Source organism: Thiocystis minor (assembly GCF_016653465.1).
Taxonomy (GTDB): Bacteria; Pseudomonadota; Gammaproteobacteria; order Chromatiales; family Chromatiaceae; genus Chromatium; species Chromatium minus.
The window spans coordinates 57,672-173,014 of sequence record NZ_NHSQ01000090.1; the positions used below are offsets into that span (position 1 = coordinate 57,672).

Below are 115,343 nucleotides of genomic sequence, written 5' to 3' on the forward strand. Positions count from 1 at the left end.
CATCAGCAGCAACACGAACAGCGGGCCATGGGTCGGCAGGGTTCCCGCGCTCGCGGCGAGGCGCTTCTTCGCGGCCAGATGCCCGGCGAGCGCCAGTACCGGGACGATGACGCCAAAGCGTCCGAGCCACATGACGATGCCGAGCAGGGTGTTATAGAACGGCGTGTTGGCCGAGAGCCCGGCGAAGGCGCTGCCATTGTTGTTGGCCGCCGAGGTGAAGGCATAAAGGATCTCGGAAAAGCCGTGCGCGCCGGGGTTGGCGATGCCGGCCACCCCGGCCGGCACCAGGACGGCGATCGCCGTGCCGAGCAGCACCAGCAGCGGCGTCACCAGGATGGCGAGCGAGACCATCTTGATGTCGTGCGCCTCGATCTTCTTGCCCAGATACTCCGGGGTGCGTCCGATCATGAGTCCGGCGAGGAAGACCGCCATCACGGCGAACACCAGCATCCCGTACAGCCCGGATCCGACCCCACCGAAGACCACCTCGCCGAGCATCATGTTCCAGAGCGTCACCAGCCCGCCGAGCGGCGTGAAGGAATCGTGCATGGAATTGACCGCCCCGCAGGAGGCGAGCGTGGTGATGGTGGCGAAGAGCGCCGAGTCGGCACTACCGAAGCGCGTTTCCTTGCCCTCCAGATTGCCGCCGGACAGATCGACGCCCAGCGCGGACAGGAGCGGATTGCCCTGCTGCTCGACGCTCATCGCCGCGACCGCCATGACGACGAACAGCAAGGTCATGGCCGCCAGCACCGCCCAGCCTTGCCGCCGATCACCCACGATGCGTCCGAAGGTCAGGCAGAGCGCCGCCGGGATCAGAAAGATCGACAGCATCTCGACGAAGTTGGTGAGCGGCGTCGGGTTCTCGTAGGGATGCGCCGAGTTGGCATTGAAGAAGCCGCCGCCGTTGGTGCCGAGCATCTTGATCGCCTCCTGCGAGGCGACCGGCCCCATCGGCAGGGTCTGAGTCCCGGACGTTGCCTCGGACACGGCGGTCTCAAGGGTCGCAATTGTTTGGTAGGCATCGAGGTTCTGGATCACGCCCTGGCTCGCCAGGAACACCGCAGACAGCAGCGCGAGCGGCAGCAGAAGATAGAGGGTGACGCGGGTGAGATCGACCCAGGCGTTGCCGATGGTCGCGGACGTGTGGCGCGCGAAGCCGCGCATCAGGGCGACGGCGACCGCGATCCCGGTGGCGGCCGAGAGGAAGTTCTGCACCGTGAGACCCAGCATCTGCGTCAGGTAGCTCATGGTCGACTCGCCGGTATAGCCCTGCCAGTTGGTGTTGGTGGCAAAGCTGACGGCGGTGTTGAACGCGGAATCCGGGCTGATGTTGGCCAATTGCTGCGGGTTGAGCGGCAACCAGACCTGCCAGCGTTGCAGGGCATAGACCGAGACGGCGCCGAGCGCGTTGAACGCCAGGATCGCCAGCGCGTAGCGGAGCCAGTCCATTTCTTCGTCCTGGTTCACGCCGCACAGGCGATAGATGGCCGCTTCGACACCGCCGCCGAGCCGCCGCGTCAGGCCCGCCCGCCCCTCGACGAGATCGGCCAGATAGCGCCCCAGTGGAACCGCCGCGAGCAACAGCACCGCGAGATAGATTCCAAGCAACTGCCAGGCGTGGAGCGTCATGAGAAGTCCTCCGGGTTGAGCAGGGCCGCGACCAAATAGACCAGCAGACCGAGGGCGAGACCCGCCCCAAGGAGATGCAGCCAGTTCATCGATGGCCTCCCAGACGCGCGCAACCGAACGCCAGTCCGACCGTCAACGCGGTCAACAGCAGGAGAACAGAAAGGTAGAAAAGATCCATGGATTGCCTCGCCGGCGGAAAGCGCCTGCCGTCAGACTAGTCAAGCCGGTATCAAAATGCTGAAAAAATCACGGGCGCGGAGGGAAAGAGCGTGTGTCGACGGATACAGCGCGGATCGCGCTTATCGAGGCTTTGGCGCATGATGACGGACGTAAGACATGGGCCAGAATCAAGTGCCATGGGGGTTGGGCGTCTCGCCCGCCCCATTCCCCCGAAACGGTCAAGGGGCCAGGATGACCAGCGCCACGAACCACCAAACCCCGGAACAGAAAGCGCGCGACGAGATCGATCGGCAACTCGACACTCAGGATCAGGCCCGCATCCAGCAGGCCGCGGGCGGCGTCAGATTCGGTGCCATCGTCAAGGCGCTGATCGACGCCATCGACCCCGATGCGTCAGCCCTCTCGGGACGCGGATTAATGCGGTAAGCGCAGTCGGACCCGCGCCCCGCCCAGCGCACCGCGCTCGACCCGAACGTCGCCGCCATACGCCTCGCACAACTCGCGCACCACGGCGAGTCCGATGCCATGTCCAGGCGTCGCCTCGTCCGCGCGCGCCCCTCGTTCGAGAAGTCGGACCGCCTGGTCGGGCGGGATGCCGGGGCCATCGTCCTCGACCGTGATGGTCAGCACGGCCCGACTGGATACGCCGGAGACGCGGATCTGTCGATTGCACCACTTGAAGGCGTTTTCCAGCAGATTGCCGAGCATCTCGAACAGATCTCCTTCGACGCCACGAAAATGCGCCGCCGGGTCAATGTTCAGCGTGACCGCCACCGATTTGTCGCGGTGCACCTTGGTCAAGGACGCCGACAGACGTTCCGCGACCCGCCGCACGGGGATCGGAGGGGCCAGAGTCGCCGCCTGTTGGCCGCTGGCGCGTGCGCGCTGCAACTGATATTCGACGATCGTCCCCATGCGCGCCAGTTGCTCCCGCAACAGGTCTGCGGTCGGGGAATCCTCTTCGTCGAGCGCGCCGCGCATGACCGCGAGCGGCGTCTTGAGACTGTGGGCAAGGTCGCCGAGCGTATTGTCGAGACGCCGTTGACGCGCCCGTTCATGGGCGAGCAGGGCGTTCAGATTGCCGGTCAGGGCGCGAATCTCGGCGGGATAGCGGCCCTGGATCTGCGTTCGATCGCCGGACTCGATGGCCGCCACCTCCGCCGCGACCCGACGTAAGGGAGTCAGTCCCCAACGCAAAATCAGCACCAGCGCCACGAGCATCAGCAGCCCCATGAGGCCCAGCCAGCCGGCGAGGCTGGCGCGAAACTGGCCCACCTCGGACTCGAACGCGGACGAATCCTCGGCGACGACGAAGCTGTAGTCCTGCGGCACGGGGCCGGTGGCCCAGGACACGCCGAACCCGAGCACCAGATAGTCTTGTCCATCGTTCCCCTGCCGGCGCTCGAAGCGTCGCTGTCCGGGGGCGAGCGGCTGGGGCAGTGGGATGTCCACGCCCACGGCGGACGGGGATTGCCAGATCGGATCGCCCAGTGCGTTCAGGACCAGCGCGTACAGCCCGGAACCCGGCAGGGCGAGTCGGGATTCGGCGAGCGCATTGGGAAACACCAGTCCCGACGCTTCCTCCTCGCCCGCCGCCATCAGCAGAAAAATCTGCGCCTGCAAGCGATCCTCGCGCGCGGATTCGGCGGTCTCGCGCACCGCGCGCTCCAGGGCAAGGCTGGTCAGGAGGATGAAGACGGTCAGCACGGCGGCGGCGGACAGCACTACGCGCGTGCGCAGCGACATCATTCCGCGCCGTCCTGCGTGAGTTCGTCGGTCAGGGTCAGACGATACCCGCGTCCGCGCAGGGTTTCGATGGGGGCAAGCGAGCCGTCCGGGTCGAGTTTGCGTCGCAGCCGCCCGACCAGCACCTCGATGACATTGCTCTCGCGGTCCTCGTCATGCGGATAGAGCCGGTCGGCCAGCGCCTGCTTGGAGAGCACCTTGCCCTGGCTGGCCGCGAGCTGTTCGAGCAGACGGTATTCGTAGGCGGTCAGATCCAGCGGACGGTCGTGGATCCATGCCTTTTCGGTCGTCAGATCCAGCCGTAGCGGACCCCGGCGCAGCGCGCGCGAGGCGGTTCCGGCGGCGCGCCGGACCAGCGCGCGCAGACGGGCGAGGAGTTCCTCGGACTGGAAGGGTTTGACCAGATAATCGTCCGCGCCGGCTTCCAGACCTTCCACCTTGTCCTGCCAGCGGTCGCGGGCGGTCAGGATGAGGATGGGCAGCAGGCTTGCGCGCGCGCGAAGCTGGCGGATGATCTCCAGGCCGGAGAGTCCGGGCAGACCCAGGTCGATGACCGCCGCGTCGAAGCTGTATTCGCTGGCCAGATAGAGTCCCTCCTGGCCGTCGCCGGTGCCCTCCGCGATGCAGCCATCGCGCGTCAGACGCGCGACGATCTGACGGCGCAGTTCGGGTTCGTCCTCGACGATCAGGAGATGCACGATGTCCGGCGCGACGCGCTTTTAGCGGGCTGGAACAAAGACGTAACGCACCTGACCATCGGGCGTCAGGATCTTCACCCGATAGCCGCCGTCGGCCGGTTTGACCGCCAGTACCCGACCGCCGGTCTGCCGGCTGGCAATCTCGCCGGCTTCGCTCGGCGAGAGTTGCCCGTCCTGGCCGCGACCGGCCCAGGCCGGGGGCTGAGAGAATAGAATCAGTGCGGCGAAAACAAGTCTGACGAGGCGCATGGCGAACGGGCTCCCGGTTCTCCTGCCGGTGACGGTAGGCGCGAATCTAGCATAGTCGCGGCTGGTGCAGGCGCTCCGGCGCGGCGAAACGCTTCGCGCCGGATTGAAACCGCGCCCGCGCCGACGCCAGGCGGTCGCGCCGATCAGTCAAACGCGCCGCGATAGATGATGGTGAGTCCATTGTCCGCGCGATGCCGGGGAGGAGGATCCCGATAGATCACCCGTGGCGGGGGGGGCGGACTCTGGACATAGATCCTGCTATAACGGTCGTGATCGTGCCGGCGATGACGTTTCGCGTGTCTTGGCGGCTCCCAGCGGTCATATCGGTCATATCGGTCATACTTGTCATATCGTTCGTAGCGGTCATCGTCTCCGCGATGACGGGGGCCATCGGCCGCCGCCAGAACCGGTAGCAGCAGTGAACTTGCCAGGAAGGCGGTGGCCAGCGAAAGAAGCAGACGTTGACGTTTCATCGATGAGATCCTCGGTGGATGCGACAGAAGCCCAATCTCCCGTCGTTGAGCACATCCTATCCAATGCACCCTGAACCGATCCTGAACCGGAGACCCCAGTTTCGTGGAGAGCGCCGACATCCTTGCCATCGATCAGGCCCATGCCTGGCATCCCTATACCTCGACTCTCGACCGCGATCCGGTCTATCCGGTGCGCGCGGCGTATGGCTGTTATCTGGAACTGATGGACGGCCGGGTGCTGATCGATGGCATGTCGTCCTGGTGGTGCGCCATCCATGGCTACAACCATCCGGCGCTGAATCAGGCGGCGCGCGATCAGCTCGACCGGATGTCGCATGTCATGTTCGGCGGGCTGACCCACGAGCCGGCAATGCGTCTGGTGCGCTCGCTGATCGAACTGACGCCGGAGCCGCTTCAGCAGGTTTTTCTCTGCGACTCTGGCTCGGTCGCGGTGGAGGTCGCGATCAAGATGGCGCTCCAGTTCTGGATCGCCTCGGGACGCCCGGACAAGCACCGGCTCATGACCATCCGTTCCGGCTACCATGGGGACACCTTCAACGCCATGTCGGTGTGCGATCCGGTCACCGGGATGCACCATCTCTTCAGCCGCGTGCTGCCCCAGCAGATCTTCGCGCCCGCGCCGACCAGCCGTTTCGGAGAGACCTGCCAACCGGAAGACATCGCGCCCTTCGCCGAACTGATCGAGCGCCATCATGATGAACTGGCCGCCGTCATCCTGGAGCCCATCGTCCAGGGCGCGGGCGGGATGCGGTTCTACAGCGCGGACTATCTGGCACAGGTCCGCGCGCTGTGCGACCGCTTCGAGGTGCTTCTGATCGTCGACGAGATCGCCACCGGGTTCGGACGCACCGGCCGTCTGTTCGCCTGCGAGCATGCCCGCATCTCGCCCGACATCATGACGGTCGGCAAGGCGCTGACCGGCGGCTATCTGACCCTGGCCGCGACGCTGGCGACCGAGCGGGTCGCGCACACCATTTCGTCCGGCGCGCCGGGCGTCTTCATGCACGGGCCGACCTTCATGGGCAATCCGCTCGCCTGCGCCATCGCCAATGCCAGTCTCGAGCTACTGCTGGCGGACGACTGGCAGGCGAATATCCGCCGGATCGAGGCTGGATTGAACGCGGGTCTTGCACCCTGTCGCGGCCTGCCGGGGGTGGCGGAGGTGCGCGTGCTGGGTGCCATTGGCGTGGTGGAAATGGAGCAGCCTGTGGCGATGCGCGAAATCCAGCGCCGGTTCGTCGAGCGAGGCGTCTGGGTACGCCCGTTCGGGCGGCTGGTGTATCTGATGCCGCCCTATCTCATGTCGGATGTCGAACTCGGGCTGCTCTGCGAGGCGGTCGGACAGGTGCTGGCCTGATCCGAGCGAAGTATCGGCGTCGCCCGCAAGCGGGCTCCTACGCGCCCCGTAGGAGCCCGCTTGCGGGCGACTTGGCCATCGGTTTCAGCGATTCGGGAAATACTTGCTGGATGGTGTCTTAATCGCGCGGTTTGGCCCTTGGCGTCAGCGCCGCTTCCCGGAACTCTATCTGCGGCGCGTGAAGATCCAGCAGCGCATGTTGCGCCCCGCTGAACAGATCCGCCTTCAGTCGCTCCACCGCCTGGAGCCAGTCCGACGACGCGCGGCAGGCGCCGGCGTGACTGGTCTCGGTTTCGCCGGGCGCCAGTTCCGCGCCCCGGCAGGTGCTAACGCTGTCGCCTTCGATCATGAGTGATAGACCGGGCAGCGGTCGGAGGTGGGCCGTCCTTGGTGGCCGCAGCGCCAACTCCATGATGGATGGGCGCTGATCGCCCAGCAGCGCGAGCAGGCGCGCGGGCAATTGATAGAATGACAGATCGCCGACCGCCACGGGGCCGCGCCGGCCATCGATCACCACCAGCGGCGTCTCCACCAGGGTGCGGAACATCCTATCCGTGAAATCGCTGCGTTGGCTGGCGAGCAATCCGGATTCGGTGTAGCCGCCGAAGTTGGGGCCAAGAAAGGGCAAGTGATCGCCGAACAGGACGATCAGCCCGTCCGGATCGCGTCGCCGCAGTTCGCGCAGAAAGGCCATGAGTTCGCGCGACTTGTAGTAGAGCGTGTTGGCGTAGGCCGCGACCATGTCATGCCCTTGCGCTGCGGTGATCGTCGCCGGACGGCGCTCGTTCAGCGGGTAATCCAGATGGCCAAAATAGGTCAGCACGTAATTGAAGACGGGTTGCGACTGCCGTAGCGTCGGTTCCAGACGTTCCAGCACCTGACGGTACAGTGACGCGTCGCTGAGAAATTCACGATTCATGTCGTCGAGGACGAAATCCCGGTCAGACCAATAGGTCTCGAAACCGATTCGCCGATAGGCATTGACCCGGTTCCAGAAGGGCGCCGAATTGGGATGCGAGGCAAAGGTGCGATAACCGGCTTCCGCCAGATGACGCGGCAGACAGGGGGCATCGCGACGCAGACCGCCCTCGAAAAAGACGTTGTCGCGGGTGACGGGGAAGCCGCACAACACCTCGAATTCGGTATTGGCGGTATAGCCGCCGAACACCGGCGCGAGCGCGTGCGAATGGCCGGCAGCGGTCCACAGCGAGCGGAACTCGGGATCGAGCGGATCGGCGGACAGCTCGGACGCGGTCAGCGCGAGCGGATCCCAGAAGGATTCCAGGACGATCATGTGCAGATTGCGTCGTGGAAGATCGGGAGCGCGGGCGACCTTAAGCAGGTCGCGTCCTTCAACATCCGCGAGCGATGTCAACGCCGCGGTGACCTCCACGCGTGTCGGTGGCGTCTCGCGCAGCGACAGATTGCGCGCCGTTTCCTGGAGCAGATGAATCGGCAGTCCGCGCATCTGAAAATTGGCGGGCTGATTCCAGACCGAGTGGCCGAAACGGGCATCCATGACCTGGGTGAGCGAGGCGGGGAAGGCGACAAGCAGACCGACACCAAGACCCAGGACGCCCAGATGGATCCAGGTCCGGCGCTGATTCCAGGCGATCATCCAGCCGAGCAGAACCAGCGGCGCGGCGACCATCAGGACCGCACCCGCGAACTGCCAGCCGCCGAACAGCAGAAACAGATGCCGCGCCGCGACGAAATCGTCCGGCGTCACCGGGGCGCCAAGAATCGAGAGCTTCAGCGCATTGCCGAGGGTCAGCGAGGTGAACAGAACCGCCGTGGCGAGCATGAAGCGGGGCAGCGAGCGTGCCATCCCGAACAGCAGTGCGCCGAGCAGAAGGTGCGCGGTCAGATCGCGCGGATAGGTCGCGGACCAGGGGTTGACCTGGAACCATCGGTTCATGGCTGCTTGGGCAAGAACATACCAGAGAGCGACGAACAGCAGCGCCACGCCCCAGGCAAGGCGCGGGTGAAGCGTGTTGGACAAGGCGAAAGGATGTTTCACGGGTGACGAATCGAGACGAGGCGCTCGCGAGGAGCCGGTTCAGACGGGGTGGTCATTCCGAAGAGCCTAGCCGATTGTCACGAAAATGTCTTTAAAACGTCATAATTCGGAATGCCTCGATCCAGGTCGAAAGCCGCCGATCGCGTGGTTGCTCCGTCAAGAGCGAGCTTGCCGCCGCGCCCAGCGTCCGAACCTTGGCGACGCCCGTCACCATCGGCGCGTGCTAAAGTATGAAAATTGCAAAAGGTCTATGATGAAATCGCGCAGGCGGGCGGTGTCGATGTATTGATGTCTCGGCTTCCCGCGCCGCCGCGGGAAGCCGAGGCGAGCGGGGCTAGCCTCGTTCCTAATCTTCCAACCTAAATCGAGAGCAAGACCGTTGACAAAGCCAAAGACGATATCGACCGATGACATCCTGGTGATGTTGTGCAGCTCCGTGCGAAAGGTACTCTCCGCGGCAACCAAGACCCAGATCAGCTATTCCCCGATGGTGCAGCGGATCACGCGCACCTGCCTGAGGCCCGATATCGGCTGTTTCGTGCTGTTCGACGGCGGTTTTTCCGGTCTGGTCATTATGAACTTCTCGGCGCAGTCCGCCATGGAGATCTATCGCGCCTACATGATCTCCATGGGCATGCCGGAGTCCGAGCTGGCCACTCAGCATACGTCCGAAGAGGTCGGCAACATGCTCGGTGAGCTGATGAATCAGATCGTGGGCGATTTCACCGGCAATGTTGGTCATGAATTGCAGGTCTGCATCAATCAGAATCAGCCGAAGATGCTCACCATTAATAAGGAGGTGATGGTCAGTATCGATACCAATCTGGACCGCGCCCAGTCGCGGCGCGTCGCCTTCAGCACGGCGCGTCGCAACGTCTTTTACATGGAGCTGGCGATGGACAAAACCGAGTTCATCAAGCTGCACGATTTCGAGCTGGAAGACGTCGACCCGGATCGCATTGTGGAAGATCAGGCCCGGCAAAACGCAGCGCTTGCCGCCGATACTCAATCACTGGTCGACATGGCGCTGCTGGATGAATTGGGTCTGTAGGAGATGAAACCGCGTCCGGCATGGCATGCATTACTTGGTGCATCGGATCGGTTTCGCCAGAGTCCACAAGCGTTGGAGCCGCTGCGGTTTGAGTGTTTCTCGTCACACCGCTTCGCAGTGTGACGGGTTCCTTCCTCTTGGCGCTCTGCGCTGAGGCTAGCCAGCAAGGCTGGAGCGACACGAAACGACGCCTTTCACTCTGAGCGTGGTTTAAGCGCCGTCATGGTTTTTGCGCGATTGATGAGGTCGTCGATCTCGCGCTCGGCATCGGCCCAGTCCTGATCCTTGTACCCATCGGCAAAATCGCGTTTTTCGGCCTTGTAAAAGGCCGCTTCCCTGATCATGTCCTGCCGCTTTTCGGGCGTGACATTGGCAAGTTGTTTGAGGCTGCCAGAACTGTCATCGGTGGCTGGTTTTGCCGCGGGCCTGGCCGCTGCCGTCGTTTTCGTGACCGTGGTTTTAGCCGCCGCTTTTCCGGCTGGCGCCTTTTTGGCGGCGGGAGCCTTCTTGGCGGCCGCAGTAGGAGCAGCCGTCTTCTGCGTGCTCGATTGACTTGCCGCCGGCTTTGTTACAGTCGCTTCCGCTTGACCGACAGGCGGCTTTGGGTCGGACGCTTTTTTCTGAGCCGTTTTTTTGGCCGCGGTTTTCTTGGTTACGATTTTGTTATCAGCCATCTTCTTTGCCCGCCTCTTGGATTCTGGTTGTTACGAAAAGGGGTGGTCGCTGGCACCCCATTGGTGGTGCAATCAATTTCATAACCTTCCGTAATCTACCTTAGACATGGATAGAATACACGCGAATTAAGGCAGGAAGCGCATGATCGGGCCGCCAGGCGGCAGGATAAAGGTTTGATCTGGTTCTATCCCTACCACCGGACCAGAGAATGGAAGCGCTTGCGCTCGGACGAGGCGGATGGCCTGTAGTGGGTCTTGAGCCTGGCCTTTGGTATCCTTGACCGATCCATCACCGCCCGGGTTTCGTTAACGATGATTGCTCACCACGCTCTCGTGCTCAATCTCCATCAGCCCCCCGGCAATCTCCAGGATCTTCTGGAGTACCAGAGCTGGGAAGCCAAGGAGATCCTGTTCGCCCTCGATCGTATTCCGCGCAGTCTTTGGGGCCAGGAGGCCCACGCTCGCGTCCATCTTTCCCTGTCCGGAACCCTGCTGGAGACCCTGTCGGATCCGGCGTTTCAACAGCGGGTCTATGGCATCGTGGACTGCGGATCGCTGCTCTGGCACTTGCAGAATCAATCGCTGTTCGAGGTGCTCGGCACCGGCTATTACCATCCGGTGCTGCCGCTGATTCCGGAGGCCGACCGCCGGGAACATCTGCGGCGCTGGCTCGGAATCGCCCATCATCTGCTCTGGCGTCCGCGCTTCCAGGGCTTCTGGCCGCCCGAGATGGGCTTCTCGATGGAACTCATCCCGCTACTGCGCGCCTTTGGGTATCGCTATGTCCTGGTCGACAGCGAGCATATCGAGCCAGTGACCGAGATGAGCTGGCAGGAGGCCCGCTATCGTCCGCACATCGCCCGCTACGGAGACGACGAGATCACCGTCATTGTGCGTGATCGCGAACTCTCGGACGCCCAGGAATCCGGCATGGATCTGGACTGGTTCCTCGCCGAGGTCGCCGAGCGCACCAAGTGGTGCGATTTCCCGCCGCTGGTGACGACCTGCACCGATGGCGAGAACGGCGGCTGGTTCCGCAACGTGACCGAAGGGGCCAATTTCTGGAGTGTCTTCTATCAACCCCTGCTGGAACGCGTCGCCGCCGGCGAGTCGGGGGTCGTGCCAACCTTTATCAGCGACTATCTCGACACCCATGGCGCGCATGGCGAGGTGCGGGTCCGCACCGGCGCCTGGAATACCGGCTGGCACCACGGACGCGATTTCACCCAATGGACGGGGTCGGCGCGCCAGCGGCGAGCCTTGGCCGATTTTGCCCTGGTCAGCCGTTCGGTCCATGATGCCCGCTGGTTTGCCGGCGAGCGCGGTCTCACCGATGGTCCGCATGCCGAGGCCATCGCCGCCGCGCTGGGATCCCTGCTGCGGGCCGAGACAAGCTGCAACCTCTACTGGGGCGAGGACTGGGTGCCGCGCGCCGAGGCCGACCTGACGGCCAGTCGCGCGGCGCTGGCGCAAATCGGCATCGTCGTCGAGCCAACGCCCGAAGACACCGCGCCGGGCGCCGCGGAACCGCTCGCCGACGCAGCGCCGGTCGGCGAATCCCCGGTTTTACCGGAAACGTCCGTCGACGCGGGCGATGCTGTGGTCACAATCACGCCAGAGACCTTCGACGCGCCCGCGACGCCATCTCCGGATCAGCCATCTCCGGACCAATCGTCTCATTGAACACAATCCATGACATGTTAAGGAGTTTTCCGTGAATCAACTGCCTGAATACATCGGCGATGTCCCGAACATCTCCGGCCATGAAGCCGAGTTGGAGAAGGTCGTCGCGCGGGGGCGCACGCGGACCTTGTTCGCCGATCGCGGGGGAATCGACTTCGGGGCCATCCGTTCCGCGACCGCGATTGCGCTCCATCAGCATCAGCCGCTGATCCCCGCCGGCGGGGGCGATCTGCGCACCGCCGCGCTGATCAGCAATCTCCAGCACATGATGCATAACCAGCACATCGGCGATAACTACAACGCGCCGGCCTTCGTCTGGTGCTACAAGCGGATGGGCGAGTTTATCCCGCAGCTGGTCGGAGAAGGCAAGTCGCCGCGCTGCATGCTGGAATATTCCGGCACCCTGCTGCACGGTCTGCGCAAGATGGGCGAGAACCACGTCATCGACGCGCTCAAGACCATCACCTGCAACCCGGATTACAACTGGGCCGCCGAATGGCTTGGCATGCCCTGGGGCCATGCGGTGGCGCCGTCCACGCCGGTGCAGGATTATCGGCTGCATGTGCGTGCCTTCCAGCATCACTTCGCGGCCATCTTCGGCTGGGAAGCGCTGGAGCGGGTGCGCGGGTTCTCGCCCTCCGAGATGGCGCTGCCGAATCATCCCGATGTCGCCTACGAATTCGTCAAGACCCTGGTCGACTGCGGATTTCAATGGGTACTGATTCAGGAACACTCGGTGCAGCAGGTCAGCAACGCCCGTCATCCGGAGCGCCCGCACATCCCGCACCGTCTGGTCTGCACCAATTCAAAAGGCGAGACGGCGAGCATCATCGCCATCATCAAAACGCAGGGGTCAGACACCAAGCTGGTGGCTCAGATGCAGCCCTGGTACGAGGCGCAGGGGCTCAACCGGGTCGAGTTGGCCGGCAAGTCCATCCCGCCGCTGGTCACTCAGATCGCTGACGGCGAGAATGGCGGCGTCATGATGAACGAGTTCCCCGGCAAGTTCATGGAAGTGGCCTCGCTCTCCAGTCACTCGGCGAATCCGATGATGAACGCTAGCGAATATCTGGAACATCTCTTTGCCATGGGCATCAAGGAAAGCGATTTCCCCGAGATTCAGCCGATCTTCCATGACCGCATCTGGGCGCGCATCCAGCCGGGTGATGGCCCCGAGAAACTGGCCAAGGCGATCGAGAAACTCAAACAGGAAGACGGGCGTTTCCACATGGAAGGCGGCAGTTGGACCAATGATCTCTCCTGGGTCAAGGGTTACGACAATCTGCTTGGGCCGATGGAGGAGGCGAGTTCGATCTTTAACGAAAAGGTGTTGCGCCCCGGCGTCTCGACCGATCATCCCAGCTACCGCAACGCGCTCTTTCATCTGATGGCCTCGCAAACCAGTTGCTATCGCTACTGGGGGCAGGGCGAGTGGACCGATTACGGGCGCGAGATCTGCCGCCGGGCGAGCGAGATCGTGCAGCGCGATTTCGCCTAAATGTAGGAATCGAACGATTCGCCCCGATTTAAAGCGCGTCCAGTATGGTTGGCATTGGTTGCATATCGGATCGCCATGGGCTTTCGATGGGCGAAGCTCACTCGACACAAGCGCGTTTATACTGGACGCGATTTTAAATCGGGGGCGGTTTTCGCCCTCGCCAAACAACACGGAGAAAGCGATGGATGTTCATGAATCCCGGAAAAAGCCCGCATTGACCAAGAAGGTCACTCAAGTCGTGACGCTCTACGATCCCCGCGTCTGGAAAGAGAAAGGGTTCTGGTGGACCATTGGTCTGTTCCTGGTCACCTACTTCGTCGTCGTGGCGATCCTGGGGATTGTCTGGTCCCATTCGCCCGCCAGGTTCGATGTGCGCGAACAGGCGTTATCCCTGGTCGATAACGACGCCACCAAACTGGTGACGGGCACCGCCACGGCCGCGACCGCCATCCGCATCGCCGAGACCCTGCTGGACAAGTCGGGCGGTTATCTCACCAATGATATGACCCCGCCGGGGATCTATCTGGACAATATCCCAAACTGGGAATTCGGCGCCTTGACCGAACTGCGCGACCTGTCGGATTCGCTGCGCAATGACTTCAGTCGCGCCCAGTCCCAATCGGCCGAGGACAAGGATCTCCAGATCGCACAGCCCCAGTTCAATTACAACTCCGACTCCTGGATCCTGCCATCGACCGAGTCCGAGTATCGCAAGGGCGCGGATGCGCTGTATCGCTACTTCAACCGGCTCACTGACAACAATGCGCTGGACGGGCAGTTTTTCGCGCGCTCCGACAATTTGTCCGTCTATCTTCAGACGGTTGAAAAGCGTCTGGGCAGTCTGGCGCAGCGACTTTCCTATGCGGTCGGTCAGGCCTATTTGAATACGGATCTGGCCGGTGACCCCAGCGCCCGCCAGTCGAAGCCGGCTCCGGAACAAGCGAGCACCAAAACGCCCTGGCTCCAGATCGACGACATCTTTTTCGAGGCGCGTGGCTATACCTGGGCGCTGTTGCACACCTTGCAGGCGCTGGAGATTGATTTTGAGTCCGTGCTCAAGGACAAGAATGCGCTGGTGTCGCTGAAGCAGATCGCCCGCGAGTTGCAGAACACCCAGAATCCGATCTGGAGCCCGATGATTCTCAATGGCACCGGCTTCGGGCCGATGGGCAATCACTCGCTGGTGATGGCGTCCTACATTTCGCGGGCCAATGCCGCGATCGCCGATCTGCGCGCGTTGTTGCAGCAGGGTTAATCACGTTCAACAATCGCCGACATGCTTGGCGACGGGGGACGGGCGAGACGCCCGCCCCCAATGTTTCACTGGTTTTTCAACCGTTCAGTCTGTCCTCGCCCGAGCAACGATACCCTGAATTTGAAGATACTCGATGACTTCGTCGGCGAGGATTTCCGGGTTTTTCTCGCCGGCATAGAGGGTCAACTCTGGCGCGACGGGTGCCTCGTAGGGATCGTCGATGCCGGTAAAACCCTTGATTTCACCGGCGCGGGCCTTCTTATAGAGTCCCTTGGGGTCGCGCGTTTCGCAGATCTCGATCGGGGTATCGACGAAGACCTCGATGAATTCGCCTTCCTTCATGGTTTGCCGAACCATCTCCCGATCCCTTCGATAGGGACTGATAAAGGCCGTCAGGGTAATGATGCCCGCCTCCGCGAAGAGTTGCGCCACGGCCCCGATGCGCCGGATGTTTTCTTCCCGATCGATGGCGGAAAAACCCAGTCCGAAGCGCTGCGCGAACGCCTCGCCATGGTTCTCCTTGAGCATGCCAGGTCCGGCATTGAGCGCATGGCGGACGTTATCGCCATCGAGCACGGCGCTATGGATGCGGTTTCCATGCAGCCGATGGTCGAGTGTGTTGGCGATCGTGCTTTTGCCGGAGCCGCTGAGGCCGGTGAACCAGATCACGCAGCCCTTGTGACCATACATTTCTTCGCGATGGGAACGCGAAACCTGGTGTTCGTGCCATGTAACATTCGTGTCATTTGCCATAAGTCTGTCTCGTTTTCATCCTTTGGTCGTATAAAAAACCATTAGCCAATGGCGATGTACTCTGAAGAAAAACCGTGGTTTACCACAGCGATGGTACGGTGGCCTCATGAAGTCGTATTCACGCGACGAAAGTTCAAGAGTCACTGCCAGCGCGTCAAGCCAGGAGAGGATCAACCCGACGTCGCTTCATGCTTGACGGTTGACGCTAGCGGAACACTCTCGGCAAGGACCGTGATTTCGCCCAGCAGACGCTTAAAATCGGGGGAGTCGGATACAGAGTAGTTGAAATTTTTAAACAGATTGGTCACCCGCGTAAAAAACTGACGCGCGGCGGCCTTGTCGGCAAGCGAGTGGTCGCGCCCGATCAGTCGGTACAGCAGGTTGAAGGTCAATTGCTGGCGTTCCATCGGCACCGAGGCGTCGACCTTGTCGAAGGCGTCCTGTTGCAGATACACCATATCCAGCAGTAGCGCCTGCTGAAAAACGACATAGTCCTCGGTCGTAATCCCTTCCTCGCCCGTGACCTGCATCATCTGCTGCACGGCGTCGCCGCGCGCCAGGAGATCCTGCATGGCGCGCACCCGCTCGTTCCAGCTCGGATCCAGGTTTCGGGCATACCAGGGGGCGAGCTGTTCCAGATAGCGCGACCAGGAAATGAGCGGGTCGATGGCGGGGTAGAAACGTTTGTAGGCGCGGTCATAGGAGAGTCCGAGGAAGCATTTGACCGTGCCCAGGGTCGATTGGGTGACGGGTTCCTCGAAGTTGCCGCCGGCCGGGGAGACGCTGCCGATCATGGTCAGGCTGCCCACCGCGCCGTCGGCGCCCCGGATCACGCCGGAGCGTTCGTAGAGTCCGCGAATGGCCGAATCCAGATAGGCGGGGAATGCTTCCTCGCCGGGGATTTCCTCCAGCCGCCCGGAGGTCTCGCGCATCGCCTGCGCCCAGCGCGAGGTGGAGTCGGCCAGCAGCAGCACCTCAAAGCCCATCTGACGGTAATACTCGCCGAGCGTGATGCCGGTATAGATGGACGCCTCGCGCGAGGCGACCGGCATGGACGAGGTGTTGCAGATGATGATGGTGCGGTCCATCAGCGAGCCGCCGGTCTTGGGGTCGCGCAGTTGCGGGAACTCGGTAATGGTTTCCACCACCTCGCCGGCGCGCTCGCCGCAGGCAACCACGATGACAATGTCGACGCCCGCATGCTTGGCTAACAGATGCTGCAACACGGTCTTGCCGGCACCGAAGGGGCCAGGGATACAGCCGGTGCCGCCGCGCGCCACCGGAAAGAAGGTGTCGATCAGACGGATGGTGGTCGTCAGCGGTTGGTCGGGATAGAGACGCTCGGCGGTGCGCGTGCGCAGCATATGCTCGGTCAGCACCCGACGCACCGGCCAGCGCTGGGTCAGGTCGAGCGAGGTTTCATGACCCCGGTGATCGCGGATACGGGCCACCGGGGTATCGACGGTGACGCTGCCTTCCTGGATCCAAGTGATCTCGACCTCGCCGGCCTGATCGAAGGGCACCATGATTTTGTGCGTGAACAGCCCCTCCTGCACGGTGCCGAGTACCCCGCCCGCGCGCAGTCTGGCGCCGTGTTGCACGCCGGGCACAAACGACCACTTGCGGTGCATGTCCAGCGCGTCGAGGTCGATGCCGCGCGGCAGAAAGACGCCATGTTGAATCGCGAGCTTTTCCAGCGGATTCTGCAATCCGTCGTAAATCTCGCCGAGCAGTCCCGGACCCAGGACGACCGACAGCAACTCGCCGCTCTGGCGCACCGGATCGCCGATCGACACCCCGCGAGTATCCTCGAACACTTGGATATCGGCCAGATCGCCGCGGATCCGCAGAATCTCAGATTTCAGTTCCTCGTGCCGGCCATCCGGTCCGGTCCGCTCGGGCAGGATGAACACCACCTCGTTCTTTTTCAGCGGCAGGCGCGCGCCATCCTTCCAGCCGGCCTCGATGGTCGCCAGGCTTTCCTGGATGGAGACGATACGGGCCGGGCTGTCGGGTTGAGTCTGCATTGCAGGTTCGGATGTCATGGTCACGGTTCCGTGATGGGGTCGAGTGCGATCGGGGTCATTCCGGCCGCGACCAGTTCGTCAAAGCGCTGGACCGCCGCCTCGCCGCGATAACCGGTCCAGCGGGCAATCAGATCCCAGCGCGTGACATAGATCACGACCGCCTCGAAATCGAAATAATGTCCGTCGCTGAGGCGTTCCAGACGATTCCAGACGGTGCCGAGCAACAGCCGCTCCAGTCCGACGGCGTCCTCCAGGGCGAGCAGACGATTGGCCTCGGGGAGCCAGGGAAAGGCGCCTTCGAGCCGAAATCCGGGCTCGTGCCAGTGACGCCGGATCTGCGCCACCCAGCGGCCGAAGCCCCAGCGGTTGTCGTTCGGCGCGGCATCGCCGCGCCGGCGGCGGCGCAGCGCCGCGACCAGGGTGCGTAATTCCAGCCGCCAGATCACCAGATTGCGCGCGAAGGGATGGGCGATGGTCGGGACGAGCCGGTTGGCCCGCGCGACGGCTTGCGTGTCGGTTTGATCCAGATCCTGCCGCGCCCAATCCTGTAGCTCGCCGAGGGTTTGCAGACACGCGAAGTCCTCCGGTTCCAGCAGGGCCAGGCGTTGATTCAAGCGGATACGCGACAGGGGCGTCTGTTTGGCGCTGAAGAGCGGCCCGTGATAGGGCAGGGCGCTCAACAGCATGGCGTAACGATGGGCGTCGGTCACGATCCTGGGCTCCTTATTTCACCGTGCCTTCAAGGATGGCGCGAAAACGCGGTTGCAGGTGCGCGAGCAGGATGGCCGCGACCTTGTCGTCGGTGAGATCGATCTGCACGTCCTTGTTCTTGAGCGAGAGCCGGATGCCGCGCGATTCCTGTTGGTCGACCGCGAAGGTGACGCCAGCGGCCAGGATGTTGCCGGCCAGCGACAGCACGAAATGCGAGAGCGAGCCTTCGCGCAGTTCCAGCGGGTCGCGTCGCAATTCCTCCGGACTGATCAGCGCCTTCGGAAGCTGGATCTCGACCGCCTGTCCGGCATCGAGCCCAGCCTCGGCGCGACCTTTGGCGGCGACTTCCAGGATCAGGCGTTCGAGAAAGGCTTGCTGTTCCATTTCCGCCGAGATCAGCCGTTTGACCTCGTCGCTGAAACGATCCGAGAGTTCCGCCTTCAGACGCAGCACGGTATCGCGCATGGCGATCCGCAGCGCTTCTTCGCCGCCCTTTCTGAGCGTCTCAGCCTGCTGGCTCGCGGTCTCGACAATCTGTTGCGCGCGCGTCTCGGCTTCGCGCACGATCCGCGCCGCCTGTCGCTTCGCCTCAGCCTCGATGCGCTCCGCCTCCGAGCGACCGGCCAGGACGCCTTCGTCGCGCAACCGCTCGATCAAGGTCTCGACGCCCGAGGACGCCAGATCCTGAGTCGCTTTTCGGTCCAGTGTCGCCATCATGTCTGCTCCCCTGTCCGGTCAGCCCGGAATATTGCCGGCCAGCACCAGCGCGAAGACGAAGGCGAAGACCGCGAAGCCCTCGACGATGGCCGCCGGTGCCAGCGACAGGCCGAAGATCTCGGGCTTGGTCTTGCTGGCATGGATGGCCGAGGCGCATGCCTGACCCTGGCGCATCGCCGAGAACATGAGCGCCAGACCGCAGAGGATGCCGATCCCGAACAGCGCGGGCGCATTCTCCGGGGTCACGTCGCGTTGCAGGGTGAACATGACGACGATGCCATAGATGACCTGCGAGGAGGGCATCACCGAGACGCCGATATAACGGCCATAGCCCGAGTCGGTATCGACCATGGCCCCGATCGCCGCCTGACCGGCCACCGCGCAGCCGATGATGCTGCCGATGGCCGCCAGGGCCATGGCGCCGTACAGCCCCGCCCAACCCAGGGCAATCACGAACTCGTTCATTCGTTTAACTCCGCTTTTTTGAAAGGCTTGAAGGGATAGCCCTCGCCGGCGAGGGCCCAGTTATAGAATTCGATGAAATTCAGCCGCAGACCGTGCACCACGCCGCTCATCAGACTGAGCACCAAATTGAGCGCATGTCCGACCAGCAGAATGAGCAGCGCGAGAAAGAGCCCCAGGCCGGGGATGTCCGCCGCTACCTGGCGCGCCAGATCGTTGAAAGTGATGGCGAGCGAGGCCGAGGCCAGACCCAGCGCGAAGAGGCGCAGATAGGACAGGACATCGCCGAAGACCTGCGTGACCTTGACCAGTTGCGCCAGACCGTCGAGCCCCCGCAGGGCGACCGCCTTGAGGCTGTCCGGGCGACGGTCGCTGCCCAGGAGAAAGACGCCCGCGAGTCCGCCGATCGTCAGCGCCTGACCGGATTGGGCCAGCCAGACCGGCGCGCCGTCGTCGCTGCCGAGCCAGAGCGCGAAACCGCCGATCAGGGTCGCGATCCAACCCAGGGCGGCCCGCCCGCTCGCGCGTCCGCGGTTGATCGCCGCCATCTCCGCGTTGGCGAGGATCAGATGCAGTACGCCGATCCCGACCGAAATCTTCATCATGCTGTCGAAATCGTTGACATCCAGCAGCTTGAGATGTCCCCAGAGGCTCTCGGGTGCGGGCGAGACGCCGAAATAGCTGCCGACCAGGATCCCCCAGCCCAGCGAGGCGCCGGTCAGGGCGGCGGCCAGGATGCGCAGTCGACGCCCCAGATCGCCACGCCCGAGCCGGCGCCAGTAAGCAGCGAGCAGCGCACCCAGCACCAGCGCGTAACCGGCATCGGAGAGGATCAGGGCGAAAAAGGCGGTGAAGGAAAAAAACAGCACCCGCGAGGGATCCCAGGCGCGATAGGCCGGCATCTGATAGAAACCGACCAGATCCTGCCCGGCGGCGATCGGCGCGGGATTCTCCAGCAGGGTTGGCGGCGCATCCTCCGGGCCGGGCGGCTCCAGGATCATGGCCAGACCCAGTTCATCGGTCAGCGCGCGGACACCCTCGGTATCGCGCTCGGCGAGCCAGCCCTGGACCAGAAACAGCGACTCGTCGTCCAGGGTTTGGCTGTGCGCGAAGCGCATCCGGGCCTCGTCCTCGGCCTGCGCCAGATGACTCGACAGCAGATAGATCCAGCGGGTGAGCGCGTGTCGCTCGGCCTGGACCTCCTCGATCTCCAGTTCGGCGGATTCCAGGCGTCGGCGCACCTCGGTCAGACTGAGCGCGCCGGTGTGGGCGCGCGGCACCGGGAGTGCGTCGCGGGGCGGTTCGTCCGGATGAATCACGACCACCCAGGATTGCCGATGGTCGCGATGCACCGCTTGCCAGGGCAGATCGAGTTCGGCCAGGTCAGGCATCTGGCGCTGCGGAACGATATAGAACCAGAGCTTGCGTCCCGCGAGATCGGCGGGCGAGGGCAGTTCGAAGTCTCCCCAGGGTTCCAGTTCGATCAGGCGCTGACGCAGGGCGTCGCGGCGGTCGCTCACGTCGCGCAGACGCTGCTGGTTGTCCAGCACAGTCTGGATGGTGCGGTCGATGTCGAAGGCGGGATCCGTGCGTACCTGACGGCGTTTCTCCGGCAGGTCGCGCAGGTAGCGCAGCGCCTTGATGGCCTCGACCGCGTGCGCCGGCGGCGTGCGCTCCGGTTCTGCGGGCGCCGGACCGAGCGGCAGCAGATGCAGACAGCCGAGCGTCTGGAGCCGTTCCAGGACGGCGTCTTTCTCCCGGGCGAGACCGGCGAGGGTCAGTCGGTTCAGGGTGAGGATGCTCATGCCAGACCCTCGCGCAGACGCTTGCCCTTGGCGATCTTGGAGCGCACCACGGCGGTCCGCTCGGCATCGGAGAGGGCGATGCGAATCCGTTTGATGTTCGCCTGGGTGCGCGGTATCAGCACCTTCTCGAACAGATTGACGCGCTGCGTGACCTTGCGCACGGCCTCTTCCAGCAGTTCGACCCGGCGCGTCTGAAGCGCCACGCGCGCGTGCAGTTCGAGCATCCGCGACCAGGCGTCCACCAGCCGATCGACCCAGTGCGGCCGGCTCAGGAAACCGTAGTCGCGCCGTTCCAGATCCACCCCGAGCAGCAGCGGCAGCCGTGTCCCCATGATGTTTTCCTGCCCCAGGCGCACCCCGCGCAGTTTCACCAGACCGTCGAGCGCGATGTCGCGGTTGGCGAGCATGGGCAACTTTTGTTGAACCTCGTCGCGCAGGGCGATCATGCTTTCCTGGATGCGTTCCTGCTCGGCCAGCGCCTTGGCACGCTCGGCCATCAGTTGCTTGCGCTTCAGATCGAGCGCGGGCAAAAACCGCTCGAAGGTCTGAAGCTGGCGCGTCTCCCGGGTCAGTGACGATTTACTCAGACTCAGGCGGGTCATGGTGGCGCAACCTCATCGGCGATGGAAGCCATATTTCGCTCGTGCGGATTTCGTTATGAAATCGATGAAGCGGACATCTCGATATCCAGATTCGATCTCAGGGATTCATGCTTGCATTTCGAGCGTCGGCGAGGGGCGTTGCAGGAAATTGCCCTGAACATAGTCGACTCCGGCGGTCCAGAGAACGGTGAGTGCGCGCGCATCCTCAACCCCGGTGACGATGCTTTTGACGTTGAATTCGCGCGCGAGGGTGGCAAGCGCGATGAGTTGCTGTTGCTTGGCTGGATCGTCCGCCAGTTCATGGGCGAAGTTTGTCTGTAACAGCACATAGTCCAGGGTCAGACCCTGGAGCAAAAGTTCAGGTCGCTCGACCGCGCCGAATCGGTTGACCGCGACGCGACATTTGATTTTTCTGAGCGTTTCGATCAGTTTGCCGATACTTGCCAGATTGCCGACGACCAATTCCTCCTGGAACTGGAACGTCAGCCAGTTGCCGCGAACGTCGAATTCGCGCAGACAATCGCAGATCCACAGAATCGTGTTGGGATTGCGAAACGTGTCCTCGGACAGATTGATGAATAAACTGATGTTATGCCCGGCTCGACGTTGTTCGCCGATGATCTGGATCGCCGCGCGGATGGCCCATTGGTCGATCCGTTCGATCAGTCCGGCGCGGATCGCGGGGCCAATGAAATCCTTGGCTTCATAGAGATTTTCTTCCTCGTCGAGCAGGCGAATCAGAACGCTGTAGTTCTCCTGGTTATCTCCCATGAGACTGATGATGGGCTGATAGACGAGCTTGAGCCGATCATGCTGCAGCGCGGATTCGATCTTGCGCGTCATGGACGCATCATTGTCCTCCGCCCCTTGCTTGGCACGCGCGGCCAGCGATGTTCCCGATTCCAGGCCCGACGTTTTCGCTTGACCGGCGAATTCATGACCGATGCAGAGCCGATGGGCGGCATTGAGAATGTCTTCCGCGGCCGCAGCCCGATCCCTGACCAGGTAATAGCCGATCTCGCAGTCGGCGCCAGCGCGCTCTCTGGCGGCGGGGCCAGGCAGGCGGGCTGTCGATTTGATGTGCTCGGCCAATGCCTTCGATTCGAACTCGCCCAGGCTGTCGACGATCAGTCCGAAACCGTCATCGTTCACCCGCGCCAGAAAACCGCGATCGGCCACAATGGAGGTGAGAACGGTCTCGAAATCATTGAGTTTTTTGAGGCCCTGGATGAGTCCCAGATCGTGGAGCAATTGCGTGCTTTGGTTGACGCGGATATAGAAGATCGCGAATGGCCGTTTGACCATGCGTTCGCTGTCGAGATGATTGTCAATCTCGGCCAGCAGGCGCGCGAGCTCTGTTTCAACGCGGCTGGATCGCGCCTGGGGCGTGTCGGACGGCGCCTTGGCGGCGCCGTCGATAGCGCTCAGGATCAGCCGGAGACAGGGCTCGTTATCGGCTTCGGACGGCGCGGCGAGCAGCCGCGCCTGGAACTGTCTGTCATCGGTCCGCCGGCAGGTCACGGTGATCTCTAATGGCTCGCCCAGAGCGGAGGCGTCGCCGCCGCGCAGAACCTCGCGGATCTGCTTTTGTTGTTCGGGAATGAAGAGATCGAGAAAGGGGGTCGCTTGCAGTTCGTCGAGGTCGGCGTAGCCGAACAGGTTGAGGTAGGCCGGATTGGCATCGAGATGCAGGCCGTCCTGGACGAAGGCGACACCCGCGCTGGTGACCGCGATGAGTTCGCGGTCACGCTGTTCGCAGAGCCGCAGGCGTTCGTTCAGCGCGCTGGCCGCCCGCCGTTTCAGCAGATCGGTGAATTCGCGCAAGACCGCGAACTTCAGGTGTTCGTTGTCGTTGCGCCGGAGCAGATCCCGCGCGCCTGCCCGTCGCGCCTTGATCAGGTCGCCGGCATGACTGTCGGCTTCGCCGATCACGAGGAGCGGGATATCGCCTTCCAGTTTGCGATACGCGGCGAACAGGCCGTCAAGATCCACGTTGCGGTCATAGCCGCAACCGAGAATCATGTCGCAGGCGCGTTGCGCGATCACTTCCTCAAGGCGCTCCGCATGCGGAATCGCGACACTTTTCGCCGCGAAACCGTCCTCGCGCAAGATGCCGATCAGCCGTTCGGCTTCGGTTGTCTCGGAGGTGATGAACAGCAGGGTGGCGGTTTGATTTTGCACGGACATCCTGAGGTGTCGGCGGAAGCGGATAAATCAAGGATGACTGATTATCGGCCTTTGCGCGTGATTTGTGAAAGAGAATAAGGCGCGAGACGCAGGCACGAGAATTCTTTGCCGATTCAGAAAATGGGTCTTTTCGAGCCGGCTCCCGGTACTTCGCGAACCAGTTGCGGAACCAGATAACCGGGTAGCTGTTCGCGCAGAGACGCGATCAGCTCGGTTGCGCATGCGTCGGTGACCTGGAAATGCGCCGCGCCCGCCACGGGATCGAGCTGATGGAGATAATAGGGCAGGGCACCGCATTGGAACAGCCGTTCGCTGAGCTGGCGTAGGGTCGTGCTGTCGTCGTTGACCGCCCGCAACAGGACGCTTTGATTCAGGGCGGTCACCCCGGCGCGTCGCAGTCGTTGCACCGCCTGCTCGGCCGCCGGTCCCAACTCATTGGGATGATTGGCATGAATGACCACCACGGGAGTCAGACGCGAGCCGCTGAGGATCGCGCAGAGCCGTTCCGTCACCCGGTTCGGCAGCACGACCGCGAGTCGGGTGTGGATGCGCAGGCGGCGCAGATGCCCGATGCCATTGAGTTCGGCGATGAGCCTCTCAAGCGACCGGTCGTCGCGCATCAAGGGGTCGCCGCCGCTCAGGATCACCTCGGACAGTGACGGGTCCGCCGCGATCCGGGCGAGTGCGGAGGCATCGCGCACCGCCGCGGACCCCATGGCGGCATACGGGAAATGTCTGCGGAAACAATAGCGGCAATGGATCGCGCAGGCGCCGGTGGCGATCAGCAGCGCTCTCCCCGCGTATTTTTGCAGCAGACCGTGACCGCGATCGGCGGCGGCATCGCCGACCGGGTCGTTGATATAGTCGTCGCTTCCCGCCCGTTCGGCGACCCGCGGCAGCACCTGTCGGAGCAGGGGGTCATTGGGATCGCCGGGGCGCATCAGCGCGGCGAATGCGTGCGGAACCAGCAGGCGGAAGGCGAGCGGGGAGGTCCGGTCGAGATCCGGGAGATCCTTGCCATCGAGACCGAGCGCATCGAGCAGGGCCGCGACCTCGGTAAAGGACGCGGCGAGGGCCTGCTTCCAGGCGGCGGTCTCGCCAGAGGCGATCCGCTCGGCATCGCTCTGACAAGCGGCGGGGCTTCGCGTTACCATTGCACGGTTTAGTTTCACAGAAAACGAGGATGGCATGGCTTTTTACAGTACCAGTGAATTCAAGGGCGGACTCAAGATCATGCTGGACGGGGATCCGTACAACATCGTCGAGAACGAGTTCGTCAAGCCCGGCAAGGGGCAAGCCTTCAATCGGGTGCGAGTGCGCAATCTGAAGACCGGGCGAACCGTGGAAAAGACCTTCAAGTCGGGCGATACCGTCGAGGCGGCCGACGTCCATGATACGGAGATGCAGTATCTCTACAACGACGGCGAAGAATGGCACTTCATGGATCCCGAGAGCTTCGAGCAGATGACCGCCGACGCGAACGCGGTCGGCGAGGCCGCGAAGTGGATCAAGGATAACGATGTCTGCAAGGTGACCCTCTGGAACGGTGCCCCGCTGGCGGTCGATCCTCCCAATTTCGTGGTCTTGCAGATCGTCGAAACCGATCCGGGCCTCAAGGGTGATACCTCGGGCGGCGGCGGTAAGCCGGCCACGCTGGAGACCGGCGCCGTGGTACGCGTCCCCTTGTTCGTCCAGTCGGGCGAATCCATCAAGGTCGATACCCGCACCGGAGAATACGTCTCGCGCGTCAAAGACGCCTGAACCGCGACCATCCGGGGCCGCCGACGGGTTGTCGGCGCGCGCACGCCCCTGGGGTAACGATCGACTGGCGGCTGCGCCGTCCAATTCAGAGCAATGCCTCCCGACCATCTCCCGAACGACTGGCGCCCCAGCGCCGAACTCGCCATGATCCAGGCCCGCGCGGACCTTTTTGCGCGTCTACGCGCCTTTTTCGCGGCCGCGGGCGTCCTGGAAGTCGAGACGCCGATCCTCTCCCAGGCGGCGGTCACCGATCCGGCGCTGGCCAGCCTGTCCGTCGGCGGTGTCGGGCCGGCGCGCTCGCTGTATCTCCAGACCTCGCCCGAATTCCCGATGAAACGCCTGCTGGCCGCGGGTAGCGGTCCCATCTATCAGATCTGCAAGGTCTTCCGCGACGATGAGCGCGGCCGTTTGCACCACCCCGAATTCAGTCTGCTGGAATGGTACCGTCCCGGCTGGGATCCGTGGCGACTCATGGACGAAGTGGCCGAGCTGACGCGCGTGGCGTTGCAACGTCCGACGCTGCCCGTCGAACGGATCGCCTATCGCGAGTTGTTTCTGCAACGTCTGCATCTGGACCCTTGGTCCGCGACCGTCGAGGATCTGCGCGGCGCGGCGCTGGCGGCTGGAATCGCCGATGCGGCCAGTCTGGATTTGGACGCGGACGCCTGGCTCGATCTGCTCCTGACCCACTGTCTGGAAGCTGGTCTGGGCCGCGACGGCATGACTTTTTTGGTCGACTATCCGCCCAGTCAGGCGGCGCTGGCGCGCATCCGCCCCGGCCCCATCCCGGTCGCCGAGCGTTTCGAGCTGTATCTCGAAGGGGTCGAACTGGCCAACGGCTTTCAAGAACTCACGGATGCCGTCGAGCAGCGGGCGCGCTTTCAGGCCGATCTGGCGCAACGGCGGCGCCGGGGGCAGTCCGAACCGCCGCTTGACGAACGGCTGCTCGCGGCGTTGGCGGCCGGGATGCCGGAGTGCTCGGGCGTGGCGCTGGGGCTGGACCGGCTGTTGATGATGGCAACCGGCGTCGACCGCATCGACGGCGTGCTCGCGTTTCCGGTGGAGCGGGCTTGATCCCTAATACAACAGTCGAACCGCAAAGGCGCAAAGTAAACAAAGCAAAACAAGATTCGACTGCTCTTAAACCGCGTCCAGTGCGGTATGCGATGTTTTTGGATTGGATTAACCTTGGCCGCATCTAGGATAGTCGGAGCGGACGCGGTTTAAGAGATTAAAAAAGATAAAATTTTAAACCGCGTCTCTTGTGAGGCTGGTGAAATCCCCAGCGCCAAACACAAACTGAAAATTACGCATATCGCGCTGGACGCGGTTTAATTTCGGTTTACGGCAACTTTAATGCCGAATTCGTGCCCGCCAGCTCAGCGTTGTCGAACCGTCCGCGGGGATCTCGATCCGCCAGGACGCCAGGTTGAATGCCTCCTTGGTGTGCGGCTGGCTCTCCTTGACCATCTCCCAATCGCCGGGAATGGTTTCGATCGCCTTGACCGTCACCGCTTCGGGCTTGGCGTTCTTGAGTTCCAGTTCGAAGGCCGCTTCATAGGCGTAATCATAGGCCGTGGAGCCGCCCAGCTTCTTGAAGCCGGTCTGTTTGCGGCGCGCGGTGACATCGAAGCTCTCGCCAAGTTTGAGAACGACCGTCTCGTTTTTCGGGGTGTGGTCGATGGCGTCCTCGCCGATGAACTGGGCGTTGCCGCGACTGTCTTTCGAATAGACCCGAATCACGCCCTTGGGCAGCGGAATCCCCAGACTGCCATCCCGGTTGACGAACTTCAGCGTGGACGCGACCGGTAGCTTGGTCCAGCCATCCCCCGTTTGCGTCTGGTAGGCGTAGGGTTGTCCCCTGACGATCAACTCCTTGACGAACGGCACCCTGGGCGCCGACAGCAGCGCGACCTGCTTGGTTTGCTGATTCAGAATGTCGGTCGGACGGGGCAGGGTGTAGAGATGGTATTCCGCCAGACTTTCTTCCTCCGGCATGGGCGCCGCCGCGGGCAGGGCCATCGCGCGCGCCATGGGCGGCATCGGCATGACCTCCTGGACCTGATTCACCTCGCCCGCCACCAATTGGACCTGCGCCTTGCGATAGGCGATCCCGCTGTCGTTGGTCAGGGTCACCCAGCCGTTGAGATCCATGGTCTGACCGTCCGGGGCGAGATCGGCCACATAATCCGCTTTCCAGGACAATCCACTGGTCAGATAGGAGAGTTCGAGATTGCCCGTGCCGGCCTGCGCGCTCTCCAGGTGCAGCACGAGGGTCGGCTGATCGCGCAGATTCTCGGGGACATCGGGGAAGGCGAGATGGCCGACCACCGCAGATTCGATGCGGTCGTCATAGCGCAGCACCACGCCGTCGTTGACGGCCAGCACGGTGGCCGTCTCGACGGTCCGCTCGCCGGCATCGTTGGCGCGGATGACCTGGACCGCGCGACCGACGTATTTATTCAGCAGACTGGTGGGCGTGAGCAGGTCGAAGTCGAAATTCTGTTCCAGCAGGCTCAGGGCGAGTTGCCCCGTGGTGTCCTTGAGCAGGGCCGTCTCGGGGCGGATCCGGACCGAAACGGTGCGCCAGGCGAGGCGGTTTTCGCCGGGCTCCAGCGTGACCTTTCGCTGATCCTTGATCAGTGCAAGATCGTCGTTATAGATGGTGACGGCCAGCGCCTGCTGGGCGGTGTCGTCAATGCGTTGTTCCTGGTCCATGGCAGCCCCCGTCGAGGGAAAAAGGATAATGCTCAGCGTGGCGAGCGCAAATCCGCGGACGGCACGGCAACGCCGACGCGGACTGGATTGGAAGAGCGGTTGTCTCGGCATGGCGTTCTCGCTTCATGAATCGGTTGCGCTTTCGCGAAGTCGCATCGTCAGGCTGTTAGAGCGAACGGTGATAGCAAAGCTGAACAGCGATCATCGTCGTTGTCGTTGTCGTTGTCGTTGTCGTTGTCGTTGTCGTTGTCGTTGTCGTTGTCGTTGTCGTTGTCGTTGTCGTTGTCGTCATCGACTCTCCGATGACGACAACGACAACGTCCGCTTTATCGCGCTGTTGCTCTACAGAAGTTTGACCAGCGCCGCCACCGTCGCGATGCTGGCCATCATCATGGCCCCGAGCTTAATGATCAGGCGGTATTCCAGTTCGCGGGTATCCGCTTTGAGCGCGAGTTCCAGCGCGTGCAGATCGGCCTTGGTGGCGAGATCCGCCTCGATATGGGCGGCCCGAAACGCCTCGGCGATCGCCTCGGCCTGGTTCTCCGGTATGCCAGACGCCTTGATGGTGCTGATGAATTTATGGGTGTCGAAGATGATGGTGGTCATGGGCGGTCTCGCGGGACGGTAATGTGGATAAGGCTACGATCATCGATCCGGCCAGTGTTCCGGGGCGGGTGTCCCGCTTCCATGTCGCAGATTGCCTGATGGTGCCAAATGCTTGCTGATGCGCTGTCGTTGTCGTTGTCGTTGATTCGATTACGACAACGACAACGACAACGACAACGAGCGATGGCCGAAACGATGATCGACGCCCCCGAAACCAATCGGAACTACCCAGTCTCGGCGGCTCTCCGAGGTGCGAATTCGTTTTGCGTTTGCCAAAGCATCCTGGCTAACCGCACGCCTTCGTGCGCGGCCGCGCGCAGATCCTCGGTGCGGCAGGGTTTCGTCAGATAGCGGAAGACGCCGCCGCGGTTGATGGCGCCGGACGGGATCGCGGCCTCGCTGGCCGCCGAGAGCATGATGCGCACGATGTCCGGATAGCGTTGGCGTACCTGTTCTAGCAGGGTGATGCCATCCATTCCGGGCAGGCCGTAGTCGGCAATCAGCAGATAGATCTGTTCATGGTCCAGGATCTCCCACACCGCCTCCGCGCAATCGACCGCGAAGATCGTCAGACCCTGATTGGCGAGCTGCGCGCTCAGGAGCCGGCGCTGTACTGGATCGTCCTCGACGATCAGCACGCCCAGTGCCGTCAATTTGATCAACGCGGGCGGCAGCACCGCGCCGGGATCGGCGGCGATCAGACGCGCGAAGTCATCGGCTGGCATGGGTTTGCCGGTGCGATATCCCTGCACGAGATCGCAGCCCAGGCGGTGCAGGAGCGCGATCTGGTCATCCGTCTCGACCCCTTCGGCGACCACGCGGATGCCCAGACCGTGGGCCATGGCGATGGTCGCGCGGACGATCGCCAGGTTGCCCGCGTCCTCAACTAGGTTGTTGACGAAGCCGCGGTCGATCTTGAGGATGTCCACCGGAAAGCCGCTGAGATACGCGAGGCTGGAATAGCCGGTGCCAAAATCGTCCAGGGCCACGGTGACGCCAAGTTTGCGGATGGCGATGAGTTGGCGGCGGGCCTTGTCCGGATCGTCCAGCAGCAGGCTTTCCAGCAGCTCGATCTGAAACAGATGCGGCGCGATCCCGGTCTCGGCCAGTGCGGCGGCAATCTCGTCGGGCAGGGTTTCGCTCGCGAATTGCGGCCCGGCGATATTGATACTCACCTGCTGGGGCGGCAGCGATGCGGCCGACCAGAGGCGCATCTGTTGCAGCGCGGCGCGCAGCACCCACTGCCCGACCGGGTGCACCAGATCGGTGGTCTCGACCAGCGGGATGAAGTCGCCCGGCGAGATCAGCGCACCGTCCGGGCGGCGCCAGCGAATCAGCGCCTCGCTTCCGACGATGGTCGCCGTGGCAAGATCGATCTTCGGTTGATAATGGAGTTCAAACTCGTCCTGTTGCAGCGCCTGACGAAGCTGTTGAAGCAGATGCAGCCGATGGGTGGAGGAGGACGTCATCTCGGGGGTGTAGAAGGCGATGGAGCCCGTGCAGGCTTTCTTGGCCGAATGCAGCGCCGACCCTGCGTCTCTCAGTAATTCGATGGCATCGCGCGCGTCGTCGGGATAGAGCGCGACGCCAATACAGACGGTCATGCACAGTTCGCTGCCATCGAGCAGCGGGAGCGGCGCGCGCAGGCAGTCCTGAAGCCGTCTGGCCTGTTGGGTCGTCCAATCGCGATCGGGCGCGTTTTCCAACACGAGGGTGAACACATCTCCGCTGATGCGCGCCACGATCGTGGCGGGTGGCGAGTTGGCCACGAGCCGACCGGCCAGGGTCTTCAGCACCTGCTCCCAGATCTCATGCCGGTGGGAATCCATGACGTGTTTGAAGCCGTCCAGATCGAGCGTCAGGACGGCGACCCTGGTATTGGCGAAGCCGGCGAAATTGAGCGTCTGGGTCAGGCGTTTGCGCAGCAGGCGCGCATTGGGCAGATTGGTCAGTTGGTCGTGGCCGCTGAGATAGTCGATCTGATGCTGACGGCTCAGGTCGTACCAACTTACCAGCAGCGCATCCTCGTCGTCGAGCGCGACCCGCGACAGGGTGACCTCGACCTGAAAGCGCCCGCCATCGTCTCGCTGGTGCTCCCATTCGAAGCGATGGGTGCCCTGCTGGAGGGTCAGATCGATCAACTGACGGGCCTTGATCGCGGAATCCTGACCGTCGGGCTGGAAGGGCGGAGAGAGATCCTCGGGCGACAGATCGCAGCGTCCATCCTCCAGATCCAGACCGAGCATACGTTGGGCCGCCAGGTTCGCGGACACGAAGCGGCCAGCGCGGATAATCAGCATCCCCTCGCTGGCAGACTCGAACAGGGCGCGGTAGCGGGCATCGCTCTCGCGCAGTGCGCGCTCGACGCGCTTGAGTTCGTCGATATCGTCGACGATCCAGATCACGCCCTTGGATAAATCGGCGGGGACGGCGGTATCGAGCGCCCTGCCCGAGAGCGAGCAGTCAAACGGGCGGCCGTCCCGGCGTCTCAGCTGATATTCGACATGCGGTTGTTCGCGGTTTCTCAGCGGCTCAAAGAAGCGCTTGCCGAAGTCGAGGAAGCGCTCCTCGGACAGATGCAGCGTCCGGACGCTCAGGCCGATCAACTCTGTCGGATTCCGGTAGCCAAGAATCTCGGCGAGACGGGCGTTCGCGCGGGCGATGATGCGCTCGCCGGTCAGGAGCATGATGCCGACGAAGGCGTTATCGAAGATGGCCTGGAGTTGAGCCTCGCTCTCGCGCAGGCGATCCTCGGCCGTTTGTCCGCGGGCGTTGTCGTTCAGACGCTGTTTCTCCATAACCCATCCGTGTTGTTTGGCGGCTTCGATCATCGATCTGGCCAGTGTTCCGGGGGGCTGGTGTCCCGCCCCTATGCCCCAAATTGCTTGAAGGCGCCAAATGCTTGCAGATGCGTCAATGTTGTCGTTGTCGTTGTCGTTGTCGTTGTCGTTGTCGTTGTCGTAATCGGATCAACGAGGCTTCGATCATCGATCCGGCCAGTGTTCCGGGGGCGGGTATCCCGCCCCGATGTCCCAGATTGCTTGAGGGCGCCAAATGCTTGCAGATGCGTCAATGTTACCGTTGTCGTTGTCGATGATCCGACAACGACAACGACAACGACAACGAGCGATAGCCGAAACGATGATCGACGCCATCAACGACAACGACAACGACAACGACAACGAGCGATGGCCGAAACGATGATCGACGCCTGTTTGGCCTGATCCGTTGTTCTTTATACCGAATATAGCCGGTGGATACCACCGGCTTGAATGGCGGGATCGCGTTGGCGGCGACCCGTCGCGACCGGCGTGACAGCGGGCTTCGCTTGCACCGGGTCGCGACCCGTCATGTCGTGTCAGGCGACCAGTCGCCGATAGCTGTGCCAGGTGGCATATCCGAGGACCGGGAAGAGCAGGATCATCCCGACGAACAGAGTCAGTAGACCGATCCCGCTGAGCAGGACGATCAACGCGGCCCAGAGCAACATGGCGGGCCAGTTGCTCAGAACGGTGCGATAACTGGTCTGCATCGCGGTGATCGGACTTGCGTCGCGATCCAGAATCATGGGGATGGCCACCGCGCTGATGACGAAAACCGTGCCGGCCAGCAGGAGTCCAATGCCGACGAAAAAGCTGGTCACGACCGGGTCGAAGCGCCCGGAGAGCAATCCCAGATAGGCATTTGTGCTCGGGGATAGCGTGGTGAACTGGATCGCGAACAGGAGCGCCGACAGTCGCACCCAGGCTGCGGCGATCAGGCCCAGGAAGAGCGCGAACAGACTGAGGTTGGTGCGCCGCTCCCAGAGCAGATCAAAACTGCCCCGGATGCTGATCGGTTCTCCGGTATCCTGCTGGCGCGCCGCGACATAGAGCCCGGCGGCCAGGAAGGGGCCGAGCAGCATCAATCCGGTCAGAAAGGCGAGCGCGAACCAGGGTAGCGACCAGGTCAACGCCAGGGCCAACCAGCAGGCGGCCGCGAACAAGATGCCATAGAGCAGGCTGCCGGCCGGGGCCGCGGCGAAAGAGCGGACGCCGGCGGCGAGCCAGTCGAGCGGTTCCGCGAGATCCGCGCGGCGGATGGTGGGTGCGCTGGCGAGGGTCGAACGATTCGGTTGGATGGCATGGGTTCTCATGGCGAAGGCTCCAGTTGACGGGGAGAGATCGGGTCAAGGCCAGCCGCTGTCCGTCCGGGCTGGAGCCGACGGTTGGCGTCCATGCCGCCCGTCAAAGGCGTTTAACTGAATTGCCGATGCGACCGGCCTGATCGTCACAGGAAATGGGATTCGTTGGCCTGTCCGAAGTTCAACCGGTAGAATAGACGCGCTCTATTGTCAGTATTGACTAATGGCCCCTCCGTACCAGGACTGTTCCGACATCCGCGATCGGTTCTCGCACGCAGGGACAAGGCGCGGTGGCGAGTCATCGCGGGCTTTCGGAGGCCGCGCGTCGCATTGCAAAGGGAGTCTCGGAATGCCTTTATCTTGTACCGGATGGCGTCTTTTGGCGGGCGCCGCGTTTCTATCCGCGGCGGGGTTTGCTGCGTCGGCCGGCGATGCGCCCAAACGCTTCGATGGGGTGGAAATTTCGGTCGGGGTTCAGGACGCTTCCGCGATCGGCAGCGCGGCGGAGGCGCACGCGCGGACCTGGGAGCAGCGCACCGGCGCGAGGGTACACATCAACCGCATCCCCTTCATCGGCCTCTTCGCCGCGTCCATGGCGTCACTGCGTGCCGAGCGCGCGCGCTTCGACGTGCTGCTCCATGCCTCGGGCTGGACGGCGGATTTCTTTCCCTATCTGACCGAATTGCCGGCGGAACTGCGCACGGACGAGAGTTTCGACGACATCCATCCGACCTATCGCGAACGTCTCATGACCTGGAACGGCAAATGGATCGCCTACACCATCGACGGCGACCTCTACAGCGGCTATTACCGTCAGGATCTGTTCGAGGACGAGACCCATCAGCGAGCCTTCGCTCAACGGTACGGCTATCCGCTGGCCGCGCCCGAGACCTGGGAGCAATACCGCGACATCGCCGAATTCTTCACCGGTCGCACGGCGCCCGACGGCACCTTGCTGTACGGCAGCGCGGAGTCCTTCGCGCGCGGCGGGCAGCAGTTCTGGGATCTGTTCAGCCGCGCCTCGGCCTATACCAACCATCCCGATTTTCCGGGCGCGCAGTTCTTCGACCCTGACACCATGCGCGCCCAGATCGACAATCCTGGCTGGTTGCGCGCGGTCCAGGAGTATGTCGACATCCTGCGCTTCTCCCCGCCGGATGCCCGCACTTACGGAATCGTCGAGGCGCGCGCGGCCTTTCTCGCCGGGCGCACCGCGATGATCCTGGATTGGGGCGATACCGCCCTGCTCGCCGGTCAGGCCGCCGGCGCCGGGATTGCCGGGAAGGTCGGCTATTTCATGCTGCCCGGCAGTCACGAAGTCTTCGATGCCCGCGCCTGGCGCTGGAGTCGTTTCGACCGGCCGCGTCGAGCGCCATTTCTGGCCTTCGGCGGCTGGATGGCGAGCGTTCCCCGCAACAGTCTCCAGCAGGAAGCCGCCTGGGACTTCGTGCGCTGGTTCGCCAGCCCGGAGAACAGTCTGCTCGATGTGGTCACCGCCGGCAGTGGCGTCAACCCCTATCGGCTCAGTCACTTCGCCCACATCGATGCCTGGACCGAGGCGTTGAGCCGGCCCGCCGCCTCGCAGTATCTGGGCGTGGTGCAGTCCAGTCTGGATTCGCCCAACGTCGCGCTGGATCTGCGACTGCCCGGTTTTCACCGCTACACCGAGGCGCTGGAGGAGGCGCTGACCGGTATTCTGGCGGGCGAGGCGCCAATCGCGCCGACGCTGCGTGAGGTCGCCAGGGCCTGGAACGCTATTACCGACGACCTGGGCCGCGACCGGCAGTTGGCCATCTATCGGATCGCCATGGGCTTGAGCGGTCCGCCATCCGTCCCCCGTCCCGGCACCGACAAGGATCAGGGGGAATTGGTCATTGGATTCTCCCAGGCCACCACCACCGAGCCCTGGCGACTCAAATTCAACCAAGAGTTGCGCGCCGAGGCCGCGCGCCACCCGAACCTGCGCCTGCTGGTTCGCGATGGCGAGGATCGGGCGGAACAGCAGGTCGCCGATGTCGCCGAGCTGATCGCGGCGCGGGTCGACGCGCTGCTGATTTCGCCCAAGGTCGCGATCTCCCTGACCCCGATCGTCAGTCAGGCGTTCAATCAGGGCATCCCGGTGTTCGTGCTTGATCGCGACCTGGAGAACGATCGTTACACCCAGTTCATCGGCGGCGACAATTGCGAGATTGGCCGCGCCGCCGGACGCTATGCCCGCGCCCTGCTGGGCGGATCTGGGCAGGCGCGCGGGCGCGTGGTCGAGATTCGAGGCGGTATGGGTGCGACGCCCGCCCAGGAGCGGCAGCGCGGATTTCTTGAGATCGTCGCCGGCGAACCTGGGATCGAGGTCATCGAGCCGCTTCGCAATGGCGACTGGAAGCAGGATCTCGGTTACGAGGTCATGGTCGGGGTGCTGGCGGAGCATGCGCGGATCGATCTGGTCTACGCCCACAACGATCCCATGGCATTCGGTGCCTATCTCGCCGCCCGCGATGCCGGTCGCGAGCGCGAGATACAGTTCCTGGGCATCGATGGGATGCCCGACGAAGGCGCGCGTTGGGTAGCCGACGGCGTCCTCGTCGCGACCTTTCTCTATCAAACGCCAGGCGCCGAGGCGATTCGCCAGGCACTGCGCTTTCTGGGCGGCGAGGCAGTGGAGAAACGGCTGATCCTGCCCACCCAGACCATCGACCAAGACAATGTCGCGGAATTTTCGGGGTCTTCGCCCTGATGCCGCCGGGCGGGACAGCATGACGCGCGTGGCGCGGATATCTTCGGGAGCGATCAGGGCGTCAGCATGGAAAACACCGCCAGTTCAACGCTGCGCCGCCGGTTGCGGCACGCTTACATCGGAATTGCCGTCAGCCTGCTGCTGATGGCGGCGGTCGCGCTGGTGGCGACCACGCATCTGAGCGGTCTGCTCCAGACCGCGATCAGCCAGACCCTGCCCGAGATGCGCAATGCACTGCGCATCTCCGAGCAGGGTGGGCTACTGGCCGCCTCGCTGCCCGTTCTAGTCGCCAGCGAGGATCGTGCAACCCTGGAGCGCCACTGGTCCGAGATCGAGATCAACGTCCAGCGAATCCGCCGGGATCTGGAGCAATGGGGCCAGGGGAGGGCGGCGCGCGCCTCGCGCCAGGCGATCGAGACGGAAGTCCATGGCTACACCCGCATTCTGGACGAATTGCGCCACGCCACGGCCGAGCGTCTGGATCTGCGGGCCGCGCTGGAGGACGAGTTGACCCAGGTGCGCGCCATTCATGCGGATCTGACCGACGCCATCGCCCCCGTGGTCTACGGCGTGACCTCGCTGTCGCGACTGCTGGCGCGGCGCGAGGCCCGGCGGTTGGCCGAGACCATCGAGGCGCGTTTCGAGCAGTCGCTGGCGCGCCGTCTGGCCCTGAGCGAGTTGTGCGACGCGCTGGAACCGGAGGCGCCCGGCGAGGACTTGCGCCAGGCGCTGCGACAGCTCGCTCCGGCCTTTCACGGCCCTGACGAGCCATCCTTTTATGCGTCCTTGCGCGCGGCGCTCGACCGCCTGCCGGCCAGCCTGGAGCCCGCGCCCGCACAACGCCGGGAATTGCTGGCCGTCTGCCAGGACGCCATCGCGGCCAATGTCGCTCACTGGCGCGAACGGCTCCAGTCCGGGCTGGAGGAGTTGCGGACCGCAATCCCCGCGCAGTTTGACCGGAACGTCGCGGATCTGATCCTGGCGCTCGATCTCAAGACTGAGGGGCACCTGCTGATCGCCCTCCTGTTCACGGTCGACGAGGTCGATCAGGCCGCTACGCTGGCCAATCTCCAGGATCGCGCCAAGCGCGCGCTGGCGAGCTTCCAGCAGGCCGCCGATGGATTCGCCGACAGCACACTGGCACAGCGTAACCCGATTCTGGCCAATACCGTGGCGAGGGTCGAGGCGCGTTTGGGGCAAACCCTCGACGGGCGCCAGGGTCTCTTTCCGTTGCGCCGGCGCCAACTCGATCTGATCGCGCGCGGCGAACTCGAACTGGCGCGTGCGCGCGTGCTGGCGGCCCAACTGACGCAACGGATCGGCGAGATCGTCGAGCGCATGGAGCAGACGACCGAGGCCGCTCGCCAGGAGGCGCTCGTCGGGCGGCGGATGACGCTGTCGCTGTTGATCGCGACCTGTGTGGTCGGTCTGGGTCTGGCGCTCCTGATCGCGCGGGTGACCCGACGCGCCCTGACGCGCGACGAGATCGCGCTGATCCGCGCCCGCGACGACATCGAACAGGCCAATCGCATCCTCGAAGCGGTCGGTTTCGCGGCCCGCCATCTGTTGGGGGCCGCGCGTTGGGAAGACACCGTCGAGGCGGTTCTCCAGCGTCTCGGCACGGCGACCGCCTGCGCGCGGGTCGAGCTTCTCCAGTGTCGCGACGAGGACGATGATCCGAACGTCCTGGAAGCGCGTTTTTGCTGGTGCCGGTCGCCTGACCAGCAGGGTTCCCGGAGTGCGTTCGGAGGCACCGCCGCGTTGCTGGAATGCGAACGCTGGATGCATCGGATGATGGTCGGGCAGCCGGTGTTCGGGACGCTGGATGACTTGCCGGCGGAGGAACGCGCATTTCTCGCCGCGCACGGGATCCGTTCGCTGCTCCTGGTGCCGATTTTCGTCGATCGGCACTGGTGGGGCGCCATCGGTTTCGCCGACTGCGAGCGTCTGCGCGACTGGCCGGCGCGGCTGATCGACGCCGTTACCGCCGCCGCCGACACTCTGGGAGCGGCGATCGCGCGCGCCCAGATCGAACGCCAGATCCTGCAGGCGGCGGCGGTCTTCGAGGACACCAAAGAAGGCGTCATCATCGCCGATGCCAGAATCCGCGTCCTGGCGGTCAATCGCGCCTTCTCGACGATGACCGGCTACAGCGCGGAAGAGACGCTGGGGCGTCCTCCCGACCTGCTGGTCGTCGAGCGACATCCGCCGTCCTTCTTCCGCGCGCTGTGGAAACGACTGACGGTCACCGGGCAATGGCAGGGCGAAATCCTCAGCCGCCGCAAGGACGGTTCCGCGCTGCCGGGCTGGCTGTCGATCAGCCGGATTCGGCACGGACCGGGGGACGCCGTCCAGTATGTCGCGATTCTGTCCGACATCAGCGCCATCAAGCAGTCGGAGCAACAGCTCGAATTTCTCGCCCATCACGATGTGCTGACCGGATTGCCGAACCGGCTGCTGCTGAACGATCGGCTGGGTCGGGCGATTGCCCGCGCCCATCGTCACCAGACACGGATCGCCGTGCTTTTTCTGGATCTCGACCGCTTCAAGAACATCAACGACTCCCTCGGCCATCCGGTGGGCGATCTCCTGCTGCGGGAAGTGGCCAGCCGACTGGCGGGCCGCGTGCGCGAGACCGATACCGTCGCCCGGCTCGGCGGCGATGAATTCATCATCCTGATCGAGGACATGACGCACGAGGACGAGGCCGACGCGATCGCCCGGCAACTGCTCCATGTCCTGCAAGCGCCGTACCTGCTTGCCGAGCGCCGACTCTTCGTCAGCGCCAGCATTGGCGTCAGCCTGTATCCAGGGCATGGCGACGATGGCGAGCATCTGATCAGGAACGCCGACGCGGCCATGTACGAGGCCAAGGCCGCCGGCAAGAATACCTATCGGCTGTACACCGCGTCCCTGACCGAGGCCGCGCTGGAGCGTCTCTCGCTGGAGCAGGAGCTACGTGGCGCGCTGGAACGCGAGGAACTGGAACTGCATTATCAACCGCAGTGCGACGCCCGGACTGGCCGGATCGTCGTCTTCGAGGCGTTGCTCCGTTGGCGTCGCCCCGCCAGCGGCGGGTTCATACCGCCGGATCGCTTTCTACCGCTGGCCGAGGAAGCGGGTCTGATGATCGTCATCGGCGACTGGGTGCTGGCGCGCGCCTGCCGCGAGTGCCGTGACTGGCGCAACGCGGGCTTTCCCGAGATGCGGGTCGCGGTCAATCTCGCCGGCGTGCAACTGGAGCAGGGCGACATCCTCGCCGCCACCCGCTCCGCGCTGGCGAACGCAGGTCTGCCAGGGGAGGCGCTCGAACTGGAAGTGACCGAAAGCTCGGCGATGCAGCGGCTCGACGAGGTTCGGCAAACCCTCTTCGCGTTGCGCGCTCTGGGCGTGACCCTGGCCATCGACGACTTCGGCACCGGCTATTCGTCGCTGAGTTATCTCAAGCGCCTGCCGTTCACAACCTTGAAGATCGACCGGTCGTTCATCGGCGAGATCCCGGAGGACGCCAACGACATGGCGATCGCCCACGCCATCGTGGTGCTGGCGCATACGCTCCAGATGTCGGTGATCGCGGAAGGCGTCGAGACGCCGGCGCAGTTGGCGTTTCTGCGGGGCGTCGATTGCGAGCTGATCCAGGGCTATCTCTTCAGCCGGGCGCTCCCGCCCGAGGAAATCCTACCCCTGCTGCGGCGCGACCAGGGACGGATTTTGATCGCCGATGCCTGTGAATCCTGAAAATCCCGTCCATGTAGGCAGTGATACGTTGAAAAAAGCGTTTCCCGAATTCATCCCACAGCCAACGATGAGGAAATCGGCATGAGCGAAAAACAGACCATTGACTATCCCGGCGACGAGATCGATGTCCGTTGGGACAAGCGGCTCTGTCTTCATATCGGCGAGTGCGGCCAGGCTCGGGGGGATCTCTTCGTCGGGGGTCGCGAGCCTTGGTGCATCCCCAATGCGGCGAGCAAGACGGAGGTCCGCGAGGTGGTGGAACGCTGTCCGAGCGGCGCGCTAAGCTACACCGACAAGTCCGGAGCCCCCGAGTCGGCGCCCGCCGACAACACCGTGACGGTCGTCTACAACGGTCCGCTCTATCTGACCGGCGATCTCCGGATCGAGGGCGCCGGCGAGGATCAGCCTGGGGTGCGTACCCGCGCGGCGCTCTGTCGCTGCGGCGTGTCCAGGAACAAACCCTTCTGCGACAACAGTCATCTGGAAGCCAGGTTCGAGGACTTTGGCGCGGTGGGCGAGCAAGGTCCGGGGCTGACCGAGACCGGCGGCCCGCTGACCGTGAAACCCATGCCGGACGGCTGCCTGCGGCTCGATGGCAACCTGACGATTCGCGCCGCAACCGGCCGGGTCGCCTGGGAGGGCACCACGGCCTATCTCTGCCGCTGCGGAGCCTCGAAGAACAAGCCGTTTTGCGATGGCAGTCATCGCGCCGTCGGATTCAAAAGCGAGTAAAATTTCCACCAGGTTGTGCAACCGGGGGATCGTCCATGTATGTGACCGCCTTTTTGTTGGGTTTGCTGTCGTTCGTCGTCTACAAGATGTTTCTGCGCGCCTTTTACACCGTGAGACCGGATGAGCGGGCGGTCATTACCTCTTTCGGACGCGCCCAGCGTCTGGGCGATCTGTTGGTCACCGACGACTCGCTGAACGAGGAGGAAATGGAACGCTACCGGGTGCCACGGTTGCGCACCATCGGCCCCGGTGGCCCCTATTTCAAATGGCCCTGGCAGGAGGTGCGCAAGGTCCGGGTGGTCACCGAGGCTATCGATCTGACCTGGGATCCGACCAAGACGCAGAACACCATCGAGTCGGTGACCAAGGACAATCTCACCACCGGGGTGGGCGGTCAGATCCGCTTTCGGGTCGCCGAATCCAATCTGTACGCCTACTGCTTCGGCGTCGACAGCCCACTCGAACACGTCATGGGCTATTTCATTTCGGTGCTGCGCGAGCGGATCGCCAACTTCGTCGATCCCAGAGGGCAGAGTTTGGTGGGCGCTGCCGAGGTCGCCGGGAGCGGCGGGCCGACCGAACTGGCGGAGGGCGTGTCGATCAACGATCTGCGCAAGAATCTGCCCCTGTTGAACGACTACATGGAGCAGCAGTGCCGTTCCACCGGGACGCGCTACGGCATCGAGCTGGATGCCGCGCTCATCACCCAGATCGATCCGCCGCCGGAGGTGGATCGCGCGCTCTCGGCCATCAACACCACTCGCAATCAGGTCGCCGCCGACATCAGCACCGCCCGCGCCGACGCCGAGCAGCAGGTCACCATGAGCAAACGCGCGGTGGAGATCGCCCGCAACAACGCCCAGGCCGAGGTTGCGCCCTTGAAGGAATTGGCGCAGACGCTGACGCGGATCAAGGCGAGCGGCGGCCCAGCGGCCTTGTATGCCTATCTGCGCAACCTGCGGGTGCCGCTGCTGGGTCGGGCCACGCGCATCGTGCGGATGGGTTCGTGACGCGGCGCGTGGTGACGGAACGCGTCACCCTGTCATGAAAACCGACTCCGCGATCTACGAGTTCCTGGCGACCGGGGCGGAAGCGCTGCGCATCCTGACCGGAGGCTTGGTACTGATCGGCCCCTATCGGTTTCGCTCGCTGACCCTCAAGGGCATCGAGCGGCGACTGGATGGTGTCTATGAACCGGACGGGCACGCCGGTCCGGTCTATGTGATCGAATATCAGGCGCAGCCGGTACCGGGAGCCTGGTACAACCTGCTGGCGAAGATCGGTTTGTATGGGGAGGAACATCCGCGCCGCGATGTGCGCGGGATCCTCATTTTTACCCGCGTCCGCGACGATCCCCGTCTGCCACGGCTGATCGGAGGTGTGGATTCGGTGGCCCGCGCGGTCTACCTGGAGCAGTTTCTGCCCGACTGGCTGGAGCGGGAACCGGACAATCCCTATCTCGCCGTCTTCGCGCCGTTGCTCCTGGCCGAGGACGATGACTTGCGTCAGCGCGCCCCGGTGTTGTGGCGGACGTTATGCGAGGCGCAGCTGGAGCCGCCGGTGCGCGAGACCTTGCTGCGTATCTTTGAATTTTGGTGTTTTGAACGTTTTCGGTCGCTGACGGCCGAGGAGTTGTGGACCATGCTGAACCTGACGACCCCATTGGAAGAAACCCGTGCCTATCAGTCCATCTATGTGAAGGCCAAAGCCGAGGGCGAGGCACAAGGCGAGGCAAGAGGCGAGGTACGAGGCGAGGCAAGAGGCGAGGCAAGAGGCGAGGCAAGAGGCAAGGCCGAGACGCTTAAGCGCCTGCTGGCCCGTCGTTTCGGCCCGCTGCCGGAATGGGCGCGCGAGCGGATCGACTCGGCCGAGGTAACGCTTCTGGATCTCTGGATCGATGGTCTTTTCGATGCCGACCGCCTGGATTCGCTTCTGGACGGACCACCCGCGGCGATTCAAGAGCGTGATGCCTGACCGAAACGATGCCCCGCCTCCCGAGTCTCATGCCTAATCTGGAGAGATAGCATGCTGTTCGATATCGATAGTTCGCTCGGTCTGTCGGTCGCCTTCATCGTCGGCCTGCTCTATATCCCCCTGCTGCTCGCCATCGCCCGCACGCTGGGGCTCTATGCCATCGTCAACGAACGCGAGGCGCAGGTCTTTACCCTGTTCGGCAAGGTGATCGGGACGCTCGACGAGCCGGGTCTGCGATTCCCGCTGGGCTATTTCGGCCCCAAGGCGCTGTTGGTGCCCTTTTTCGGAAAGCTCTATCGGGTGTCGACCACGCTGCGTCAGCACTATCTGCGCGATCAGATGGTCAATTCGGAGGAGGGCACGCCGATGGGTGTGGGCATCTGGTACGAGATGCGGGTCAGCGATCCGGTCGCCTATCTGTTCCGCAATGCCAACCCGGATGCCTCGCTTCAGGCCAACGTCGCCAGTTCCACCATTTCCACCCTGAGCAATCTGGAGATGGATAAGATGCTGGAGGACCGTCATCAACTGAGTCGACGGGTGCGCGCCACCGTCTCGCCGCTCTCCGAGCAGTGGGGTTATCAGCTCGGTTCGGTCTATATCCGCAAGGTCGCCTTCACCGATCGTCAGATGGTCGACAACATCACCGAGAAGGTCGTCAAGCGTCTGGTGCAGGTCACCAGCGCCATGAAGCAGGACGGCGAGAACCGGGTCGGTCTGATCAAGAGCGAGACCGCCTTCAATGTCTCGCAACAGATGGCGGAAGCCGCCGCGACCCGCCCGGCGATCGTCGGCGAGGCGCTCAACGCCATCGCCCAACAGGATCCCGAGGTACTGGATGCCGTGATGGAGGTGATGGAGACCGAGCAGCTTATCCATTCGGGGGCGAAGGTCGAGATGTTGCCAGCCGGTGCGGAGTTGATGGTTCAGGTCGGTTAGATCGTGCGTGGCGAGACAGGCGTTGCTCGTGAATGGACCCCGAACGCGGTTTCAATGATCGTCTGCTTCGATTTCGACGGCACGCTGGTCGACAGCGTCGATGCCGCCTTCCATGCCTTCCAGCAGGTCGGGCCGCAATTCGGTTGCGCGCCTTTGACCCGCGAGCGGCTCGACGAACTGCGCGGGCTGCATGTCCGCGAGGTGATCCGGGCGCTGGGCGTTCCCCTGCATCGGGTGCCCCGACTCGCGAGCCGGATGCGCGCCGCGATGCGCGAGGAACTCCTGGAAACGCCGCCGATCGAAGGAATCGCCGGAGTGCTGGAGGAACTCTCCCGACGCGGTTTCCGACTCGGCATGCTGTCGTCGAACGCAAAATCCAGTGTGAATGACTATTGCGAACGGTATGGTTTGGATGCGTTCGATTTCATCGTCGCCGGGACCGGACTGTTCGGTAAGGCCAATGCTTTGCGCGTTCTGCTCCGCCGGCAAGGGATTCAGCCAACGGATCTGCTCTATGTCGGCGACGAACTGCGCGATCTGGAGGCCGCGCGCGCCGTCGGGGTCCGCTTCGCTGCGGTCGGGTGGGGCTACACGTCGCTGGAGCGGCTGGCCGCCGCCGGACCTGACGTGCTCCTTCAACGTCCTGGCGATTTGCTGGAACGACTTGTCGAGTCGGCCAAGGCTACCTAAAATGCCATCATCATTTGACCATTGATGGCATTCCGATGATTCGGGTCCAGATCCAGTTCACCGAAGATCAGCTTCGGTCGCTCCGGTGCCATGCCGCGCAGGAGCAGGTGTCGGTGTCCGCGCTCGTGCGGCAGGCCGTCGGCGAGTGGGAGCGCAGCCAGGCAGGAAGCGGCGATGAGGCGAAGAGGCGGCGCGCGATCCTGGCCGCCGGACGTTTTGCCTCGGGGAAGCGCGATGGTTCCGCCCGGCATGACGACTATCTGGCCGAGAGCTATCGGGCGTGATCTTCGTCGATACGTCGGCACTCTACGCACTCCTCGATCGCGACGATCTGACTCATGAACGGGCGCGAGTCGCCTGGACCGACTGGTTGTCTGGCCGTCATCCGCCACGTCTTGTGACTGGAAACGACATCCTCGTGGAGTCTTGCGCGCTGGTTCAGGCGCGTCTGGGGATGGAGGCGTTGCGCGTGTTGATTGACGATCTTCTGCCGGTCCTCGTGCTGGAATGGGCCACGCCTGCGGATCATCAGGCCGCCATGCAGGCGCTCTTGACGGCTGAACGCCGTCGCTTGAGCCTGGTCGATTGCGTGAGTTTTCAACTCATGCGCCGGCGCGGCATCAACCGCGCCTTTACCTTCGATGCCCATTTCGCCGAAATGGGATTCGAGGCGTTGCCCGGGTGAGGCGCTCGACCGGAAAGATTTTGCGACGCCCCGCCAACTTGCAAGGCCCGGCGGCCCAACCGATCAGATCCAAATGGGGAACCAACAACCTTGGACCAGAGACTCAAACCGGACCCGCTCGCGGCGACTCCCGACAACACCTCCCCGACCCATCTGACGGCCCGTTTCGCCGCCCTGCGCCAGCGGATTGCCCGGACCATCCTCGGTCAGCGCACGCTCATCGACCGGCTGCTGATCGCCCTGCTCGCCGATGGGCATTTGCTGGTCGAGGGCGCGCCGGGTCTGGCCAAGACCACCGCCATCAAGGATCTGGCGGCCGGTCTGGAGGGCGATTTCCACCGTATCCAGTTCACCCCGGATCTGCTTCCGGCGGATCTGACCGGCACCGAAATCTATCGACCCAACGACGGCAGCTTCCGCTTCGATCGCGGACCTGTCTTTCACAATCTGCTGCTAGCTGACGAGGTCAATCGCGCCCCGGCCAAGGTGCAGTCCGCGCTGCTGGAGGCGATGGGCGAGCGTCAGGTGACGGTCGGGCGCGAAACCTATCCGCTGCCGCGGCTGTTCCTGGTCATGGCGACCCAGAATCCGATCGAGCAGGAAGGCACCTATCCGCTCCCGGAGGCCCAGCTCGACCGTTTCCTGATGCATGTGCGGGTCGATTATCCGGACCTGGAGACCGAGCGGGCGATCCTGCGGCTCAATCGCGACGAGGCGCGCGACGGGCGGGCGAACGCTTCCGACGTGGTGGTCAGTCAGGCTGATGTCTTTGCCGCGCGGCACGCCATTCTCGGGCTCTACATGGCGCCCGAGATCGAGAATTATCTAGTGCATCTGGTCATGGCGACCCGCCATCCGGGCGCCTATTCCAGGGATCTGGACGGCTGGCTGCGCTTTGGTGCCAGCCCGCGCGCGACCATTGCGCTGGACCGCTGTTCGCGCGCGCTGGCTTGGCTGAACGGTCGCGATTATGTCTCGCCGGAGGATGTCCAGGCGGTCGCGCCCGATATTCTACGCCACCGGGTGCTGCTGTCCTATGAGTCCGAGGCGGAGGGCCGCCGGCCCGACGATTTCATCGCCGCGCTGCTGGCGCGCGTGCCAGCCCCTTAAACGGCGTTTGGCAGGTCGGTGCTTTTGACTGTCGATCCGAGACCATCTCCCAATCCTGTCGGGTAAACGAAATGACCGAACTCAGCACACTCTATCAAACCGATTATTCCACCTGGGCAACCCGGAATGCCGAGTTGCTGCGCGCCGGGCGCTATGCGGAACTGGATGTCGAACACCTTCTGGAAGAACTGAGTGACATGAGCAAAAGCGATCAGCACGAACTGGAAAACCGGCTGACCATCCTCCTCGCGCATCTGTTGAAATGGGAATATCAACTCCAAACCCTGTCCGAGCGCTGGCGCGAATTCGATGGCCGCAGTTGGCGCGCCACCATCATCGAACAGCGCAACCGCGTGGCAAAACATTTGAAAAAATCGCCTGGTCTCAAGTCACTGCTTGCCGAAACGATTGCCGAGGCTTATGTCGATGCCGTTCAATTGGCCAGCGACGAAACCGGCCTGCCGCCCGAGGCATTCCCGACCGATTGCCCCTATTCCGCCAATCAACTGTTCGACAAAGGCTTTTATCCAGCACCCGACACACAGGATCACTGATCCGCCACTGCCTTCATGACGACCGTCACTCCACGCCAGACTCACGCGACCAACGGCATTCGCCCCGACCTCAAGGATCTGATCGCCCTGCGCGGACAGGCGCGGCGGCTCGATCTCGCGCCGCGCGGGCGGGTGCTCGCGACCCGCAGCGGGGGGCATCTCTCGCGCTTTCGCGGACGCGGCATGGAGTTCGACGAATCGCGCGTCTACCAGCCGGGCGACGATCCGCGCAACATGGACTGGCGGGTGACGGCCCGCGCCGGCACGCCCCATGTGAAGCTGTTTCGAGAGGAGCGCGAGCGTCCGGTCTGGCTGCTGGTGGATCAGGGCGCGTCCATGCGCTTCGGAACCCGGATCGCCTTCAAGTCCGTCATCGCGGCACAGGCGGCGGCGCTGCTCGGCTGGGCGGCGGTCGACCGTGGCGATCGGGTCGGCGGTCTGGTGTTCGACGAAACCCGTCATCTGGAACGCCGGCCCGCGGCTCGTGGGGCTGGGCTGCTCCCGCTGCTTGATCGGCTGACCGCGGCTCCGGATGAGTCCGGCGGAAGCGGTCATGGCTCCATCGTCGCGGCCGCCGAACATCTGATCCGTCTGATTCGCCCCGGCAGTCTGGTAGCGGTCATCAGCGACTTCGCGGACATCCGGCTTGAGCATAGCGGCTGGCTCGCGCAACTGGCGGCCGGCTGCGAACTGCTGCTAATCCTGGTGCATGACGCGCTGGAATCCGAGGTGCCGCCGCCCGGACGCTACCCAGTGGCGGATGGCGCGCGGCAGACCCCGCTCGCCGAGGCACGAACCGGCATCCTGGATCTGACCAGCGCGCGCCTGCGGGACGCCTATCAGGGCCATTTTCAGCGGCGGCTGGAGACCTTGCAGCGACTAGCGCGCCGCGACCGCGCGCATTTGCTGCGATTGGCGACCCACGAGCCCGTGGGGCCGGCGCTGGCGCGCGGACTGGGCGCGCGCGCAGGTGCTGGCGCGATGGGTGGATCGCGATGAACCCCGATCCGCTGTCCGATTTGCGCGACTGGCATCTGCCCGATCCGGTGTCCTGGTGGCCGCCCGCGCCCGGCTGGTGGCTGCTGGCCGGGCTGATTCTGGTGGGCCTGTGGCTCGCGATCCGTGGCTGGCGCCGCTGGCGTCGACAGAGTTCCAGCACGCGGGCCGCGCTTCGGCAGCTCGACGATCTCGGGAAGCGGCTGGCGCGCGACGGCGATCAACGCCGGTTTCTTGTGGGCGTCTCTCAACTGTTGCGCCGTCTGGCGCTGGTCCGGTATCCGCGCGAACAGGTCGCCGGGCTCAGCGGAGAGACCTGGCTTGCCTTTCTGGATGCCACCGGGGGCGGCGGCGGTTTCACGCAGGGCGCGGGTCGGGTGCTGGCCGAGTCGGCCTATCGCGCGGAAGCAAGCGCCGAGCGGAAGATTGATCCCGAACGGCTTCTCAGGTTGGCCGCCGATTGGATTCACGCTCACCGGAAGCCCCGCCCATGATCACACTGGATTGGCCCTGGGCGTTGCTCGCCCTGCCGCTGCCGGTCCTGGCGACTCTGCTCCCACGCGCTCGCGCTCGGGCCGGATCCGCACTGCGATTGCCTTTCTATGCCGAACTTTCGGCGGTGACGGTCGAACGATCGCCGGGCGCATCCTGGTCGCGTCTGTTGCTGGCGGCGCTGGCCTGGATCCTGCTTGTGCTGGCCGCCGCGCATCCGCAGTGGGTCGGCGAACCCATCGGTCTGCCGGTCGCCGGACGGGATCTGATGCTGGCGCTGGACATCTCCGGCAGCATGGAGCAGGAAGATTATGAGCTCGATGGCCGCGCGGTCACCCGGCTGGCAGCGGTGCAGGCGGTGGCGACCGATTTTGTGCGACGGCGCGACCAGGATCGGCTCGGGCTCATCCTGTTCGGGACTCAGGCGTATCTCCAGACGCCGCTGACCTTCGATGGGGCCACGGTCGCCACCCTGCTGAACGAGGCGGTGGTCGGTCTGGCCGGACGCGAAACGGCCATCGGCGACGCCATCGCGGTGGCGGTCAAGCGGCTGCGGGAACAGCCCGAGGGGCAGCGTGTCCTGGTACTACTGACCGATGGGCAGAATACCGCCGGCACGCTCGATCCGCTGGCCGCCGCGCAACTCGCCGCGCAGGCCGGCGTGCGTATCCATACCATCGGTATTGGCGGCGGCGACATGGGGATTCGGACGCCCTTCGGGATCCGCCTGATGCGACAGGGCAGCGACTACGATCCGGCCACGCTCAAGCAGATCGCCGAGATGACCAGCGGACGGTTTTTTGCGGCGACGAATCGGGAGGAACTGGAGACGGTGTACGCGGAACTGGACCGGCTGGAACCCAACGAGCGCGACGAACGCACCTTTCGACCGCAGCGCGCGCTTTTCGTCTGGCCGGCGGCTGCCGCCCTGTTGCTGACGGTCGGTCTGGCGGTCGCGTCCGCTCGGCGTGGGCATGTTTAGGCGATGCTGGGCAAGAGGAGCGCTGTCGGTCTGGGAGGTCGTTGTTTGACAATCCAACCTCTTTAGACCTGCCCGGTTCGCGTGTCCCGTAAAGGTTGGGGTAGAGACAAGGCAATGCCTTGTCTCTACGTCCGGTAGCCCGGTAGATACAAGGGTACGCATCGCGTAATTTACGCCTGTATTTCTTGATACGGCGATCGCGCCAGCTTGGACTGTCGCCAAACGACCTGATGCTCTCTCCGAACGCTTTTCGACACAAACCATGCCATTCGATGCCCATTTTCTCCGTCCACTCTGGCTGCTGGCCATCCTGCCGCTGGCGCTGCTGCTTCTGATCCTGTGGCGACAGCGGCAAGCCGGCGCGTCGATCTGGCGGGGTCTGGTCGATCCGCATCTGCTGCCGCATCTGCTGGTGGGCGAGGAGGGTCAATCCAGACGCTGGCCGCTCGTCCTGCTCGGACTCGGCTGGTCGCTGGCGGTGCTGGCGCTGGCGGGGCCGGTCTGGGAGCGCCTGCCGCAGCCAGTCTTCTCGACCGCGAGCCAGCGGTTCATCCTGCTCGACCTCTCGCCCAGCATGAACGCGGCCGATGTGCCGCCCTCGCGGTTGGCGCGGGCGCGTTTCGAGCTTCTGGATCTGCTGCGCGCCTCGACCGAGGGTCAGGTGGCCCTGCTTGCCTTCGGTCCCGAGCCGTTCGTCGTCTCGCCATTGACCGGCGATGCGCGGACGATCGCCGCGCAGGTTCCGCAATTGACCACGGATCTGATCCCGGTCCCTGGCTCTCGGCGCACCGATCTGGCGCTCCAGCAGGCGGGCGAGATGCTGGAACGAGCGCAAGGGCAGGGCGGCGACATCGTTCTGATCACGGACGGGGTCGGCGAGCTGGCGGCTTCGCTGGAGGTCGCCCAGCGGCTCCAAACCGCCGGTCACCGGCTGTCGGTGCTCGCGGTGGGGACGACGAAAGGCGCGCCCGTGCCGGCCGGCACGGGCGGATTCGTCCAGGATGCCGCGGGCGGTATCCAGATCGCCCGGCTCCAGCCGGAGGCCTTGCGCGAATTGGCCCGCGCGGGCAAAGGCCGTTATCTGGAGGCCGAGGTCGGCGATCGCGATACCCTGGCGCTGATCGCGGCGGGTCAGGAGCGGGGAGAACGGATCGAAATGACCGCCCTGACCGCCGATCAGTGGCGCGAGGAAGGCCCCTGGCTCCTCCTGGCGCTGCTGCCGCTGGCCGCGCTGGCCTTTCGGCGCGGCTGGTTGCTGCCGGTCCTGTTGCTTGCCTTGGTGCTGCCGCCGCATCCGGGATTCGCCGTCGGCTGGTCGGATCTCTGGTCGCGTCCCGATCAGCGGGCTGCGCGCCAGTTCGAGGCTGGCGATGCGCAGTCTGCCGCGGACCAGTTTCGCGATCTCTCCTGGCGGGCGGCGGCGCGCTATCGGTCGGGCGATTATGCCGCCGCGCTGGACGCTCTCGCGGGGCTGCAAGGTCCGGAGGCGGATTACAATCGGGGCAACGCGCTGGTGCGTTTGGGCCGGCTCCAAGAGGCTGCCGCCGCCTACGAGGCGTCCCTGAAACAGGCTCCAGATCAGGACGACGCCCGGCATAATTTGGAACTGGTGCGAAGGCTTCTCGAACAACAAAGCCAGTCGGATCAACAGCAGAGCCAGTCGGAACAAGAGCCCTCGAACGGGGAGGGCGGGGAGCCGTCCGAGGACGGACAGGGTCAAAAGCAAGATCAAGGTCAGGATCAAGGCGAGGCGGAAGCCAGCGATCAGAAGAATACCCGCGGCGATCAGACATCCGAGCCGGGAGAGACTGATTCGCAGGGCGATCAAGACGGAGGGGCTGCATCCGCGTCCAATAAAGATGCCGAACCAGCGGACGAACAGACTGCCTCACAACGCGATCAACAAGGTTCGGGCACGGATACGAATGTAGCGTCAGGACGTGATTCAGGCTCGCCCAATACCCCGGACGCCAGCGATTTTAGCCCGGACGCACTGAATTCAGGAACGGAACAGAACGAGTTCGGACCAGCCAGCGACGATCAAGCCGAAACGGACGGAACAACCATGACCGATCCGGCCGAGCAACGACCGGCCGGGCAGCCCGAGCCATCTGTCATCGCAACCGATTCGCTAACACCCCAGGAACGCGAACAGCAGCAGGCCATGGAGGCGCAACTGCGCCGCGTGCCCGACGATCCGGCCGGACTGCTGCGTCAGCGCTTCCTGTTACAACATTTGCGTCGAGAGGGACGTTTGCCGTGATGCCGAAACACCGAACCCTGACACTGCTGTCCGGTCTGTCGATCCTTTGGCTTTTGACGATGTCGGTCGCTGGAGCTGCCGATCTCCAGGTGCAACTGGATCGCAACCGTCTGTCCGTGCAGGACACCCTGACCTTGCGGTTGACCGCAGATGGCACCACGAGCGGCGAGCCCGATTTCACGCCGTTGACGCAGGATTTCGACATCCTCAGCCGTGGGCAGACGAAAACGACGAGCATCATCAACGGCGCCATGTCCCATACCCGCCAGTGGACCCTGGAACTGGCGCCCAAACGAACCGGTGCGTTGTCGATTCCATCGCTTTCATTGGGAAACGCACGCAGTCAGAGCCTGACGGTCGAGGTCACCGAGTCGGATGGCGGCGGCGCGGATGCCGGATCCAGGCCCATCTTCCTGGAGACCGATGCCGAGACCAAAACGCCTTATGTTCAACAGGCGTTCGAGTATCGGGTGCGGGCGTATTTTCAGGACGAACCGCTACAGGCAACACTGTCCGATCCGCTGGCGGACGGGGCGACCGTCGAACGGATCGGCGAGGATCGCGGCTACGAAGAGTTCGTCGATGGTCAGCGCTATCTGGCGATCGAGCGTCGCTATCGCGTCATCCCCCATCGCAGCGGTCGGCTCGACCTCCAGGGGCCGCGTCTGGAGGCCGTGGTTCCCGATACCCGCGCGGGCCATCAACGCGACCCCTTCGCGGACCTGGATCAAGCCTTTGGTGGCACGCTCTTTCAGGGGTTTCCGCAGATGCAGGGTCTGGGCAATCCAGGGCGGCGCCTGGTGGACCGGGCGGGCGATTTGGAGATCCAGGTCCGCGCCCAGCCGGAGGGTTCCGGGACGCCCTGGCTGCCGGCGACCTCGGTGCAGATCGCGGACGAGTGGACACCCAGTCAACCAAACTTTCGGGTGGGCGAACCCCTGACTCGCACCCTGACCGTCACCGCCCAGGGCGTGACCGCGGCCCAGTTGCCGACGCTCGATCTCGGCACGCTGGACGGCGTTCAAGTCTATCCGGATCAACCCCAAAGTGAGGATCTGTCCGGTGCGTCGGTCCCCACGGCCATCAAGAGTTTCAAGGTCGCGCTGGTGCCGACGCGCGCCGGTCCGCTCACCCTGCCCGAGATTCGGCTGCACTGGTGGGACACGGTTGCCGATGAGCCGCGGGTTGCCATCGTCCCGGCGCGCACCGTGGAGATCGCTGCCGCGCCATCGCCCGTGACCGAGGACACGGCCGGGAGCGAACCGGCGGGAAACATCGAATCCTCTCTGGATGCGGCGCGACAGCCCAGGTCGCCGGAACCCCCCGGCATCGGTAAGAGCGGTTTCTGGCCCTGGCTGACGCTCCTGCTAGGGCTGGCTTGGTTGGGAACGCTCGTCTGGTGGCGCCGGGAGCGTCGTTCGCGGCTTGCAGGCGCGGCCCCGGTGACTGAAGCGCAAGATCGGCGGTCCACGTCCCTCAACGCGGCTCGCCGCCAGGTCGAAAAAACCTGTTTGGCTGGCGATGCGCGGGCGGCGCGCGCGGCGCTTCTCGACTGGGCGCGTGCGCGCTGGCCGGATCATGCCCCGCAAGGACTGAGTCAGTTAGCCAGCCGGTTGGGCGGGAAGGAAATCGGCGATCTCCTGAATGCGATCGACCGCGCCATCTATGCCCCGCCCAGCGAAGTTTGGGACGGTGCGGCGGCTTGGACGCAACTCGCGCCCTGGCTCGGCGGCGCGGCGAAGGAAGAGTCCGCGCGGACAGCCGATCCGCTTCCGGAACTCTACCCTCGCCCCTAAAGCACGGCGGCGCCGAAGTTCCGACGCACTTTTCATGCCCGCCTGAGTTTAATGGTGAGATGAGGTCTGGCGGCTTGACCCTAGACAGTTTAAGTCTATTGTGTACAGGGTACCTGCGCAATAATCTGGCGATACTGGATCTTCTGCGTCAATTCGCCGATCGGGAGTCCGAATTCCGGGTGAATGGTCTCCGGTGCAATTTCGATCAGCGGCATCAGCATGAAATCCCGGAGCAGCAAACCAGGATGCGGGATTCTGAGATCGCATTCATCGAGGATTGCGTCACCGCAGAACAGAAGATCCAGGTCGATGGTCCTTGGGCCATTTTTCAGTGCGCGGAGACGTCCCAGACGGATCTCGATGGCTTGTGTCTCAACGAGCAATTGTCGTGGTGAAAGCCGCGTCGCCAGACCGACCGCCAGGTTAATGAAATCCGGCTGCGACGCGATCCCCCAGGGGCGGGTCAGGTACCAGGAGGATTCCGCGATCACCCTTGAATCGGGGATCGCCTGCAACAGATCCAGACCGCGGCGAATGTTCCGCAGTGGGTCGAGATTGGAGCCGACAGCAATATAGGCATGCGTTTCATGAATCATGCGGAGATGATACTGCGACAGACCGATATGAACGAAGATCAGACGGTTTTTATCGTGGATGACGATCGAGCGATGCGGGAATCGCTTACCTTGATTCTCGAACTGGCCGGTTATCGAGTCAGAAGTTTCGCCTCCCCTAAAGACTTCCTGGACGGTTTGTCGTTCCTGGAACATGGCTGTCTGCTCTTGGATCAGCGGATGCCCGAGATGACCGGAGTCGATCTACAGAACTTGCTTTTGGAGCAGGGCTGCCTCTTACCCATCATTTTTCTGTCTGCCTTTGGCGATGTCCCGACGACCGTGCGGGCGATCCGGGGTGGCGCGATCGATTTTCTGGAAAAGCCCGCCAGTCGGGAAACTCTGCTTCAGCGGGTCAATCTGGCGTTGAAGGAAGATCGCAAGCGGCGTGCGGAGGCCGCGACAGAAGGCGAAATCCTTCAGCGTTTCCACCAATTGACACCTCGCGAGCAAGAGGTTATGTCGCTCACCACCCAAGGGCTGACCAATAAGGATATTGCTCGCGATTTGGGTATTAGTCCGCGAACCGTGGAAAATCATCGCTCACGCATGATGCTCAAAATGTGCGCGGGGAGCTTCGCCGAATTGTGTCGTATGTCGGCACTTTGCGACGCTGCTTCAGCGAAGCGCTGATGCTTGCGTGAAGAACTCGATTGAGTAGTTTTACGGATACCTAAAAACCGAATGCTGGACTAAACTTATTGGATATGGACTATTGTGTTGAAGTAACTGCCCTAAATGATGGCGATGGCAACCAGCGCCAGCGAGGCGTTACGCGTCTGATTCCAGATTGCGCCAAACAGGGCGGTCAGTGTCCTACCTATATCGTTGACGAGGATGACCATGAAACTCGACACCAAGATCCAGGGGGCGACTCCAGGAACGCTTTTGTCGGTCTCCGTGCAGGTCAAACAAGAAGCGGCGCGTTGGAGAGATGCTGCATCCGCGAACCATTGGGAGGTGCTCAACACGTCGACCCGGCTGGAACCGCGTGCGGGCGGCAATCGCCACATCACCGCGGCGTCCTGGCGTTGCAACTAACCAGCCACGAGACTGCCTGGCGTCCGAGCGCCGGGCAATCTGTTCTGAACGACAGGTGTTCCAAGCGCTCGATGCCATACGCGCGACATGCCAAGAAGCTAGTGAAATCGATGGATCATCGACTCGGTCAACGCGTTAACGTCGCTCTTCCCGTGCAACTGCGGTTTCAGGATCAACCGAGCCAATTGGGCGTCACGGTGAATATCGGCCGGGGCGGCATGTTTGTCGATTCGCTCACCGGCGGGAATGAAAATGGCCATGGTTGCGTCGACATTCAGCTTTTCTTCGAAACGCCGAATGGCGGGCAGAGCCTCCGGCTCTCGGCATTCGTGGTCCACCGCCGTGAAAATGGGTTGGGTTTGATGTTTCGCGATCTCGACGCATCCACCTGGCAACCGATTGGCAATTTGTTGTCTCAACTCGACTGACTGCTGGCCGCAACGCCCCTCCGCGCCTTCAATGGCTTGATTGCCTTCAAGTTCGCAAGTCTCGACGACGGCACTCTGGCCGCCGATCCCCCTGCCCGCTCAACGCCTGTGCTGCATGCGTCACGACCCTTTCAGCGTTTTCATCAATTCCGTCTTGACAGTTGAACGAGCGGCCTGACTTCCGCCGCGGTTCCGTTGGCCTGTCTTGAGTTGGATGGCCATGTGCAACGGGTCACAGAATTGCGCGCCATGGCCCCGAGACATTGCGTCCGCGGTGCATTGGTCCTATAACGCCGAAATGCCTGCTCCGCCGAATCCCAGGTTCGGTCTTTCCGCCATTGTGCTGTTCGGAAAGAGAAGGAATCCGCCGCAGATGGCTGGCTGTCTGCCATGAAAGCAGGTTAGAGTGTGCGCCGGCCCGCCTTCGTGGCAGGGATCAGGCGCGAGGTACACCGTACGGCGGCGGCACCTCGGGATCAGAACTAAAGCGATTTCCAGAGTGCATGCAATGGCGAAGACAATCCTCACGGTGGATGACTCCGCGTCCATCCGTCAAATGGTGTCCTATACGTTGAAAGACGCCGGTTACACGGTGACCGAGGCGGTCGACGGACAGGATGGCCTCGATAAGGCCCGCGCCGGGCGTTTCGATCTCGTGTTTACCGACCAGAACATGCCCCGCATGGACGGTCTGTCCCTGATCAAGCAACTCCGCGGCCTTCCTCAATACAAGTCCGTGCCGATCCTGATGCTGACCACTGAATCGAGCGACACGATGAAGAGCCAGGGGCGCGCGGCGGGTGCGACGGGCTGGCTGGTCAAACCCTTCGACCCTCAAAAATTGCTGGATGTTGTCCGCAAAGTGATCGGTTGAGCGCGCGGTTCGACCGCCAGCGAGGGGAACGGACATGACCATCGATATGAGTCGCTTCTATCAGGTGTTCTTCGACGAGGCCGGTGAACATCTGGCCGCGATGGAGGCTCTGCTATTGGAGTTGGATGTGGACGCGCCCGATCTGGAGACGCTCAATGCCATCTTCAGGGCCGCGCATTCCATCAAGGGCGGCGCCGGCACCTTCGGCTTTCTGGATATGGCCCAGTTGACGCATGTCCTGGAGACGCTGCTTGACCGTCTGCGTAAGCAGGAGACGCGCCCCACCGTCGAGATGATCGATGCCTTCCTCGGCGCCGGCGATGTGCTGAAGGCGCAATTGGCCGCGCATCAGGCGGGTGCGGAATACGAGGATCCGCGTATTGCCGAGGTGTCCGCCCGACTGGAACGCCTATCCGGAATTGCCGTGACGCCCCCCGTCAGCCCCGCCTTGCAGCCGCCCTCGCCATCCCTGCCGGGGGCCGATGCGTCGGCGTCGAGCTGGCTGATCGAATTTCGGCCGGACGCCATCGACTTCCAGTCCGGCGCCAATCTGCATGCGTTGAGGGATGTCCTGGCCGAAATGGGCGCGGTCGAATGGCTGACCGGGGAAGACGCCGAGGTGTGCGTCTGGCGCCTGACGACAGAGTTCGGCCGGGAATCCATCGTCGAAACCTTTGCCTTCGTGTGCGACCCGGAGTGTGTTTCCATTCAGGCTGACGCGGCGGTTTCGTCGCCGTCGCGCGCGCCGTCCGATGCCGACGACGAGGCGGGGTTCGGATTCTTCGCCGGCGCGCCAGGGAGCGAGCGGTTCGACGAGAGTCCGCTGGATCAGGAGGAAACCGCTGACCTGAACGATCCTGGATTTGGTTTTTTTGCCGGAGCGCCGGGGAGCGAACGGACGCTGGATCAGGAACTCGACGGTTTCGGTCTGTTCGGCGGGAGTCCTGGCATGGACCAGGTGGCGGCGGTCGCGAATCAGGCGCGTGACGAGCGGGAACAGGGCTATGGGTTTTTCGATCTGGCACCCGGCGCGCCCGAGACTGGCGTCGGGGACGCCGCACCTTACGACCGGCCGGCCAGCGGGCGAGCCGCACCAGTCGCCGCGACGCCAACAGCGGTCGCGCCGACCCGCCGGCCGGCGGCGGCCGATACCTCGATCCGGGTCGGCGTGGAAAAGGTGGACCAGTTGATCAATCTGGTCGGCGAGCTGGTGATTACCCATGCCATGCTCGCGGAGTCGGCCTCCGCTCTGGATCCGGTCATCCATGAGCGGATCTTCAGCGGTCTGTCGAATCTGGAGCGCAATTCGCGCGACCTGCAGCAGGCGGTGATGTCGATCCGCATGCTGCCGATCAGCTTCGTCTTCAACCGTTTCCCTCGGCTGGTGCGCGATACCGCCGCCAGCTTGGGCAAGAAGGTGACGCTCAAACTGATCGGCGAGGATACCGAACTCGACAAGGGGCTGATCGAGCGTCTGGCCGATCCGCTGAATCATCTGGTGCGTAACAGTATCGATCACGGCATCGAGCAGCCCGAGCGCCGCCGCGAGGCGGGCAAATCGGAGACCGGCGAGATCACCCTGCGCGCCAGTCATCGGGGCGGGAGTATCCTGGTCGAGGTGCGTGACGATGGCGCCGGCCTCGATCGCGACAAGCTGCTGGCCAAGGCCGTTCAGCAGGGGATCCCGATGCCCGAGAACCCATCGGACAAGGAAGTCTGGCAGTTGATCTTCCACGCCGGTTTCTCGACCGCCGAACGGGTGACCGATATCTCGGGGCGCGGCGTCGGGATGGATGTGGTGCGGCGCAATATCGAGGCGATGAATGGCCGTGTCGAGATCGACTCGCTGCCGGGCCGCGGCACGCATATCACCATCCGGCTGCCGCTGACGCTCGCGATCCTCGACGGACTCTCGGTGCGGATGGGGAGCGAACTCTTCATCTTGCCGCTGACCGCCATCCAGGAGTCGCTCCAGCCCACCCGGGATCAGTTCAAGACGGTGGCGGGCAAGGGCCAGGTGGCGCATGTCAATGGCGACTATCTGCCGCTGGTCGTGTTGCGCGAGGTGTTTCATCTCGACGGGCGACCGCCGAGCCACGAGGATGGCATCCTGGTCATTGTCGATACCAACGAAGGACGCGCCGCGCTGCTGGTGGACGAACTGGTGGCCCAGCATCAGGTCGTTATCAAGAGTCTGGAAACCAATTACCGCAAGGTCGACGGCGTGTCCGGCGCCACCATCATGGGCGACGGACGGGTCGCCCTGATTCTCGACGTGGACGCGCTGGTGCGTCTGAACCGCAAGACTGTCTGAATCCCGTGCGAGCGAAGGGGTGTGCCAACATGAACGACGAACGCAAGGACGGAGCCATGATCAACCCGGAGGGGGCGAGCGAGTATCTGACGTTTACCCTCGGGGACGAGGAATATGGAATCGATATCCTCAAGGTGCAGGAGATCCGGGGGTATGACGCCGTGACCCGGATCGCCAACGCGCCCGCCTTCATCAAGGGCGTGATCAACATGCGCGGCGTGATCGTGCCGATTCTCGACATGCGGCTCAAGTTCAATCTAGGGCAGGTCGACTACAACGAATTCACCGTCGTCATCATCCTCAATGTGGCCGAGCGCGTGGTGGGGATCGTGGTGGACGGGGTCTCCGATGTCATCGCGCTCAAGCGCGAACAGATCCGGCCGGCCCCGGAATTCGGCGCGCTGATGGATACCGCCTACATCGACGGACTGACCACCCTGGACGATCGCATGATCATCATGGTGGACATCGCAAAGCTCATCAACAGTGGCGAGATGGGGCTGGTCGATCAGGTTCAGACAGGCAGCGCGTGATGGCGCGGCTTGCGTCGGCGTGGCTTGATGGCCGATCCGGCGAAACGCGCTTGCCTGACGAGACGAGGGTTGCCCACCCCGGAACCTTTGTCCCGAGCGGGTCGGCGGGCCATCATGCGCGATCGTGAGTTTTCGTTTACCGACCGGGATTTCGAGCGGATTCGGGGCCTGATCTATGAGCATGCCGGGATTTCGCTGAATTCCGGCAAGGCCGATATGGTGTATAGCCGGATCGCACGGCGGCTGCGGGCGACCGGTTTGCACTCCTTCGAGGACTATCTGGACTATCTGGATCGCGAACCCGACGAGTGGCCGCATTTCACCAATTCGCTGACGACGAATCTGACCTCTTTTTTTCGGGAGTCGCATCATTTTCCGGTATTGGCGGAACAGGTCATCGCGGCGCGGCGCCAGGGGCGCGACCCCATTCTGCTCTGGTCCTCGGCCTGTTCGACCGGCGAGGAGCCCTACTCGATGGCCATGACGGTCATCGATGCGCTGGGCACCTGGACGCCGCCGGTCAAAATCCTGGCGACCGATCTGGATACCAACGTCGTGCGGCAGGCCGCCGAGGGCGTCTATCCGATGGAGCGCGTGGAAAAACTGCCGGAACGGGATCTGAAACGGTTTTTCCTGCGCGGCAAGGGATCCCAGGAAGGGATGGCGCGGATTCGTCCGGAGGTGCGCGCGCTGGTCCGTTTCCATCCGCTCAATCTGTTGAGCGACCAGTGGCCCATCAAGGGGCCATTCGATGCCATCTTTTGCCGCAATGTCTTGATCTATTTCGATAAGCCCACGCAATACAGACTTCTGGCAAGATTCCATCCCTTGCTGCGCCCGGACGGTCGGCTCTTCGTGGGCCATTCCGAGAGTCTGACCCATGTCGCGAAGCTCTTTCGGCTACAGGGAAAGACCGTTTACTCCCCCCTGGCGAACACCTGAGGCAGGTCTGAGATGGCACATCAATTCGAGGAAGTGCTGGCGCCCAATGTCTATTTCGACCGCCATTTCAGCATGGATGCGGTCAAGATATTGCCTGGCGAATACTATGTTTCCACGCGCGAACTGCTCATGGTGACCGTGCTGGGTTCCTGCGTCGCCGCCTGCGTGCGCGATCGCGTCAGCGGGATCGGCGGGATCAACCATTTCATGCTGCCCGATGACCGGCGCGACGAAGACAGCCGCTTTGGTCGCTCCATGCGCTACGGCGACTATGCGATGGAGATTCTCATCAATCAGCTGCTCAAGATGGGCGCACGGCGTTCCAATCTGGAGGCCAAGGTGTTTGGCGGGGGCAATGTGTTGCCCGGCTTCAAGAATCATGTGGTCGGAGAACGCAACGCGCGCTTCGTGCTAGATTATCTGGCCACCGAGGCGATCCCGGTGGTGGCGAAGGATCTGTTGGGCAGTCACCCGCGGAAAGTGTATTTCTTTCACGCCAGCGGGCGGGTGCTGGTGAAGAAGCTACGCAGCATGCACAACGACACCATCATCGAACGCGAACTCAATTATAGCGAAACCCTCCGCCAGTCCAGGGTCGAGGGTGACGTGGAGCTGTTTTCTTAAACCAAGGCCGTTGTGTCGTTCGCGGCTGTCGCTGCATCCGCTCGCTGCATCCGCCCGGCTCGATCAGGAGACGATTGAATGGACAAATTGATTGCCTACTGGCCACCGCTGTTGCTCGGCGTTCTGGTTCTGCTGCAAACGCTGCTGCTGCCGGACGTCCTGCCGGCCTGGGCCGGGGTGTTGTTGCTGACTCTCGCCTGGTCGGTCGCGGTCGCGCAGCGGATGGCGAAACCGGCGGACGGGACGACTTCGGGAAATTCGTCGGGTGCCAATGCAAATCGTCAGGCCGAACTGGAGTTGTGGGATCTGGTGGTGGAAACCGATCGTCTGGTTGGCCCGCAGATGACCGAGTTGCGGGATCTGGTCACCCAGGCGACCGATCTGGTCGGGCACGCCGCCAGCGATTTACAGAGCAGCTTCGAGGGGCTCTCCACTGAGTCCATGGCGCAACAGGAACTGGTGCTGCGATTGGTCTCGCAGCATGGCCAGGGGGATGCCGACAAGACGACTCTGATCGATGTGAATGCCTTTCTGACGGCGAACAGCCAATTGCTTTCCGAAAACATCGATCGCTTGATCAACATGGGCAAAAACAGCATTCAGATCGCCCACCAGATCGACGACCTCTCCGCGCAGATGAACGAGATCTTTGGCCGGCTCGAAAGCGCCAAGCGGATCGCGCGGCAGACCAATTTGCTGGCCCTCAACGCGGCGATCGAGGCGGCGCGGGCGGGCGAAGCCGGGCGCGGTTTTGCCGTGGTTGCCCAGGAGGTGCGCAAGCTCTCCCAGGACGCCGCCGAGTTCAACGATCAGATCCGTCATCAAGTCGAGCAGGCGCAACTGGTCTTTACCGAGACTCGCACGATTGTCGGTCGGATGGCCTCGCAGGATATGAGTTCCTCGATCATGGCCAAGGGCGCCATGGACGAGATGATCCATCAGGTGCAGGGGATCAACCGCATGGTAGCGGATGGTCTGCATGAATTAACCTTCGTAGTCAAGCGTGTGCAGGGTAACGTGGGCGCGGCGATCCGCCTGCTTCAATTCGAGGACATCGCCCGTCAGGTACTGCTCCAGGCACAGATGCGCATCGATTTTCTGGATCGATTCGTGGCGGAGTTGCGGCTGATCCCCTTGGGTCAGGTGCGCTCGCCCGAGGATGTGGCGCAGGCCAAGATGCGTCTGGAGAATCTGCGGGAGCAACTGCTCGCGGCGGCCCATCGTCCGGTGACGCAGAAATCCATGCACGAAGGCGAAATCGAGCTTTTTTAGGCGATGTCCGGGCAAGCGCGACCGAATTTTTTCAACTCAGGCGTGACGAGGGTCGATGTGGCTGAATCCATTCGTGTCTTGATCGTCGATGACTCGGCCCTGGTGCGCGGGATCCTGTCCGAGATTCTGGGCGCGGCCGCGGGCATCGAGGTGGTTGGCACGGCGGAGGATCCCTACGTCGCCCGCGACAGGATCAAGGCTCTCGATCCGGATGTCTTGACGCTCGACGTTGAAATGCCACGTATGGATGGTCTGACCTTTTTGCGCAATCTCATGCGGCTGCGGCCCATGCCGGTGGTCATGGTCTCCTCGCTCACGGCGCGCGGCGCCGAGGTCACGCTTCAGGCACTGGAACTGGGGGCGGTCGATTTTGTCCGCAAGCCCGAGTTGGATCGGGAACAGGGTTTACAGGACTATGCGGGCGAACTGATCGATAAGATTCGGATGGCCGCCAAGGTCAGGGTTCGCGCGCTGACGAACCAGACCGCGTCGGCTCCGATCTCCGCTTCGTCCGTGACAGAGCGGATTGCACGGCGCACGCTCCCGTCGTTTCGCGCCACGGATCGCGTCCTGGCCATCGGCGCCTCCACCGGGGGCACCGAGGCGATTAAGGAGGTGCTGCTGCGCCTGCCGCCGGAGACTCCTGGCGTCGTTATTGCCCAGCATATTCCGGCGGGGTTCAGCGCGGCCTTTGCCGAGCGCATGAACCGCCAGACGGGTCTGGTCGTCAAGGAGGCCGCGGACGGCGATCGCGTCATGACCGGACATGCCTATATCGCCCCCGGCAACCGGCACCTGCTGCTGGCGCGCGAGGGCGGCCGCTATGTCTGTCGGCTCGGCGACGGCGAACTGGTCAATCGTCACCGGCCGAGCGTGGATGTGCTCTTTCGTTCGGTGGCCCAGGCGGCGGGCACGCATGCCAGCGCGGCGATCCTCACGGGCATGGGCGCGGATGGCGCCCAGGGTTTGAAGGAACTGCACGATCTGGGCGTGCATACCATCGCCCAGGACGAGGCGAGCAGCGTGGTATGGGGCATGCCGGGAGAGGCGGTGAAACGCGGCGCGGCGACTGAAATCCTGCCGTTGGCGGACATCGCGAGCGCCCTGTATCGGGCGGCGACGGGGCGATGACTAAGGCCACATTGGGCCAAATCAGACAATACGGAGAAAATCCGGGAGCTAAACCATGAGTGTCATTCGTCGAATCGATGAACAGAAGTCCCAGGTGACCATCGTGATCGATGGACGCTTCGATTTCGCGCAGCATAAGGCGTTCCGGGACGCCTACCGGGATATCGACCCTAAATCCAAAACCTTCGTGGTCGATCTGTCCGGAACCTCCTATCTGGACAGCTCTGCGCTGGGGATGTTGCTGCTGTTGCGCGATTTCGCGGGGGGCGACGCGGGGCGGGTGGCGATCAGCGGTTGCGGCGAAGACGTGCGACGGGTGCTCAAGATCGCCAATTTCGAAAAACTGTTCAACCTGGATTGAAGATTCGAGCATGACACTCCTGGAGTCTCCCGCGCCACCCTTGCATGAACTGTCGCCAGATCCTCAGTCCAGGACGGAGACCGGTGCTCGGGGATGCGCGCTCATCGTGGACGATGACCCGACGAATCGCCGTCTCCTGAGCTTGATGCTGAAGCGCGAAGGCTTTCGCGCGGTGGAGGCCAGCGACGGCGCGCAAGCGCTGACGATCTTTGAGACCGCGCGGCCGGATATCGTGTTCATGGACATCATGATGTCGGGCATGGACGGTTTCGAGGCCACGAAAAGAATCAAGACGATGTCCGGAATGGATTTTATCCCGGTGATCATCTTGAGCGCCTTGAAGGACGAAGAGTCCCTGATGCGTTGCACTGAGGCCGGCGCGGACGATTTTCTGGCGAAACCCTTCAGCCTCCTGGTGCTCAAGGCCCGCATCCTCGCCATGGAGCGCGTGCGCGATCTGCAGCGCGCCATCGCCGCCAAGCAACTGGTGCTGTCCGAGTTACTGGAGCGGGAACGCGAGGAGCAGGAACTGGCCGAGCGGGTTTTGAGCCGCGCGGTTATGAATCGTAACGTCGCCATGGACCGGCTTGGTCTGGTCCAGCGTCCGGCCTCGGTCTTCAACGGCGATCTGGTGCTGACCCAGCATCTTCCGGATGGCGGATTGCGTTTGTTGGTGGGCGATTTCACCGGGCATGGACTGGCCGCGGCGATCGGCGCGCTGCCCGTGGCCGACGCCTTCCACGCCATGACCCGCAAGGGCGTCGACGATGCGCGCGTGCTCGCGGAAATCAATCAAAAGCTCTATCAGATCCTCCCCCCCGACCGTTTTCTGGCGGCCTGCCTGATCTCGCTCTCGGGCAATGGCAGCGAACTGCGCTGGTGGAACGGCGGCATGCCCAGTGCCTGGCTGCGAGCCAGCGACGGCCTGCATGAACTGCCCTCCCACGCACTCCCGTTGGGCATCCTGCCAGAACTTCCCGCGCAGGAGGCGCCCAAGCGGATCCATCTGGGTCAGGGCGATCGTCTGCTGCTGATGAGCGATGGGCTTCTGGAAGCGAGTAACGAGCGCGGACAAATGTTCGTCAATGCCGGATTTCAGGCGCTGTTGAACGCCTGGGAGTTCGCTCGGCCGCTGCTCCCGGCACTGATCGCCGCGCTCGATGCGCACAGCGCCGAGACCGAGCAGGCAGACGACATCGCGGTCGTGGAAATTCCCATGGATTGCGATCTGCTCGCTCCCCCGAAGCCGACCCTGGATTTCGTGCGCGACAGGAGTGGCTGGAGTTGGTCGCTGGAACTGGTGGACGGACGCTTGGGCAGCCAGCCGTCGATCATGGCGGCACTGCGACCCATGGGCTTCCTCGATCAACTCGAAGCGCAGGCGGGCGCGCTGGAGATCATTCTGGCCGAGCTGTACTCCAATGCCCTGGAACATGGCGTTCTGAAACTCGATTCGTCATTGAAGTCCACCCCGGATGGTTTCGATGCCTATTACCGCCAGCGCGAGCAGCGCCTGGCGGCCGGTTGTCTCGGCCGCGTGACCCTGAGCCTGAGTTATGAACCTGGCGAAGATGGCGATTGCGTGCGGATCCAGGTCACGGATAGCGGCGACGGTTTCAGCGAGCGCGAGGTGTTCGAACTGGCGCCGGATCCCTTACGCCCCTGGGGACGCGGCATCGCCATGGTCAGGGATCTCTGCGAATCCGTGACTTATCGGGAGAATGGCTCTCGGGTTGAGGCGGTCTATCGATGGTAATCGATCGGATTCTCTAGGAAAGGTCACGCTATGTCGTCATCGGAACAGGCACGCGGCTTGTCAACGGAGCCCCGGTCGGCGCGGGCTGGCGGGCGTGGACTGGTCTTGGTCGTGGAAGACGATCCGGTCGACCGCTGGCTGTTGAGCCGCATGTTGCAGCAAGAAGGATTCACGACGCTGGAGGCCGGCAGCGGACCGGAGGCACTGAGCCTGTTCGAGAGCGAACGCCCCGATCTCGTCTTCATGGATGCCGTGATGCCGCGGATGGACGGTTTCGAGACGACGCGCAGAATCAAGGCGATGGCTGGATTGGATTTCGTTCCGGTGATCTTCCAGACCGCCCTGCGGGATGAGGAGTCGCTGCTGCGCGGCATCCAGTCAGGAGCTGACGATGTCTTGATCAAACCCTTCAGTCTGGCCGTGCTGAGGGCGCGAATCCTGGCCATGGAACGGGTGCGCGACCTCCATCGCCGCATCGTTGCGGAAAATCGGCCTTTGGCCGAATTGCTGGAGCGGGAGCGTCAGGAACAGGCACTGGCCGAACGTGTCTTTAGCCGGGCGATCAAGAACCGCAACGTCGCCACCGATCAGCTTGGCCTGATGCAGCGTCCGGCCGCCATGTTCAGCGGCGATCTGGTGCTCACCCAGCATCTGCCCGATGGCGGATTGCGTGTCCTGGTGGGCGACTTCACCGGACATGGCCTGGCGGCGGCCATTGGCGCGCTGCCGGTGGTGGATGCCTTTCACGCCATGACCCGCAAGGGTGTCGAGGATCTGGACGTCCTCGCGGAAATCAATCGCAAACTCTATCAGCTCTTGCCGACCGAGCGCTTCATGGCGGCCTGTCTGATGTCCATTTCAGGCAGCGGCCAGGAACTGCGTTGGTGGAACGCCGGCATGCCGAGCGCCTGGTTACGCGGGCGGGACGCCCTGCACGAATTGGCGTCCCACGCACTGCCCCTGGGTATCCTGCCGGAGTTACCCGATGGAGAGACGCCTCATCGGATCGGACTGCGGCCCGGCGATGGCCTGCTGATCTTCAGCGATGGCCTGCTGGAGGCGAGAGACCGGACGGGGATTCCGTTCGGGCATTCCCGATTCAGACATCTGCTGGACGCTTGGCGGCATGCCCACGCGATCTTGCCGGAGTTGACCGTGGCACTGGATGCGCATTGTCTGGAGACCGAGCCGTCTGACGACATCGCGATTCTGGAGATCCCGCTGAACGCCCATCTGTTCGCGGTTCCACGGATCGTCAATTCCCCATCGACGACAGGCGGCTGGACCTGGTCGCTGGAATTGCGGGACGCGCATCTGGGTGGTTTGCGCTCGGTGGAGTCGATGCTCCGTCCGCTGGGATTTCTGGACGGACTCGACGCCCATCTGGGGGCGCTGGAAACCATCGTGGCCGAGTTGTATTCCAATGCGCTGGAGCATGGCATTCTGCGATTGCCCTCCTCCTTGAAGGCTACCCCGGATGGATTCGACGTGTATTACAGCCGACGGGCCGACTTGCTGGATGCCGGCTGCACGGGTTGGCTTGGCCTGGAAATCAGTCATGAGCCACTGGCGGCGGGAGGGCGTCTGAAGATCCGGTTTCGCGACAGTGGCGAGGGGTTCGATCAAACCGACTGGGTCGGCGCCGAATCCAGCCCGGCCCGCCCCTGGGGGCGAGGCATCGCGCTGGTTCGGGAACTGTGCGAGTCCCTGACGTATCTGGAGGGCGGGCGGCAGGTCGAGGCCGTCTATCGCTGGTCGTCGAATCTGCCGCAGCCCGCCATTCCTATTGAATGATGAATCCGGTGAAATAGAGTTCTCTGATCGTGGGCGCGCCCGCTACCTCGGTCAGGGTCTCGCGCAGCTTTTCCAGTAATTCCGCGCGCAATTTATCACGGGCTTCCGTGGACATGATCTGATCGGCTTCGCGTCCGCCCAGCAAGGTGATCAGACGGTTGCGGATCAGTGGCGTATGCAGCGTCACCCGTTCGGCGTCCTCGGCGGTGTCCAGGTAAAACTGGATATCGACCCGCAGATACTTGGTTCGGCGCTCGCTAGCCAGATTGACCACCAGCGAGGGTGCGAGCGCCAGATAACCCGGATAGGCGCCTGCCTTGTCGCCGCTCGCTGCGTGCTCGCTTGCCTGTCCGAGCGCGGGCGGCAAGCACAGCAGCAGGGTTAGAAAAGAAGCGGTCTTGATGTTGATGCGTTTCATGCTGGTCAGTCCTTCTGGTTGAAAGCGTGGCGTTAGTGTCGTAACGCCCGCGCATGGTCGGAATCAAAACTCTTCCCAATCTTGATCGAGTCCGGGCGTCTTGCGCTCGGGCGCCGGTCTGCCGATGCGTGGCGGGTTGGGCGCCCCCATCGTTTTGACGGTGCTGACAGGCAGGCGCGAGACATTAGCTGGACGATGCGTTCCGCGCCGTTCCGCGATCTCCCGCTTGACGTTGTTGGGCGAGCCTTCGGCAAGTCGGAAGATGGACACGGCTTGCGCGAGATCCCGCGCCTGATCTTCCAGGCTTTCGGTCGCGGCGGCGGCCTCTTCCACCAGCGCGGCATTCTGCTGCGTCATCTCGTCGATCTGGGTCACCGCCTGGGTCACCTGCTCGATGCCCGCGGACTGTTCGCGGCTGGCGCCGGCGATCTCGGTGACCAGGGCGGCGACCTGTTGGAAACTGGTGACGACGTCATCCATCGCGGTCCCGGCCTGCTGGGCCAGTTTGGCCCCGCCGTCCACGGTGTTCATGGAGTCGGCGATCAAGCCCTTGATCTCCCGGGCGGCCTGGGCGCTGCGCTGGGCCAGCGTCCGCACCTCGGCGGCGACGACGGCGAAACCGCGGCCTTGCTCGCCCGCCCGCGCCGCTTCCACGGCGGCGTTCAGCGCCAAAATATTGGTCTGGAAGGCGATCGAGTCGATCACGCCGATGATGTCGGCGATCTTGCCGCTGGATTCCTGAATCGCTCCCATGGTGCTCACCACCGCCTTGACCGTCTCGCCGCCATGCTGGATGGTTGCGTGGGCGCCGCTCGCCAGTTGGTTGGCCTGATGGGCGTTCTGGGCGTTTTGCCGCACTGTGGCGGTGAGTTCCTCCATGGAGCTGGCGGTTTCTTCCAGTGAGCTGGCCTGCGATTCGGTGCGGGCCGACAGATCCGAGTTGCCCGCGGAGATCTCCTGAGCGGCGCTGTTGATCGACGCGGTCGCCTCCTGGATGCGACCGACCACCTCCCGCAGTTGCGCGACCGTGGCATTGGTGTCGTCCTTGAGTTGACCGAAGGTGCCGGCATAGTCCGCCGTGATCTGTTGCGTCAGATCGCCGTGCGCGATGCTGTTGAGGACACGCGCGAGGTCGGACAACCCGGCGGAGACGATCTCCATCAAGCGGTTCATGCCCTCGCTCATCTGTCGGAAAAAGCCCTCTTTGTCTGCGGTGTCCAGCCGATGGTCGAAGTCGCCAAGCACGGCGGCCTCCAGTAATGCGGAGAGTTCCTGCTGGACCTTGTCCTCATTGGTGCGATCGGTCCATTCCACCACCGTGCCAAGACGCTCGCCCTGGGCATTGATCACCGGATTGGAGACCAGACGGAAAAGACGTCCGCCGATGTCGATCTCGGAGACCTCTTCCTCGGTTAGCCGGCCGAGCCTGTTTTTCTGGCGGGCCGGGTTGCGATAAAGGTCATCGAAGTTGCTCTCCAGCAGACGCTCGGCGCGAAAGTTGGGCAGATCCTGGCGCAGGTCGTTCTCGGCGTCGCGCATCATCCGCTGGACGGCTGCGTTCATGTAGATGATCCGGCCTTCGTTGTCGACCACCATCATGTTGGTCGATGCCTTGTCCAGCGCGTTTTTGATGCGCAGGTTGGCAGCCGCGATTTCCCGCTCGGACGCGATGCGATCATGCAACTGAGATTGCATGTTCTGCATCGAGGCGAGCAGGCTGTCCGTGTCGCCCCGCCTCAATGGGATCGGGTTATCCAGCTTGCCGTCGGCGATATTGCGGGCGACCCGAGCGGCCACGTCCGGCTCGCCGCCCATCTGGCGCAGGATCCCCCGGACGATTCCGACGCCCAGCCAGAGGGTAAGCAGAAGCGTGAGGCCGATCGCCGTCAGATAGACGGTCATGGCGGTGCGGGCGGCGCGGGCGCTGGCGGCATTGGCATTGGTGATGTCGGCCGAAAAACGCTCCTCCACGACCCGCAGCAGATCGATCTTGGCGGTGATCTGATCGAACCAGGTCACCGGCGGATAGTTCAATTCCGCCTCGGCGCCTTTGTCCCTGACCATCCGCTCGATGCCCTCGACCACCTTGACGATCGGGTCGCTCAAGGTGGCGTCGACCAAGGCGATCTGTTCGGGAGTGGCGAATGCATTGAGGATGCGCCGATAGTTGGACTGATCGATGAGCAGCGTCATCAGCAGGTCGTAGTCGGCGCGCGCGATGCGCCTGGCGCTAAAGGCGCCGGATAGGACCGCCCGCTCCTGTCCGTTGCGTTCCTTGAGAAACAACAGGGCGCTTTTGGCATGCGTGAGACGCGCAATGTCGGCATCGCGCAAGGCATTGCCGGTGCGCGCGGCGAGCTCCAGCAGATTCGCGATCAGATCGCTATACATGCGAAACGAGACCGGCGGTTCGGCCTTCAGTGCGCCGGTGACCTTGCGCCATTCCTGGAGCGCGAGGAAAGAGGTCGGCAATTGGTCAAGCCGCGTGCGGTAATCCGCTTCCAGCCGATTGAGATCCACCTGTTCGAGCGTCCGCCGCAATTGCGCGATCGCGACATCGGACGCCTGGCGCTGGGTCGGCAGTCGATCGGCAAACTTGGTACCCTGGCTGGACAGAAATCCGGCGGTCATTCCGCGTTCCTTCTGCAATTCGTGGGCAACTTCTCCCAGTGCGACGACCAGCTCGCCGAGCGATTGACCATGCCCGATCTCGCCCAGATCCGCGACCATCCGCGTCGTCAGAAACAGCGTGATGGACAGCAGCGCGAGGGCCGGAACACCCGCCAGCAGCAGCAATTTAGTTTTGATCTTGAGTCGATGCAACATGGACAACCCTCTCCTTGTAAAAAAGTCTGCGAAGAACTTGTGCGGTAGTCAGACATCCGGCGATTCGTCGAGGCCGCGCCGCGCGGGTCGAGCGGAGGGCGTCGGAACGATTCAATGGTCATCGCAAAGGCCGTAATCATGCCACAGGCTGAGATCTATAAACGGCAAACGCGCGCACGCAAGCCGGATACTGTGACGGCCATGCGCGAGCTGATCCGACACATCCGGGCGTCCATCCCGTTTGACGCCCCCGACGCGAGGATCTGTTCGGGTGCCTGCCAGGGATGTTCCATGAAGCTGCTCGATTTTCTGTCCTCCGAACTGGAGGATTGCGAGCGCGACTTGGACGCGGGCGTCAAGCCGACCCTGAAGGATCTGTCCCGCTTGATCGGGATGGCGCGCAAGGTACATGACGTGCTGCGCAGGAATGGACTGGTCGATGCCGTGGATGCGTCATCGTCGACCTCGGCGGATGCGCCGGAAACCCGGTTGCCAGGCCTCGGATGAGGAGCCGGCAGGGACGCGCGTCAGCCGGTCCGCGCGCGCAACCGTTGGATCTGCGTTTCCACGTCGCGAAAGGTCTCCGCGCTCCGCGCCGGATCGCCGATGCGGGCGGCCCGCTCCAGCGCCTCGATGGCCGCATCCAGGGCCGGCACGCCGCAATACCGCGTGGCGCCGCGAATTTGATGGGCGTATTCGGCCAGCTCCGGCCAATCGGACTCGGTGAGGCACGCGCGCAGATCCGCAAGCTCGGCGGGGAGCCCCGCCAGCAGCGTTTCCAGCAATTCATCGGCGAGCGCGGCATCCCCTCCGGCACTGGCGAGCGCGGCGGCGGCGTCCCGCGTTGGCAGGGCGGCGGTTCCAGTGGCGTCGGTCATTTTCATCTCGGTGTCTCATTCCGGTCGGCTGAGCGCAGTGCCTCAATCTGTGCCACACGCAGTCCCGTGACCTGAGCGATTTGCCCATCGCTGAGCACGCCCAGCGCGATCAGGTTACGGGCGGTATCCTGGGCGGCTTCCAGGCGGCCTTCCAGGCGGCCTTTCCGCATCCCGATCTGCTCACCCTCTTCCCGCGCCTCCTTGAGCAAGGACACCTCATCGTGCAGCGCCCGCTCGCGCACGAAGGCTAACCGCCGCGCTTCCTCGTCGGCACTCAACTGACGCATACGGTTCAGCACCTCTTGAATCGGGGTATGTTCAATCGCGGCCATGGTCTGCTCCTCTCGCCAATGCTCGAAAAAGGTGATCCACGCGGAAAGCGGATCGGATCCAAGCCCGAGACGATCCGCTTTCTTCAATTCGATGATGTACTTGCCACGTAACTCCTCGGCGTTGATACCGGGATTGAGAATCTCCACCGAGCGAATCTCGGGTAGGTCCGGGCGCAGGTCGTTGATCAGCGAGACCATTCCAAATTTGGAATCGCTGGGGCATCTTGTCCGGCACCGCGAGCAGCATCGACTTGGTTGAGCGTGAATGCCGCACGTTACAGGCGGGCAACATGCTCTAATATCGCCCTCTAAACCGCGTCTCGCGGAGCGCTCTGGGTGGTGGCGACGTTGAGACAGGCGACACCATGACGTTATGCACGCTGGACGCGGTTTCATCTTGGTCGTCCGCGCGGCGTGAGGCGGATTTCTCGGGTCAGACGCAATGTTAAAACCGACGATTTTGATTGTCGATGACGAGCCGGCCAATCTGTCGGTGTTGACGAAAATTTTGAGCCCGGACTATCAGGTCCGCGCCTGCAAGACCGGCGAGCAGGCGCTGGCGGCGGTCTTCGTCGCGCCATATCCGGATTTGATCCTGCTGGATGTCATGATGCCGGGCATGGATGGCTATGCCACGCTGGCCCGGTTAAACGCGGATGCGCGAACCCGGCGAATCCCGGTGATGTTCGTCACGACCTTGAGCGATGACATCGATGAGGAGAAGGGACTGCGGCTCGGCGCGGTGGACTATCTCGTCAAGCCGGTCAAGCCCGCAATCATGCTTGCGCGCGTGCGCACGCATCTGGAGATCAAGCAATCCCGCGATCGGCTGTCGGTGCAAAATGCGTGGCTGGAAACCGAGGTCGACCGGCGTACCCGCGAGAATCTGCTGATTCAGAACGTCAGCCTGGCCGTGATCCTGGAACTGGCCGAGACGCGCGACACGGAGACGGGAAATCATATTCTGCGCACGCAAACCTATGTCGATCTGTTGGGCCGCCAGCTTCGGGGCCATCCCGACGTCACGGCGGATCTCGATGAATCGCGCCTGCATTGCATCGTCAAGGCCGCTCCGCTGCACGACATCGGCAAGATCGGCATCCCGGATCGGATTTTATTGAAGCCCGGCAAGCTGGATCCCGAGGAGTGGGAAATCATGAAGACGCATGCCCGTGTTGGCGCCGAGGCGATTCGGCGCGCCATCGACAAGTCGCTGCTCCTGAATGCGGGCGGGACGGACGACGTCAAGCCGCGACCGCTGGCCATGCTGGAGGTGGCCGAGGTCATCGCCATGAGCCATCACGAAAAATGGGATGGAACCGGGTATCCGCAGGGACTGGCAGGGGAGGCGATCCCGCTGCCGGCCCGTCTGATGGCGCTCGCCGATGTCTATGACGCACTGACCATGCGTCGTGTCTACAAGGCCCCCTGGGAACCGGAAGCGGCGGCCAACTTCATCCTCGAACAGCGGGGCAGGCACTTCGATCCGTCCGTCGTCGACGCCTTCGTCGCAGTCCGGGACGCCTTCGCCGAGGTCCAGGAACGGTTCGCCGATCCCCTGCCGCGAGCGCCTGCATGAGCGCGACCGACATTCCCTCCGACCGCGGCGCGCGCGTGGCCGAGCGCTGTGCGCAATTGCAGGAATTTGCCCTGGAATCCTGCCTGACGATCCCGGATCTGTATTTTCTGACCGATGCCGATGGCATCCTGCTGGACTACCGGACGCGCCGGGACGCGTCGCTCTATGTTCCGCCTGAGGTGTTTCTCGGCAAGCGGGTCGACGAGGTGCTGCCGCCCGAGGTCGCCGCGCGGTTCAGCGAGCAGCTTGCCGCCGCGCTGCGTACCGGCGAGCTGGCGCTATTCGACTATGCCCTGCCCATGCCGGACGGTCTGCGCTATTACGATGCCCGGGTCAGCCGTGTGGCCGATGGTCAGGGCTGCATCACCATCATCCGCGACATCACGGACGGCAAACGGGCCGAGGCGCAACTCCAACGGGAGCGTCTCCTGTTGGGCGAGCGCGTGAAGGAGCAACGCTGTCTCTACGAGGTCTTTCGCGTCTCCGAGGAGTCCGCGACCCCGATTGAGGCGATCCTGCGTCGCGTGGTTGAACTGATGGGGCCTGGCCTGCAATTTCCCGAGCTGGCGACCGCCCGGATCCAATGGAGCGAGCGTGAATACGTCACGCCGGGGTTTGCCGTTACGGACTGGATGCTGACGGCGGAGGACCGAACCGGGCAGGGCGAACCCATGTGTCTGACACTCGCCTACGACCGCGCGCCGCCGCCGGGCTTGGATGACGCTCCCTTTCTGCCGGAAGAAGTGCAGTTGGCGCAAACCATCGTGCGTCGTCTGGTCGACATCGTTGATCGCCGACAAGCGGAGCGCGCGCTCCGGGAGCAGGAGACGCTGGTCGAAACCATGTTCGGCCAGACCACGGACGCCATTCTTCTGGTGGATCCGCTGACCAACCGCTTCATGCAGTTCAACGCCGCCGCCCATCAGGGACTCGGCTACACACGCCAAGAGTTTGCGCAACTCTCGGTATCCGACATTCAGACCGACCACTCGCAGGAACGGATCGCTGCGAATGTCGCCGCCCTGTTCGACGGCAGGGTCGCCGGATTCGAGACCCGTCACCGCTGCAAGGATGGCGGATTCCGGGAGGTTGCCATCACGTTCAGGATGGTGAACCATGGCGGACGGCCGCTGATTTCGGCGGTCTGGCGCGACATCGCCGAGCAGAAGGCCCGCGAGCGCGAGCAATCGGAGCGCACCGAACGGCTTCAGTTGCATACCCGCTTGATCCGCGAACTCAGCCTCTCGGAGGCGGGCATCAATGGCGAGTTGGAGCGATTCGCGGGCGAGTTGACCGAACGGCTCGCGTCGGCGCTCGGGATCGCGCGGGTCTCCGTCTGGTGCTTCGACGCGGATGAGAGCTTGCTCGAATGCGTGGATGCGTTCGACGCCACCACTGGTTGTCATACCCGTGGCGAGATTCTGGAAGAGCAGGCCTGTCGCGCGGAGTTGCAGGCGCTCAAAACCGCTCGCTATCTGGACGCCAGCGATGCCTTGACGGATCCGCGCACCGCCGGGTATGTCGAGCAGTATCTCCGACCGCTGGGAATTACGTCCCTGCTGGATTGCAGCATCGTGTCGGGCGGGCGCCAGCGGGGCGTGATCTGTTTCGAGCAGGTCGGTCGTCCCTACGCCTGGAGCGCGGATGAGGTGGTGTTCGGCTGCCAGGTCGCCGATCAGCTTGGTATGGCGCTGCTCAACCGGGATCGTCTGGAGGTCGTGCGCGCGTTGCGCCAGAGCGAGTCCTTTCTCAATCGCGCCCAGGCGGTTTCACAGACGGGTCACTGGCGTCTGGAAATCGCGCATAACCAGTTGATCTGGTCGGACGAAACCTACCGTATCTTTGGCCTGCCCACCGGCACGCCCCTGACCCTGGAGCGGTTTCTCGCGTGCATCCACCCGGAGGACCGGGCGCCGGTGCTCGACGCCTGGAATCGCACGCTGGCCGGCGAGCCCTATCGGATCGTCCACCGCATTTTGGTCGGCGACGAGACGCGCTGGGTCGAGGAACGGGCGGAACTCGAATTCGCGCCCGATGGCCGGCCCACCGCCGGGCTGGGGATCGTGCAGGACATCACCGAACGGGTCAACACGACGCGCGAACTGGAGGATTATCGTCTGCATCTGGAGGATCTGGTCGCCTCCCGCACCGCCGAACTGGAGACGGCGAAGCTTGCCGCGGAGGCCGCCAACCTGGCCAAAAGCGCCTTCCTGTCCAACATGAGCCATGAAATCCGCACCCCCATGAACGCGGTCATCGGCTATGCCCATTTGATCCGGCGCGATCCGCTGACCCCCCGTCAGCTCGACCAGCTCGACAAACTCTCCGACTCCGCCCGGCATCTGCTGCAGATCATCAACGACATCCTGGATCTCTCCAAGATCGAGGCGAACAAGATGACGCTGGAGGTACAGGATTTCGAGCCGGCGCGGGTCATCGATCATGTCTGCGATCTCCTCGCCGACAGCATCGCGGCCAAGGGGCTGGACGTGCTGGTGGATCTGGATCATGTGCCCCCCGCGCTGCGGGGCGATGGGGTGCGCTTCAGCCAGATTCTGCTCAATCTGGTCGGCAATGCCGTGAAATTCACGGAGCAGGGCGGTCTCTCCATCCGGGGCCAGGTGCTGGAGCAAACGCCCGAGCGCTTGCTCCTGCGGGTCGAGGTGTCGGATACCGGTATCGGTATGACAAGCGATCAGGTCGGGCGTCTGTTCCGTGCCTTCGAGCAGGCCGACGAGTCGACGACCCGTCGTTTTGGTGGGACCGGGCTGGGTCTGGCGATCAGCAAACGCCTGACCGAACTCATGGGCGGGCGCATCGGCGCGACCAGCGCGCCCGGCCAGGGCAGTCTGTTCTGGCTGGAGCTTCCCTTCGAGATGGCCTGCGATCGCCAGCCACCGTCGCGGACGCTGGAACCCTTCCGGGACATGCGGGTACTGGTCATCGACGACCATGCCGATGCCCGCGACATTCTGGCCAGCCTGCTCGCCGAACTTGGCATGCGCGCCGACACGGCGGCGAACGGCGAGGCCGGACTGGACGCCGCCGTCGAGGCCGACCGCATCGGCGATCCCTATCGACTGCTGATGATCGACTGGAGAATGCCGGGTCTGGACGGCATCGATACGGCCTTGAAACTGCAATCGCTCGCGCTGGCGCGTCACCCCGACTTTCTGATGGTGACCGCCTATGGCGACAGTCTTCCGCGCGACGAGGCGGCGCGCGCCGGCATCACCGAAATTCTCGCCAAGCCAGTGACGCCTTCGGTGCTCCACGACGCCCTGGCCGCCGCGTTGCTGGGACACGCCGCAGGCCGTGCTCAGGTGCTTCCGGAGATGCTGGCACGGGAACTGGAACGGCGACAGGGCGCGCGTATCCTGCTGGTGGAGGACAACCTCATCAATCAGGAAGTGACCTGCCAGTTACTGGACTCGGTCGGTATGCGCGTGAGCGTCGCCCACAACGGACGGGTCGCGCTGGACATGGCCCAGTTGACGGACTACGACCTGATTCTCATGGATATCCAGATGCCGGTTATGGACGGCTTGCAGGCAACCCGCGCGATCCGCCAGCTTCCAGGGCGCCGGTCCGTCCCGATCCTGGCCATGACAGCCAACGCCTTCGACGAAGACCGCCGCCGCTGCCTGGAGGCTGGGATGAACGATCATCTGGCCAAGCCCATCGAGCCGAACAAACTCTATAAATGCCTCTTGAAATGGCTCCCAACGCCACGCCTGGCGGAACGGGGTGCCGGTGATGCCGCAGCCGCGGGCGCGTTGCGCACGCCGGTCGATCCGCCGGACGGGTTGAACGTGCTCGCGTCCATCCCTGGTCTGAAGGTCGCGGTGGGGTTGCGTTTCCTGGGCGGGGACGCGGCCCATTATGTGCGTTTGCTGGCCACCTTTCTCGATAGCCATGGGGATGACGCGACCCTGATCGCCGGCCGGATGGCGGCCGACGATCTCGCGACGGTGCGGCAAATGGCCCACTCGCTGAAGGGCGTGAGCGCCATGCTGGGGGCCGAGGGAGTGCGCGACCGGGCCGCCGAACTGGAACGCCTCGTGCGGCAGGGCGCGCCAGCCGAGCAACGCGACCGGGCACTGGAGGCGCTGACCAGGGCACTCGGGGAATTGACCGAGCGGCTGCGAAGCCGCTTGCCCGCGATCACGCCGGAATCGCTCCAACGCACCGCGAAGGGTGGCGCCGAGGCAGTGGATTGGCCGCGCGTCAACGCGGTGCTGACGAGACTGGACGCGCTGCTTGTCAGCAGCGATACCGAGGCGAACGAGCTGTTCGAATCATCCCGATCGCTCCTGTTTTCCGCCCTGGGCGCCGCGGCCCGCACCCTGGACCAGCAGATTCGGAATTTCGATTACGCACAGGCGCTGGAAACGCTGCGCACGGCCCGCGGGTCGGACGTGCCCTAAACCCCGTTAGCGCCCATGCGGACCGGTGCGCTCGAATCAAGTCGCGAAGATGCCGGCCATCGCGGACGCAGTTCAGTCAGCCGAAACTTGTGCCGGGTTCGGCTCGCCATCGAGGTAGCACCATTTCCCCTCGTCACGCACAAAATGGCTGCGCTCGTGCAGGCGGTGGGCGCGACCCTGAAGCTTGTAGCGCGCGACAAACTCGACCGACCCCTGCCTGTCGTCTGGCCCGCCGGCCTCTGTCGACAGAATCTTGAGCCCGATCCACTGGGTCGACGCGTCGGGGGCGAGATCCCTGGGGCGGGTGGCGGGATGCCAGGTCGCGCGCAGATACTCGACGTCATTTCGGACAAAAGCGGTATAGCGGGAGCGCATTAGGGACTCGGCGGTTGGGTGCAGGGCCGCGCCTTCGAGGAAAGGGCCGCAGCAATGCGCGTAGAGCCGACCGGAACCGCAGGGGCAGGCGGTGCTGATCGTCATGGCGCGGCATCCGGCGGCAATGTCCGCGCAACCCGCAGACCATAGCTGTAGGCCCGGAAGGTGGGCGTGTAGTAGAAACGGAACGCGGAACGGCTGCCATAGGGATAGAGATACCAGGCGCCGCCACGCTGACCGTATAACACCGTGCCGTCCTTGGTGGTCTTGCAGTTGGTGGTCCAGGCCGTGCCATCCGTGGGCGCGCCGCGATAGTCCTCGTGATAGCAATCCCGCACCCATTCCAGGACGTTGCCGTGCATGTCGTACAGCCCCCAGGGATTGGCCGGCATCTGTCCGACCGGATGGGTCCGTTCGCCCGACGAAGCGACGTACCAGGCATACCGCCCCAGTTCGGCCTCGCTGTCGCCAAACCAGTAGGCGGTCGTCGTGCCGGCGCGCGCGGCATATTCCCATTCGGCCTCGCTCGGCAGGCGATAACAGTCGCGACAGCCTTCCCGTTCGTTCAGCGCGCGGATGAAGTCCTGGGCGTCGTTCCAGGAGACCTGTTCCACCGGGTTGGTTTGGCCTTTGAAGTGGGACGGATTGTCGCCCATCACCTGTTCCCATTGCGCCTGCGTGACCTCGGTCTCGCCCAGATAAAACGGCGTGCCGAACCGCACGGGATGCTGAGGTATCTCGCTCCGCCCGCAGGTCGCGGTGTCGGGATCGCAGCCCATTCGGAAGGCGCCAGTTGGGATCAGTCTGAACCGCATGCCGATGTCATTGGTGTAGGTGTCCGGTGCCCCGGCAAGCGCGGACAGGACGGCGGCCAGCAGGGCGAGAGCGAACACGGTCGCTTGCATTGCGAGCAACGTCCGTGGGTCGATCCTGGAGGATGCGGCGCTCACGCTTGCGCCTCGCGGGCACCATCGACCCATTGGCCCAGTTCGCGCGGCGGCTTCAGGACGACGCTACCGAGCGGGACGTTCAGATCGTCTGCAATGACGGGACACTTGGCCTGGAGAAGAAAAAAGACCGGCGCGCGAATCTCGCTCAGTGTCTCGTAGTTCGCCTGACCCTTGGCGACGATCAGCGGCGCCCGCGCGAAGCGCTCGCGGAATGCCGGGGAACAGTGATCGAGCAGGGTGCCAGGTGCGTCGGAGCCGCTATCGACGAGCGTGGCGACGGCCTCCAGACCGGCGGCCAGCGCATCCTCTCGCGTCGCATCGTTGATCACCGGCCCGCCCTTGACCACGTAGGTCACCGGCAGATCGAGCGTCTCGATCAGGACGCGATCGAAGACGGTTTCACCGGCATTGTCGGCCAGGTACAGAATCGCATCGGCTGTGCGCAGCGCCTGACGCAGTTGCGCCAGACCGTCGATGGCGAAGGGCTGCGCGAGCACGCGCTCCAGCGTCGAGTGCAGGTCATAGCCTTCTGCCACGCCGTCGTCGATGATGTTGCCGGCAATGGCGATCCGCACGGCGGTCTCCAGCGGATCGGGCGCGGTGCGCACGCGTTCGCGCAAGTCGGGGAGCAGGGCCAGCGCCTGTTCGGTGGCGTCCCGCTTGCTTTCGCGATAAGGGTCGGACGTGTGGGTCCGCTCGCGGACCAGGCGATGGATGCGCTCCGCCATCACCGGCGGCGTGGCCTCCAGCGGCAGCGCGCGCAGTTGGTCCATGGTCTCCAGCAGGATCTCGTGCTGCCGTTCCGCCGAGGCATGGGCACGGCGGGCCGCGCTCAACGCCTGACGCAGAAAACAGGGATAGCAGTCTAAAAAGATCTTCATAGGGTGAGGTTCACTCGGTTTTTCGTCTTCATGGATGAGGTGCTCGCGAAGGTCATCGCGATCTTCGAATAATCCGTAACCCCTTTTGCTTTTCTTCGTGTCCTTTGCGCCTTTGCGGTTCCAGCCGAATGAAGGCTTCAGGATCCGTCGGGCGCGTGCGTGAGCGCGCGTTCCATGGTGTCCAATTCCGTCAGCGCCGCCTCGAAATCGTATTCCTCGATGGCCTGGGTCATCCGGATCAGCGAAGGCGTCAGGGGCGTACCGGACAAGAGCGGCTCCAGCGTCTCGATCAGGTCGGCGGCGTCCGTGTCGTCGTCCTGGAGCAAGGCGCGCAGTCGGTGCAGCATCGGCTCCAACTCGCCCCGATCGACCGCGCCCGTCCCCGACTCAATCGCCTGTGGTTGCTCCAGCGCGGCAAGCCCCCGGAGTACCGGCTCCAGCGCCGCGAGCGTGTCGGCTAGCCGGGCGTCGATCCTTGCCTGGTCCTGACGCGCGTTGCATGCCAGTTCCAGCCGTCGCGCAGCCTCTTCGATCCCTGTGGCACCGATATTCCCGGCCACGCCTTTCAGCGAGTGCGCGCAACGGGTCGCGCCCTCGGGATCGTCATCCATGCGCGCCGCCGCGAATTGCGCCGCGAAATCGCGCTGACTCTCGCGGAACTTGAGCAGCAGCCGGCGATAGAGCGTCGGATTGTGCTGGGTGATCGCAAGTCCAGCGGCGGTGTCGATGCCGGGCAGATCGGGGATCTCCAGGCTGGCGTCCGCGAGGCTGGGCGGCGTACTGGCCGCTGTCGTCTCCGCCGCTGGCCGTGCGGGGACGATCCATTTCGCCATCGTCGCGAACATCTCGCGCACGTTGATGGGCTTGCCGATGTGGTCGTTCATGCCCGACTCCAGCGCCTTCTCGCGATCGCCGGTCATCACATTGGCGGTCATGGCGATCACCGGCAGCGACTGGTAGCGCGCCTGCCGGCGGATCTCCCGCGTCGCCTCGTAGCCGTCCATCACAGGCATCTGGCAGTCCATCAGCACGCCGTCGTAGCGGGAGACGGCGAGCATCTCCAGCGCCTCCTGACCATGGTTCGCGACCTCGACGCTCAGTCCGTTCATCGTCAAGAGTTCCAGCGCCAGTTCCTGATTGATCTCGTTGTCCTCCACCAGCAGCACATGCGCGCCGCGCAGCCGGGCAATCGCCTCCGATGCCTCTTCCTGACGCCCGGTGGCGCGCGCCCTGGACGCGACCTCCCGCCCGATCGCCACCATGATGGTATCGAGCAGGGTGGATGGCGTCACCGGCTTGGTCAGGAAACCGGCCAGATCCAGCCCAGCCGCCGCCTGCCGCGCCTCTTCCCGCCCGTAGGCGGTGACCATGATCATGGTCGGCACATGGGTAATCCGGGCATTGCCCTGAATGGCGCGAATGGTCTCGACACCGTCCATCCCCGGCATCTTCCAATCCATCAGCACCAGATCGTAAGGCGCCTGTGCGTCGGACTGCTCCAGCAGTGCGATCGCCGTGGGTCCGGTCCCGGCCTGATCGACCCGGAAGCCGAAGGCCGCCAGGATTTCGGACAGGATTTCCCGCGAGGTGGCATTGTCGTCCACGATCAGAACATGTAACGGATGCAACTCGTCGGTCTTGGTACGGCGTTGCGAGACCTCGCCCAGTTGTGGCGCGAACCGGGCGGTAAACGTGAAGGTGCTGCCCTTGCCAAGCGCGCTCTCGACCCGGATGTCACCGCCCATCATGTCGGTGAGCTTTTTGGAGATGGCGAGTCCCAGCCCGGTGCCGCCGTATTTGCGGGTGGTCGACATGTCGGCCTGACTGAAGGACTGGAAGAGTCGTTCCAGGTGTTCCGGCGACATCCCGATGCCGGTATCGCGCACCGTGAAGTGCAGCAGAACACTGTCCTCCGAGGTGTCGAGCGCGGCAACGGAGACGACGATTTCGCCGCCCGGCTCGGTGAATTTCACCGCGTTGTTGCCGAGATTGATCAGGATCTGACCCAGGCGCAGCGGGTCGCCGATGAGCGCCATCGGCACCTCCGGGCGTAGATCGAACATGAGTTCGACGCCCCGTTCCTCCGCCTTGAGCCCCAGCAGGCTGGCGAGGTTGTCCATGACATCCTCAAGCCGGAAGTCGATCGACTCCATCTCCAGCTTGCCCGCCTCGATCTTGGAGAAGTCGAGAATGTCGTTGATGATCCCGAGCAGCGCCTCGGCCGAGCGGTGGACCTTTTCGATATAGTTGCGCTGTTTGTGGTCGAGTTCGGTCTGTAGGGCCAGATGAGACATGCCGATGATGGCGTTCATCGGGGTGCGGATCTCGTGCGACATGTTGGCGAGAAACTCCGATTTGGCCCGCGTCGCGTCTTCGGCCACGTCCCGCGCCAGCTCCAATGCCTCATGAAGCTGCTTCAGGTTGTCGATGTCGGCGCGAATGCCTGCCACCCGCGTGGGCCGGCCATCGGCGTCGCGCTCGATCACCTGGCCGGCGTCAAGCAGCCATTTCCAGCCTCCCTCGGCACAGCGCACGCGATATTCGGCGCGATAGGCGGCGGTCTCGCCGTCCAGATGTTGACGGAACCGCTCGGCGGCCTGCGTCACGTCATCCGGGTGGATCTGCTGGCGCAGAAACCCCTGACCGCCGATGACGCGCGACCATTTTTCGTCCGTCTCGCGAATGTCGCCGGGATCGTAGCCGAGCATGGCGGCGAAATTCGCGTTGGCGAATTCCTCGTCGCGCTGGGGAAAATACTCCCACAGACCCAGATTCGCGGCGCTGGCGGCGGCTTCCAGGCGTGCCTCGCTGTCGCGGATGCGCGCCTCCGCCTGCTTGCGGTCGGTGATATCGAGCAGCCAGCCAAGCACCCCTGGCTCGCCCTGATAGTTGAAGGCGATGAAGGTGGCGAGCATGTCGCGGACCTGATGACCGCGTCCGTACATCTGCAATTCATGATTCTCGACCCGACCCTGCGTCGACAGTTGCTCAAGGATCGTCGCGCGTTCCGCCGGGTGGACATAGTGCATGCTCGCCGGGTCGCCGACCTTGACATCGAGCATGTCGAGAAACCGGGGATTCGCGAACCGGAAGATGCCCTGGGTGGAGATCGCCACCCCGAGCGGCGTGGTGTCGAGCAGCGACTTGAGTTGCGCGCGTTCCTCGGCGAGGGTCGCCTCCACCTGTTTGCGCTCGGTGAGATCCCTGGTCATGGCGATAAAGTGCGTGACCTTGCCCGCGTCGTCGGTGACCGGGGCAATGGAAATGGAGCCCCAGTAGAGTTCGCCGTTTTTCTTGCGGTTGCGGATCTCGCTGTGCCAGATCCGACCGGCCTGGATGCTCTCCCACAGCTCGGCATAGCGCTCGGGCGGGGTCAGGCCGCTTTTCAGGAGGCGCGGGTTCTGCCCGATCGCCTCGGCGGTGCTGTAGCCGGTGAGCTTGGTGAACATGGGGTTGACATGCTCGATGCGTCCCGCGACATCGGTGATCACGATGCACAGCGGGTTCTGTTCGACCGCCTGAGCCAGTTTGCGCAACTCGTTGGTGCGCGCCTCGACCAGCAATTCCAGGCGGGCGCGGGTGCGCTCGCCAAGCCAGATGAGGAGCGCAGTGAGACCCAGCGCGAGGAGCGCGATCCCGAACAGCGAGCCCAGCACCAGCAGGCGCATGGTGCGATAGGGCGCGAGCGCTTCGGTCAGGTCGATTTCGGTGGCCAGACCGATGCCGAGCGGCGCCGACCAGGTCCATGCTCCGATGACCTCGACGCCGCGATAATCGCGATAGCCGTCCGTATCCAAGCCATCCCGCCCGCTCAGGGCCGCGCGGGCCATCCGGGTCAATGGCCATTGGGCGCGCAGGGCGGGGGGCCGATACCCCTCCAGCAGGTTGCCGCCGGGATCGCGCGCGCGCAGACCCAGCAGGCTGGTTTCGTCGCGGTAGTAGGCGGCAACAGGCGCCAGCGCGTCGGCAAAACGCGAGGGCGTCAGCAGTCTGGCGTCACGATCGAAGGCGTAGGTCTCGCCGGTCTCGCTCACCCGCGCAACCTGGGCGAGCGGGCTGAATTCCAGACGCGGATCGAAGCGGAGCGCGAGCACGGCAAGAATCTGGCCCGCGGCATCCTTCACCGGGGTGATGAGGAACATCGCGGCGGAGCGCGTCGCTGGCTTGTCCGCTTTCTCCAGAGACGGCATCTCTTCGTAGACCGGCGGAACGAACAGAGTTTCTCCGCTTAGGGCGCGATCGAAGACATCGGGTTGCCACGCGGCAATGCGCGTGCGCTCGCCAAGTTCGCGCTCCTGCGTGGCGGCGAGGACGCGGCGATCCGGTGCAATGAGGCTAAAGCCCGTCGCATTCATGGTCTCCAGCGGCTGCCGGTACAGCTCGCGGAGCGCTTGTTGCGCCGGGTGGTCGCGGAGGGTCGCGGCCGTGCTCGGCGGTCTCGAGAGCTGCTGGACCCAGAGCGGGAGCGCTGGCACCTGTGCCATGACGCGAATCTCGCGTACATGGCTCTCCAGCCAGATCCGCGTCGAGTGCGCCGCCGACCGGTTGACGGTGACCAGCGTCTCGCCCAGTTCCGCGCGCAATTGACGCTCCATGTCGTGCAGGCCATGGAGCGCGACCGTGAAGACCACCGCCAGGAAGAGCGCGATGACGGCCAATCCGACCTGACGCAGACGGCGCCGCTCGATCAGCCGATCCTCGGCGCCTTGCCCCATCCGGCGCAGGGCGATCAGGGTCAGCGTCAGCACTGCGACCATGCCGGCAATCCAGGGTGCGGCGGACCAGAGCGAAAACCGCGTGGCCCGCTGGCTCGCCGTCTCGCCGCCCGCGACCGCCGAGGTCTGTTGCAACCACCGCTGCCGCAGGGTGTCGATCACCTCCGGCGCGACCGCGGCCATCGCCTTGTCGAGCGCCGAGCGCAGCAGCGGCCAGTCGTTGCGCACCCCGATGCGCATGTGCGCGATGTCCGGGTCGCCGATCGCCAACTCGCCCGTGATTTTCAAGTTCGTCAGCAGATTTTTCTTGATCTGATAGCGCAGCACCGCATCCCGGCCCAGCGCCGCATCGGCCTGACCGAGGGCGACCGCCTTCAGCGATGCCAGGGCATCGGCGACCGGCAGCCGTCGAATCGTTGGATACTCCCTGGTCAGCACATCCTCGTAAAAGAACCCCTTTGGCAAGGCGACTGTGCGCCCTGCCAGTTCCGCGATGCTTTGGATGGGGTCGTCCAAGCGGCTGACGATGACGTTGGGGGTCGTGGCGTAGGGTTCGGTGAAGAGCAGGTATTGCCGACGTTCCTCGGTCTGCACGATGTTGAGCATCAGATCGAGATCCTTATCGCGGATCCGTTCCAGGAACTGGTTCCAACTCGGGCCGCTTTGATAGTCGACCTGGAGGCCCAGCTTGTCGGCTAGCAGGTTCATGTAATCGATGGAAAAACCGCGCGGCTCGCCATTTGCGTGAAAATTAAACGGCGGCCAGTCCTGTTCGTTGTGTACGCGAATCCGGGGGTGTTGTCGCAGCCATTCACGCTCCGGCTCGGACAGTGGGATCTCGGCGGCGGGCAGCGGGGTCGCTCCATCCCGGGTGGCGACGGGCGCGCCGACGGGCCATGTCAAGAGGGCCACAAGGATTAAGAGGGCTGGAAGATACCCGGTGAATTGGCTGCGCATGATCGATCACGTCCTTAATCGGCGGTTTCCGGGTTGGAAATCGCCTTATGCTTTCAATACGCTGGCCACGCGCTCCAATAACCGCTCCGGATCGATCGGCTTGACGAGCGTGTCCAGCGCGCCCAGCGTCAGCCCTTTTGCGCGCTCCGCCGTGTCCGCGCACCCGGTGACGAAGAGGATCGGGATCGCCGCCGTGGCGGGATCAGCCTTCAGTTGACGACAGGTCTCGTGTCCGTCCAAGCCGGGCATCATCACGTCGAGCAGGATCAGATCCGGCGCCGGTGCCCTGGCTGCGATCTGCAATGCCTTCTCGCCGCTGGTGGCCGCCTTGAGCTTGTATGTCTCGCGCAGAATCCCCTTGAGCAGATCGAGATTGGCGGGGGAATCGTCCACGATCAAAATCGTTGGTCGCTCAGTCATCTCATTCATCCTAAAAGATCGCTTTAAACCGCAAAGAACGCAAAGAACGCAAAGGATTGCAATGTGTTGTCCAGATATTGGCCGTCACCCGAATTTTCTTCGTGTCCTTTGTGCCTTCGCGGTTCCAATGACGGAATGGCGTCTCAGGCGGCGGGCAGGGTCACCGAAACCGTGGTTCCCCTGTCGTCGGCGGTCTCCATGTCGATCATCCCGCCCTGGGTTTCGGCCATGAGTTTTGCAGAATAGGTGCCGATGCCGGTTCCCTGTTTTTTGCCCGAGGTGGCGTATTTCTCGAAAAAGGTGTCGCGGACCGGCGCGGGAACGGCCCCCTGATTATGGATGGCGATCCTGACCTGCAGAAAGTCCGGCTCGATGTCGATCCGGATCGGGCTATCGCGCGGCGGCGCCTCGGCCGCGTTGCGAAGGAGGTTGGAGAATAGCGCGTGGCACAGCAGTTGTTCGCCGCGCGCCAGGATGGGGTCGGATGATGGTTGCCGGATGTCCACTTGCATCGCGCCAAAGGCGGCGCGCGTTTCGGCGATGACTTTGCCGAGCAGCTCGGAGAGGTTGAACTCCACCGGCGCGAGTTGGTAGACGCCCATCTCCATGCGCTGGAGCGCCAGCGAATGATTCACCATGTCGAGGACGTATTGCGCCGATTCTTCCATGGCGGCCACGGATTCCCGTTGCTCGGGGAGCAGGTTGTCGCTCTCGGCCAGCGCGTTCGAGAGCGCCAGCAGCGCATTCAGGGGGTTTTTAATGTCGTGCCGCGCCATCCGCTCGATCTCCTCGCGCAGACGGGCATTTTCCAGCGCCAGCGCGCTCTGCTCGCGCAGTTCGTTTTGCTGACGGCTCAGGCGCAGATGGGTGCGAATGCGCGCCTTGAGTACCGGCGGGTTGGCCGGTTTGGTGACATAGTCGACCGCCCCGAGTTCGAGCCCGGCAATCACGTCGTCGGTCTCGGCCTTGACGGTCAGAAAGATGATCGGAATATCGCGGGTGCGCGGGTCGCTCTTGAGTTGGCGGCACACCTCCAAGCCATCCATCTCGGGCATCATGATGTCGAGCAGGATGAGGTGCGGCGGTTCGTCGGAGCGCGCGATCTGGAGTGCCTTGGCGCCGCTCTTGGCCCCCTTGACGCGATAGTCGTCCTTGAGAATACCGGTGATCAGACGAATGTTGTCGGCGATGTCGTCGACCGTGAGGATGGTCGCGGCGGCGTCGAACACGCCAGGATGCGAATGCGCGCCGGGTGGCGCCGACCGCGGCACGGCGGTTTCGGGCGGATCCAGACGCGCGTCTGGCATGAGTGAGCGCGGCCCGGCGCCATCGATCGCGCGCTGTACCTTGCGTTCAAAGGTGCCAAGGGTGAATGGCTTGACGAGAAATTCGGACACGCCCGCGTCGATCGCTTGGCGCACCTGGTCGCGGTCGTCCTCGGCGGTGATCAGGATGACGGGGACATCCCGATGCCGCTCGGACTGGCGGATGTACGCCAACAGCTCCAGGCCATCCATCAGCGGCATGTTCCAGTCGGTGAGCACCAGATCGAAGCGCCATTGATTCAGCAATGCGACCGCTTCCCGTCCGTTCGCCGCCAGCATGCTGTTCTCGATCCCCATGGCGCGGAGATGGTTTCGCACCAACAGGCGCATCACGCCAATATCGTCGACCACCAGCACGGTTTGTCTCCGCGTGGATTTCAGATCCGCCTCCGTGTTTAACGAATTCGTGACTTGATATTCTGACATCTCAACGCGTCCGGATGAAGAGGCGGCCACTGCCCGAGCGCAAGAGTACAGGCAATCGGCGCTAAAATCCGCGAACACGGGGGCAGGAGTCGCGGCGGGGCGGCGGCACATCGGCCTTGTCAGCGCCGCGCGCGGTCCGGAAATCGGTTTTACACTACGACCATCGTCATCCTGTCATCGAGTCAATCCCATGCCCCATCCAACCATCGAAGCCTTCGTCGGCAAGACCCCGTTGGTCCGTTTGCAGCGTCTGCCTGGCGCGACCGACAACCTTATCCTCGCCAAGCTCGAAGGCAACAACCCGGCGGGTTCGGTGAAGGATCGCCCTGCGTTGAACATGATCCGGCGCGCCGAGGAGCGCGGCACCATCAAACCCGGCGATACCCTGATCGAGGCGACCAGCGGCAACACCGGCATCGCGCTGGCGATGGCCGCGGCCATCCGGGGTTATCGGATGCGGCTCATCATGCCCGAGAACATGAGCGCGGAGCGGCGCGGGGCGATGAAGAGCTTCGGCGCCGAGATCGTGCTGACGCCCAAGGAGGGCAGCATGGAGGCGGCCATCGATCTGGCCAACGCCATGGAGGCGCGCGGCGAGGGCATCCGGCTCGATCAGTTCTCCAACCCGGACAACCCCGCCGCCCATTACGAGACCACCGGTCCCGAGATCTGGCACGACACCGACGGGCGGGTGACGCACTTCGTCAGCGCCATGGGCACCACGGGCACCATCATGGGCACCGGGCGCGCGCTCAAGGAACGGAATCCGGCGATCCGGATCGTCGGTGTGCAGCCGGAGGAGGGGGCCAGTATTCCTGGCATCCGGCGTTGGCCAGAGGCGTATCTGCCGCGCATCTATGATCCCGCCGGGGTCGACCGCATCATTGATGTCTCACAGCCGCTGGCCGAGCAGACCACCCGCGATCTGGCGGCGAAGGAGGGCATCTTCGCCGGCATCTCCTCGGGCGGCGCGATTGCCGCGGCGCTGCGTCTCTCGGTCGAGGTCAGCGGCGCGACGATCGTTGTCATTGTCTGCGACCGGGGGGATCGCTATCTGTCGACCGGGGTGTTTTGAACCGCCGCCAGAGAGAGGCCATTTCAAACGATAGGGACGCGCAATGACAGAGCCGGATGAACGACCAGAATCGACCGCCCCCCAGAGTATGCTTCGCGGGGGCTCGGAACCGGATGCGGAACCGACCCTGCGACAGCGGGCCGAGCGGATCGCGCACGCAACCGCGAACCCGTCGCCGGAGGCGGGCGCGGCACTGTCATCGGAAGACCTCCAGCGGACCGTCAATGAGCTTGCGGTGTATCAGGTCGAGCTGGAGATGCAAAACGAGGAACTGCGCCGCGTGCAGGCCAGGATGGAGGCCATGCAGGCCCGCTACTTCGACCTCTACGAGTGGGCGCCGGTCGGCTATTGCTCCATCTCCGAACAGGGGTTGATCCGCGAGTCCAATCTGACCGTCGCCAGGCTGCTGGGTCTGAACCGCAGCGCGCTGACCGGTCAGCCGATCTTCCGATTCATCCTCAGGGAGGATCAGGATGTCTACTTCCGGTTCCACCAACAGCTCTTTGAGGCGCCCGCGAACTCCGCGCCGCCCTCGGAGCCCGTCGTTCAGCCGCGGATGTGCAAGCTGCGCATGGCGAAACCGGACGGCGCGATCCTCTGGGCGCGGCTCGAAGCCACCATCGCCCGGGAGAGCGATGGCTCGCCCGTCTGTCGCATCGCGATCATCGACATCTCGTCGAGCAAACAGGCCGAGCTGGATGCGCTGAATGCGCTCATGACGGCGATTCCAGGGGTGGTGTATCAATTCCTGGTCCGACCCGATGGCACCTGGCGGTTTCTCTATCTCAGTCCAGGCATCGAAACCCTGTATCGCGTCACGGCGGAAACCGCCTACGCGAACCCGGATGCGCTTACCCACTGTATCCATCCCGACGATCGCCCGTCTCATCGGGCCGCAGTGGAGCGCGCGAGCCAGACCCTCACGCCCTGGTGCCATGAACATCGCATCCACCCCGGCGGTCAACCCGATCAACTCAAATGGGTGCGCGGGCAGGCCACGCCATTTCCGCAACCGGACGGAAGCGTACTCTGGAACGGCATTCTGACGGATGTCACCGAAGAGAAGCGGATCGAGGCGGCGCTGCGACGCACTCAGTCCTTGCTCGCGCGCACGGAGGCGATTGCGCACATCGGTAGCTGGGAATGGGAGGTGGCGACGGACACCGTGACCTGGTCGGACGAGTTGTTCCGCCTCTTTCAGCGCGACCCCGCCGAGGGGGTGCCATCCTTTGCGGACCATGCGCAACTCTATGTCCCCGAAGACATGCAACGACTCAGTGATGCGGTGAAGGCCGCCCTCACTCACGGCACGCCCTACGAGCTGGAACTGCGCGCCATTCGCAAGGACGGCGCGCAGCGGGTCTTGATGGCCGTTGGCCAGGTGGAAACCGACACGGAACAGCGGGGCACGCGCCTCTTTGGATTCGTTCAGGACGTGACCGAACGCCGCGCGGCCGAACGTGCCCAGCGGGACAGCAAGCTGCAATTCCGCGCGATGTTCATGAACGCGCCACTCAGTATTCTGATCCACGACTTGGACACCGGCGAGTTGTTGGATGCCAACCCAGCCGCCTGCGCGCAATACGGATACGACTCGCTCGAAGCGCTCAAGGCCAACTTCGATGATCAGTGGCTCGAACCGCCCTATTCCATCGACGACGCGGTGACGTGGGGCGCCAGGGTGCTACAGGAAGGCCCGCAGCAATTCGAATGGCGCTACCGCCGCGCCGATGGCGCCTTGCGGTGGGAATCGGTGCATCTGAGCACGTTCGTCAGGCACGGCGACGTCTGCATTCTTGCCATGACGGTCGACATCACGCACGACAAGCAGATCAGGGCGGACTTGCACGCCAGCGAGGCACGCTTTGAACACCTCGCCCATTATGACCCGCTGACCATGCTGCCCAACCGCCTACTGCTGGCCGATCGTCTGCACCAGGCCATGGCGCAGACCCAGCGACGGAGACAACGCCTGGCACTGGCGTATCTCGATCTGGATGGGTTCAAGGCGATCAATGACCGCCACGGACATGATGCCGGCGACCAGTTGTTGGTCGCCCTCTCGCACCGGATGCAGCAGACCCTGCGCGAAGGCGACACCCTGGCCCGGCTGGGTGGCGACGAGTTCGTTGCCCTGCTGGTTGACCTGGAAGACCGCGATGCCAGCATACCGCTGCTCAACCGTCTGCTCGCCGCCGCGGCCGCGCCGGTGACTCTCGGCGATCACGTCGTGCAACTCTCGGCCAGCGTCGGGGTCGCCTTCTATCCGCAGCCGGACGAGGTGGACGCGGATCAACTGCTGCGCCAGGCCGATCAGGCCATGTATCAGGCCAAGCTGACCGGCAAGAATCGTTACCATGTCTTCGATGTCGAGAAGGACCATCGCGCCCGCAGCAAGCATGAAAGTCTGGAGCGCATCCGCCGTGCCCTGATCGCGCGCGAATTCGTGCTCTATTATCAGCCCAAGGTCAACCTGCGCAGCGGGGAGGTCATCGGTGTCGAGGCCTTGATCCGTTGGCAACATCCGGAGCGCGGACTCCTGCTCCCGCAAACGTTCCTGCCGGCGATCGAGGATGATCCGCTGGCGGTCACGCTCGGCGAGTGGGTCATCGAGAGTGCGCTGACGCAGATGGATCGCTGGCGGGCGAGCGGGCTCGACCTTCCGGTCAGCGTCAATGTCGGCGCGCGCCAGTTACAGCAGGTGGATTTTGTCGCGCGTCTGGGCGCCATCCTGGTGGCGCATCCTGGGGTCACGCCGTCGAGCCTCGCGCTGGAGATTCTGGAAACCAGCGCGATGCAAGACCTGGCGCGCGTCTCCAAGGTCGTCGCGGATTGCCATGCACTCGGAGTGAGTTGCACCCTGGACGATTTTGGCGTCGGCTATTCCTCGCTGACCTATCTGAAACACTTGGCGGTCACCGTGCTGAAGATCGACCGCAGCTTCGTCGGCGACATGCTCGACAATCCGGATGATCTGGCGATCATCGAGAGCATTCTGGGTCTGGCCGCCGCCTTCCGCCGCCAAGCCATCGCCGAAGGGGTGGAAACCCTGGAGCAGGGCGAGCGACTGCTGCAACTCGGCTGCGAACTGGCCCAGGGTTACCGCATCGCCCATCCACTACCGGCGCACGAGCTACCCGGCTGGGTTGCCGCTTGGCGCTCCGATCCGTGTTGGAGCGAGTGGCCGGGAGCGCATCCCGAGGTTTAAGGTTCCTGCGAGGCGAAATCGCACCGCGATTGGGTTGTGACCTCGTGATGGCGATCTGCCATCACATCCGCTCAGCGAGATTGCGCAACAGACGGAGATCGGTTTGCAAAGACTGAGGCTCGCCGATGGCGATACGAGCGAAGTCCGGGTGACGTGGATTGAGCAGGTCGTTGCGTTCAGCGGGCACCACCGCGCTGGGTACGCTCAGAACTGCCGTTTGAGCGTTTTGAAGCCATTCATGTCCGATGGCCTGCAGGACATCTCTAGCACCGATGGTGCGCCAGTTGTCGGGTAACTGCCCAGCGTCAATCTGCGTCACGCGAAGATCAGAGGGCAGAGAAGCGGGAATCAGGATGTAATGGGCGAGCAGGAGATCGTCTTGCACCATCATTTCGAGCAAGGCCAGTGATTGGGACTCGGCTGTATAGACCACTTCCACGCCTTTTGGATTCCAACGGCCACCATACAAACGTGCGCCCTCGCCGCTAAAGGCCGTCTGGGCAAAGCGCGCGGTGGTGATGCGCCAAACGGTCCGCATCAGGCAAATACCCCGTGCTCAATGCGTCCTAACGTGTCGAGAACGCTATCGGCACCGATGTCGGTATCCAACAGCGACAGTGGCGTGACACCGCCCAGTGATGCCTTCGGGGTCTGTAGCCAGTTCAGTGCCGTATCCGCATCTTCGAACACCGTTTCGGCACGCTCAACGGTGCGAGCAAAACGCACGAGCTTGGCAGACTCTTCCGGCGATAAAGCACCTTCGCGCTTACGTCTGGCCAGCGTGCGCTCGGGAATTGCCAAAGCGTGTGCCAGCTCGGTCTGCGTGAGGCGTGTCAGGCGAACCACGGCGTCTATCGAGGCCGATGGCAGGCCTTGGCGAACCAAAGGGATCCAGTCCATCACCACCCGAGGCTTGGCGTGCAACACGCCTTCGCCGCCAAGCAGGGTAACGGCAGAAAGAAAAGAGGGGTTCAAGCTGGCGGTGGTCATGGGTGCCTCCTGTGACAATAAAGCCATATGGCAGTTATTCTAGTCAATAATGGCGTAAAGTCCATCCATGGGAACCTCAGAGAGATGCCAGAACGGCGTTAAGGCGATTTTTGGAAAAGACCTTACCCAGACTGCATCCGTTCGTGGTGACATTGCATCCGTTCGTGGTGAGCTGGTCGAACCATGAACGGATGCAATGTCGGCCTCGGAGCGCGATTTCCGCCCGTCCTTCGACACGCTCAGGACGAACGGAAATCGGTAAAGTCTTTCCCGGAAATCACCTAAACCGCGTCCATAACGGTATGCGTAGTTTCTAGGGATCAACCCGGTTGGCGCTCATCTGATGCGTCGGCGTCGACGCGGTTTAAATATTAAAAACTTAAACCGCGCCCCGCCAACCACACTTGGTGACCAGCAACGCTGGGGAAATCCGCAAAACTACGTTTTTCACTCCGGGCGCGGTTTAAAGCTCCTGCGAGGCAAAATCGGCGAGCCGCGAACGCTCTCCGCGCATGAGCGTGATGTGTCCGCTATGCGGCCACTGCTTGAAGCGATCGACCACATAGGTCAGGCCGGAGGTGGTTTCGGTCAGATAGGGCGTGTCGATCTGGCTGATGTTGCCCAGACAGACGAATTTCGTCCCTGGACCGGAGCGGGTGATGAGCGTCTTCATCTGCTTGGCGGTGAGGTTTTGCGCCTCGTCCAGGATGATGTATTTGTTGAGAAAGGTCCGCCCGCGCATGAAGTTGAGCGAGGAAATGCGGATGCGGTTGCGGATCAGGTCGTTGGTCGCCGCGCGCCCCCATTCGCCGCCATCGGGGCGGTTCAGAACCTCCAGATTGTCCATGAGCGCACCCATCCAGGGCGTCATCTTTTCTTCCTCGGTGCCGGGCAGAAAACCGATGTCCTCGCCGACCGGGACCGTGACTCGGGTCATGATGATCTCGCGATAGAGACTGCGGTCGAGCACCTGCGCGAGTCCGGCGGCCAGCGCGAGCAGTGTCTTGCCGGTGCCGGCGGCGCCAATCAGGGTGACGAAGTCCAACTCGGGATTCATCAGCATGTTGAGCGCGAAATTCTGCTCGCGATTGCGCGCGTTGATGCCCCAGACGCTGTGGCGGGGCAGGCGGTAGTCATCGACCAGTTCGATGACCGCCTCGGTGTCGGTACGCTTCTCGCGCACCATGGCCTCGAAGCCACCGTCCTCGCCCAGACTGACGCATTGGGCGGGATACCAGTCGGCGATGTCCGGACCCTGGATCCGATAAAAGGTCCGACCCGCTTCCTTCCAGGCGTCGAGCGTCTTTTCGTGGTGCTCCCAGAAATCCGCCGGCAGAACTTCCAGGCCGGTATAGAGCAGGCTGGCGTCGTCGAGCACCTGATCGTTGGAATAGTCCTCGGCGGGGATGCCGAGCACGGCGGCCTTGATGCGCAGATTGATGTCCTTGGAGACGATGATCACCTGGCGGTCGGTGCGCAGCTCGCGCAGTGCCTGGGCGGTGCCGAGAATATTGTTGTCCGGAACCGTGCCGGGCAGCGAGGTCGGCAGCTTGAGATCGAGCGGCTCGGTCTGGAAAAAGAGCCGGCCGGTTGCCGGCTGGACGATGCCACCGCCGTTGATCGCGGCGGGACTGATCAGCAGACCCGCGTCGATCTCCTGCTTGTCCGCGTTGCACATGAGCTGGTCGAGGAAGCGGCTAACCTGGCGAACGTTGCGGGCGACCTCGGACATGCCTTTTTTGCCCCGGTCCAACTCCTCCAGGACGATCATCGGCAGGAAGATGTCGTGTTCCTGGAAGCGGAAGAGGGCGGTCGGATCGTGCATCAGCACGTTGGTGTCGAGCACGAACAGACAGGTCTTGTCGTTTTCGCGTTTGATCATGTAAACCGCGTCCAGAGTGACAGGGATGGTTTTAGGTGACCCAGGCATCGCGGCAACCAACGGCGGTTGGCGAGACGCGCTTTACATCCTAAACATCAGATCATTTAACCGCGCCAGTCATGGCGTTTGCCGGTTCGGACGTGACTGGGCCGATGCGCGGACGGCATACGCCATGCCTGACGCGGTTTGAGGTCATGCCGGAGGCGATGTCGCGAGTGACCGGGCGGCGTCCAGAACCTCTTCGATATGGCCCTTGACCTTGACCCCGCGCCACTCCTGGCGCAGGACGCCAGTCGCGTCGATCAGAAAGGTGCTGCGTTCGACGCCGACTGTGTCCTTGCCGAACATCTTCTTGGGTTTGATCACATCGAAGGCGCGGCAGAGCGTTTCGTCCTGGTCCGAGATCAGGTCGAAGGTGAAGCCCTGTTTGGCCTTAAAATTCTCTTGAGCCTTGAGGCTGTCGCGCGAGGCGCCGAGGATGGCCGTATTGGCGGCGGCGAACGACTCGGCCGCGTCGCGGAAGTCCTGACCCTCCTGGGTGCAGCCCGGAGTGCTGGCCTTGGGATAAAAATAGAGGACGAGGTGCTTGCCCCGATACTCGGAGAGCTTGACGCTCCGATCGCCCGTGGCGGCGAGTTCGAGGTCCGGGATGGTGTCGCCGATCGATACAGTCATATCCTGATGCTCCGGTTTTCGACGTAGTAAGGATGAATCGCGGTCCGCGACCGCGTTGAATGGTCAGGGACTCCGGACGTCGAGCGCGCTCGCCCCGACGGTCGACCGCCTTCAGCCTTTCAGGGGTTCCAGCACCGCGTCCAGATTGAGTCCGTCGCAGTAATCCATGAATTCCTCGCGCAGCCCGGCGATATGAATGTCCGCCGGAATGCCGACCGTCATATGCACCGAGAACATGGGGGTTCCGGTGTGCGCCGCGGCATAGGTGCTGGTTGCCATGTCCTCGATATTGATCTTGCGGTCCGCGAAGAAGCCCGCCAGATTGTTGATGATGCCGGGGTGGTCCATGGAGACCACATCGACCGCGTAGGGGAGCAGGTTGCGATTGGTGGCGCGTTCGCCGGTTCGTTTTGAAATGATCGTCATGCCGAGCTGACGTTCCAGCTCGGGGAGCGTGTTCTCGATCTTGGCCAGTGTGTTCCACTTGCCTTCAACCAGCAGCATCGCCGCGAACTCTCCGCCGAGGACCGTCATGCGGCTGTCCTCGATGTTGCAGCCATGCTCAAGCACGGCCCTTGAGAGTTGATTGACGATACCGGGGTGGTCTTCGCCGAGTGCCGAGATCACAAGGTAGGTCTTCTGCCTGGTCATGTCCGTGCCGACGGTTGGTGGTTAAAAAAGAAATCTCGGAACGAGTGTAGCATGGAGCCACTCGCGACCACATCGGCGGGTCGTCGAGCGAGATTGCGTTCGTACTCGCGATGCGGTCCGCGTGCCGCTTCGAGTATCATGCTGGCGCGAAACCCCGCACGCTGGGTGGCGGTCGATCGCCCGAGATCGCTGAGTGACCCCGAGGAGTTATCCCGTGCTTGAATTGATGTATGCCGGCGGCTGGCTGATGGTGCCGATCCTTGCCTGTTCCGTCATCGCCACCGCGGTTGTGATCGAACGAACCTGGACCCTGCGACGCCGGCGCATCATGCCGGCGAATCTGGTCACGCGGATCTGGCAGTTGCACCGCGTGAATCAACTGACCGACGAGAGCGTCGAGGCGATTCGCGAGGCGTCGCCGCTCGGGCGCATGCTCGCCGCTGGTCTGGTCAACCGTCATCACTCCCGCGAGGTGATGAAGGAGGCTATCGCGGATAGCGGCCGGCATGTGGTGGCCGAACTGGAACGCTTTCTCAACACCCTGGGGACCATCGCGTCGGTCGCGCCCCTGCTGGGATTGTTGGGCACCGTGCTGGGGATGATCGACATCTTCGATGTCATCATGCAGGCCGGATCCGGCAATGCCGGGATTCTGGCGGGCGGGATCTCCAAGGCGCTGATCACCACCGCCGCCGGATTGTTCGTGGCGATCCCGGCACTTTTGTTCCATCGCTTCTTCGATAATCGCGTGGGCCAGTTCGCCATCGAGATGGAGGAACAGGCGCTGCGTCTGGTGGAGGTCATGCAGGGCGAGCGCGAAGCCCGCGAGGACACGACCGCATGAACCTGCGTCCGCACCGGCGCGAGCCCGTCGACATCAATCTGACGCCACTGCTCGATGTGGTGTTTCTGCTGCTGATCTTTTTCATGGTCTCGACCACCTTCAAGGACGAGGCGCGTCTGCGCGTGCAGTTGCCCGAGGCTCAGGGCGAGTCGCTTCCAGCGCAGGCGCCCGAGATGATCCGCATCGTCATCGACCGGGCCGGACGCTTTTATGTGAACGATCAGGCGTTGGTCGACGAGCAGCCGTCGACCCTCACCCGGGCGCTGACCGGCGCGCTCGGCGAACGCAGACAGATGGTCCCGGGCGATGCGCAACCGCCGCCGGTGCTGATCCAGGCAGATGCCAACACCCTGCATCAGGCCGTGATCACCGCCATGGACGCGGCCAGTCAGGCGGGATTGAACCGGATCGCCTTCGCCGCGACCCTGCCGGCTTCGGCCGAGGCTGGGCAGCCGGACGGCGCGGCCCCATGAGCAAGGATCCCGTGCTCACCAACGCCGATGCCCGGCAGGTCTATCGTCGCCTGCTGCAATACGTGAAACCCTACTGGCGGATCTTTTCGCTTTCCATCGTCGGCATGCTGATCTTTGCCGCCACCGAGCCCTTGTTCGCGGCCATGATGAAGCCGCTGATCGACGGCAGTTTCGTCGAGCGCAACGAGGACATGGTGCGCGCCATGCCGCTCTTTCTGGTCGGCCTCTTTGTGGTGCGCGGCATTGCGGGCTTCATCAATACCTATTGTCTGAGCTGGGTCGGGCGGCGGGTGGTCGCCGATCTGCGTCGGGAGATGTTCGGGCATCTGCTGCGGGCGCCGACACGCTATTTCGACAACCAGGGTTCCGGTCATATCCTGGCCAAGCTCACCTATAACGTGGAGAACGTGGCCAGCGCCGCGACCTCCGCGATCACGACCCTGGTGCGGGACGGTTTCACCGTCATCGGTCTGATGGGCTTCATGCTCTACATCAACGCCGCGCTTTCGGCGATCTTCCTGGTGATCGGCCCGGTCATGGCCGGTGCCGTCAAATACGCCACCAAGCGTTTCCGCCGGCACAGCCGGCGCATCCAGAATCGGGTCGGCGACCTCACCCAGGTCGCGCAGGAGGCGATCGAGGCCCATCGGGTGGTCAAGGCGTTCGGCGGTCAGGCGCGCGAGGCGCGGCGGTTCAACCTCATCAACGAAAAGACCCGCTCGCTCCAGATGAAGATGATCGCGACCGAGGCGGCCAGCGTGCCGCTGGTGCAGTTGATCTCGGCGGCGGCGATCGGCGTGGTGGTCTATCTGTCCACCATGCAGGGACTCAAGGAAAACATCTCGGTTGGCACCTTCATGTCCTTCGTGGTCGCCATGGGCCTGCTGTTGCCGCCGGTCAAGCGACTGACCTCGGTCAACGCCAAATTGCAGCAAGGCATCATCGCCGCCGAGAGTCTGTTCGAGCTGCTGGATGCGGAAGAAGAAGCCGATCGGGGGACACGCACGCTCGACCGGGCCGAGGGTCGGATCGACTATCGCGGCGTCAGCCATCTCTACGCGGACGACAAGCTGCCGGCGATCGAGGCGCTGGATCTGCTCGTGATGCCTGGCGAAAAGGTCGCGCTGGTGGGCCGCTCCGGGAGCGGCAAGAGCACGGTCGCGAGCCTGCTGCCGCGTTTCTATGACGCCACGGCGGGCGAGATTCTGATCGACGGCATCCCAATCCGCGAGCTGACACTGGCCAGCCTGCGCGCTCAGATCTCGCTGGTGAGTCAGGACGTGGTGTTGTTCAACGACAGCATCGCCAACAACATCGCCTATGGCCGCGACGAACCGCCGACCCTGGACGAACTGGAGCGCGTGGCGCAGAGCGCCCATGCGCTGGAGTTCATCCAGACCTTGCCCCAGGGCTTCGACACCCTTGTCGGCGACCGGGGCGTGATGCTCTCGGGCGGCCAGCGTCAGCGGCTCGCGATCGCGCGGGCCATGCTCAAGGATGCGCCGATCCTCATCCTCGACGAGGCCACCTCCGCGCTGGATACCGAGGCCGAGCGTCACATCCAGGCCGCTCTGGCCGAATTGATGGCGTGCCGCACCACGCTGATGATCGCCCATCGGCTGTCCACCATCGAGAACGCCGACCGGATTCTGGTGCTCCAGGACGGGCGGATCGTCGAGCAGGGGCGGCATTCCGAGCTGTTGGCGCTGGGCGGTTATTACGCGCGGCTGCATCGGCTTCAGTTTCATGACGGAGGCGAACCTCCGGCGGCGCTGGTTTGACGTTAGATCGACCTCTTGAACGAGTTAAAAGCTCCGACCGCGGGCGAGGAGTTTCCTGATCTGTTTGTAGAGAATCATTGACTGATTATTGACGCGTACCAGAGGATGAACCATGGACATGCCGAGGAAAATGAAGCTTGGTACAAAACTCAGTCTCGGGTTCGGGCTGCTGCTGTTCATCACCTTTTTACTTGGCCTCGTCGCCATCCTGAGCATGGAGCGCATCAAGAGCGAAAGCCGCTTATTGGCCGATGAGCATATTCCGGGCTGGGATCTGGCTGACGAGATCCAGAAACTCCAGTTCCTGGCCGGCTACCATCTCACGGCCTTCAGTTTTAATTATAGCGATGCCTGGTTGCGGGACGGTCGCGCCGCGCTCGCTGAATTGAGCGCCCGGTTGGAGCGCGGTGTCCAGGACGCATCCGAGACGGACCGCCACACGAGCCTGCTCCCGGTACTGCAAGACATGCAAGGGGAGGTGCAACGCTACCGCGAAAGCGTCGACCGCGCAGAGCAGAATGTCAAACGGGTGCTGGCGGCCCGCCAGCAAATCGAAACGCAGGGAAATCTGTTCGAGGAGGCCATAGTCGCCTATCGGCAGACTCAGTATGAGGCGATGTCCCAGCAGATTCAGGCGCGAGACACGCCCGAGGAGCTTGAGATCAGGCAGGATCGGATCCGCGCGGCGACGCGAATTCTGGATCTATCCCATCAGACATTGATCGGAACCTGGAGTGCGATTGCGGCGCGTGACGATGCGGCAATCGAGAGCGCCGCCGAGAATGCGGAGCGCCTCCTGGCCTGGATCGACGAGCTGATCGGTGTCACGCGCCAGCCAGTCAATCTTGAGCGTTTAGCTATCGTCCGGCGGGCGGTTCTGGATTACCGCGCCTCGGTCGACGAGCTGCTCGGGGCCGAGCAGGAGGGGGCGGCGACCCGCGTGGAACGCATCAAGCTCTATGAGGCGGTGCTCGCCCATGCGAATGATTTTATCCAGGAAACCAAACAGTCGGCGCTCACTGGCGCGAGCGTCACGCTGGAAGGGATCGCATTGGCCAAGCGTATTCTGATCGGCGGCCTGTTGATCGCGCTCCTGGCGGGCATTGGCGTCGCGCTCCTGATTACCCGGGGTACGCTTCGCCAACTGGGCGGCGAACCGGCATTGGCCGTCTCTATCGTCCAGCGTGTCGCCACGGGGGATCTCAGTCTGGATATCCCGCTACGTCCAGGGGACTCCGACAGTTTGCTCGCCGCCTTTTCAGTCATGTTGAGCGGTCTGCGAAGCCTGATGCACAGGATCGCCGCGGCGTCCTCGCAGGTCGCCGCGGCGGCGGAGCAACTCTCGGCCACCACCGAGGAGACCCGCGCTCAGGTCAGGCGGCAACAATCCGAAACCGATCAGGTGGCGACCGCCATGAATGAAATGACCGCGACCGTCGAGGAGGTCGCGCGTCACGCGGCGAGCGCGGCGAGCGCGGCGCGCGAGACCGACCGGGCCGCAAACGCCGGCGGTCAGGTGGTTGGCGAGACCATTGAGGCTATCGATGTCCTGGCCCAGGACATCGAATATGCCGGCCAGGTCATCGCTCGATTGTCCGAGGACAGCCAGGAAATCGGGGCCGTGCTCGACGTCATTCGGGGCGTTGCGGAGCAGACCAATCTGCTGGCGCTGAACGCCGCGATCGAGGCCGCGCGCGCCGGGGAACAGGGGCGGGGTTTCGCCGTGGTGGCGGCGGAAGTGCGAACCTTGGCCAGTCGCACGCAGGCGTCGATCCAGGATATCCACGAGAAGATCGAGCGCGTGCAGGGCGGCTCGGCGAGCGCCGTGCAGGCCATGGAAAAGGGGCGTGAGAAGGCTGGGCGAGGTGTCGAAAAGGCGCGGCTGACCGGCGATTCTCTGCGAGCCATCACGCGCTCGGTCACGGCGATCAATGACATGAACACCCAGATCGCCAGCGCCGCCGAGGAGCAGTCTGCGGTGGCCGAGGAAATCAATCGGAATCTGCAGGCGATCGCCGAAGTCGTCGGGCAAACGGCGGATGGTTCCAATCAGATTGCCGCCGCCAGCGAGGAGTTGGCGCGCCTGGCCGCCGTGTTAAGGGAAAACGTCGGGCAGTTCAGGCTCTGAGAGACGGCGCATGGCTGCTTCCCGCGCGCCTCTCGCCGATGCGTGCAGGCCCGGCTTGGGCGGCCGAGGTTTCCACGCGCGGCGGGGCGATCTGGATCACCCGCCAGCGGTCAGCCGTCGGCTCGGTAACGAGCACCCTTCCGGTCGATCCCGAGCTTGCGCATGCGCCCGCGTAAGGTGTCCGGATTGATGCCGAGCAGGCGAGCCGCGCCGAATGGACCTTCGATCCGCCCCAGTGTGTGGGCGATGGCCTTCTCAATGTGGTGCCGATTTATCACATCGAGTGGCTCGATCGTCGCGGATGCGGATGCGGATGCGGGCGGAAGGTCGAGGGCGGGTGCTGGAGTCACCGGACTGGCTCCCAGGGCGCGCGCGATCTCCAGGCGGCGACCGCCGCCGAGGATGGCTGCGCGCTCGATCACGGCGGCGAGTTCGCGGACATTGCCTGGCCAGGGGTAGTCGATGAGGCGGTCCAGGTCTTCGGGCGTGGGCAGGCGGGGTGTCAGGCCGAGGCGTTCGGCCGCGCGCAGCGCGAAGTGGCTCGCCATGGCCGGAATGTCCTGCGGCCGCTCGCGCAGTGCCGGCAGCCGGATGGGAAACACGTTGATCCGGTACCAAAGATCCTCGCGGAACCGACCATCGCCCGCCATTGCCTGTAGGTCGCGATGGGTCGCCGCGATCACGCGGACATCCACATGCAATTCCTGTTGTCCGCCGACCCGTTCGAAGGTTCCGTCCTGGAGGATACGTAACAGTCGCACCTGCGCCGCGGGGGTCAACTCGCCGATCTCGTCGAGAAAGAGGGTTCCGCCGTCGGCGCGTTCGAACCAACCCAGGCGACGCCCCGTGGCGCCGGTGAAGCTGCCTCGCTCGTGACCAAACAGCTCGGAGTCAACCAGCTCGACCGGGATCGCGCCGCAATTGACGCGCAGGAATGGACCCTTGGGGCGGTCCGAGCCGGCATGCACGGCCCTCGCCACGACCTCCTTGCCGGAGCCGGTTTCGCCCAGGATCAACACCGGCGCCTTGGATCGGGCGACCAGCTCAACACCCCGCATGACCTCCTTCAGCCCCGACCCAGCGCCGATCAGGGTGTCCGTAATGTCCTGGCGACCAAGCCGCGTCAGCAGCGAGCGTCGATCGGCCTCCGCCGCCTCGCGCAGCGAGGTCAGCTCACGCCACTGTTGGTCGTTGCGCAGGCTCACCGCGATGGGCTCACGCAGCGCGCGCATCAGCGGTTCATGATCGAGGGTGAAGGTTCCGACGGATTGGGCGCCGAGAATCAGCGCGCCGAGTGGCTCGCCATCGCTGACAAGGCCGATCGCGAGCGTCTCTCCCGTCCAGTTGGGCGGCAGCAATCCGGGCGCTTCAGCGCTGACCTCCAGGGCCGCGCCGCGTAGGGTTTGACCGGTGAGGCACCAGCGCAGCAAGGAATCGATCCCCGCGCCCGAGACCGGTGGGGGCTCGGCCGCGAGGAGCGGCCAACCGACTCTCGCCGCCGCGTGGAAACAGGCGCGATCGGTATCCAGTTGCAGGATCAGCAGGCGATCGAAGGGGATGCGTCGGTGAATGACCTCGGCAATCTCGGCCACCGCCTCGTCAATGCGGTGACGAGTGGCGCATTGGCGCCAGATCTCCAGGAGGACGGGGATGAAATGTTCCATGGCTGCCGGTCGGAAACGGTATTTCCGTTAAATATACCGATATTTCCCTGATATACAAAACACTCAGCGACGGCAGGACGGATCAATGCCTTGGCAACTCGACCAAGAGCACGCTGGTACGGGTTATGCTGAAGCTCTGGCAGTGCCGATCCATCTTCATTGTCAGGAGTTAAGCCATGGTCCATTCCGCTGTCTCTGCCGTTGAATCTTTTTATGACGCCTATCGCCGCCGTCTGCATCTCTGGGCCGCGCTGGTTGGTCTGACCATGATCGCCATTCTCCTGCGGGGAGCCTTGCAAGACGCCGGGTGGTTGGTCATCTCCGGGGAATCGCTCGCAACCGGATCCTTGCTGGCTGTCTTTGTGGCTGCCCTGGCTTGCGAATATCTGGATTCGAGCCTGGGCATGGGCTATGGCACAACGCTGACGCCCTTACTGCTGCTGGCTGGATTCGAGCCCTTACAGATCGTCCCGGCGGTGCTCTTCTCGGAGTTGCTCACGGGCCTCGCGGCCGGAGCCATGCATCATCGCGACGGGAACATCGACCTGTTGCGCAACCGCGAGGCGCGTCGTACCTTCGGCCTGCTGGCCACCCTGAGTGCGGTGGGCGCCATCGGCGCCGTCCTGATCGCGATCAAGATCTCGGCCTACTGGTTCTCGATTCTGATCGCCGGGATCGTCCTGACGATGGGGGTGATCACGATCCTGACCGCGCGTCGGCGGATCCGTTACAGAGCCAGCGGCATCCTCGCGATCGGAATGGTGGCCGCCTTCAACAAAGGACTCAGCGGCGGCGGTTACGGGCCGCTCGTCACCTCCGGGCAGGTGGTCTCGGGCGTGCCCGCAAAACACGCGGTGGCGATCACGTCCCTGGCCGAATCCTTTACCTGCGCGGTGGGGCTTGGCGCCTACCTGGTGCTCAAGGGCGGGATCGACTGGTCGCTGACACTGCCCCTCGCCACGGGGGCGCTCTTATCGGTGCCGATCGCGACGGCCACGGTCAGGCATCTCCCCGAGGCGGTGCTTCGTCGCGCCGTGGGTGTCCTGACCCTCGTTCTGGGGTTTGTGCTGATGGCCAAGCTTCTCGGCTGATCCGCCGATAATCCGATCTCGTCTCGGCGACCAGCCCCATACAAGAGCGGGACGGTTTGGGTCATCCGTCCCCGGCCAAGTCTGCTAAGCTTCCGGCAGCCGCGTGAGCAGTGAGTCATCGCGGCTTTTAACCGTCATTCCTTACCCTGCACGCGCGCCATCCCAGACGCAGACAGACCACGAAAACCGCGACGCGAACCGATCTGATGTCGGACCCCAGCCCGCTTCAAGGACGCCATTCATGCGCATCGATCCCACCCCGCTCTGGTATGGCCGACCCTTAGACCTTGCTCCGGGTAAGCCCTTCGGCGCCGCTCACGGCTGGTTCTTACTCTCGCTGCTCCTCCTGCCCCTGTCCTGGCTCTATTGCGCGGTCGTGCGGCTGCGGCGGCTCGGCTATCGGCTCGGCTGGCTGAAGAGCCGACGTCTGCCGGTTCCGGTGATCGTGGTCGGCAACCTGACCGTGGGCGGGACCGGCAAAACACCGCTGACGCTACGGCTCGCGTCCCTGCTGCGAGAGCGCGGCTGGACACCCGGCATCGTCACCCGCGGCTATGGCGGTCTGTCCGCGACCTGGCCGCAACAGGTGCAGGCGGAGAGCGACCCGGCGATGGTTGGCGATGAAGCCGTCCTGCTGGCGCGTCGTAGCGGCTGCACCGTGGTGGCGGGACCGGATCGCGCCGAGGCTGGCGCGCTGGCGCTGCGTTTGGGCGGCTGCGACATCCTGCTCACCGACGACGGGCTCCAGCACAGTCGGATGGCGCGGGATCTGGAGATCGCGCTGGTCGATGGCGAACGCGGTTTCGGCAACGGTCGCTGTCTCCCCGCCGGCCCGTTGCGCGAGCCGCCGAGCCGGCTGAGGGGCGTCGATCTGGTGCTCTATCACGGCGGGACCGGACCCGAGCCCCGGATGCGGCTGGTCCCCGGCGCGGCGGTGAATCTGCGCCGCCCGGAGCTGACCCGTCCGCTCGACGACTTTCGCGGGCAGCGGGTGCTCGCGGCCGCCGGCATCGGTCATCCGGGGCGCTTTTTCGCGCTGCTGGCGGACGCCGGACTCGACATCGACGTGCGGCCCTACCCGGATCATCACCGATTCACGGCCAGCGATCTGGCGCGGTGGCCGGAGGGTCCGGTGCTTATGACCGAAAAAGACGCCGTCAAGTGCGCGGCCTTTGCCGGCGACAACCATTGGTCTCTCCCCGTGGAAGCGAGCTTGGACGCGACGTTTCTGGCGCGCTTCGAGGCTAAACTTGCGGCATTCGCCCCTCAACCCTGCTCAGGACACGCGCATGTCTAACCGCTTCAAGATCGTCATCCCGGCCCGCAACGGTTCCACCCGACTGCCCGGCAAGCCGCTCATCTCCATCGCCGGCAAGCCCATGATCCAGCATGTCGTGGAGCGGGCGCTGGCGAGCGCGGCCGCCGAGGTGGTGGTGGCGACCGACGATCGGCGTATCGTCGCGGCCTGCGCCGGGTTGGGCGTCGTGGCCGTCATGACGAGCGTCGAGCATTGCAGCGGCAGCGACCGCATCGCCGAAGCGATCGGGCGGCTGGGCTGGGACGACGACACCATCGTGGTCAATCTCCAGGGTGACGAGCCCTGCATGCCCGCCGCGCTGATCGACCAGGTGGCCGCCAACCTGGCGGAATTGACCGGAACCGGGATGGCCACCCTGGCCTATCCCATCCACGACAGCAGCCAACTGTTCGATCCTCATGTGGTGAAGGTCGTGACCGATGCCGCCGGATTCGCGCTCTATTTCTCCCGCGCGCCCATCCCCTGGCACCGCGACGAGTTTCTGGGCAGCAGGCAGTTCGTTCTGCCGTCGTCGGTGGTTTTTCTGCGGCACATCGGTTTGTATGCCTACCGCGCCGGCTTCCTGAAGCGCTATGTCGCCTGGCCGCCCGCGCCGCTGGAACAGGCCGAATCGCTCGAACAGCTTCGCGTGCTCTGGCAGGGCGAACGGATCCATGTCGGCGTGGCCGCCGAGGAGCCTGGACCGGGGGTGGATACGGCGGAGGATCTGGCGCGGGTGGCACGGCGGATGGGTGTGCATTGATGGAGAAGACCAAAGGTTCCAATTTTCTGCGTTTTTGTATCCCCATTCTTGAAACATTGCAGGAGCTTGGCGGATCTGGGCAGCCGAAAGAAGTAACCGACGCAGTGTTGGAACGTTTGCAAATTTCGGAGCAAGAGCAGGCTCAAATGCTCAAAAGTGGTGGTTCGCGGGTGCGGAATCAGGTTGCCTGGGCACGTTTGTATTTGGCCAAGGCGGATTTACTGGACGCTTCACGCCGTGGCGTTTGGGCGCTGACAGAAAAGGGACGCACCACCCGTCTATCCTCAAACGCAGTAACCCAACTTTTCAAAGAAGTCAGGGCCAATTTCCCGACAAACGATGCACAGATCAATAGCGTTGACGATTCGACAGAGATTACTCAATCGATGGATCTCTCTGGTGAGACTGGGAGTAAGCGCACGCTCTTGGACGTTCTGAAGTCGCTCTCTCCAGGCGGATTTGAGCGGGTCTCCTAGCGATTACTGCGCGAGTCCGGTTTTGAGCGGGTTCTTGTTACGGGTAAATCGGGTGATGGCGGCATTGATGGGCATGGCATCTTGCAGGTCAATCCATTTGTCAGCTTCATGGTTTTATTTCAGTGTAAACGTTACGCTGGCGCGGTCTCGTCGTCACAAGTTCGCGATTTCCGTGGCGCAATGATGGGCCGGGCTGACAAGGGCATCATCATGACGACCGGTACTTTTACGACAGAGGCGACGAAGGAAGCGAGGCGCGATGGAGCACCTCCCATTGAGTTGGTCGACGGAGAGACGCTGGCCAGGATGTTTGAGCGCTTGGAACTTGGTGTAAAGCCGAAAGTCATTTACGAAGTCGATGAGGCATTCTTCGAGGAATACCTGTTATAGGATTCCAGGATCGATTCAGCAAAAAAAACCCCGCGAATGCGGGGTTAATCACCACTGAGGAGGTCAGAACACGGAGAAAACAAGGCGCTGTGTCTTGATGTTTCAATCCGCGCCCGGCTTAGCCGGGCGATAACTGCACGGAAGTGGTTACCCCTCTACCGTGCGCATTATCCCCTTGAAGGGAGAGGTTTAAACCGGAGGATTGCGATGAAATTAATGCATTATAAATGCCAAAAAATCACGAAATAAAAATCTCTTGTTAATCAGTTGACTTTGTTATTCATTGCGCAATTTCCTACACGAAAATGAGTCGACATCGGCACAATTCAGATGACTGCGCTCATGTTTTGCGCTAAATCAGTGCGAATCAGGTCGCAAATGACAAGGAGGTGTTTCCTCGCAACGCTCTGTTTTCTGGTTGATCCGGTTCGCTCGGATCCGGCAACGGCGGGTGCGACCGGACAGCAGGCGAGTCGAGCGGCCTCTGGCTGGCTGCAACTGGAGCGGGATCGGCGCACGATTCGCCAGGAAGCCGGACCCGTTTCGCCCGAAGAGGGGATGCGCCTCCAGTCTCTCCGGCAACGGCAGGATGCGCGTTATCGCGAGTTGCTCCAAAATCAGGACCGTGAATTGCAGGATGTGCGACGCCAGACAAGAAGCGGCGCGTCTCGATCCAGCGGCGATCCTGACGTCAGTTCGGCGGCGAATCCGGCGCGCGTCCAGGGTTTGTCGATCAAGCAAAAAAGGGCGTGGGAGGCAATGCGCCTGAGAATGTCGGTGGAGGGGCGGCAGGGTCAATAGACGGGCCAGGCTTACTTTGGCTACCGGGGCAAAACCTTGTATAGCCTTCGCACTCGTTGCGCCTTTGCCGCTCAACGGCGCTTATTTCGTTCCACTTCATTGGTCATGTCGATTATGAGCAACACTGCGAAAGTTAAAGTTCTGTTCGTGTGCATGGGCAATATCTGTCGATCGCCGACAGCTCACGGCGTTTTTCGCAAATTGGTCGTGGATGGAGGATTGACGCATCTCATCGAAATCGATTCGGCGGGAACCCATGCCTATCATCTCAGCGAGCCGCCGGATCGACGTGCCCGCGAAACGGCCCTGGGGCGGGGCGTCGATATCGGCGATTTGCGCGCCCGTCGCGCGGTTGCGGAGGATTTTCTGTCTTTCGACTATATCCTGGCCATGGATCAGGATAATTATCTGAACCTGCGCGAAATCTGTCCGCCCGGCATGGCGGATAAACTCAAGCTGTTCATGGATTTCGCGCCAGAGCTTCAGGTGCGCGATGTGCCCGATCCCTATTATGGCGGACCGCGCGGTTTCGAACAGGTCTTCGATCTGGTGGAGTCGGCGTCACGGGGTCTGCTGGCGGATCTGAAGACCCGATTGCTTTAACTGTTGGCGTCGCCGACGGCGGCATAGTCGGCATGCAGGCGAAACTGACGCAGATCGCGCCGAAGATCCTCGGCAAGTCGTAAATCGAGGTCGCGCGGGTGGATGCCGATCCGCAGCCAGCCATTGTCTTTGGACCGATGCCGGTTAAGACGATTCCAGAGTCTCAGGAGTGGCGCTCTTAGCTTGGTGTCGGCCTCATAGCCGAGCAAGGGGATGGGGTGCAGGCGTCCCGTTTGAGCCGAGAGGATTCCGGAAAAAAGCTCGTACCTCAGAAAGGGTAGCTCGGCCAGCGCGCTGCGTTCGATGCCTCCCATGGCCCAGGCAGGAGGGACGTAGAGCGAAGGAGCTTGCAGTTGCTGCTCCGCGAACCAGGCGTGGCAGCGACACATGAGATCGATGATCCCGGTGCTGTCGAGCGCCAGGTGTTCGGCGACATTGCGCGAGATGAACTGGCCATGCAGCCGATGGGAGAGTCCGCCAAAGCGATCCGTCCGGTGCCGCCAGCCATGTCCGGCGAGTTCGTAGCCACAGCCTTCGTAGTCGCGCAGGGCGTCAATGCCGTTGGCCGTCCAGCCAGCGCCAGGCACGACCAGGAGCGTGACTGCGCTGACCTGTTCGGCGGCCAGCAGCGCCAGGATTCGGTTGACCTGCGGCAGGGTCTCGGGCATGACATCATGCACCGAGACCAGCGTACGGACCCAGGGGTAACGCTCGGGAGTCGCGACCTCAGTGTTCCACATCGATCGATCGTTCATGGTCGCCGCGCAGGATCCCAATCCAGTGTTGCAGGTTGCGCCGATTGATTTCAACGGCCGCTTCGCGTGCGATGCGCGCCTTGCGCTCACGAAGCGCAGGATCGAGGTCACGCACGCGTGCCAGAGTATCTGCGAGATGCTCGTCGTCGCGAATCTGGAAGATACCGCGGTTCAGAAGATCCCAGCTCAAAATGCCGCAGGCCGGGGACACCAGCACGGGACGTGCGCGCGCCATGGCTTCCAGCGCGATGGTGCCAAAGGACTCGATCCTGGATGGCAACACCAGTGCGTCGACATGATCGATGAGCGTCAGGATGCGGTCGCGCTTGACCCAGCCAATGTGATTGAGGTTTGGCAACTCGACACATTGCGCTTCCAGCCAAGGCCGCAGCGGGCCATCGCCGGCGACCACGAACTCCATGTCGGGCAGGCGGCGCGCTGCTTCGACAATGACCTCGAGATTCTTTTCGGGCGCGAGTCGGCCCGCGAAAAGAATCCGCTTCAAGTCAGGATTGGCGGCGACAACAGGACGGTCAAGGAAGCGTTTTGGGATGGGCGTCGCCATCAAGCCGACACGCCGGGCTCCGATCGACCGCGCAACCTCGATCATGTCCGCTGAGTTGGCCAGCACCAGACGGCTCTGGCTGAAGAGCAGACGGTGACAGGTGCGCAGATAAAGGTTGGCGATTTGGGCACGCAGCCCCCAATGCTGAAACAGATCGGTCAACGCCTCGAAATGGGTGTGGAAGCCCACCATCAGATCGACGCCCAGACGCCCGGCCAGATGCATCCCGAGCATGCCATAGGGGCCTGGTGTCGGAACCACGATGACGTTCGGGCGCAAGCGGTCCAGACGCCGGCTCACCAGCGACCAGGAGGGGACGAGGATTTTTTGGGTGGGATCGCCGGGCAGCGGAAGCCTGAATCCGCCATGCCAGGTTCCGGCGCGATAGCGCGGGGCAATCAGTCCCACGCTTGCTCCGCTGTTCCTCAGGTGGTCGGCGAGATCGCGGTAGTAGGCGCCAACCCCGTTACGTTCGGGGGCGGCATCGGACACGATGGCGACGCGCAGGTCGCGTGCATCGGTGGGTGCGAAGGCGTTAATCCGATTCTCCGCGGCGGACCGATTCAGCATGACGGGGCGGGCTCCGTGGTCGGCGCGGGACGCTGTGAACTGGCAGAGAACAGGGCGGCAGGATTTATCGTGTTCGCTCCGGAACCGAGAGAGGGTGGTGCGTCGCCTATCCGGATCGCGCGTGATGCGAGGGTTCGGTAGAGATCGCCCAACTCCTGCTCGATCGTCTCTGACGAGAGTCCAAACTGCTCCGCGCTGTAGCGGTGACTGCTGCGATAGTGTCGGGCATCGGCACCTTGCTGGCTCAGCCTGGACTGGACATCGGTGGTCAACGGTAACCCGAGTTGCCCGTAGAGGCGAGTCATCGTGTCGGTTAGGTCGGCCTTGAGGATTCGCATGGTCACCCAAGCGCAGCGGTTGTCAGGCATGCCCAGAAAAGCGCGAAGAAGGTTAGCATAATAGAAACCGAGTTGCTGGGTTAAGCGTCTGGATACGTCCGGCACAATCGTTCGCGCATCGAAGAATCGGATTCCGGGCTCGATCGAGCTGAGCTGCGAGGGGATCGTCTGCTCTGGTTCGCGCAGACAGATCGCAAAGCGGGCATCGGGGAAATGCGCGGCGAGGCTTCCCGCCAGCGGGGCAAAGGCGGCGTTTTTCGAGAGCAGACGCTTATGCGTTCCATGAACGTACAGGTGTTTCTGAAGACAGCGACGATAGAAATCCATCAGACACTGACGGTCCGCTGCGGGCATGTCGCGGTCAAAGGCGCCCATCCGCCAGAGTAATGTCGAATCCGGAAAGGGCAGGATCAGAATGAAGCACGCAAGCACCGGCATCAGTGCGAAATAATCTTCTTCGGGATCCCTCAGCCGCATGCTGTGAACGTCCTGCATGGCATTGAAGGCGCGTTTCTCCAGCCAGTCCAGCAAGTGCCCGAGAGGACGTCCGACGAACTTGTCCAGACGACTTAATCCGAGCCAGAAACGGCGTTCGGTGACCGAGAGCGCGAACAGACACTCCCAGGTCGAAAAGGTGGTGAACTGGTCATCCGCTGCAAGGACGCGATGGAGATGAGTCGTCCCGCTCCGCGGGACGCCAAGAACGAACAGAGGTTCGCGAATGGTGACCCGGCGATAGCCGGGAAAAAAGATTTCGTCGAGCAGAAAGCCCAGCCAGTGGATGCCCTGGATCAAGGCAAACAGAGGAATGAACCCCGTCATGATGAGCAGGCGTCGCGGGCTGCGTCGCCCAGTGCCCGCGGGGGGCAGGAATGTGCGGTACGTTAGCGCGGCGAGACGTGCCGTGCTTGCGAGGAAGAGTCTGAGCATGAAACCGCTTCCAAGAGTGAAAAATCGTGTTGGATAGGCTCCCGCCTCGCCGCTCGCCCCTTGGGGAGCGGGGGGCGGCGAGGCGCGGTTTCGTCGCTCCCTCAGGAACCGTTTACGTTCCGCTCCGGTTCTTCCGGCGAGGCGATGACGGGTTCGGGTCGCGGCGCGTCGTCGACGGACGGCGCGTCGGGTTGACGCGGTGCGGGTTCCCCGTCGCCTGAGCTGGCGCCAGCGTCCTTTGACTCTGCCGTAGGCGTGTCGCTCGCGACAAGTGGCGGCGGCGCGGACGTGTCGAGGATCTGTACGAGGGGCTCCGGGATGGGCGCACTGGCGACCGACTCTGGCGTCGGTATTGGCGCCGGTTCCGGGATATGTTCTTGAGGCAATGGTTGCTCCGCAAGCGGGTCGGGTTGCGCGTCGGGCGTGAGCGGTTCCTCGGTAAACGCCTCGGATGGCTGTTCCGGTGCGAAGGTTGGCGCCGCAGTAGTAGGTATGTCCGTGACGGTCGCTGCGTGAGGCCATGCTTCCTGATGGTTGCGCACTGGCTCCGACACTTGATCGGATGCCTGGCTCGACGCGCCCTCCGCCGAAGGAGAGCCGTCCACATGCTCTGTGCTGACCGCGATCTCGGAACCGGTGGCGGCCTCTGCGCTGGCTGGGGTTCGCCGACGGTTGCGTCCACCCCGGCGGCGACGCGATGAGCGCGGTCGGGTGGCACCGGTCGCTGTCAATTCGGCCGCTTCATCGTCCCGCTCGCTGTCGGTTGGCTCCAGGTCGCCGCGCTCGCTGCGCTCGCTCGCATCGTCAGTGATCGAGGTCGACTCTGTCCAGGTGTCTTCGTCCGTCGAATCCTGCGCGGACTCCCACCACCGTTGGCCGCTCTCGTCCTGGAGTGCTGGCCTGTCGGCCGGGCTTGTTCCTGGTTCGTTTTTTCCCGTTGGCGCTGAAAAAGCGCTCGTGGATCCAGGTTCGCTCTGCTCAACCATGGATGGCAGGGAATGGCCGCGATCAGCGTTTCTGCTGCCACCTTGGTTGGACTCGCTCTCGTCCGGGCGCTGCGTTGGACCGCGCGTGTCACCTGGCCCTCGCCGCCCCCGCGTTCCGTTGCGTCGCGAACGCGACTCGCCAGCGCGCAGACCGCGCGTTTGCTCGTCGCCATCCGCCGACTTCGGCGAGTCGTCCCGATCAGTGCGATGACGACTGGTCGGTTCGCCTAGACCCGTGTCCGTGGATGCCTGATCGATGCGTGGCCGGTTGCCGCGTGAGCGCTCTTCGCGGGACTGGAGCGGTCTGCCTTGACTTGGGCGTTCTCCGCGGCTTGCCGTACTGGAGCGTTGGCGTTGCGGTTGTGGATCCCGGTCAGGGCTATGGGGCTGTTCCCTGGCAGGAGCGGACCGCTCGGGGTGGAGAGCTGCGTCTGGATCGCCGTCAGGGTATGACGATGAGGTCTCGGAATCTGCTGGGCGAGGCATAAACAGGCCGGTCCAGATACGCTTGAGCAGACTTTCCGATTCGCCGCGTTCGGGTTCTTTGCGAGGTGCGACCGGTGAGGGGATGCGCGAGGCCTCGCGTTGAGGCGCCGGCGCACTGGGGGTGACGTGCTTAACTGCCGGTTCCTCGCGGCGGTCCGGCTGACCGAGTTTCGCGTCGAGCTTGGCATACAGGGGAACGCTGCTCGGCTCGGGAGGGGCGGTTAACTCGTAGCTCGATTGCAACTCGATCGTCTTCGTGGCGTCCTGGACGCGCACGCGCTCGATGCGATAGTCCGGGGTCTGCAGATGCTCGTTGGGGAGCAGCAACACCTCGGCGCCCTGACGATGCTCGATATCGAGGATGGCGCGGCGTTTCTCGTTGAGCAGAAAGGTGGCGACGCTGACCGGGAGCTGGGCGACGATGCGCTGGGTGTTCTCCTTCATCGCCTCTTCTTCGACGATGCGCAGGATCGACAGCGCCAGCGATTCGACCCCGCGGATGGTGCCCTGACCCTTGCAGCGCGGACACACTTGCTGGCTGGACTCGCCGAGCGAGGGGCGCAGACGCTGACGCGACATCTCCAGCAGACCGAAGCGCGAGATGCGCGCGACCTGGACCCGCGCGCGATCCTGCTTGAGCGCGTCGCGCAGCCGATCCTCGACCGCCCGCTGGTTCTTGGGCGGGGTCATGTCGATGAAGTCGATGACGAAGAGTCCGCCGAGATCGCGCAGACGCAATTGGCGTGCGATTTCGTCGGCGGCTTCCAGATTGGTGTTAAGCGCGGTTTCCTCGATATCGGCACCCTTGGTGGAACGCGCCGAGTTGATGTCGACCGAGGTCAGCGCCTCGGTATGATCGATGACGATGGAGCCGCCCGAGGGCAGGCGCACCTCGCGCTGAAAGGCGGATTCGATCTGGCTCTCGATCTGATAGCGGGTGAACAGCGGCACTTCGTCTTCGTAGAGGCGCAGTTTCTTGAGATTCTGCGGCATGACTTGGCTGATGAAATTTTCGGCCCGCTCGTAGACCTCAGGATCGTCGATCACGATCTCGCCGATGTCCGCGCGTAGATAGTCGCGGATCGAGCGGATGATGACATCGCTTTCCTGATAGATGAGAAAGGGCGCCTTGCGTCCCTCGCTGGAGGTTTCGATGGCCTTCCAGAGCTGGAGCAGGTAGTCGAGATCCCACTGAAGCTCCTCGACATTCTTGCCCACGCCCGCGGTGCGCACGATCAGGCCCATGTCCTCGGGGATGACGAGCTGGCTCATGGCGTCGCGCAGCTCGTTACGATCTTGTCCCTCGATGCGCCGCGACACGCCGCCGGCGCGCGGATTGTTCGGCATCAGCACCAGATAGCGGCCGGCCAGCGAGATGAAGGTGGTCAGCGCGGCACCCTTGCTGCCACGCTCCTCCTTGTCGATCTGCACCACGACCTCGCGGCCCTCGCGGACCGATTCCTTGATGCTGACGCGGGTGCCGGCCTTGGTGGTGTCCGGCTCGAAATAGGCGCGCGCAATTTCCTTGAGCGGCAGAAAGCCGTGGCGGTCGGCGCCATATTCGACGAACGCGGCCTCCAGGCTGGGTTCGACTCTTGTAATGATGCCTTTGTAAATATTGGATTTTTTCTGTTCCCTGCCGGGCGATTCGATGTCGAGGTTGTAAAGTATTTGGCCGTCGACGGTCGCGACGCGCAACTCTTCCGGCTGAGTTGCGTTGATCAGCATTCTTTTCATGTTGTTCCTTCTCACACACCACGGCGCGTAACCCGTGGTTGGGCGCCTCGCCGCGAGCGTCCTCTAGAGGGAGCCCGCGGGCGGCTCGGCGCGTCGCCGGTCGGCTCGGGATGCTTCGGCTTCGCTCAGCACAAGTGGGCCAAGGGCGTCGGCACTGTCCGCTCGGCCGGCGGGCTTCAAACGGGCACGCGCGCATGAACGATCATTGACGGATTCCATGTGGAACCCGCGATTGGTGGTCGCGCTCCGCATTTGGAGCGCGACCTGCGACGAAGCGGCGAGCAGGGCGTCGGCTGCGCTGGCCTGCCTTGGCGCACCCCGCGGGGAGAGGCGCTGGGTGTAGAATCCGCGTTACTCGATGTCACAAGTTCGCTGGATGGCACCCCTCGTTCTCGAGGGCGGCGTGGTCAGATCGCAACTGCCGGCTTTCCGTCCGAGGGGCGGATCGGCGCCTGGTCGATCGGCGTTCGATGCGAGCCGCGGATGCACTTGCCGCTTCGGTAAAAAACTCGATTCCATTGGCCAGCGCAAGTAACCAATGGTATCAGCGAACTTTAATAGCAGCAATTAGGCCAACAGGGCAGGGCAAGACCCACTTGAATCCCATAGAGACTCGTATAAAAACTCACTCCACGGAGACTCGCTCCGCTTCCCCGCGTCCACAGAACCAAGTTGGGGACGAGGGAGCCGAACCACAATTCGTGAGGGTCGATGCGGAATCCGATGGTCAGCGTATCGATAATTTCCTGCTCCGGATCCTCAAGGGCGTCCCGCGCAGTCATCTGTATCGGGTGATGCGTCGCGGCGAGGTGCGTGTCAACAAAGGCCGGGTGAAGGCAAGCCAGCGGCTGCGGATCGGCGATCTGGTGCGTATTCCGCCGCTCCGTCTGGCGCCGCCCGAGCCGCCAGGGCGGGTGCCGGAGCCTCAGTTGGCGCGTCTCGATCGCTCCGTACTCTACGAAGACGACCGGCTGCTGGTCATCGACAAGCCGACGGGGCTGGCCGTGCATGGGGGGAGCGGACTCAGCTATGGCTTGATCGAATCGCTGCGTCAGTTGCGCCCAGGGCATGAACTGGAACTGGTCCACCGGCTCGACCGCGAGACCTCCGGCTGCCTGGTGATCAGCAAGCGGCGCAGTGCGCTGCGTGAATTGCACCAGCTGATTCGCGAAGGCAAGATGGATAAGCGCTATCTGGCGCTGCTCGTCGGCGAACTAGCGCACCCGGAGGTGCTCGTCGACGCGCCCTTAAAAAAGAACGTTCTGCGTGGCGGCGAGCGCCTGGTGCGGGTCGACCCGCT

95 protein-coding genes (2 of these 95 cut by a window edge) are annotated in these 115,343 nt (G+C 63.4%); 53 read left to right on the forward strand and 42 right to left on the reverse strand.

The window, feature by feature from the left end:
- Positions 1 to 1,632 carry the 5' portion of a potassium-transporting ATPase subunit KdpA gene (gene kdpA, locus CCR95_RS13075; RefSeq protein ID WP_201095000.1) on the reverse strand. 93 nt of this gene lie to the left of the window's left edge, so the window shows 1,632 of its 1,725 coding nt (coding positions 1-1,632); it begins with the start codon at positions 1,630 to 1,632; its stop codon lies off the left edge, out of view.
- The gene (kdpF, locus tag CCR95_RS13080) at positions 1,629 to 1,721 is read right to left on the reverse strand and encodes a K(+)-transporting ATPase subunit F (protein WP_201095001.1); all 93 of its coding nucleotides are present in this window, start codon (positions 1,719 to 1,721) and stop codon (positions 1,629 to 1,631) included. Before kdpF ends, kdpA begins: the two co-directional genes overlap by 4 nt.
- A 322-nt stretch (positions 1,722 to 2,043) precedes the next feature.
- On the opposite strand from kdpF, the gene CCR95_RS13085 reads away from it, so the two are divergent.
- Positions 2,044 to 2,238 (forward strand): hypothetical protein, encoded by a 195-nt coding sequence (locus CCR95_RS13085; RefSeq protein WP_201095002.1) that lies wholly within the window; start codon positions 2,044 to 2,046, stop codon positions 2,236 to 2,238.
- Here the strand turns inward: CCR95_RS13085 and CCR95_RS13090 are convergent.
- The 4 genes from CCR95_RS13090 to CCR95_RS13105 form a co-directional block, all read right to left on the reverse strand.
- Positions 2,227 to 3,561 carry an ATP-binding protein gene (locus CCR95_RS13090; RefSeq protein ID WP_201095003.1) on the reverse strand — a complete coding sequence of 445 codons (1,335 nt, stop codon included), beginning with the start codon at positions 3,559 to 3,561 and terminating at the stop codon, positions 2,227 to 2,229. The two genes, CCR95_RS13085 and CCR95_RS13090, sit on opposite strands and share 12 nt — an antisense overlap.
- Complete coding sequence (locus CCR95_RS13095) at positions 3,558 to 4,256, reverse strand: response regulator (protein WP_201095004.1); 699 nt, start codon at positions 4,254 to 4,256, stop codon at positions 3,558 to 3,560. The genes CCR95_RS13090 and CCR95_RS13095 overlap by 4 nt, the downstream gene beginning before the upstream one ends.
- A 21-nt stretch (positions 4,257 to 4,277) precedes the next feature.
- A complete protein-coding gene (locus CCR95_RS13100) occupies positions 4,278 to 4,505 on the reverse strand; it encodes a PepSY domain-containing protein (protein WP_201095005.1) in 228 nt (75 codons plus the stop codon).
- Between the two features lie 143 nt (positions 4,506 to 4,648).
- Complete coding sequence (locus tag CCR95_RS13105; RefSeq protein WP_201095006.1) at positions 4,649 to 4,978, reverse strand: hypothetical protein; 330 nt, start codon at positions 4,976 to 4,978, stop codon at positions 4,649 to 4,651.
- A 103-nt stretch (positions 4,979 to 5,081) separates the two neighbouring features.
- Here CCR95_RS13105 and bioA point away from each other — a divergent pair, with 103 nt between their 5' ends.
- A complete protein-coding gene (gene bioA / locus CCR95_RS13110) occupies positions 5,082 to 6,356 on the forward strand; it encodes an adenosylmethionine--8-amino-7-oxononanoate transaminase (protein ID WP_201095008.1) in 1,275 nt (424 codons plus the stop codon).
- Positions 6,357 to 6,474: 118 nt separating this feature from the next.
- On the opposite strand, the gene CCR95_RS13115 is transcribed toward bioA, so the two are convergent.
- Positions 6,475 to 8,376, reverse strand: coding sequence for an LTA synthase family protein (locus CCR95_RS13115; protein ID WP_338115396.1), 1,902 nt, complete (start codon positions 8,374 to 8,376; stop codon positions 6,475 to 6,477).
- A gap of 379 nt (positions 8,377 to 8,755) precedes the next feature.
- Here CCR95_RS13115 and CCR95_RS13120 point away from each other — a divergent pair, with 379 nt between their 5' ends.
- On the forward strand, positions 8,756 to 9,427 hold the full coding sequence (locus tag CCR95_RS13120) for a DUF3334 family protein (RefSeq protein ID WP_201095009.1): 672 nt from the start codon (positions 8,756 to 8,758) through the stop codon (positions 9,425 to 9,427).
- A gap of 194 nt (positions 9,428 to 9,621) precedes the next feature.
- Here the strand turns inward: CCR95_RS13120 and CCR95_RS13125 are convergent, their stop codons facing one another.
- Positions 9,622 to 10,101, reverse strand: a complete 480-nt coding sequence (locus CCR95_RS13125) for a DUF2934 domain-containing protein (RefSeq protein WP_201095010.1) — start codon at positions 10,099 to 10,101, stop codon at positions 9,622 to 9,624.
- A 312-nt stretch (positions 10,102 to 10,413) separates the two neighbouring features.
- On the opposite strand from CCR95_RS13125, the gene CCR95_RS13130 reads away from it, so the two are divergent.
- The 3 genes from CCR95_RS13130 (at position 10,414) to CCR95_RS13140 (ending at position 14,537) form a co-directional block, all read left to right on the forward strand.
- A complete protein-coding gene (locus tag CCR95_RS13130) occupies positions 10,414 to 11,784 on the forward strand; it encodes a glycoside hydrolase family 57 (RefSeq protein ID WP_201095011.1) in 1,371 nt (456 codons plus the stop codon).
- A gap of 31 nt (positions 11,785 to 11,815) precedes the next feature.
- Complete coding sequence (locus tag CCR95_RS13135; RefSeq protein WP_201095012.1) at positions 11,816 to 13,282, forward strand: glycosyl hydrolase family 57; 1,467 nt, start codon at positions 11,816 to 11,818, stop codon at positions 13,280 to 13,282.
- A gap of 181 nt (positions 13,283 to 13,463) precedes the next feature.
- Positions 13,464 to 14,537, forward strand: a complete 1,074-nt coding sequence (locus tag CCR95_RS13140; RefSeq protein WP_201095013.1) for a DUF2333 family protein — start codon at positions 13,464 to 13,466, stop codon at positions 14,535 to 14,537.
- A gap of 84 nt (positions 14,538 to 14,621) precedes the next feature.
- On the opposite strand, the gene cysC is transcribed toward CCR95_RS13140, so the two are convergent.
- The 9 genes from cysC to epmB form a co-directional block, all read right to left on the reverse strand.
- A complete protein-coding gene (gene cysC, locus CCR95_RS13145) occupies positions 14,622 to 15,290 on the reverse strand; it encodes an adenylyl-sulfate kinase (RefSeq protein ID WP_201095014.1) in 669 nt (222 codons plus the stop codon).
- Between the two features lie 170 nt (positions 15,291 to 15,460).
- Positions 15,461 to 17,335 (reverse strand): V-type ATP synthase subunit A, encoded by a 1,875-nt coding sequence (locus CCR95_RS13150; RefSeq protein ID WP_201095015.1) that lies wholly within the window; start codon positions 17,333 to 17,335, stop codon positions 15,461 to 15,463.
- A gap of 2 nt (positions 17,336 to 17,337) precedes the next feature.
- Entirely contained in the window at positions 17,338 to 18,027 is a 690-nt protein-coding gene (locus CCR95_RS13155; protein ID WP_201095017.1) for a DUF2764 family protein, read from the reverse strand.
- A 13-nt stretch (positions 18,028 to 18,040) separates the two neighbouring features.
- Positions 18,041 to 18,745 (reverse strand): hypothetical protein, encoded by a 705-nt coding sequence (locus CCR95_RS13160; protein ID WP_242523225.1) that lies wholly within the window; start codon positions 18,743 to 18,745, stop codon positions 18,041 to 18,043.
- 18 nt (positions 18,746 to 18,763) lie between these two features.
- Positions 18,764 to 19,210, reverse strand: a complete 447-nt coding sequence (locus CCR95_RS13165; RefSeq protein ID WP_201095019.1) for an ATP synthase subunit C — start codon at positions 19,208 to 19,210, stop codon at positions 18,764 to 18,766.
- Positions 19,207 to 21,012, reverse strand: coding sequence for a V-type ATP synthase subunit I (locus tag CCR95_RS13170; protein WP_201095021.1), 1,806 nt, complete (start codon positions 21,010 to 21,012; stop codon positions 19,207 to 19,209). The genes CCR95_RS13165 and CCR95_RS13170 overlap by 4 nt, the downstream gene beginning before the upstream one ends.
- Complete coding sequence (locus tag CCR95_RS13175; RefSeq protein WP_201095023.1) at positions 21,009 to 21,614, reverse strand: V-type ATP synthase subunit D; 606 nt, start codon at positions 21,612 to 21,614, stop codon at positions 21,009 to 21,011. The genes CCR95_RS13170 and CCR95_RS13175 overlap by 4 nt, the downstream gene beginning before the upstream one ends.
- A gap of 105 nt (positions 21,615 to 21,719) precedes the next feature.
- Positions 21,720 to 23,801, reverse strand: a complete 2,082-nt coding sequence (locus tag CCR95_RS13180; RefSeq protein ID WP_201095025.1) for an EAL domain-containing protein — start codon at positions 23,799 to 23,801, stop codon at positions 21,720 to 21,722.
- 113 nt (positions 23,802 to 23,914) lie between these two features.
- Positions 23,915 to 24,955, reverse strand: a complete 1,041-nt coding sequence (epmB, locus tag CCR95_RS13185) for an EF-P beta-lysylation protein EpmB (RefSeq protein WP_201095027.1) — start codon at positions 24,953 to 24,955, stop codon at positions 23,915 to 23,917.
- A gap of 34 nt (positions 24,956 to 24,989) precedes the next feature.
- Between epmB and efp the strand changes: the two genes are divergently transcribed.
- Positions 24,990 to 25,562, forward strand: a complete 573-nt coding sequence (gene efp, locus CCR95_RS13190) for an elongation factor P (RefSeq protein ID WP_201095029.1) — start codon at positions 24,990 to 24,992, stop codon at positions 25,560 to 25,562.
- 93 nt (positions 25,563 to 25,655) lie between these two features.
- Complete coding sequence (gene epmA / locus CCR95_RS13195; protein WP_201095031.1) at positions 25,656 to 26,636, forward strand: EF-P lysine aminoacylase EpmA; 981 nt, start codon at positions 25,656 to 25,658, stop codon at positions 26,634 to 26,636.
- Between the two features lie 279 nt (positions 26,637 to 26,915).
- Here the strand turns inward: epmA and CCR95_RS13200 are convergent, their stop codons facing one another.
- The 4 genes from CCR95_RS13200 to CCR95_RS13215 form a co-directional block, all read right to left on the reverse strand.
- Positions 26,916 to 28,280 carry a DUF4139 domain-containing protein gene (locus CCR95_RS13200; RefSeq protein ID WP_242523226.1) on the reverse strand — a complete coding sequence of 455 codons (1,365 nt, stop codon included), beginning with the start codon at positions 28,278 to 28,280 and terminating at the stop codon, positions 26,916 to 26,918.
- Positions 28,281 to 28,622: 342 nt separating this feature from the next.
- Entirely contained in the window at positions 28,623 to 28,886 is a 264-nt protein-coding gene (locus tag CCR95_RS13205; protein WP_201095034.1) for a CCDC90 family protein, read from the reverse strand.
- A gap of 224 nt (positions 28,887 to 29,110) precedes the next feature.
- Positions 29,111 to 31,684: an EAL domain-containing protein gene (locus tag CCR95_RS13210; protein WP_201095036.1), complete on the reverse strand. Its 2,574-nt coding sequence runs from the start codon at positions 31,682 to 31,684 to the stop codon at positions 29,111 to 29,113.
- Between the two features lie 560 nt (positions 31,685 to 32,244).
- Positions 32,245 to 33,021, reverse strand: coding sequence for a DUF2189 domain-containing protein (locus CCR95_RS13215; RefSeq protein ID WP_201095038.1), 777 nt, complete (start codon positions 33,019 to 33,021; stop codon positions 32,245 to 32,247).
- Positions 33,022 to 33,358: 337 nt separating this feature from the next.
- Here CCR95_RS13215 and CCR95_RS13220 point away from each other — a divergent pair, with 337 nt between their 5' ends.
- The 16 genes from CCR95_RS13220 (at position 33,359) to CCR95_RS13295 (ending at position 52,691) form a co-directional block, all read left to right on the forward strand.
- On the forward strand, positions 33,359 to 35,740 hold the full coding sequence (locus CCR95_RS13220) for an extracellular solute-binding protein (RefSeq protein WP_201095046.1): 2,382 nt from the start codon (positions 33,359 to 33,361) through the stop codon (positions 35,738 to 35,740).
- Positions 35,741 to 35,806: 66 nt separating this feature from the next.
- The gene (locus CCR95_RS25860; RefSeq protein ID WP_201095048.1) at positions 35,807 to 39,478 is read left to right on the forward strand and encodes an EAL domain-containing protein; all 3,672 of its coding nucleotides are present in this window, start codon (positions 35,807 to 35,809) and stop codon (positions 39,476 to 39,478) included.
- A gap of 81 nt (positions 39,479 to 39,559) precedes the next feature.
- Complete coding sequence (locus tag CCR95_RS13230) at positions 39,560 to 40,210, forward strand: CDGSH iron-sulfur domain-containing protein (protein WP_201095056.1); 651 nt, start codon at positions 39,560 to 39,562, stop codon at positions 40,208 to 40,210.
- Between the two features lie 35 nt (positions 40,211 to 40,245).
- Entirely contained in the window at positions 40,246 to 41,220 is a 975-nt protein-coding gene (locus CCR95_RS13235; RefSeq protein ID WP_201095057.1) for an SPFH domain-containing protein, read from the forward strand.
- Between the two features lie 34 nt (positions 41,221 to 41,254).
- Positions 41,255 to 42,184, forward strand: coding sequence for a DUF2887 domain-containing protein (locus CCR95_RS13240; protein ID WP_201095058.1), 930 nt, complete (start codon positions 41,255 to 41,257; stop codon positions 42,182 to 42,184).
- 51 nt (positions 42,185 to 42,235) lie between these two features.
- On the forward strand, positions 42,236 to 43,123 hold the full coding sequence (locus CCR95_RS13245) for an SPFH domain-containing protein (RefSeq protein ID WP_201095059.1): 888 nt from the start codon (positions 42,236 to 42,238) through the stop codon (positions 43,121 to 43,123).
- Between the two features lie 54 nt (positions 43,124 to 43,177).
- Positions 43,178 to 43,813, forward strand: coding sequence for an HAD-IA family hydrolase (locus CCR95_RS13250; RefSeq protein ID WP_201095060.1), 636 nt, complete (start codon positions 43,178 to 43,180; stop codon positions 43,811 to 43,813).
- A 35-nt stretch (positions 43,814 to 43,848) separates the two neighbouring features.
- The gene (locus CCR95_RS13255; RefSeq protein WP_201095061.1) at positions 43,849 to 44,097 is read left to right on the forward strand and encodes a hypothetical protein; all 249 of its coding nucleotides are present in this window, start codon (positions 43,849 to 43,851) and stop codon (positions 44,095 to 44,097) included.
- Positions 44,094 to 44,498, forward strand: coding sequence for a PIN domain-containing protein (locus CCR95_RS13260; protein ID WP_201095063.1), 405 nt, complete (start codon positions 44,094 to 44,096; stop codon positions 44,496 to 44,498). Before CCR95_RS13255 ends, CCR95_RS13260 begins: the two co-directional genes overlap by 4 nt.
- A 153-nt stretch (positions 44,499 to 44,651) precedes the next feature.
- The gene (locus CCR95_RS13265) at positions 44,652 to 45,608 is read left to right on the forward strand and encodes an AAA family ATPase (RefSeq protein ID WP_201095236.1); all 957 of its coding nucleotides are present in this window, start codon (positions 44,652 to 44,654) and stop codon (positions 45,606 to 45,608) included.
- A gap of 71 nt (positions 45,609 to 45,679) precedes the next feature.
- Complete coding sequence (locus CCR95_RS13270; RefSeq protein ID WP_201095065.1) at positions 45,680 to 46,162, forward strand: DUF29 domain-containing protein; 483 nt, start codon at positions 45,680 to 45,682, stop codon at positions 46,160 to 46,162.
- Between the two features lie 15 nt (positions 46,163 to 46,177).
- On the forward strand, positions 46,178 to 47,161 hold the full coding sequence (locus tag CCR95_RS13275; RefSeq protein WP_201095066.1) for a DUF58 domain-containing protein: 984 nt from the start codon (positions 46,178 to 46,180) through the stop codon (positions 47,159 to 47,161).
- Positions 47,158 to 47,652, forward strand: a complete 495-nt coding sequence (locus CCR95_RS13280; RefSeq protein ID WP_201095073.1) for a DUF4381 domain-containing protein — start codon at positions 47,158 to 47,160, stop codon at positions 47,650 to 47,652. The genes CCR95_RS13275 and CCR95_RS13280 overlap by 4 nt, the downstream gene beginning before the upstream one ends.
- Positions 47,649 to 48,632: a VWA domain-containing protein gene (locus tag CCR95_RS13285; protein ID WP_201095075.1), complete on the forward strand. Its 984-nt coding sequence runs from the start codon at positions 47,649 to 47,651 to the stop codon at positions 48,630 to 48,632. Before CCR95_RS13280 ends, CCR95_RS13285 begins: the two co-directional genes overlap by 4 nt.
- A 262-nt stretch (positions 48,633 to 48,894) precedes the next feature.
- Positions 48,895 to 50,895 carry a vWA domain-containing protein gene (locus CCR95_RS13290; protein WP_201095077.1) on the forward strand — a complete coding sequence of 667 codons (2,001 nt, stop codon included), beginning with the start codon at positions 48,895 to 48,897 and terminating at the stop codon, positions 50,893 to 50,895.
- Entirely contained in the window at positions 50,895 to 52,691 is a 1,797-nt protein-coding gene (locus tag CCR95_RS13295; RefSeq protein ID WP_201095078.1) for a BatD family protein, read from the forward strand. Before CCR95_RS13290 ends, CCR95_RS13295 begins: the two co-directional genes overlap by 1 nt.
- Before the next feature lie 95 nt (positions 52,692 to 52,786).
- Here the strand turns inward: CCR95_RS13295 and folK are convergent, their stop codons facing one another.
- Positions 52,787 to 53,287 (reverse strand): 2-amino-4-hydroxy-6-hydroxymethyldihydropteridine diphosphokinase, encoded by a 501-nt coding sequence (gene folK / locus CCR95_RS13300; protein WP_201095080.1) that lies wholly within the window; start codon positions 53,285 to 53,287, stop codon positions 52,787 to 52,789.
- Here folK and CCR95_RS13305 point away from each other — a divergent pair.
- The 13 genes from CCR95_RS13305 to CCR95_RS13365 all read left to right on the forward strand — a co-directional run bounded on the left by CCR95_RS13305 (position 53,279) and on the right by CCR95_RS13365 (position 66,375).
- Positions 53,279 to 53,938: a response regulator transcription factor gene (locus CCR95_RS13305; protein ID WP_242523227.1), complete on the forward strand. Its 660-nt coding sequence runs from the start codon at positions 53,279 to 53,281 to the stop codon at positions 53,936 to 53,938. The two genes, folK and CCR95_RS13305, sit on opposite strands and share 9 nt — an antisense overlap.
- Before the next feature lie 210 nt (positions 53,939 to 54,148).
- Positions 54,149 to 54,346 (forward strand): hypothetical protein, encoded by a 198-nt coding sequence (locus tag CCR95_RS13310; RefSeq protein WP_201095082.1) that lies wholly within the window; start codon positions 54,149 to 54,151, stop codon positions 54,344 to 54,346.
- 110 nt (positions 54,347 to 54,456) lie between these two features.
- Positions 54,457 to 54,774 (forward strand): PilZ domain-containing protein, encoded by a 318-nt coding sequence (locus tag CCR95_RS13315; RefSeq protein WP_201095084.1) that lies wholly within the window; start codon positions 54,457 to 54,459, stop codon positions 54,772 to 54,774.
- A gap of 508 nt (positions 54,775 to 55,282) precedes the next feature.
- Entirely contained in the window at positions 55,283 to 55,648 is a 366-nt protein-coding gene (locus CCR95_RS13320; RefSeq protein ID WP_201095086.1) for a response regulator, read from the forward strand.
- Positions 55,649 to 55,682: 34 nt separating this feature from the next.
- Positions 55,683 to 57,962: a chemotaxis protein CheW gene (locus tag CCR95_RS13325; RefSeq protein WP_201095088.1), complete on the forward strand. Its 2,280-nt coding sequence runs from the start codon at positions 55,683 to 55,685 to the stop codon at positions 57,960 to 57,962.
- A gap of 29 nt (positions 57,963 to 57,991) precedes the next feature.
- Entirely contained in the window at positions 57,992 to 58,495 is a 504-nt protein-coding gene (locus CCR95_RS13330; RefSeq protein WP_201095090.1) for a chemotaxis protein CheW, read from the forward strand.
- 114 nt (positions 58,496 to 58,609) lie between these two features.
- Entirely contained in the window at positions 58,610 to 59,437 is an 828-nt protein-coding gene (locus tag CCR95_RS13335; protein WP_201095092.1) for a CheR family methyltransferase, read from the forward strand.
- Between the two features lie 12 nt (positions 59,438 to 59,449).
- Positions 59,450 to 60,061 (forward strand): chemoreceptor glutamine deamidase CheD, encoded by a 612-nt coding sequence (cheD, locus tag CCR95_RS13340; RefSeq protein ID WP_201095095.1) that lies wholly within the window; start codon positions 59,450 to 59,452, stop codon positions 60,059 to 60,061.
- A gap of 78 nt (positions 60,062 to 60,139) precedes the next feature.
- Positions 60,140 to 61,333 (forward strand): methyl-accepting chemotaxis protein, encoded by a 1,194-nt coding sequence (locus CCR95_RS25865; protein WP_201095097.1) that lies wholly within the window; start codon positions 60,140 to 60,142, stop codon positions 61,331 to 61,333.
- Positions 61,334 to 61,390: 57 nt separating this feature from the next.
- A complete protein-coding gene (locus CCR95_RS13350) occupies positions 61,391 to 62,464 on the forward strand; it encodes a protein-glutamate methylesterase/protein-glutamine glutaminase (protein ID WP_338115397.1) in 1,074 nt (357 codons plus the stop codon).
- Between the two features lie 55 nt (positions 62,465 to 62,519).
- Positions 62,520 to 62,825 carry an STAS domain-containing protein gene (locus CCR95_RS13355; protein ID WP_201095108.1) on the forward strand — a complete coding sequence of 102 codons (306 nt, stop codon included), beginning with the start codon at positions 62,520 to 62,522 and terminating at the stop codon, positions 62,823 to 62,825.
- 10 nt (positions 62,826 to 62,835) lie between these two features.
- On the forward strand, positions 62,836 to 64,581 hold the full coding sequence (locus CCR95_RS13360) for a fused response regulator/phosphatase (protein ID WP_201095110.1): 1,746 nt from the start codon (positions 62,836 to 62,838) through the stop codon (positions 64,579 to 64,581).
- Positions 64,582 to 64,638: 57 nt separating this feature from the next.
- Entirely contained in the window at positions 64,639 to 66,375 is a 1,737-nt protein-coding gene (locus tag CCR95_RS13365; RefSeq protein WP_276570261.1) for an ATP-binding SpoIIE family protein phosphatase, read from the forward strand.
- Here the strand turns inward: CCR95_RS13365 and CCR95_RS13370 are convergent.
- Positions 66,365 to 66,793: a flagellar basal body-associated FliL family protein gene (locus CCR95_RS13370; RefSeq protein WP_201095113.1), complete on the reverse strand. Its 429-nt coding sequence runs from the start codon at positions 66,791 to 66,793 to the stop codon at positions 66,365 to 66,367. The genes CCR95_RS13365 and CCR95_RS13370 overlap by 11 nt on opposite strands.
- A 63-nt stretch (positions 66,794 to 66,856) precedes the next feature.
- A complete protein-coding gene (locus CCR95_RS25870; protein ID WP_201095115.1) occupies positions 66,857 to 69,619 on the reverse strand; it encodes a nitrate- and nitrite sensing domain-containing protein in 2,763 nt (920 codons plus the stop codon).
- A 291-nt stretch (positions 69,620 to 69,910) separates the two neighbouring features.
- Between CCR95_RS25870 and CCR95_RS25360 the strand changes: the two genes are divergently transcribed.
- Positions 69,911 to 70,126 (forward strand): hypothetical protein, encoded by a 216-nt coding sequence (locus tag CCR95_RS25360; protein WP_242523228.1) that lies wholly within the window; start codon positions 69,911 to 69,913, stop codon positions 70,124 to 70,126.
- Between the two features lie 20 nt (positions 70,127 to 70,146).
- Here CCR95_RS25360 and CCR95_RS13385 read toward each other — a convergent pair whose 3' ends face one another.
- A complete protein-coding gene (locus CCR95_RS13385) occupies positions 70,147 to 70,503 on the reverse strand; it encodes an Hpt domain-containing protein (RefSeq protein WP_201095119.1) in 357 nt (118 codons plus the stop codon).
- Positions 70,500 to 71,027 (reverse strand): hypothetical protein, encoded by a 528-nt coding sequence (locus CCR95_RS13390; protein WP_242523229.1) that lies wholly within the window; start codon positions 71,025 to 71,027, stop codon positions 70,500 to 70,502. Before CCR95_RS13390 ends, CCR95_RS13385 begins: the two co-directional genes overlap by 4 nt.
- Positions 71,028 to 71,271: 244 nt before the next feature.
- On the opposite strand from CCR95_RS13390, the gene CCR95_RS13395 reads away from it, so the two are divergent.
- The gene (locus tag CCR95_RS13395) at positions 71,272 to 72,408 is read left to right on the forward strand and encodes a response regulator (protein WP_201095121.1); all 1,137 of its coding nucleotides are present in this window, start codon (positions 71,272 to 71,274) and stop codon (positions 72,406 to 72,408) included.
- Entirely contained in the window at positions 72,405 to 76,835 is a 4,431-nt protein-coding gene (locus CCR95_RS13400; RefSeq protein ID WP_201095123.1) for a response regulator, read from the forward strand. The genes CCR95_RS13395 and CCR95_RS13400 overlap by 4 nt, the downstream gene beginning before the upstream one ends.
- Before the next feature lie 72 nt (positions 76,836 to 76,907).
- Here the strand turns inward: CCR95_RS13400 and CCR95_RS13405 are convergent, their stop codons facing one another.
- From CCR95_RS13405 to CCR95_RS13430, 6 genes are all read right to left on the reverse strand, one after another.
- Positions 76,908 to 77,315 carry a YchJ family protein gene (locus CCR95_RS13405; RefSeq protein WP_201095125.1) on the reverse strand — a complete coding sequence of 136 codons (408 nt, stop codon included), beginning with the start codon at positions 77,313 to 77,315 and terminating at the stop codon, positions 76,908 to 76,910.
- On the reverse strand, positions 77,312 to 78,115 hold the full coding sequence (locus CCR95_RS13410) for a formylglycine-generating enzyme family protein (protein WP_201095127.1): 804 nt from the start codon (positions 78,113 to 78,115) through the stop codon (positions 77,312 to 77,314). Before CCR95_RS13410 ends, CCR95_RS13405 begins: the two co-directional genes overlap by 4 nt.
- 41 nt (positions 78,116 to 78,156) lie before the next feature.
- Complete coding sequence (locus tag CCR95_RS13415; RefSeq protein WP_201095129.1) at positions 78,157 to 79,041, reverse strand: damage-control phosphatase ARMT1 family protein; 885 nt, start codon at positions 79,039 to 79,041, stop codon at positions 78,157 to 78,159.
- A gap of 137 nt (positions 79,042 to 79,178) precedes the next feature.
- The gene (locus tag CCR95_RS13420) at positions 79,179 to 84,713 is read right to left on the reverse strand and encodes a response regulator (RefSeq protein ID WP_201095131.1); all 5,535 of its coding nucleotides are present in this window, start codon (positions 84,711 to 84,713) and stop codon (positions 79,179 to 79,181) included.
- A 45-nt stretch (positions 84,714 to 84,758) separates the two neighbouring features.
- A complete protein-coding gene (locus CCR95_RS13425; protein ID WP_201095132.1) occupies positions 84,759 to 85,133 on the reverse strand; it encodes a response regulator in 375 nt (124 codons plus the stop codon).
- 143 nt (positions 85,134 to 85,276) lie between these two features.
- Positions 85,277 to 86,884: an ATP-binding response regulator gene (locus tag CCR95_RS13430; protein WP_201095134.1), complete on the reverse strand. Its 1,608-nt coding sequence runs from the start codon at positions 86,882 to 86,884 to the stop codon at positions 85,277 to 85,279.
- Between the two features lie 190 nt (positions 86,885 to 87,074).
- On the opposite strand from CCR95_RS13430, the gene cysM reads away from it, so the two are divergent.
- Together cysM and CCR95_RS13440 are read left to right on the forward strand one after the other, a co-directional pair.
- Positions 87,075 to 87,959, forward strand: a complete 885-nt coding sequence (gene cysM / locus CCR95_RS13435; RefSeq protein WP_201095136.1) for a cysteine synthase CysM — start codon at positions 87,075 to 87,077, stop codon at positions 87,957 to 87,959.
- 43 nt (positions 87,960 to 88,002) lie between these two features.
- Positions 88,003 to 91,167: an EAL domain-containing protein gene (locus CCR95_RS13440; RefSeq protein ID WP_201095137.1), complete on the forward strand. Its 3,165-nt coding sequence runs from the start codon at positions 88,003 to 88,005 to the stop codon at positions 91,165 to 91,167.
- 61 nt (positions 91,168 to 91,228) lie between these two features.
- Here the strand turns inward: CCR95_RS13440 and CCR95_RS13445 are convergent, their stop codons facing one another.
- From CCR95_RS13445 to CCR95_RS13465, 5 genes are all read right to left on the reverse strand, one after another.
- On the reverse strand, positions 91,229 to 91,705 hold the full coding sequence (locus tag CCR95_RS13445) for an RES family NAD+ phosphorylase (RefSeq protein WP_201095138.1): 477 nt from the start codon (positions 91,703 to 91,705) through the stop codon (positions 91,229 to 91,231).
- Positions 91,705 to 92,157 (reverse strand): type II RES/Xre toxin-antitoxin system antitoxin, encoded by a 453-nt coding sequence (gene parS / locus CCR95_RS13450; RefSeq protein ID WP_201095139.1) that lies wholly within the window; start codon positions 92,155 to 92,157, stop codon positions 91,705 to 91,707. Before parS ends, CCR95_RS13445 begins: the two co-directional genes overlap by 1 nt.
- A 463-nt stretch (positions 92,158 to 92,620) precedes the next feature.
- Positions 92,621 to 94,039, reverse strand: a complete 1,419-nt coding sequence (locus tag CCR95_RS13455; protein WP_201095140.1) for a PhoH family protein — start codon at positions 94,037 to 94,039, stop codon at positions 92,621 to 92,623.
- A 192-nt stretch (positions 94,040 to 94,231) separates the two neighbouring features.
- Positions 94,232 to 94,714, reverse strand: coding sequence for a peroxiredoxin (locus CCR95_RS13460; RefSeq protein WP_201095141.1), 483 nt, complete (start codon positions 94,712 to 94,714; stop codon positions 94,232 to 94,234).
- 111 nt (positions 94,715 to 94,825) lie between these two features.
- Positions 94,826 to 95,365: a glycine cleavage system transcriptional repressor gene (locus CCR95_RS13465; protein ID WP_201095147.1), complete on the reverse strand. Its 540-nt coding sequence runs from the start codon at positions 95,363 to 95,365 to the stop codon at positions 94,826 to 94,828.
- Positions 95,366 to 95,579: 214 nt separating this feature from the next.
- On the opposite strand from CCR95_RS13465, the gene CCR95_RS13470 reads away from it, so the two are divergent.
- The 4 genes from CCR95_RS13470 to CCR95_RS13485 all read left to right on the forward strand — a co-directional run bounded on the left by CCR95_RS13470 (position 95,580) and on the right by CCR95_RS13485 (position 100,591).
- Positions 95,580 to 96,209 (forward strand): MotA/TolQ/ExbB proton channel family protein, encoded by a 630-nt coding sequence (locus CCR95_RS13470; protein WP_201095148.1) that lies wholly within the window; start codon positions 95,580 to 95,582, stop codon positions 96,207 to 96,209.
- On the forward strand, positions 96,206 to 96,682 hold the full coding sequence (locus CCR95_RS13475; RefSeq protein ID WP_201095149.1) for an ExbD/TolR family protein: 477 nt from the start codon (positions 96,206 to 96,208) through the stop codon (positions 96,680 to 96,682). The genes CCR95_RS13470 and CCR95_RS13475 overlap by 4 nt, the downstream gene beginning before the upstream one ends.
- Positions 96,679 to 98,463, forward strand: a complete 1,785-nt coding sequence (msbA, locus tag CCR95_RS13480; RefSeq protein ID WP_201095150.1) for a lipid A export permease/ATP-binding protein MsbA — start codon at positions 96,679 to 96,681, stop codon at positions 98,461 to 98,463. The genes CCR95_RS13475 and msbA overlap by 4 nt, the downstream gene beginning before the upstream one ends.
- 130 nt (positions 98,464 to 98,593) lie before the next feature.
- Positions 98,594 to 100,591: a methyl-accepting chemotaxis protein gene (locus CCR95_RS13485; RefSeq protein ID WP_242523230.1), complete on the forward strand. Its 1,998-nt coding sequence runs from the start codon at positions 98,594 to 98,596 to the stop codon at positions 100,589 to 100,591.
- A 110-nt stretch (positions 100,592 to 100,701) separates the two neighbouring features.
- Here the strand turns inward: CCR95_RS13485 and CCR95_RS13490 are convergent, their stop codons facing one another.
- A complete protein-coding gene (locus tag CCR95_RS13490; protein WP_201095152.1) occupies positions 100,702 to 102,255 on the reverse strand; it encodes a sigma-54 interaction domain-containing protein in 1,554 nt (517 codons plus the stop codon).
- 176 nt (positions 102,256 to 102,431) lie between these two features.
- Here CCR95_RS13490 and CCR95_RS13495 point away from each other — a divergent pair, with 176 nt between their 5' ends.
- The 6 genes from CCR95_RS13495 to CCR95_RS13520 all read left to right on the forward strand — a co-directional run bounded on the left by CCR95_RS13495 (position 102,432) and on the right by CCR95_RS13520 (position 107,676).
- Positions 102,432 to 103,346 (forward strand): sulfite exporter TauE/SafE family protein, encoded by a 915-nt coding sequence (locus CCR95_RS13495; protein WP_201095153.1) that lies wholly within the window; start codon positions 102,432 to 102,434, stop codon positions 103,344 to 103,346.
- Between the two features lie 241 nt (positions 103,347 to 103,587).
- A complete protein-coding gene (gene lpxK / locus CCR95_RS13500; protein WP_201095154.1) occupies positions 103,588 to 104,643 on the forward strand; it encodes a tetraacyldisaccharide 4'-kinase in 1,056 nt (351 codons plus the stop codon).
- A complete protein-coding gene (kdsB, locus tag CCR95_RS13505; RefSeq protein ID WP_201095155.1) occupies positions 104,636 to 105,406 on the forward strand; it encodes a 3-deoxy-manno-octulosonate cytidylyltransferase in 771 nt (256 codons plus the stop codon). Before lpxK ends, kdsB begins: the two co-directional genes overlap by 8 nt.
- The gene (locus CCR95_RS13510; RefSeq protein WP_242523240.1) at positions 105,406 to 105,882 is read left to right on the forward strand and encodes a winged helix-turn-helix domain-containing protein; all 477 of its coding nucleotides are present in this window, start codon (positions 105,406 to 105,408) and stop codon (positions 105,880 to 105,882) included. The genes kdsB and CCR95_RS13510 overlap by 1 nt, the downstream gene beginning before the upstream one ends.
- 6 nt (positions 105,883 to 105,888) lie before the next feature.
- On the forward strand, positions 105,889 to 106,272 hold the full coding sequence (locus CCR95_RS13515; RefSeq protein ID WP_201095243.1) for a restriction endonuclease: 384 nt from the start codon (positions 105,889 to 105,891) through the stop codon (positions 106,270 to 106,272).
- A 915-nt stretch (positions 106,273 to 107,187) separates the two neighbouring features.
- A complete protein-coding gene (locus tag CCR95_RS13520; protein WP_201095157.1) occupies positions 107,188 to 107,676 on the forward strand; it encodes a low molecular weight protein-tyrosine-phosphatase in 489 nt (162 codons plus the stop codon).
- Here the strand turns inward: CCR95_RS13520 and CCR95_RS13525 are convergent.
- From CCR95_RS13525 to rne, 4 genes are all read right to left on the reverse strand, one after another.
- Positions 107,673 to 108,416: a polysaccharide deacetylase family protein gene (locus tag CCR95_RS13525; RefSeq protein ID WP_201095158.1), complete on the reverse strand. Its 744-nt coding sequence runs from the start codon at positions 108,414 to 108,416 to the stop codon at positions 107,673 to 107,675. The two genes, CCR95_RS13520 and CCR95_RS13525, sit on opposite strands and share 4 nt — an antisense overlap.
- Positions 108,403 to 109,566, reverse strand: coding sequence for a glycosyltransferase (locus tag CCR95_RS13530; protein ID WP_201095159.1), 1,164 nt, complete (start codon positions 109,564 to 109,566; stop codon positions 108,403 to 108,405). Before CCR95_RS13530 ends, CCR95_RS13525 begins: the two co-directional genes overlap by 14 nt.
- Positions 109,560 to 110,834, reverse strand: coding sequence for a sulfotransferase (locus tag CCR95_RS13535; RefSeq protein WP_201095160.1), 1,275 nt, complete (start codon positions 110,832 to 110,834; stop codon positions 109,560 to 109,562). Before CCR95_RS13535 ends, CCR95_RS13530 begins: the two co-directional genes overlap by 7 nt.
- A gap of 101 nt (positions 110,835 to 110,935) precedes the next feature.
- Entirely contained in the window at positions 110,936 to 114,043 is a 3,108-nt protein-coding gene (gene rne / locus CCR95_RS13540; RefSeq protein ID WP_201095161.1) for a ribonuclease E, read from the reverse strand.
- 701 nt (positions 114,044 to 114,744) lie between these two features.
- On the opposite strand from rne, the gene CCR95_RS13545 reads away from it, so the two are divergent.
- A protein-coding gene (locus CCR95_RS13545; protein ID WP_338115398.1) for an RluA family pseudouridine synthase crosses the window boundary here: on the forward strand, positions 114,745 to 115,343 show its 5' portion. 334 nt of this gene lie beyond the right edge of the window; only the first 599 of its 933 coding nucleotides appear in the window; it begins with the start codon at positions 114,745 to 114,747; the stop codon falls past the right edge of the window.

Excerpts from the sequence above, each read along its gene's own strand:
- CCR95_RS13315 (WP_201095084.1), top strand. The coding sequence starts at position 54,457 with ATGGATCATCGACTCGGTCAACGCGTTAACGTCGCTCTTCCCGTGCAA.
- cysC (WP_201095014.1), bottom strand. The coding sequence starts at position 15,290 with ATGGCAAATGACACGAATGTTACATGGCACGAACACCAGGTTTCGCGT.
- CCR95_RS13090 (WP_201095003.1), bottom strand. The coding sequence starts at position 3,561 with ATGATGTCGCTGCGCACGCGCGTAGTGCTGTCCGCCGCCGCCGTGCTG.
- CCR95_RS13210 (WP_201095036.1), bottom strand. The coding sequence starts at position 31,684 with ATGGAGAAACAGCGTCTGAACGACAACGCCCGCGGACAAACGGCCGAG.
- CCR95_RS13100 (WP_201095005.1), bottom strand. The coding sequence starts at position 4,505 with ATGCGCCTCGTCAGACTTGTTTTCGCCGCACTGATTCTATTCTCTCAG.
- CCR95_RS13240 (WP_201095058.1), top strand. The coding sequence starts at position 41,255 with ATGAAAACCGACTCCGCGATCTACGAGTTCCTGGCGACCGGGGCGGAA.
- CCR95_RS13440 (WP_201095137.1), top strand. The coding sequence starts at position 88,003 with ATGACAGAGCCGGATGAACGACCAGAATCGACCGCCCCCCAGAGTATG.
- kdsB (WP_201095155.1), top strand. The coding sequence starts at position 104,636 with ATGTCTAACCGCTTCAAGATCGTCATCCCGGCCCGCAACGGTTCCACC.
- CCR95_RS13235 (WP_201095057.1), top strand. The coding sequence starts at position 40,246 with ATGTATGTGACCGCCTTTTTGTTGGGTTTGCTGTCGTTCGTCGTCTAC.
- CCR95_RS13385 (WP_201095119.1), bottom strand. The coding sequence starts at position 70,503 with ATGAAAATGACCGACGCCACTGGAACCGCCGCCCTGCCAACGCGGGAC.
- CCR95_RS13275 (WP_201095066.1), top strand. The coding sequence starts at position 46,178 with ATGACGACCGTCACTCCACGCCAGACTCACGCGACCAACGGCATTCGC.
- CCR95_RS13310 (WP_201095082.1), top strand. The coding sequence starts at position 54,149 with ATGAAACTCGACACCAAGATCCAGGGGGCGACTCCAGGAACGCTTTTG.
- CCR95_RS13405 (WP_201095125.1), bottom strand. The coding sequence starts at position 77,315 with ATGACGATCAGCACCGCCTGCCCCTGCGGTTCCGGTCGGCTCTACGCG.
- CCR95_RS13335 (WP_201095092.1), top strand. The coding sequence starts at position 58,610 with ATGCGCGATCGTGAGTTTTCGTTTACCGACCGGGATTTCGAGCGGATT.
- CCR95_RS13525 (WP_201095158.1), bottom strand. The coding sequence starts at position 108,416 with ATGTGGAACACTGAGGTCGCGACTCCCGAGCGTTACCCCTGGGTCCGT.
- CCR95_RS13370 (WP_201095113.1), bottom strand. The coding sequence starts at position 66,793 with ATGAAACGCATCAACATCAAGACCGCTTCTTTTCTAACCCTGCTGCTG.
- CCR95_RS13455 (WP_201095140.1), bottom strand. The coding sequence starts at position 94,039 with ATGATCAAACGCGAAAACGACAAGACCTGTCTGTTCGTGCTCGACACC.
- CCR95_RS13320 (WP_201095086.1), top strand. The coding sequence starts at position 55,283 with ATGGCGAAGACAATCCTCACGGTGGATGACTCCGCGTCCATCCGTCAA.
- CCR95_RS13535 (WP_201095160.1), bottom strand. The coding sequence starts at position 110,834 with ATGCTCAGACTCTTCCTCGCAAGCACGGCACGTCTCGCCGCGCTAACG.
- CCR95_RS13165 (WP_201095019.1), bottom strand. The coding sequence starts at position 19,210 with ATGAACGAGTTCGTGATTGCCCTGGGTTGGGCGGGGCTGTACGGCGCC.
- CCR95_RS13355 (WP_201095108.1), top strand. The coding sequence starts at position 62,520 with ATGAGTGTCATTCGTCGAATCGATGAACAGAAGTCCCAGGTGACCATC.
- CCR95_RS13510 (WP_242523240.1), top strand. The coding sequence starts at position 105,406 with ATGGAGAAGACCAAAGGTTCCAATTTTCTGCGTTTTTGTATCCCCATT.
- folK (WP_201095080.1), bottom strand. The coding sequence starts at position 53,287 with ATGATTCATGAAACGCATGCCTATATTGCTGTCGGCTCCAATCTCGAC.
- CCR95_RS25865 (WP_201095097.1), top strand. The coding sequence starts at position 60,140 with ATGGACAAATTGATTGCCTACTGGCCACCGCTGTTGCTCGGCGTTCTG.
- efp (WP_201095029.1), top strand. The coding sequence starts at position 24,990 with ATGGCTTTTTACAGTACCAGTGAATTCAAGGGCGGACTCAAGATCATG.
- CCR95_RS13305 (WP_242523227.1), top strand. The coding sequence starts at position 53,279 with ATGAATCATGCGGAGATGATACTGCGACAGACCGATATGAACGAAGAT.
- CCR95_RS13330 (WP_201095090.1), top strand. The coding sequence starts at position 57,992 with ATGAACGACGAACGCAAGGACGGAGCCATGATCAACCCGGAGGGGGCG.
- CCR95_RS13325 (WP_201095088.1), top strand. The coding sequence starts at position 55,683 with ATGACCATCGATATGAGTCGCTTCTATCAGGTGTTCTTCGACGAGGCC.
- CCR95_RS13220 (WP_201095046.1), top strand. The coding sequence starts at position 33,359 with ATGCCTTTATCTTGTACCGGATGGCGTCTTTTGGCGGGCGCCGCGTTT.
- CCR95_RS13180 (WP_201095025.1), bottom strand. The coding sequence starts at position 23,801 with ATGTCCGTGCAAAATCAAACCGCCACCCTGCTGTTCATCACCTCCGAG.
- CCR95_RS13085 (WP_201095002.1), top strand. The coding sequence starts at position 2,044 with ATGACCAGCGCCACGAACCACCAAACCCCGGAACAGAAAGCGCGCGAC.
- CCR95_RS13495 (WP_201095153.1), top strand. The coding sequence starts at position 102,432 with ATGGTCCATTCCGCTGTCTCTGCCGTTGAATCTTTTTATGACGCCTAT.
- CCR95_RS25360 (WP_242523228.1), top strand. The coding sequence starts at position 69,911 with ATGAAGCTGCTCGATTTTCTGTCCTCCGAACTGGAGGATTGCGAGCGC.
- CCR95_RS13400 (WP_201095123.1), top strand. The coding sequence starts at position 72,405 with ATGAGCGCGACCGACATTCCCTCCGACCGCGGCGCGCGCGTGGCCGAG.
- CCR95_RS13295 (WP_201095078.1), top strand. The coding sequence starts at position 50,895 with ATGCCGAAACACCGAACCCTGACACTGCTGTCCGGTCTGTCGATCCTT.
- CCR95_RS13420 (WP_201095131.1), bottom strand. The coding sequence starts at position 84,713 with ATGCGCAGCCAATTCACCGGGTATCTTCCAGCCCTCTTAATCCTTGTG.
- CCR95_RS13150 (WP_201095015.1), bottom strand. The coding sequence starts at position 17,335 with ATGACATCCGAACCTGCAATGCAGACTCAACCCGACAGCCCGGCCCGT.
- CCR95_RS13245 (WP_201095059.1), top strand. The coding sequence starts at position 42,236 with ATGCTGTTCGATATCGATAGTTCGCTCGGTCTGTCGGTCGCCTTCATC.
- CCR95_RS13200 (WP_242523226.1), bottom strand. The coding sequence starts at position 28,280 with ATGGACCAGGAACAACGCATTGACGACACCGCCCAGCAGGCGCTGGCC.
- CCR95_RS13445 (WP_201095138.1), bottom strand. The coding sequence starts at position 91,705 with ATGCGGACCGTTTGGCGCATCACCACCGCGCGCTTTGCCCAGACGGCC.
- CCR95_RS13130 (WP_201095011.1), top strand. The coding sequence starts at position 10,414 with ATGATTGCTCACCACGCTCTCGTGCTCAATCTCCATCAGCCCCCCGGC.
- CCR95_RS13415 (WP_201095129.1), bottom strand. The coding sequence starts at position 79,041 with ATGAAGATCTTTTTAGACTGCTATCCCTGTTTTCTGCGTCAGGCGTTG.
- CCR95_RS25860 (WP_201095048.1), top strand. The coding sequence starts at position 35,807 with ATGGAAAACACCGCCAGTTCAACGCTGCGCCGCCGGTTGCGGCACGCT.
- CCR95_RS13460 (WP_201095141.1), bottom strand. The coding sequence starts at position 94,714 with ATGACTGTATCGATCGGCGACACCATCCCGGACCTCGAACTCGCCGCC.
- CCR95_RS25870 (WP_201095115.1), bottom strand. The coding sequence starts at position 69,619 with ATGTTGCATCGACTCAAGATCAAAACTAAATTGCTGCTGCTGGCGGGT.
- CCR95_RS13205 (WP_201095034.1), bottom strand. The coding sequence starts at position 28,886 with ATGACCACCATCATCTTCGACACCCATAAATTCATCAGCACCATCAAG.
- CCR95_RS13430 (WP_201095134.1), bottom strand. The coding sequence starts at position 86,884 with ATGTCAGAATATCAAGTCACGAATTCGTTAAACACGGAGGCGGATCTG.
- rne (WP_201095161.1), bottom strand. The coding sequence starts at position 114,043 with ATGAAAAGAATGCTGATCAACGCAACTCAGCCGGAAGAGTTGCGCGTC.
- CCR95_RS13475 (WP_201095149.1), top strand. The coding sequence starts at position 96,206 with ATGAACCTGCGTCCGCACCGGCGCGAGCCCGTCGACATCAATCTGACG.
- CCR95_RS13125 (WP_201095010.1), bottom strand. The coding sequence starts at position 10,101 with ATGGCTGATAACAAAATCGTAACCAAGAAAACCGCGGCCAAAAAAACG.
- cysM (WP_201095136.1), top strand. The coding sequence starts at position 87,075 with ATGCCCCATCCAACCATCGAAGCCTTCGTCGGCAAGACCCCGTTGGTC.
- CCR95_RS13485 (WP_242523230.1), top strand. The coding sequence starts at position 98,594 with ATGAAGCTTGGTACAAAACTCAGTCTCGGGTTCGGGCTGCTGCTGTTC.
- kdpF (WP_201095001.1), bottom strand. The coding sequence starts at position 1,721 with ATGAACTGGCTGCATCTCCTTGGGGCGGGTCTCGCCCTCGGTCTGCTG.
- parS (WP_201095139.1), bottom strand. The coding sequence starts at position 92,157 with ATGACCACCGCCAGCTTGAACCCCTCTTTTCTTTCTGCCGTTACCCTG.
- CCR95_RS13465 (WP_201095147.1), bottom strand. The coding sequence starts at position 95,365 with ATGACCAGGCAGAAGACCTACCTTGTGATCTCGGCACTCGGCGAAGAC.
- CCR95_RS13270 (WP_201095065.1), top strand. The coding sequence starts at position 45,680 with ATGACCGAACTCAGCACACTCTATCAAACCGATTATTCCACCTGGGCA.
- CCR95_RS13280 (WP_201095073.1), top strand. The coding sequence starts at position 47,158 with ATGAACCCCGATCCGCTGTCCGATTTGCGCGACTGGCATCTGCCCGAT.
- CCR95_RS13175 (WP_201095023.1), bottom strand. The coding sequence starts at position 21,614 with ATGACCCGCCTGAGTCTGAGTAAATCGTCACTGACCCGGGAGACGCGC.
- epmB (WP_201095027.1), bottom strand. The coding sequence starts at position 24,955 with ATGGTAACGCGAAGCCCCGCCGCTTGTCAGAGCGATGCCGAGCGGATC.
- CCR95_RS13360 (WP_201095110.1), top strand. The coding sequence starts at position 62,836 with ATGACACTCCTGGAGTCTCCCGCGCCACCCTTGCATGAACTGTCGCCA.
- CCR95_RS13140 (WP_201095013.1), top strand. The coding sequence starts at position 13,464 with ATGGATGTTCATGAATCCCGGAAAAAGCCCGCATTGACCAAGAAGGTC.
- CCR95_RS13395 (WP_201095121.1), top strand. The coding sequence starts at position 71,272 with ATGTTAAAACCGACGATTTTGATTGTCGATGACGAGCCGGCCAATCTG.
- CCR95_RS13425 (WP_201095132.1), bottom strand. The coding sequence starts at position 85,133 with ATGACTGAGCGACCAACGATTTTGATCGTGGACGATTCCCCCGCCAAT.
- CCR95_RS13530 (WP_201095159.1), bottom strand. The coding sequence starts at position 109,566 with ATGCTGAATCGGTCCGCCGCGGAGAATCGGATTAACGCCTTCGCACCC.
- CCR95_RS13290 (WP_201095077.1), top strand. The coding sequence starts at position 48,895 with ATGCCATTCGATGCCCATTTTCTCCGTCCACTCTGGCTGCTGGCCATC.
- CCR95_RS13160 (WP_242523225.1), bottom strand. The coding sequence starts at position 18,745 with ATGATGGCGACACTGGACCGAAAAGCGACTCAGGATCTGGCGTCCTCG.
- CCR95_RS13215 (WP_201095038.1), bottom strand. The coding sequence starts at position 33,021 with ATGAGAACCCATGCCATCCAACCGAATCGTTCGACCCTCGCCAGCGCA.
- CCR95_RS13250 (WP_201095060.1), top strand. The coding sequence starts at position 43,178 with ATGATCGTCTGCTTCGATTTCGACGGCACGCTGGTCGACAGCGTCGAT.
- msbA (WP_201095150.1), top strand. The coding sequence starts at position 96,679 with ATGAGCAAGGATCCCGTGCTCACCAACGCCGATGCCCGGCAGGTCTAT.
- CCR95_RS13285 (WP_201095075.1), top strand. The coding sequence starts at position 47,649 with ATGATCACACTGGATTGGCCCTGGGCGTTGCTCGCCCTGCCGCTGCCG.
- CCR95_RS13520 (WP_201095157.1), top strand. The coding sequence starts at position 107,188 with ATGAGCAACACTGCGAAAGTTAAAGTTCTGTTCGTGTGCATGGGCAAT.
- lpxK (WP_201095154.1), top strand. The coding sequence starts at position 103,588 with ATGCGCATCGATCCCACCCCGCTCTGGTATGGCCGACCCTTAGACCTT.
- cheD (WP_201095095.1), top strand. The coding sequence starts at position 59,450 with ATGGCACATCAATTCGAGGAAGTGCTGGCGCCCAATGTCTATTTCGAC.
- epmA (WP_201095031.1), top strand. The coding sequence starts at position 25,656 with ATGCCTCCCGACCATCTCCCGAACGACTGGCGCCCCAGCGCCGAACTC.
- CCR95_RS13170 (WP_201095021.1), bottom strand. The coding sequence starts at position 21,012 with ATGAGCATCCTCACCCTGAACCGACTGACCCTCGCCGGTCTCGCCCGG.
- CCR95_RS13490 (WP_201095152.1), bottom strand. The coding sequence starts at position 102,255 with ATGGAACATTTCATCCCCGTCCTCCTGGAGATCTGGCGCCAATGCGCC.
- CCR95_RS13390 (WP_242523229.1), bottom strand. The coding sequence starts at position 71,027 with ATGGTCTCGCTGATCAACGACCTGCGCCCGGACCTACCCGAGATTCGC.
- CCR95_RS13410 (WP_201095127.1), bottom strand. The coding sequence starts at position 78,115 with ATGCAAGCGACCGTGTTCGCTCTCGCCCTGCTGGCCGCCGTCCTGTCC.
- CCR95_RS13105 (WP_201095006.1), bottom strand. The coding sequence starts at position 4,978 with ATGAAACGTCAACGTCTGCTTCTTTCGCTGGCCACCGCCTTCCTGGCA.
- CCR95_RS13230 (WP_201095056.1), top strand. The coding sequence starts at position 39,560 with ATGAGCGAAAAACAGACCATTGACTATCCCGGCGACGAGATCGATGTC.
- CCR95_RS13255 (WP_201095061.1), top strand. The coding sequence starts at position 43,849 with ATGATTCGGGTCCAGATCCAGTTCACCGAAGATCAGCTTCGGTCGCTC.